Annotated in this window: 122 protein-coding genes, 4 tRNA genes and 2 pseudogenes; 78 read left to right on the top strand and 50 right to left on the bottom strand. The window is 43.8% G+C overall.

Going from position 1 to position 111,077, the window contains the following annotated elements; genetic code table 11:
- Positions 1-30: 30 nt before the first annotated feature.
- From sodC to ACWQ4X_RS08815, 3 genes are all read right to left on the bottom strand, one after another.
- Positions 31-579, bottom strand: coding sequence for a superoxide dismutase [Cu-Zn] SodC (sodC, locus tag ACWQ4X_RS08825; protein WP_457903362.1), 549 nt, complete (start codon positions 577-579; stop codon positions 31-33).
- A 144-nt stretch (positions 580-723) separates the two neighbouring features.
- Entirely contained in the window at positions 724-1,854 is a 1,131-nt protein-coding gene (locus ACWQ4X_RS08820) for an AI-2E family transporter (protein WP_457903361.1), read from the bottom strand.
- 117 nt (positions 1,855-1,971) lie between these two features.
- Positions 1,972-2,616, bottom strand: a complete 645-nt coding sequence (locus tag ACWQ4X_RS08815) for a ParA family protein (RefSeq protein WP_100241882.1) — start codon at positions 2,614-2,616, stop codon at positions 1,972-1,974.
- 111 nt (positions 2,617-2,727) lie between these two features.
- On the opposite strand from ACWQ4X_RS08815, the gene ACWQ4X_RS08810 reads away from it, so the two are divergent.
- On the top strand, positions 2,728-3,198 hold the full coding sequence (locus ACWQ4X_RS08810; RefSeq protein ID WP_457903360.1) for a Holliday junction resolvase-like protein: 471 nt from the start codon (positions 2,728-2,730) through the stop codon (positions 3,196-3,198).
- Positions 3,199-3,242: 44 nt separating this feature from the next.
- On the opposite strand, the gene ACWQ4X_RS08805 is transcribed toward ACWQ4X_RS08810, so the two are convergent.
- Positions 3,243-3,866, bottom strand: coding sequence for a class I SAM-dependent methyltransferase (locus tag ACWQ4X_RS08805; RefSeq protein ID WP_457903375.1), 624 nt, complete (start codon positions 3,864-3,866; stop codon positions 3,243-3,245).
- A gap of 190 nt (positions 3,867-4,056) precedes the next feature.
- Between ACWQ4X_RS08805 and ACWQ4X_RS08800 the strand changes: the two genes are divergently transcribed.
- Entirely contained in the window at positions 4,057-4,578 is a 522-nt protein-coding gene (locus tag ACWQ4X_RS08800) for a hypothetical protein (RefSeq protein ID WP_228151419.1), read from the top strand.
- 80 nt (positions 4,579-4,658) lie between these two features.
- On the opposite strand, the gene ACWQ4X_RS08795 is transcribed toward ACWQ4X_RS08800, so the two are convergent.
- Positions 4,659-4,991, bottom strand: coding sequence for a HopJ type III effector protein (locus ACWQ4X_RS08795; RefSeq protein ID WP_457903359.1), 333 nt, complete (start codon positions 4,989-4,991; stop codon positions 4,659-4,661).
- A gap of 162 nt (positions 4,992-5,153) precedes the next feature.
- Between ACWQ4X_RS08795 and crcB the strand changes: the two genes are divergently transcribed.
- Positions 5,154-5,537 (top strand): fluoride efflux transporter CrcB, encoded by a 384-nt coding sequence (gene crcB / locus ACWQ4X_RS08790; protein ID WP_457903358.1) that lies wholly within the window; start codon positions 5,154-5,156, stop codon positions 5,535-5,537.
- Positions 5,538-5,627: 90 nt separating this feature from the next.
- On the opposite strand, the gene ACWQ4X_RS08785 is transcribed toward crcB, so the two are convergent.
- From ACWQ4X_RS08785 to ACWQ4X_RS08770, 4 genes are all read right to left on the bottom strand, one after another.
- Complete coding sequence (locus ACWQ4X_RS08785; RefSeq protein WP_100241878.1) at positions 5,628-5,882, bottom strand: type B 50S ribosomal protein L31; 255 nt, start codon at positions 5,880-5,882, stop codon at positions 5,628-5,630.
- Between the two features lie 99 nt (positions 5,883-5,981).
- Positions 5,982-7,283: an ABC1 kinase family protein gene (locus ACWQ4X_RS08780; RefSeq protein ID WP_457903357.1), complete on the bottom strand. Its 1,302-nt coding sequence runs from the start codon at positions 7,281-7,283 to the stop codon at positions 5,982-5,984.
- Between the two features lie 295 nt (positions 7,284-7,578).
- Entirely contained in the window at positions 7,579-8,877 is a 1,299-nt protein-coding gene (locus ACWQ4X_RS08775) for an MATE family efflux transporter (RefSeq protein WP_457903374.1), read from the bottom strand.
- Between the two features lie 92 nt (positions 8,878-8,969).
- Positions 8,970-9,431 carry a DMT family transporter gene (locus tag ACWQ4X_RS08770; protein WP_457903356.1) on the bottom strand — a complete coding sequence of 154 codons (462 nt, stop codon included), beginning with the start codon at positions 9,429-9,431 and terminating at the stop codon, positions 8,970-8,972.
- Between the two features lie 124 nt (positions 9,432-9,555).
- Between ACWQ4X_RS08770 and hemW the strand changes: the two genes are divergently transcribed.
- Positions 9,556-10,710 carry a radical SAM family heme chaperone HemW gene (hemW, locus tag ACWQ4X_RS08765; RefSeq protein WP_457903355.1) on the top strand — a complete coding sequence of 385 codons (1,155 nt, stop codon included), beginning with the start codon at positions 9,556-9,558 and terminating at the stop codon, positions 10,708-10,710.
- A gap of 342 nt (positions 10,711-11,052) precedes the next feature.
- Here the strand turns inward: hemW and ACWQ4X_RS08760 are convergent, their stop codons facing one another.
- Entirely contained in the window at positions 11,053-11,985 is a 933-nt protein-coding gene (locus tag ACWQ4X_RS08760) for an IS5 family transposase (protein ID WP_457903354.1), read from the bottom strand.
- A 330-nt stretch (positions 11,986-12,315) separates the two neighbouring features.
- On the opposite strand from ACWQ4X_RS08760, the gene ACWQ4X_RS08755 reads away from it, so the two are divergent.
- From ACWQ4X_RS08755 to ACWQ4X_RS08740, 4 genes are all read left to right on the top strand, one after another.
- Positions 12,316-12,696, top strand: coding sequence for a hypothetical protein (locus ACWQ4X_RS08755; protein ID WP_457903353.1), 381 nt, complete (start codon positions 12,316-12,318; stop codon positions 12,694-12,696).
- Positions 12,690-13,913 carry a CsgG/HfaB family protein gene (locus tag ACWQ4X_RS08750; protein ID WP_457903352.1) on the top strand — a complete coding sequence of 408 codons (1,224 nt, stop codon included), beginning with the start codon at positions 12,690-12,692 and terminating at the stop codon, positions 13,911-13,913. The genes ACWQ4X_RS08755 and ACWQ4X_RS08750 overlap by 7 nt, the downstream gene beginning before the upstream one ends.
- Positions 13,914-13,996: 83 nt before the next feature.
- Positions 13,997-14,827, top strand: coding sequence for a hypothetical protein (locus ACWQ4X_RS08745; RefSeq protein WP_457903351.1), 831 nt, complete (start codon positions 13,997-13,999; stop codon positions 14,825-14,827).
- 193 nt (positions 14,828-15,020) lie between these two features.
- Entirely contained in the window at positions 15,021-15,305 is a 285-nt protein-coding gene (locus tag ACWQ4X_RS08740) for a hypothetical protein (RefSeq protein WP_457903350.1), read from the top strand.
- Positions 15,306-15,523: 218 nt separating this feature from the next.
- Here ACWQ4X_RS08740 and ACWQ4X_RS08735 read toward each other — a convergent pair whose 3' ends face one another.
- Positions 15,524-17,347 (bottom strand): acyl-CoA dehydrogenase C-terminal domain-containing protein, encoded by a 1,824-nt coding sequence (locus tag ACWQ4X_RS08735; protein WP_457903349.1) that lies wholly within the window; start codon positions 17,345-17,347, stop codon positions 15,524-15,526.
- 282 nt (positions 17,348-17,629) lie between these two features.
- Between ACWQ4X_RS08735 and ACWQ4X_RS08730 the strand changes: the two genes are divergently transcribed.
- Positions 17,630-20,008 carry a hypothetical protein gene (locus ACWQ4X_RS08730; RefSeq protein ID WP_457903348.1) on the top strand — a complete coding sequence of 793 codons (2,379 nt, stop codon included), beginning with the start codon at positions 17,630-17,632 and terminating at the stop codon, positions 20,006-20,008.
- A 78-nt stretch (positions 20,009-20,086) separates the two neighbouring features.
- Here the strand turns inward: ACWQ4X_RS08730 and aroE are convergent, their stop codons facing one another.
- From aroE to hemF, 3 genes are all read right to left on the bottom strand, one after another.
- Complete coding sequence (aroE, locus tag ACWQ4X_RS08725) at positions 20,087-20,875, bottom strand: shikimate dehydrogenase (protein ID WP_457903347.1); 789 nt, start codon at positions 20,873-20,875, stop codon at positions 20,087-20,089.
- A gap of 96 nt (positions 20,876-20,971) precedes the next feature.
- Positions 20,972-21,178 (bottom strand): hypothetical protein, encoded by a 207-nt coding sequence (locus ACWQ4X_RS08720; protein ID WP_142767701.1) that lies wholly within the window; start codon positions 21,176-21,178, stop codon positions 20,972-20,974.
- Between the two features lie 286 nt (positions 21,179-21,464).
- Positions 21,465-22,406, bottom strand: coding sequence for an oxygen-dependent coproporphyrinogen oxidase (gene hemF / locus ACWQ4X_RS08715; RefSeq protein WP_457903346.1), 942 nt, complete (start codon positions 22,404-22,406; stop codon positions 21,465-21,467).
- A gap of 232 nt (positions 22,407-22,638) precedes the next feature.
- Here hemF and hemN point away from each other — a divergent pair, with 232 nt between their 5' ends.
- Positions 22,639-24,009, top strand: a complete 1,371-nt coding sequence (hemN, locus tag ACWQ4X_RS08710; RefSeq protein WP_457903345.1) for an oxygen-independent coproporphyrinogen III oxidase — start codon at positions 22,639-22,641, stop codon at positions 24,007-24,009.
- A gap of 29 nt (positions 24,010-24,038) precedes the next feature.
- Here hemN and ribA read toward each other — a convergent pair whose 3' ends face one another.
- Entirely contained in the window at positions 24,039-24,641 is a 603-nt protein-coding gene (ribA, locus tag ACWQ4X_RS08705; RefSeq protein WP_100241867.1) for a GTP cyclohydrolase II, read from the bottom strand.
- A gap of 300 nt (positions 24,642-24,941) precedes the next feature.
- On the opposite strand from ribA, the gene dxs reads away from it, so the two are divergent.
- The 8 genes from dxs (at position 24,942) to ACWQ4X_RS08665 (ending at position 33,693) form a co-directional block, all read left to right on the top strand.
- A complete protein-coding gene (gene dxs, locus ACWQ4X_RS08700) occupies positions 24,942-26,849 on the top strand; it encodes a 1-deoxy-D-xylulose-5-phosphate synthase (RefSeq protein WP_457903344.1) in 1,908 nt (635 codons plus the stop codon).
- A gap of 116 nt (positions 26,850-26,965) precedes the next feature.
- Positions 26,966-27,796 carry an inositol monophosphatase family protein gene (locus tag ACWQ4X_RS08695; RefSeq protein WP_100241865.1) on the top strand — a complete coding sequence of 277 codons (831 nt, stop codon included), beginning with the start codon at positions 26,966-26,968 and terminating at the stop codon, positions 27,794-27,796.
- Between the two features lie 436 nt (positions 27,797-28,232).
- Positions 28,233-30,077 (top strand): DEAD/DEAH box helicase, encoded by a 1,845-nt coding sequence (locus ACWQ4X_RS08690; RefSeq protein WP_457903343.1) that lies wholly within the window; start codon positions 28,233-28,235, stop codon positions 30,075-30,077.
- Positions 30,078-30,479: 402 nt separating this feature from the next.
- Positions 30,480-31,298: an ABC transporter ATP-binding protein gene (locus ACWQ4X_RS08685; protein WP_457903342.1), complete on the top strand. Its 819-nt coding sequence runs from the start codon at positions 30,480-30,482 to the stop codon at positions 31,296-31,298.
- Complete coding sequence (mlaE, locus tag ACWQ4X_RS08680) at positions 31,295-32,074, top strand: lipid asymmetry maintenance ABC transporter permease subunit MlaE (RefSeq protein ID WP_100241862.1); 780 nt, start codon at positions 31,295-31,297, stop codon at positions 32,072-32,074. Before ACWQ4X_RS08685 ends, mlaE begins: the two co-directional genes overlap by 4 nt.
- A complete protein-coding gene (gene mlaD / locus ACWQ4X_RS08675; protein ID WP_457903341.1) occupies positions 32,074-32,742 on the top strand; it encodes an outer membrane lipid asymmetry maintenance protein MlaD in 669 nt (222 codons plus the stop codon). The genes mlaE and mlaD overlap by 1 nt, the downstream gene beginning before the upstream one ends.
- Positions 32,743-32,760: 18 nt before the next feature.
- The gene (locus ACWQ4X_RS08670) at positions 32,761-33,396 is read left to right on the top strand and encodes an MlaC/ttg2D family ABC transporter substrate-binding protein (RefSeq protein WP_100241860.1); all 636 of its coding nucleotides are present in this window, start codon (positions 32,761-32,763) and stop codon (positions 33,394-33,396) included.
- 9 nt (positions 33,397-33,405) lie between these two features.
- The gene (locus ACWQ4X_RS08665; RefSeq protein ID WP_416224433.1) at positions 33,406-33,693 is read left to right on the top strand and encodes an STAS domain-containing protein; all 288 of its coding nucleotides are present in this window, start codon (positions 33,406-33,408) and stop codon (positions 33,691-33,693) included.
- Between the two features lie 105 nt (positions 33,694-33,798).
- On the opposite strand, the gene ACWQ4X_RS08660 is transcribed toward ACWQ4X_RS08665, so the two are convergent.
- Positions 33,799-34,812, bottom strand: a complete 1,014-nt coding sequence (locus tag ACWQ4X_RS08660) for a magnesium and cobalt transport protein CorA (RefSeq protein ID WP_100241859.1) — start codon at positions 34,810-34,812, stop codon at positions 33,799-33,801.
- Positions 34,813-34,966: 154 nt separating this feature from the next.
- Here ACWQ4X_RS08660 and ACWQ4X_RS08655 point away from each other — a divergent pair, with 154 nt between their 5' ends.
- Positions 34,967-35,566: an LOG family protein gene (locus ACWQ4X_RS08655; protein WP_457903340.1), complete on the top strand. Its 600-nt coding sequence runs from the start codon at positions 34,967-34,969 to the stop codon at positions 35,564-35,566.
- Positions 35,566-35,961, top strand: a complete 396-nt coding sequence (locus tag ACWQ4X_RS08650; protein ID WP_457903339.1) for an NUDIX hydrolase — start codon at positions 35,566-35,568, stop codon at positions 35,959-35,961. The genes ACWQ4X_RS08655 and ACWQ4X_RS08650 overlap by 1 nt, the downstream gene beginning before the upstream one ends.
- Before the next feature lie 40 nt (positions 35,962-36,001).
- On the opposite strand, the gene ACWQ4X_RS08645 is transcribed toward ACWQ4X_RS08650, so the two are convergent.
- Both ACWQ4X_RS08645 and recG read right to left on the bottom strand, forming a co-directional pair.
- Positions 36,002-36,634: a ComF family protein gene (locus ACWQ4X_RS08645; RefSeq protein WP_457903373.1), complete on the bottom strand. Its 633-nt coding sequence runs from the start codon at positions 36,632-36,634 to the stop codon at positions 36,002-36,004.
- Positions 36,627-38,672, bottom strand: a complete 2,046-nt coding sequence (gene recG / locus ACWQ4X_RS08640; protein ID WP_457903338.1) for an ATP-dependent DNA helicase RecG — start codon at positions 38,670-38,672, stop codon at positions 36,627-36,629. Before recG ends, ACWQ4X_RS08645 begins: the two co-directional genes overlap by 8 nt.
- Positions 38,673-38,705: 33 nt before the next feature.
- Between recG and ACWQ4X_RS08635 the strand changes: the two genes are divergently transcribed.
- From ACWQ4X_RS08635 to ACWQ4X_RS08625, 3 genes are all read left to right on the top strand, one after another.
- Complete coding sequence (locus tag ACWQ4X_RS08635) at positions 38,706-39,515, top strand: NAD(P)H-binding protein (RefSeq protein ID WP_457903337.1); 810 nt, start codon at positions 38,706-38,708, stop codon at positions 39,513-39,515.
- 251 nt (positions 39,516-39,766) lie between these two features.
- Positions 39,767-40,156 (top strand): hypothetical protein, encoded by a 390-nt coding sequence (locus tag ACWQ4X_RS08630; protein WP_457903336.1) that lies wholly within the window; start codon positions 39,767-39,769, stop codon positions 40,154-40,156.
- A 10-nt stretch (positions 40,157-40,166) separates the two neighbouring features.
- Positions 40,167-40,574: a hypothetical protein gene (locus tag ACWQ4X_RS08625; protein WP_457903335.1), complete on the top strand. Its 408-nt coding sequence runs from the start codon at positions 40,167-40,169 to the stop codon at positions 40,572-40,574.
- Between the two features lie 104 nt (positions 40,575-40,678).
- Here the strand turns inward: ACWQ4X_RS08625 and plsB are convergent, their stop codons facing one another.
- Positions 40,679-43,261 (bottom strand): glycerol-3-phosphate 1-O-acyltransferase PlsB, encoded by a 2,583-nt coding sequence (gene plsB / locus ACWQ4X_RS08620; RefSeq protein ID WP_457903334.1) that lies wholly within the window; start codon positions 43,259-43,261, stop codon positions 40,679-40,681.
- 293 nt (positions 43,262-43,554) lie between these two features.
- On the opposite strand from plsB, the gene ACWQ4X_RS08615 reads away from it, so the two are divergent.
- Entirely contained in the window at positions 43,555-44,427 is an 873-nt protein-coding gene (locus ACWQ4X_RS08615) for an acyl-CoA thioesterase (RefSeq protein WP_100241852.1), read from the top strand.
- A 221-nt stretch (positions 44,428-44,648) separates the two neighbouring features.
- Positions 44,649-45,893 carry a dicarboxylate/amino acid:cation symporter gene (locus ACWQ4X_RS08610; RefSeq protein ID WP_100241851.1) on the top strand — a complete coding sequence of 415 codons (1,245 nt, stop codon included), beginning with the start codon at positions 44,649-44,651 and terminating at the stop codon, positions 45,891-45,893.
- Here the strand turns inward: ACWQ4X_RS08610 and ACWQ4X_RS08605 are convergent.
- The 7 genes and pseudogenes from ACWQ4X_RS08605 to ACWQ4X_RS08575 form a co-directional block, all read right to left on the bottom strand.
- A pseudogene (locus tag ACWQ4X_RS08605) lies at positions 45,890-46,308 on the bottom strand (VOC family protein). The gene ACWQ4X_RS08610 and the pseudogene ACWQ4X_RS08605 sit on opposite strands and share 4 nt — an antisense overlap.
- 93 nt (positions 46,309-46,401) lie before the next feature.
- Positions 46,402-47,346: a metal-dependent hydrolase gene (locus ACWQ4X_RS08600; protein ID WP_457903333.1), complete on the bottom strand. Its 945-nt coding sequence runs from the start codon at positions 47,344-47,346 to the stop codon at positions 46,402-46,404.
- Positions 47,347-47,468: 122 nt separating this feature from the next.
- Positions 47,469-48,332: a ribosome biogenesis GTP-binding protein YihA/YsxC gene (gene yihA / locus ACWQ4X_RS08595; RefSeq protein ID WP_457903332.1), complete on the bottom strand. Its 864-nt coding sequence runs from the start codon at positions 48,330-48,332 to the stop codon at positions 47,469-47,471.
- Between the two features lie 87 nt (positions 48,333-48,419).
- Positions 48,420-48,866 (bottom strand): RrF2 family transcriptional regulator, encoded by a 447-nt coding sequence (locus ACWQ4X_RS08590; RefSeq protein WP_161933028.1) that lies wholly within the window; start codon positions 48,864-48,866, stop codon positions 48,420-48,422.
- An 85-nt stretch (positions 48,867-48,951) separates the two neighbouring features.
- On the bottom strand, positions 48,952-50,160 hold the full coding sequence (hmpA, locus tag ACWQ4X_RS08585) for an NO-inducible flavohemoprotein (protein ID WP_100241846.1): 1,209 nt from the start codon (positions 50,158-50,160) through the stop codon (positions 48,952-48,954).
- 272 nt (positions 50,161-50,432) lie between these two features.
- A complete protein-coding gene (locus ACWQ4X_RS08580) occupies positions 50,433-51,983 on the bottom strand; it encodes a helicase HerA-like domain-containing protein (RefSeq protein ID WP_457903331.1) in 1,551 nt (516 codons plus the stop codon).
- An 18-nt stretch (positions 51,984-52,001) separates the two neighbouring features.
- The gene (locus ACWQ4X_RS08575; RefSeq protein WP_457903330.1) at positions 52,002-53,189 is read right to left on the bottom strand and encodes a PLP-dependent transferase; all 1,188 of its coding nucleotides are present in this window, start codon (positions 53,187-53,189) and stop codon (positions 52,002-52,004) included.
- A 160-nt stretch (positions 53,190-53,349) separates the two neighbouring features.
- Here ACWQ4X_RS08575 and ACWQ4X_RS08570 point away from each other — a divergent pair, with 160 nt between their 5' ends.
- From ACWQ4X_RS08570 to ACWQ4X_RS08425, 30 genes and pseudogenes are all read left to right on the top strand, one after another.
- Positions 53,350-54,084, top strand: coding sequence for a type 1 glutamine amidotransferase (locus ACWQ4X_RS08570; RefSeq protein WP_100241843.1), 735 nt, complete (start codon positions 53,350-53,352; stop codon positions 54,082-54,084).
- 270 nt (positions 54,085-54,354) lie between these two features.
- On the top strand, positions 54,355-54,666 hold the full coding sequence (gene rpsJ / locus ACWQ4X_RS08565) for a 30S ribosomal protein S10 (RefSeq protein ID WP_000070912.1): 312 nt from the start codon (positions 54,355-54,357) through the stop codon (positions 54,664-54,666).
- Positions 54,667-54,726: 60 nt separating this feature from the next.
- On the top strand, positions 54,727-55,365 hold the full coding sequence (gene rplC / locus ACWQ4X_RS08560) for a 50S ribosomal protein L3 (RefSeq protein WP_100241842.1): 639 nt from the start codon (positions 54,727-54,729) through the stop codon (positions 55,363-55,365).
- A gap of 11 nt (positions 55,366-55,376) precedes the next feature.
- Entirely contained in the window at positions 55,377-55,979 is a 603-nt protein-coding gene (gene rplD, locus ACWQ4X_RS08555) for a 50S ribosomal protein L4 (protein WP_457903329.1), read from the top strand.
- Positions 55,976-56,296, top strand: a complete 321-nt coding sequence (rplW, locus tag ACWQ4X_RS08550; protein WP_100241840.1) for a 50S ribosomal protein L23 — start codon at positions 55,976-55,978, stop codon at positions 56,294-56,296. Before rplD ends, rplW begins: the two co-directional genes overlap by 4 nt.
- 11 nt (positions 56,297-56,307) lie before the next feature.
- A complete protein-coding gene (gene rplB, locus ACWQ4X_RS08545) occupies positions 56,308-57,132 on the top strand; it encodes a 50S ribosomal protein L2 (protein WP_100241839.1) in 825 nt (274 codons plus the stop codon).
- Positions 57,133-57,145: 13 nt separating this feature from the next.
- A complete protein-coding gene (gene rpsS, locus ACWQ4X_RS08540; protein WP_004641066.1) occupies positions 57,146-57,421 on the top strand; it encodes a 30S ribosomal protein S19 in 276 nt (91 codons plus the stop codon).
- Positions 57,422-57,432: 11 nt separating this feature from the next.
- Complete coding sequence (gene rplV / locus ACWQ4X_RS08535) at positions 57,433-57,762, top strand: 50S ribosomal protein L22 (RefSeq protein ID WP_001982638.1); 330 nt, start codon at positions 57,433-57,435, stop codon at positions 57,760-57,762.
- Between the two features lies 1 nt (position 57,763).
- Positions 57,764-58,529, top strand: a pseudogene (gene rpsC, locus ACWQ4X_RS08530) (30S ribosomal protein S3).
- Positions 58,523-58,936 carry a 50S ribosomal protein L16 gene (gene rplP, locus ACWQ4X_RS08525; protein ID WP_100241837.1) on the top strand — a complete coding sequence of 138 codons (414 nt, stop codon included), beginning with the start codon at positions 58,523-58,525 and terminating at the stop codon, positions 58,934-58,936. The pseudogene rpsC and the gene rplP overlap by 7 nt, the downstream one beginning before the upstream one ends.
- Positions 58,936-59,133, top strand: coding sequence for a 50S ribosomal protein L29 (gene rpmC / locus ACWQ4X_RS08520; RefSeq protein WP_004650482.1), 198 nt, complete (start codon positions 58,936-58,938; stop codon positions 59,131-59,133). The genes rplP and rpmC overlap by 1 nt, the downstream gene beginning before the upstream one ends.
- Positions 59,130-59,387, top strand: a complete 258-nt coding sequence (gene rpsQ, locus ACWQ4X_RS08515) for a 30S ribosomal protein S17 (protein WP_016168596.1) — start codon at positions 59,130-59,132, stop codon at positions 59,385-59,387. Before rpmC ends, rpsQ begins: the two co-directional genes overlap by 4 nt.
- A gap of 89 nt (positions 59,388-59,476) precedes the next feature.
- A complete protein-coding gene (rplN, locus tag ACWQ4X_RS08510) occupies positions 59,477-59,845 on the top strand; it encodes a 50S ribosomal protein L14 (protein WP_004657680.1) in 369 nt (122 codons plus the stop codon).
- A gap of 9 nt (positions 59,846-59,854) precedes the next feature.
- Positions 59,855-60,172, top strand: a complete 318-nt coding sequence (gene rplX / locus ACWQ4X_RS08505; RefSeq protein WP_044739623.1) for a 50S ribosomal protein L24 — start codon at positions 59,855-59,857, stop codon at positions 60,170-60,172.
- Between the two features lie 15 nt (positions 60,173-60,187).
- Complete coding sequence (rplE, locus tag ACWQ4X_RS08500; RefSeq protein WP_016168594.1) at positions 60,188-60,724, top strand: 50S ribosomal protein L5; 537 nt, start codon at positions 60,188-60,190, stop codon at positions 60,722-60,724.
- Positions 60,725-60,733: 9 nt separating this feature from the next.
- Entirely contained in the window at positions 60,734-61,039 is a 306-nt protein-coding gene (gene rpsN / locus ACWQ4X_RS08495) for a 30S ribosomal protein S14 (RefSeq protein ID WP_004754234.1), read from the top strand.
- Positions 61,040-61,052: 13 nt separating this feature from the next.
- Positions 61,053-61,448 (top strand): 30S ribosomal protein S8, encoded by a 396-nt coding sequence (gene rpsH / locus ACWQ4X_RS08490; protein WP_100241836.1) that lies wholly within the window; start codon positions 61,053-61,055, stop codon positions 61,446-61,448.
- Between the two features lie 13 nt (positions 61,449-61,461).
- A complete protein-coding gene (rplF, locus tag ACWQ4X_RS08485) occupies positions 61,462-61,995 on the top strand; it encodes a 50S ribosomal protein L6 (RefSeq protein WP_100241835.1) in 534 nt (177 codons plus the stop codon).
- A 14-nt stretch (positions 61,996-62,009) separates the two neighbouring features.
- Positions 62,010-62,360 (top strand): 50S ribosomal protein L18, encoded by a 351-nt coding sequence (gene rplR / locus ACWQ4X_RS08480; protein WP_100241834.1) that lies wholly within the window; start codon positions 62,010-62,012, stop codon positions 62,358-62,360.
- 2 nt (positions 62,361-62,362) lie between these two features.
- A complete protein-coding gene (rpsE, locus tag ACWQ4X_RS08475; RefSeq protein WP_004657688.1) occupies positions 62,363-62,860 on the top strand; it encodes a 30S ribosomal protein S5 in 498 nt (165 codons plus the stop codon).
- A 6-nt stretch (positions 62,861-62,866) separates the two neighbouring features.
- Positions 62,867-63,043, top strand: coding sequence for a 50S ribosomal protein L30 (rpmD, locus tag ACWQ4X_RS08470; protein WP_000849088.1), 177 nt, complete (start codon positions 62,867-62,869; stop codon positions 63,041-63,043).
- A 3-nt stretch (positions 63,044-63,046) separates the two neighbouring features.
- On the top strand, positions 63,047-63,487 hold the full coding sequence (gene rplO / locus ACWQ4X_RS08465) for a 50S ribosomal protein L15 (RefSeq protein WP_016168590.1): 441 nt from the start codon (positions 63,047-63,049) through the stop codon (positions 63,485-63,487).
- A 45-nt stretch (positions 63,488-63,532) separates the two neighbouring features.
- Positions 63,533-64,852, top strand: a complete 1,320-nt coding sequence (gene secY / locus ACWQ4X_RS08460; RefSeq protein WP_457903372.1) for a preprotein translocase subunit SecY — start codon at positions 63,533-63,535, stop codon at positions 64,850-64,852.
- 20 nt (positions 64,853-64,872) lie between these two features.
- On the top strand, positions 64,873-64,989 hold the full coding sequence (gene rpmJ, locus ACWQ4X_RS08455) for a 50S ribosomal protein L36 (RefSeq protein ID WP_000867907.1): 117 nt from the start codon (positions 64,873-64,875) through the stop codon (positions 64,987-64,989).
- A 109-nt stretch (positions 64,990-65,098) separates the two neighbouring features.
- Positions 65,099-65,455 (top strand): 30S ribosomal protein S13, encoded by a 357-nt coding sequence (gene rpsM, locus ACWQ4X_RS08450; protein WP_016168588.1) that lies wholly within the window; start codon positions 65,099-65,101, stop codon positions 65,453-65,455.
- A 19-nt stretch (positions 65,456-65,474) separates the two neighbouring features.
- Positions 65,475-65,861, top strand: coding sequence for a 30S ribosomal protein S11 (rpsK, locus tag ACWQ4X_RS08445; RefSeq protein ID WP_004281491.1), 387 nt, complete (start codon positions 65,475-65,477; stop codon positions 65,859-65,861).
- Between the two features lie 12 nt (positions 65,862-65,873).
- The gene (gene rpsD, locus ACWQ4X_RS08440; RefSeq protein WP_100241831.1) at positions 65,874-66,497 is read left to right on the top strand and encodes a 30S ribosomal protein S4; all 624 of its coding nucleotides are present in this window, start codon (positions 65,874-65,876) and stop codon (positions 66,495-66,497) included.
- A gap of 16 nt (positions 66,498-66,513) precedes the next feature.
- On the top strand, positions 66,514-67,521 hold the full coding sequence (locus tag ACWQ4X_RS08435; protein ID WP_016168586.1) for a DNA-directed RNA polymerase subunit alpha: 1,008 nt from the start codon (positions 66,514-66,516) through the stop codon (positions 67,519-67,521).
- Between the two features lie 18 nt (positions 67,522-67,539).
- On the top strand, positions 67,540-67,905 hold the full coding sequence (rplQ, locus tag ACWQ4X_RS08430) for a 50S ribosomal protein L17 (protein WP_004974746.1): 366 nt from the start codon (positions 67,540-67,542) through the stop codon (positions 67,903-67,905).
- A 195-nt stretch (positions 67,906-68,100) separates the two neighbouring features.
- On the top strand, positions 68,101-69,591 hold the full coding sequence (locus ACWQ4X_RS08425; protein WP_457903328.1) for a flavin-containing monooxygenase: 1,491 nt from the start codon (positions 68,101-68,103) through the stop codon (positions 69,589-69,591).
- Positions 69,592-69,653: 62 nt separating this feature from the next.
- Here ACWQ4X_RS08425 and ACWQ4X_RS08420 read toward each other — a convergent pair whose 3' ends face one another.
- Positions 69,654-70,826, bottom strand: a complete 1,173-nt coding sequence (locus ACWQ4X_RS08420; protein WP_457903327.1) for an acyl-CoA dehydrogenase family protein — start codon at positions 70,824-70,826, stop codon at positions 69,654-69,656.
- 187 nt (positions 70,827-71,013) lie between these two features.
- On the opposite strand from ACWQ4X_RS08420, the gene ACWQ4X_RS08415 reads away from it, so the two are divergent.
- The 5 genes from ACWQ4X_RS08415 to ACWQ4X_RS08395 all read left to right on the top strand — a co-directional run bounded on the left by ACWQ4X_RS08415 (position 71,014) and on the right by ACWQ4X_RS08395 (position 76,320).
- Positions 71,014-71,271 carry an FAD assembly factor SdhE gene (locus tag ACWQ4X_RS08415; RefSeq protein WP_100241829.1) on the top strand — a complete coding sequence of 86 codons (258 nt, stop codon included), beginning with the start codon at positions 71,014-71,016 and terminating at the stop codon, positions 71,269-71,271.
- Positions 71,264-71,647: a hypothetical protein gene (locus ACWQ4X_RS08410; protein ID WP_457903326.1), complete on the top strand. Its 384-nt coding sequence runs from the start codon at positions 71,264-71,266 to the stop codon at positions 71,645-71,647. Before ACWQ4X_RS08415 ends, ACWQ4X_RS08410 begins: the two co-directional genes overlap by 8 nt.
- A gap of 518 nt (positions 71,648-72,165) precedes the next feature.
- The gene (locus tag ACWQ4X_RS08405) at positions 72,166-73,230 is read left to right on the top strand and encodes a hypothetical protein (protein WP_457903325.1); all 1,065 of its coding nucleotides are present in this window, start codon (positions 72,166-72,168) and stop codon (positions 73,228-73,230) included.
- A gap of 60 nt (positions 73,231-73,290) precedes the next feature.
- Positions 73,291-73,872, top strand: a complete 582-nt coding sequence (gene rrtA, locus ACWQ4X_RS08400) for a rhombosortase (protein ID WP_100241826.1) — start codon at positions 73,291-73,293, stop codon at positions 73,870-73,872.
- Positions 73,873-74,034: 162 nt separating this feature from the next.
- The gene (locus tag ACWQ4X_RS08395) at positions 74,035-76,320 is read left to right on the top strand and encodes a TRAP transporter large permease subunit (RefSeq protein WP_457903371.1); all 2,286 of its coding nucleotides are present in this window, start codon (positions 74,035-74,037) and stop codon (positions 76,318-76,320) included.
- Between the two features lie 36 nt (positions 76,321-76,356).
- Here ACWQ4X_RS08395 and ACWQ4X_RS08390 read toward each other — a convergent pair whose 3' ends face one another.
- Genes ACWQ4X_RS08390 through rnr form a run of 6 tightly spaced genes read right to left on the bottom strand, consistent with a single transcriptional unit; the run spans position 76,357 to position 83,471 of the window.
- Positions 76,357-77,232 (bottom strand): DMT family transporter, encoded by an 876-nt coding sequence (locus ACWQ4X_RS08390; RefSeq protein WP_457903370.1) that lies wholly within the window; start codon positions 77,230-77,232, stop codon positions 76,357-76,359.
- A 57-nt stretch (positions 77,233-77,289) separates the two neighbouring features.
- Positions 77,290-77,730, bottom strand: coding sequence for a hypothetical protein (locus ACWQ4X_RS08385; RefSeq protein ID WP_457903324.1), 441 nt, complete (start codon positions 77,728-77,730; stop codon positions 77,290-77,292).
- A gap of 16 nt (positions 77,731-77,746) precedes the next feature.
- The gene (locus ACWQ4X_RS08380; RefSeq protein ID WP_100241823.1) at positions 77,747-77,953 is read right to left on the bottom strand and encodes a YheV family putative metal-binding protein; all 207 of its coding nucleotides are present in this window, start codon (positions 77,951-77,953) and stop codon (positions 77,747-77,749) included.
- A gap of 38 nt (positions 77,954-77,991) precedes the next feature.
- Positions 77,992-80,031, bottom strand: coding sequence for a M3 family metallopeptidase (locus ACWQ4X_RS08375; protein ID WP_457903323.1), 2,040 nt, complete (start codon positions 80,029-80,031; stop codon positions 77,992-77,994).
- Positions 80,032-80,089: 58 nt separating this feature from the next.
- On the bottom strand, positions 80,090-80,977 hold the full coding sequence (locus tag ACWQ4X_RS08370) for a VanW family protein (protein WP_457903322.1): 888 nt from the start codon (positions 80,975-80,977) through the stop codon (positions 80,090-80,092).
- Positions 80,978-81,029: 52 nt separating this feature from the next.
- A complete protein-coding gene (gene rnr / locus ACWQ4X_RS08365) occupies positions 81,030-83,471 on the bottom strand; it encodes a ribonuclease R (RefSeq protein ID WP_457903321.1) in 2,442 nt (813 codons plus the stop codon).
- A gap of 265 nt (positions 83,472-83,736) precedes the next feature.
- Between rnr and ACWQ4X_RS08360 the strand changes: the two genes are divergently transcribed.
- The 6 genes from ACWQ4X_RS08360 to ACWQ4X_RS08335 all read left to right on the top strand — a co-directional run bounded on the left by ACWQ4X_RS08360 (position 83,737) and on the right by ACWQ4X_RS08335 (position 86,033).
- Positions 83,737-83,826: transfer RNA gene (locus tag ACWQ4X_RS08360), tRNA-Ser, on the top strand.
- 14 nt (positions 83,827-83,840) lie between these two features.
- A tRNA-Arg gene (locus tag ACWQ4X_RS08355) sits at positions 83,841-83,917 on the top strand.
- 46 nt (positions 83,918-83,963) lie between these two features.
- Positions 83,964-84,040: transfer RNA gene (locus ACWQ4X_RS08350), tRNA-Arg, on the top strand.
- Between the two features lie 523 nt (positions 84,041-84,563).
- Positions 84,564-84,640 (top strand) — tRNA-Arg (locus ACWQ4X_RS08345).
- Between the two features lie 209 nt (positions 84,641-84,849).
- Positions 84,850-85,353, top strand: coding sequence for a YcxB family protein (locus ACWQ4X_RS08340; RefSeq protein WP_457903369.1), 504 nt, complete (start codon positions 84,850-84,852; stop codon positions 85,351-85,353).
- Positions 85,354-85,385: 32 nt separating this feature from the next.
- On the top strand, positions 85,386-86,033 hold the full coding sequence (locus tag ACWQ4X_RS08335) for a fumarylacetoacetate hydrolase family protein (RefSeq protein ID WP_457903368.1): 648 nt from the start codon (positions 85,386-85,388) through the stop codon (positions 86,031-86,033).
- Positions 86,034-86,076: 43 nt separating this feature from the next.
- Here the strand turns inward: ACWQ4X_RS08335 and ACWQ4X_RS08330 are convergent, their stop codons facing one another.
- A complete protein-coding gene (locus ACWQ4X_RS08330) occupies positions 86,077-86,883 on the bottom strand; it encodes a helix-turn-helix domain-containing protein (RefSeq protein WP_457903320.1) in 807 nt (268 codons plus the stop codon).
- A 116-nt stretch (positions 86,884-86,999) separates the two neighbouring features.
- On the opposite strand from ACWQ4X_RS08330, the gene ACWQ4X_RS08325 reads away from it, so the two are divergent.
- Complete coding sequence (locus ACWQ4X_RS08325; RefSeq protein ID WP_457903319.1) at positions 87,000-87,935, top strand: DMT family transporter; 936 nt, start codon at positions 87,000-87,002, stop codon at positions 87,933-87,935.
- 58 nt (positions 87,936-87,993) lie between these two features.
- Here the strand turns inward: ACWQ4X_RS08325 and ACWQ4X_RS08320 are convergent, their stop codons facing one another.
- From ACWQ4X_RS08320 to ACWQ4X_RS08305, 4 genes are all read right to left on the bottom strand, one after another.
- A complete protein-coding gene (locus ACWQ4X_RS08320) occupies positions 87,994-88,479 on the bottom strand; it encodes a hypothetical protein (protein ID WP_457903318.1) in 486 nt (161 codons plus the stop codon).
- Between the two features lie 74 nt (positions 88,480-88,553).
- Positions 88,554-89,603: a linear amide C-N hydrolase gene (locus ACWQ4X_RS08315; protein WP_457903317.1), complete on the bottom strand. Its 1,050-nt coding sequence runs from the start codon at positions 89,601-89,603 to the stop codon at positions 88,554-88,556.
- Positions 89,600-90,760, bottom strand: coding sequence for a DUF389 domain-containing protein (locus tag ACWQ4X_RS08310; RefSeq protein ID WP_457903316.1), 1,161 nt, complete (start codon positions 90,758-90,760; stop codon positions 89,600-89,602). The genes ACWQ4X_RS08315 and ACWQ4X_RS08310 overlap by 4 nt, the downstream gene beginning before the upstream one ends.
- Before the next feature lie 267 nt (positions 90,761-91,027).
- Positions 91,028-92,278, bottom strand: coding sequence for a YihY family inner membrane protein (locus tag ACWQ4X_RS08305; RefSeq protein WP_100243252.1), 1,251 nt, complete (start codon positions 92,276-92,278; stop codon positions 91,028-91,030).
- Between the two features lie 112 nt (positions 92,279-92,390).
- On the opposite strand from ACWQ4X_RS08305, the gene wrbA reads away from it, so the two are divergent.
- Positions 92,391-92,987 carry an NAD(P)H:quinone oxidoreductase gene (gene wrbA / locus ACWQ4X_RS08300; protein WP_457903315.1) on the top strand — a complete coding sequence of 199 codons (597 nt, stop codon included), beginning with the start codon at positions 92,391-92,393 and terminating at the stop codon, positions 92,985-92,987.
- Positions 92,988-93,057: 70 nt separating this feature from the next.
- On the opposite strand, the gene ACWQ4X_RS08295 is transcribed toward wrbA, so the two are convergent.
- From ACWQ4X_RS08295 to ACWQ4X_RS08275, 5 genes are all read right to left on the bottom strand, one after another.
- Positions 93,058-93,426 (bottom strand): hypothetical protein, encoded by a 369-nt coding sequence (locus tag ACWQ4X_RS08295; protein WP_142767740.1) that lies wholly within the window; start codon positions 93,424-93,426, stop codon positions 93,058-93,060.
- Between the two features lie 250 nt (positions 93,427-93,676).
- Positions 93,677-94,306 (bottom strand): GGDEF domain-containing protein, encoded by a 630-nt coding sequence (locus ACWQ4X_RS08290; RefSeq protein WP_457903314.1) that lies wholly within the window; start codon positions 94,304-94,306, stop codon positions 93,677-93,679.
- Positions 94,222-94,725 carry a GAF domain-containing protein gene (locus ACWQ4X_RS08285; protein ID WP_457903367.1) on the bottom strand — a complete coding sequence of 168 codons (504 nt, stop codon included), beginning with the start codon at positions 94,723-94,725 and terminating at the stop codon, positions 94,222-94,224. The genes ACWQ4X_RS08290 and ACWQ4X_RS08285 overlap by 85 nt, the downstream gene beginning before the upstream one ends.
- A gap of 261 nt (positions 94,726-94,986) precedes the next feature.
- Complete coding sequence (locus ACWQ4X_RS08280) at positions 94,987-95,562, bottom strand: xanthine phosphoribosyltransferase (RefSeq protein WP_131323948.1); 576 nt, start codon at positions 95,560-95,562, stop codon at positions 94,987-94,989.
- A gap of 90 nt (positions 95,563-95,652) precedes the next feature.
- Positions 95,653-96,366 carry a DUF3108 domain-containing protein gene (locus ACWQ4X_RS08275; RefSeq protein ID WP_457903313.1) on the bottom strand — a complete coding sequence of 238 codons (714 nt, stop codon included), beginning with the start codon at positions 96,364-96,366 and terminating at the stop codon, positions 95,653-95,655.
- Here ACWQ4X_RS08275 and ACWQ4X_RS08270 point away from each other — a divergent pair.
- Positions 96,275-96,487, top strand: a complete 213-nt coding sequence (locus tag ACWQ4X_RS08270) for a hypothetical protein (RefSeq protein WP_457903376.1) — start codon at positions 96,275-96,277, stop codon at positions 96,485-96,487. The genes ACWQ4X_RS08275 and ACWQ4X_RS08270 overlap by 92 nt on opposite strands.
- Positions 96,488-96,531: 44 nt before the next feature.
- On the opposite strand, the gene ACWQ4X_RS08265 is transcribed toward ACWQ4X_RS08270, so the two are convergent.
- On the bottom strand, positions 96,532-97,215 hold the full coding sequence (locus ACWQ4X_RS08265) for a hypothetical protein (protein WP_457903312.1): 684 nt from the start codon (positions 97,213-97,215) through the stop codon (positions 96,532-96,534).
- A 230-nt stretch (positions 97,216-97,445) separates the two neighbouring features.
- Between ACWQ4X_RS08265 and ACWQ4X_RS08260 the strand changes: the two genes are divergently transcribed.
- Complete coding sequence (locus ACWQ4X_RS08260; protein ID WP_457903311.1) at positions 97,446-98,327, top strand: energy transducer TonB; 882 nt, start codon at positions 97,446-97,448, stop codon at positions 98,325-98,327.
- A gap of 98 nt (positions 98,328-98,425) precedes the next feature.
- Here ACWQ4X_RS08260 and ACWQ4X_RS08255 read toward each other — a convergent pair whose 3' ends face one another.
- From ACWQ4X_RS08255 to miaB, 4 genes are all read right to left on the bottom strand, one after another.
- Positions 98,426-98,731 carry an antibiotic biosynthesis monooxygenase family protein gene (locus ACWQ4X_RS08255; RefSeq protein ID WP_457903310.1) on the bottom strand — a complete coding sequence of 102 codons (306 nt, stop codon included), beginning with the start codon at positions 98,729-98,731 and terminating at the stop codon, positions 98,426-98,428.
- Positions 98,732-98,804: 73 nt separating this feature from the next.
- On the bottom strand, positions 98,805-99,287 hold the full coding sequence (gene ybeY, locus ACWQ4X_RS08250; protein WP_457903309.1) for an rRNA maturation RNase YbeY: 483 nt from the start codon (positions 99,285-99,287) through the stop codon (positions 98,805-98,807).
- 18 nt (positions 99,288-99,305) lie between these two features.
- Complete coding sequence (locus ACWQ4X_RS08245; RefSeq protein ID WP_100243262.1) at positions 99,306-100,382, bottom strand: PhoH family protein; 1,077 nt, start codon at positions 100,380-100,382, stop codon at positions 99,306-99,308.
- Positions 100,383-100,421: 39 nt separating this feature from the next.
- Positions 100,422-101,876: a tRNA (N6-isopentenyl adenosine(37)-C2)-methylthiotransferase MiaB gene (gene miaB, locus ACWQ4X_RS08240; RefSeq protein ID WP_100243263.1), complete on the bottom strand. Its 1,455-nt coding sequence runs from the start codon at positions 101,874-101,876 to the stop codon at positions 100,422-100,424.
- A gap of 343 nt (positions 101,877-102,219) precedes the next feature.
- On the opposite strand from miaB, the gene ACWQ4X_RS08235 reads away from it, so the two are divergent.
- The 5 genes from ACWQ4X_RS08235 to ACWQ4X_RS08215 all read left to right on the top strand — a co-directional run bounded on the left by ACWQ4X_RS08235 (position 102,220) and on the right by ACWQ4X_RS08215 (position 106,844).
- Complete coding sequence (locus ACWQ4X_RS08235) at positions 102,220-104,178, top strand: transglycosylase SLT domain-containing protein (RefSeq protein WP_457903308.1); 1,959 nt, start codon at positions 102,220-102,222, stop codon at positions 104,176-104,178.
- A gap of 34 nt (positions 104,179-104,212) precedes the next feature.
- Positions 104,213-104,878 (top strand): ribonuclease T2 family protein, encoded by a 666-nt coding sequence (locus ACWQ4X_RS08230; protein WP_457903366.1) that lies wholly within the window; start codon positions 104,213-104,215, stop codon positions 104,876-104,878.
- Between the two features lie 171 nt (positions 104,879-105,049).
- On the top strand, positions 105,050-106,036 hold the full coding sequence (locus tag ACWQ4X_RS08225; protein WP_016168548.1) for a malate dehydrogenase: 987 nt from the start codon (positions 105,050-105,052) through the stop codon (positions 106,034-106,036).
- Between the two features lie 162 nt (positions 106,037-106,198).
- Positions 106,199-106,456 carry a DUF2789 family protein gene (locus tag ACWQ4X_RS08220; RefSeq protein WP_457903307.1) on the top strand — a complete coding sequence of 86 codons (258 nt, stop codon included), beginning with the start codon at positions 106,199-106,201 and terminating at the stop codon, positions 106,454-106,456.
- A 136-nt stretch (positions 106,457-106,592) separates the two neighbouring features.
- Positions 106,593-106,844, top strand: a complete 252-nt coding sequence (locus ACWQ4X_RS08215; RefSeq protein ID WP_100243267.1) for a DUF2789 family protein — start codon at positions 106,593-106,595, stop codon at positions 106,842-106,844.
- Positions 106,845-106,927: 83 nt separating this feature from the next.
- On the opposite strand, the gene ACWQ4X_RS08210 is transcribed toward ACWQ4X_RS08215, so the two are convergent.
- Both ACWQ4X_RS08210 and ACWQ4X_RS08205 read right to left on the bottom strand, forming a co-directional pair.
- A complete protein-coding gene (locus tag ACWQ4X_RS08210; RefSeq protein ID WP_374531589.1) occupies positions 106,928-107,455 on the bottom strand; it encodes a hypothetical protein in 528 nt (175 codons plus the stop codon).
- 59 nt (positions 107,456-107,514) lie between these two features.
- Positions 107,515-108,117, bottom strand: a complete 603-nt coding sequence (locus tag ACWQ4X_RS08205) for a 2OG-Fe(II) oxygenase (protein WP_100243269.1) — start codon at positions 108,115-108,117, stop codon at positions 107,515-107,517.
- 115 nt (positions 108,118-108,232) lie between these two features.
- Between ACWQ4X_RS08205 and ACWQ4X_RS08200 the strand changes: the two genes are divergently transcribed.
- From ACWQ4X_RS08200 to ACWQ4X_RS08190, 3 genes are read left to right on the top strand one after another with little or no spacing between them, the layout of a single operon-like run.
- A complete protein-coding gene (locus ACWQ4X_RS08200; protein ID WP_457903306.1) occupies positions 108,233-109,090 on the top strand; it encodes a 23S rRNA (adenine(2030)-N(6))-methyltransferase RlmJ in 858 nt (285 codons plus the stop codon).
- Positions 109,091-109,138: 48 nt separating this feature from the next.
- On the top strand, positions 109,139-109,963 hold the full coding sequence (gene pssA, locus ACWQ4X_RS08195) for a CDP-diacylglycerol--serine O-phosphatidyltransferase (protein ID WP_457903305.1): 825 nt from the start codon (positions 109,139-109,141) through the stop codon (positions 109,961-109,963).
- Between the two features lie 31 nt (positions 109,964-109,994).
- On the top strand, positions 109,995-111,068 hold the full coding sequence (locus tag ACWQ4X_RS08190; RefSeq protein WP_457903304.1) for a DUF6670 family protein: 1,074 nt from the start codon (positions 109,995-109,997) through the stop codon (positions 111,066-111,068).
- Positions 111,069-111,077 lie beyond the last annotated feature (9 nt).

The raw sequence follows: 111,077 nt of genomic DNA, 5'->3' as shown, positions 1-111,077 counted from the left end.
GTATAACCGCTAACTTATCCACAGTTGATCTTAAATGACACCACAGGCGATACGGTCTCCACCACCCCCCAAGGGTTTGGGTTGATCGGAATAATTGTCTCCACCCGCATGAATCATCATGGCATGACCTTGTATGTCAGCCAGTTTTAAGCGTGGCGCAATCAGTTTGAGTTGCGATTGCCCCGCAGAGTTGACATGTAATACAGGCAAATCTCCTAGATGTCCTGTCATTGGGGTACCGTGATGAGCAACTTGGGTCGGATTGTAGTGTCCGCCCGCAGCCAACGCAGCCACCATTTTTCCATCTTTTTCAGCAGGTTCACACGAGCCTTTTTCATGAATATGGAAACCATGTGGTCCGATCGGCAAATGACTTAAATTGGTTTGAATGATTAAGCCCACAGGACTGTCTTGTAAGGTGACGGTACCGACTGAAGCACCAATGCCATCTGCCGAAACTGCATTGAGTTCGACGGTTTTCATATTGCTTGTGGATTGGGTTGGGGTGGTGCTACATCCAACCATCAGTAGGGATGCGCAGGCAGCCAATACTCCAGTTTTAAACAAAGAAGTTTGCATTTACTGTCCTTATGAAGTTTTATTTGTAAATGATTCCTATTTAATCAGAGATTGGCGGACTCTAGGGTATGGATTGCGTAGAGGATTGTATGAATTTCATCAATAAAAAAGCCAGTTGGCATACAACTGGCTTAAAGAGAATCTTTACTTAGGTGGATCTTTGGGAGGATCAAAGTCATCATCCAGATCATAGGCCAGTGTGGCTTTCGGCATGATTAAGGCTTCATCATCATGAGTTTCATGTAGCCATTCACGCCAGATGGCCAATAACACCGCCAGAATCACGGGACCAATAAACAGTCCGACCAGACCAAAGCTGGCAAGACCACCTAAAACCCCGAACATAATCAGCAGGAATGGAATTTGGGTTGCCCCTGAAATAACCAAAGGTCGAATCACGTTGTCGGCAGTACTGACAATACACACCCCCCAAGCCATGACACCAATGGCTTCAATGGTTTGACCTTGGGCAAACAGCCAGAGTGCGACAGAGGTATACGCCAAAGGCGGTCCAAAAGGAATGAGTGCCAGCAAGAAGGTGACGATGGTGAGCACCATTGGGTTGGGTACACCTGCAACCATATAGCTCAAACCCGCCAATACCGATTGTGCAACCGCAGTTAAGCCGACACCATACACCACCGCACGCGTCGTTTCTGAAATGGTATCGATATAATGATGTACACGAGGACCAATCACCATTTCTAACGCTTTACTGACCTGGGTTAAAATGGTGTGTCCATCTCGATAAAAGAAGAACAAGGACATCACGGCAAAACACAGCTTAATAATATTTTTACTGACTTCATTCAGGAGTGCTTTGCCGTAATTCAGATGCCCTTGAATCCAGTCGGAAATATTCTGAATAATGCTGTTCGGATCTTGATTTAAATCTTTTAGGGTACGGGTCACTTCTTTGCCGATGACAGGCAGGTCACGGATAAATTGCGGCACATTGACATGCCCAGAAAAGACCTGTTTTTGCAGTTCGTAATACAGATTACGCCCTTCATGTTGCAAGATGAATATAGCAAACGTCAGTGGTACGCCAACCACTAAAATGATGATTAAAATCATCAGGGTCGCACTGAGTGTAGAGCGTTGACCACAGGCACGAAAAATAGCTTGATACAACGGCCAAGTCATATAGGCAATAATACTGGCCCACAGCACAGGAACAATAAAATATTTGAGTACATGAAAGCCCAAAAACATCAGGATAAAAAACAACCCGAATAATAAGACTTTCTGTATGGTCGGCGCGTATTGTTGCACTATTTTCACTGATTCATTTTAAAGGTCAAACTCATCTTAACCGAAAACAGCACACGCGAACATGAGTGCTCGGTAAGTTTCACATAATCTCGAAGCGGGCGAACACATCTTGAAAAATTAGAACCACTCGCTCGGATCATCAATAATGGCATTCAATACGGGTTGCCATTGATTTTGCAGGGTAATATAGTTTTTCTGCGGCTTATCAAACACCGATAAACCTTGCATCGCCAGCTGACCATAGGCCGTGCGTTCAGAAATCCATGCCACAGGTTGTTGCTCAATTTTAGTGAAAAACTCCTGAATTTCTTTCGAGCCTGAGGTATTGGCTTTGACACGGTTTGCCAGCAGTAAAATCTGTACCTTGCCTTTACGAATACGCTTAATGTCTTGTAAATGTTTCAGGAAACGTCGAGTACTGTCGATATCGAAAAAAGACGGCTGCAAGGGGGTGATAATGGCATGTGCTTCACTGATCAGTTGCTCAGCCTGACTATCCGATAATGCCCCAGGTGCATCAATCACCAAATATTCAATATGCTTGGGGCTTTCACCGACCGACTTGTCCTGACGCCAATCCAAACTTTGAATATTGGCCGCAGTTTCAGGACGTTGTTTCAGCCACTGACGGGCAGATTTTTGGTTATCGGCATCGGCAAGCGCCACTTTATAGCCTTTTTGAGCTAAGGCCGCGGCAAGACTAATCGCGGTGATGGTTTTCCCACAACCCCCTTTCTGATTGGCAATTAAAATTGTTTTCATGACCCTAAAGATTTAATTCTGTTCAGTCCTAGCATATCATTCTTTTGTGCCAAGACGAGGGCACAGGACAAAAGTTGTAAAGCAAAATTTACTCGAAATTAGGATGAGTGCATGTCGATTTGGATGGCAATGCTGATTGGGGCATGTATAGGTGTGGTACTGACGACTTTAATTTTAAGTCAAACCCGAAATGGGAAAATTAAAGCCGAATATGAGCGCTATATTGCAGAGCTACAACTGAAACATCAGCAAGCTTTGAGTCAGGCGCAAAAACGCAGTGTGAATACCAGTCGTGCAGTATTAAAGGGCAAGATGGCGGAACAGTTTGCGCCGATTTTGCCTGAATTTCAGTATTTACCCAGTGATGCCAAATTCTTAGGCGATCCTGTCGATTATGTGGTGTTTGATGGCTATACCGATTTACGCGATGGGCAAGGCAGTGCGGATGATGTCGAGATTGTATTGATTGATATTAAAAGTGGCGGCGCACGGCTGACCAAAGGGCAACAGGCGATTGCCCAAGCCATCCAGCAAGGGCGGATTCGTTTTGAAACCATCCGCATTGATTTTGAAGAGACTTGAGCCAGCCAGATTAAGGTGATTGCTTAAAAGATTGGAATGCGATATTAGGGTTTCTGTGCACGTGCCAACAACATTTGTTGTCCAATTTTCGGAATACCCTCAGCATAAAAATAATCATATTGGCTTAGTTGAAAACCTGCTTTGCTCAAGGCTAGCTCAATATTGCGATTCAAACGGCAACCATCAGCCAAGCGTTTTTGAATGGGCGTAATTAGATGTTGTAGCTGGCGAATTTTTTTATTTTCGGTATTTAAAACGTGCTCAACCAGATGCAAAGTGCCATTTGGTTTCAGGACACGCTTGATTTCTTTCAAGACTTGATCCAGCCGTTGCACACTACACAGAGTCCAAGTGCTGACCACATGATCGATGGACTGATCGGCAAGCGGAATATGCTCGGCACTGGCTTGTAAATGCTGTAGCTCAAGATTGCTTTCAAAAATGCGGCTGGACGCCAGTTTAAAAATATCTTGATTCGGTTCCAATGCATACAGCTTTTCAACGTTTTGATAAAACGGCAAATTGATGCCTGTGCCAAAGCCAATTTCCAGCACATCCCCTGCGACGGGCAGCAGCAGTTCTCTGCGTTTATCCATCAAACTCGCGGTTTGCATGACCTGATTGAGTAAATGCGGAAAAATCTGTTGTTGATAAAACTGATAAAGCATTGCGCTATACATCCATTTTAAACAGTAGCCAAGCGGGTTTGCCGTGACCAAACTCTTCAATATTGTTACCAATTCTGCAAATTTTAAGCTTGGATTCAGGCGTATGATTGGCACTAGAACAGGTTTAAAAGCATTGCAAGAGGTAGCCATGAACATTCGACTCATTGCACTTTCATTATTGGGTTTGAGTATGTTGAGCACAGGCTCAATGGCATCTTCAATTGAATATAATATTGCCAAAGGTTTGGCACCGATTGCCAAAGATCAATCCATTTCGGTGTTACAGCCATTTCGGGGTGATTTCCGAATTTTGGGGTCTAAAACCTATACCGATGATGAACAAGCCAAGTTTTCCCCCATCGACTATGCGGTGAGTTGGGGCCTGTTTGCAGAACCTGAAATTGCACGGCATATCTCGGTCAATCAGTATGATCGCTTTCTGAACTGGAAAATGGATAAAGTACCCGTACCGACTGAGCAAGCCATGCAGATGGTTTCGAATATGCATATTATTCCTGCCAATCCGCAGATTGCACAGCAAATTCAAAAAGTAAAACGCGGGGATTTGGTGCGTTTACAGGGCGAACTGGTGGAAATTAAAGACAAAGACTTGGTCTGGCGTTCCTCTTTAACACCGACCGACACAGGCGATGGCGCTTGTGAGTTATTCCGCGTGAATTCGATCATCTGGATTGAAAAAGTTAAAGGCTAATAAGGAAGCCATGCACTGCTCAGTCTGCGCTTTGAATCAAGAAAACAAACTGAACAGTGCGGGGACAAATCAACCAACAATTATTTTGCGGTTAATGCTTGCTCTTCAAATTCAATGCCTGCCCAGCCGTGTTGCATAAACTGGCGGATATTTTGGTGATCTGTCGCTTCTGGGGTTGCCAATACCGCAGCGTAATGTTCTGCAAATAAAGACAAAGTTTGCTCAGGATTTAAATCATTCAATTTTGCAAAAGAAAACACTTTAGCACTGCCTTGGTTTTCAGTTGCCGCATTGCTGTGTTGTCCATTTTTGAATGCAGTTGGGGTATGGGTATAACGTGCTTCGATATACGCCAATACATCTGCAAATTTCGCTTCACCTGATTGTAATTGCGCAAGTAAGTCCTGAGCCATAATGTCCTCAAACACAGTAGAAAATGGGTTCTGACTATAACAAGTTTTATCCAAATTCGGCGCGTTTTTCTCAGTATTGATTCGGTATTTTAGGGCGTAAACGTTGACAATAGGGGATGGGAAGAGGATAACAGGGTTTATTTGCATGAAGATGATCAAGGCATGAATTGGCTGTTAGTGGCTTTGGGTGGTGCAATCGGTGCTGTTTCTCGTTATGGATTGGGCAGTTACTTAATTAAATCCAGCTCGACCTTTCCGTGGGCAACTTGGTGCATCAATATTTTGGGTTGCTTTTTGGCAGGCGTGTTCTTTGCCGTGAGTTTGCAATATCCCACTTTACAAAATCAAGCCCGTTTATTGTTGATGGTCGGCATCTTGGGGGGATTTACCACATTTTCCAGTTTCGGGCTCGAGACCTTCAATTTATTGCGCGAAGGACAAGTCATGTGGGCGGTTGGCTATGCGGTTTCCAGTGTGATTCTTGGGGTAATTTTTCTGGCGATTGGTTATTTAATTTTTTCTCAGTTATTCCAGTTCAAAGCTTAAACATAAAAAAAGAAGTCTAAGTGGAGGATAGGGGCTTAGACTTCTGAATGGTTGTAGTTTAGAACGTCAAACTTAAAGCAAGATTAATTTTTAACGATTACGCTGAAAACGTCCAAAACGTTTATTAAAGCTGGCAACACGACCTTCATTGCTGGCTTGACGTACTTCACCAGTATAAAAAGGATGTGAGGCACTGGAAATATCTAAAGTGACATAAGGATAGCTTTGACCTTGATATTCGCGTTGCTGCTTGGTTTGTAAGGTGCTGCCAATAATAAAATAGGCATCGGCATTGGTGTCATGGAACAGTACTTCACGATATTCAGGATGGATATTTGGACGCATAGGTGGACTCCCTGATGGGGTTTAATTGATATGTTATAATATAACATAAATAAGCCAAATAAAAAGGTCGATGTTGCCAGCGACCTTTTAAGCATCAATTTAACCGTGTGGAGACGGGACCAACTCTTCAAACACATCATTTAAATTGTCATTCACTTTTAAATGAATCAGATTCCAATAATGTCCTGACACAGTACGATTCACCATTAAAGTATCAGGAGAAGGCTTAAACACATCCCAATATTTCAGTGAGGATTTCACCAGCTCCATGCCGTCATGATGCGCTGAATTTTCTGCAAAATCATAATGCGTGGTCAGTGGACGCATCAGCACTTCCAGCCATGCTTGATAAAGGTTTTCAGGGAACTTGCCTTGTTCAGCAATCGCGTGTAGAGCATCAAGCTGCTGTTCAATTTCGGCAACATTCTGTCGACGCGCTGCCTGAATGAGTTGTTTGAAATGATGCACAATGTCATTGGACAGCACTTTCACACCGCCGTAATCGTAAATAATGACACTGCCATCTTCACGGAAGGCAAAGTTGCCTGGGTGAGGGTCGCAGTGAAAGCGCTTCAGATAAAAAATTTCTTGCCCAATGGCACGCAGTAAACGTCGCCCTAATTCATTGCGGGTTTGTTGTGACCATGTGCTTGCGGTTTCAATACTCTCACCTGTTTCTAGGCTTAGGGTCAGAATATGTCGTGAAGAATAGTCTGGATAGACTTTCGGAATAATGATCTTGCTGTCGAGTTTTTCATGGAACGTGCGCGCGACTTCCAGATTCTGCGCTTCAATCTGATAATTCAGTTCATTGTCCAAACTGTGTTGGATTTCTTTAAATAAACGATCTTGTAATTTCCGATCAACCTTTAAAACACCCATCAAACGCAAGGCGAGTCGAACTTGTTTGAGATCGCTTTCGCAGGCTTCATCCACCCCTGGATATTGCACCTTGACCACCACCTGTTCCCCATGCGGCAAGATGGCTTTATGCACTTGACCAATCGAAGCGGCTGCAAAAGGCTGTTCATCAAACTGTTTAAAGATCTGATCGAGTGGTTTCCCCAGCTCTTTCTCGACTTGCTTTTTAATTTCCGCAAAGGGCATGGCAGGGGCTTGGCGTTGCAGTTTGGCAATGGCACGTGCCACTTCAGGCGGGAAAATATCTTTATATTGCGAGGCAATCTGACCGACTTTCATCACTGCGCCTTTCATTTCCCCCAGCGTGTCGGCAATTTGCACCCCAATGTCCTGAAACAATTTGCTGCGCGCAGCATTTTTTTGTTCTTCATCGGCATTGAAGTTTTTAATGGAATTGGACACGGTTTTGGTGGCAATACTTGCCGTCATACTGGCAAGTTTCATAAAGCGACGACCAGATGTATGAGTCGTTTTGGCCATGCAGTGTTCCTCGGAATGATCTCGGTCAGGGGTATTTTGATCATAGGGGGTAAATCTGGATTTGCCTATTTTAAATTGTTAAAAATGCGTAGCTGGAGTTAAGCCTTTGGTCGAATTCAGCCTTGGATGTGTTTATCGCAGTATTTTTGTATGGTGTCTTGGAGCATTTTCAAATGGAAAAAAACAAATGAAAGATGAACTACGTTGTAATCTGAATGGTTTAAAGATAAAGATGAGAATTGAAGGAGGCTGAAATGACCCTGAACAAGACGCTCAAGGTCATCATAACAATGGCTTAAACAGTCTGCTTCAGACGATGATTATTCAAATACAAGCGGCTGAGCAACAGTACACAGGCAACGCTGAGTCCGACGATCAAACCGACCCAAACCCCTGCGGCTTGCATGGAGGTAAAGCGCGCCAAATAAATGCCGACAGGAAAAGCCACCACCCAATACGCCAGCATGGTAATCCACATTGGACCTTTGGTGTCTTGCATCCCACGTAAGCAACCCGCAGCACTGACCTGCCAAGCATCCATAAGTTGGTAGGCAATCGCAAACAGCACCAGATACATGGCAATCTGCGTAACAGCATCATCTGAGGTGTAAATTGCAATAATTTCAGCACGTAGTAACCACAGCAATAGCATGGTAATCAGGGCGAAACAGGTGCCCGCAGCCAGTCCGACATATTGTACTTTACGCATCGCTGCCCAGTTTTTCTCACCATAATAGGTGCCGACCCGAATGGTCAGAGCAATCGCCAAGGACATGGGAATCATAAACAACTGTGAGGTAATCGAAATCGCAATTTGATGCGCTGCAACGATGGTATCGCCCAAAGGACTGAGAATAATTGCAGCAGTACTAAAAATACTGACTTCAAAGAAAATGGCTAAACCAATCGGCAAGCCGAGTTTTAAAATGCGCTTCACCCAATACTGATCAAGCTTTTCCCACAGCGCAAACACCTGTGTAGAACGGTAAGCACTGCTTTTATAAATGTAGCTGGCAAGGGTAAAGAACATCAGCCATTGTAGAATCGCTGTCGCGAAACCACAGCCCGCACTGCCCAGTTCAGGGATTGGACCCAGACCATACATAAACACAAAGTTCAGGGGAATCAGTGCGACTAACGCCAACAGACTAATGGCTGTCACAGGGTGTGGATAACCCAAAGCTTCGGAATAACCGCGCAAAGCAGCGTACATGGTTACGGCAGGCATACCAAAACCAATGGCATGTAAAAACAGGCTGGCTTTGGGTTGCAGGCTTTCAGGCACGCCAAATAAGGGCAGTAAAAATGGCATGAGCTGTAAAATCAGCCCTGCAATCGTCCCTAGAATAAAGGCGACCCATAAGGACTGACGGGCAATCGTGGCAATTTTTTCAGGGGTACGCGCCCCTTTGGCTTCAGCCACCAAAGGCGTGGTGGCAATCATGATGCCGCTAAACAACAGCATCACAGGAATCCATAAACCAACACCCACGGCAATTGCAGCTAAATCAGTCGCAGAAAGATGCCCTGCCATAATGGTATCAATCAGGCCCAAACCGGCTTGGGCGAATTGCGTCACCAAAATTGGCAACATTAAATGGAAAAGTTGTTTTAATTCATAGCGGGTAGATATGACATTCGACACAAAAATTACTCATCTTCATTATGTGCTTGGTCAGAATAAATTCAGCGTTGTAAAGTGAGAAGCACACCAATAAAAATTACGACGCCACCAAGTAAACGCTGCCAATTCACAGGCGTTTTGTCGGTACCAAGTAGACCAAAGTGGTCAAAAATCATCGAAGTCAGAATTTGACCAAAAATCACCAAACCTGAAAACGTGAGAAAACCTAATTTGGGGGCAGTATAGATGCTTATACTGATGGCATAAACCCCCAAGCAGCCACCCAGCCATAAGTACCAAGGAATACTGGAAAATTCCTCTAAAGTCGGTTTGTTGACAGGCTGTAACAGGGTTAACAGTGCCAATACAATGGTACCAATACAAAATGACAATAAGGCAGCTTGAAGCGGAGAGTGTAAATGTTCTCTGAGTTGCGAGTTAATTGCGGTTTGAAAGGTCATGGCAATGCCTATACCGAAGGCGAGCGGTAAGAAAAACAGCAATTGGCTCGATATTTTTATCATTTCAACCTATTCATTCTTCTTGTCTTTTTATCAGTCTAATGCAAATACACACAGATTTCATAAGTGTCTTGATGCAGTCATGTTAAAATGTGCAGGATTTTCGCTGTGCTTTAGAGTCTCCTCCTTGACTGATTTACATCCTGCCAATATTCCTTTGTCTTTATACATCCATATGCCATGGTGTGTGCGTAAGTGTCCGTACTGCGACTTTAACTCGCATGCGGTGCCTGATGGCAAACTGTCTTTAGATTTGGAACAACAATATTTACAGGCCTTAGTGGAAGACTTTAAAACTCAGGTTGAATTTGCTCAAGGTCGTAGCATTCATAGTGTCTTTATTGGTGGCGGTACGCCATCGCTGATTTCTGCACAAGGTTATGCTTGGTTATTTAGCCAATTAAAAGCATTACTGCCTTTTGAAGATGACTGTGAAATTACGCTGGAAGCCAACCCAGGTACGGTAGAACATGATCCCTTTGCTGATTATTTGGCAACAGGCATTAATCGTCTGTCCATTGGCGTGCAAAGTTTTGATAGCGAGCATTTAAAAAAACTTGGGCGAATTCATAGCAATAACGATGCGATTTCGGCGATCGGTTTAGCGCGAGATGCTGGTTTTCAACGGATTAATGTTGACTTAATGCATGGCTTGCCTGAGCAGACTTTGGAACAAGCTTTATTGGATTTAAAACTGGCGGTAGAAAGTGGTGCAACACATATTTCGTGGTATCAACTGACCATTGAACCCAATACCGTGTTTTTTAGAACTCAACCCATTTTACCTGTGGATACCGTGCTAGAAGAAATTCAGGCACAGGGTGAAGCCTATTTAAAAGCACAGGGTTTTATCAACTATGAAGTCTCAGCTTGGCGTAAAGAATTACCTTCGGCACACAATTTAAATTATTGGCAATTTGGTGATTATTTGGCGATTGGGGCTGGGGCTCATGCCAAAGTCACGATGCCAGATGGTGTTTACCGTTTTCAGAAGACCCGTTTGCCAAAAGATTATTTAGCCAAAGTGCCTGCAGAGCATGTGCAGTTTAAACGGATTGAAGCAGATGAATTACCGTTTGAATTTATGATGAATGCCTTGCGTTTAAATGACGGTGTAGCGGCAGAGAATTATGTACAGCGTACAGGTTTAAGTTTAGAGGGTTTGTCTGAAACCTTAGCTTCATTGCGCAGTCGAAAATTAATGCTGGAAGATGAAACTCGTTTGGCTTGTACTGAGCAGGGGCATGTGTTTTTAAATTCAGTACTGGAAGAGTTTCTTTAATTGTGTAGTTTTTCTTAGTAATTTTCTGGCTGAATTTATCTCAATTTTTGTAATAATTTTTTATACATATAATAATTTAAATCATGTAGTTAATATTTTATGTGATTATTTTTTGTATTTAATTTGGTTTTATTAAATGCAGTTTTTGATTTTTATTTCTATAATATTAAAATGAAATAATGGTTAATTTTTATAGTAATTTTTTTAAAAGTTTATTTTGAATCATTTGATTTAATTTTTAATTTATTATGTTTTTCGACGCTATTTGTATATGTTTTTGATTTTTAATTGGCTTTGTTGCATAAAGCCTTTGACGGCAGAGTTTTCCTAAGTTGCTAAAATTTAGGTTACAACTTGGGTATGAGGTCTGCCTAATTCTGTAAATTTATTTAATACGGCTACGCGTGCATGGATCTCATTCACTTGGCTGTCAAAATTCCTAGCACTGAGTTTATCGCCTAATAATTTGATGCAGTGCATCTTGGTTTCAACCAAACTTCGCTGATGATAGCTTGACCATTTTTTCCATAGTGTCCTGCCTAAACGTTTAACTGTTCGAAGTAATTCATTTCGCTCTAGCGAGCTGATCTTTGTATCTTTCCATGGTTTCGCATTTTTTCTAGGTGGAATCACCGCATGCGCTTGCCTATCTGCAATGACCTGACGGCATTTCTTGGTGTCATAAGCTCCATCGGTATAAACAGAGTCAATCTGCTCATCTTGTGGAATCTGATTAAGTAAATCACCAAGTACCTGTGAATCACTGACATTATTGGTTGTGAGCTGAATAGCGCGTATTTGCAGGGTTTTAGCATCTATACCAATATGTAATTTACGCCATTGGCGACGATATTCAGGCTGATGTTTCTTACGTTTCCATTCACCTTCACCTAAAAACTTCAAGCCCGTGGAATCGACGAGTAGATGCAGTCCATTGCAACTCTTCTCATAGCTAATTTGAATATCAATATGCTTTTGTCTTCTACAAAGCGTACTGTAATCTGGTGCTGTCCAATTTAATCCGCAAAGGTTAATCAGACTTTGAACAAAACCTGTGACCATGCGTAAAGAGAGTCTGAATAAAGATTTGATCATTAAACAGCATTGAATAGCGGTGTCAGAGTAAGTTTGATTTCGACCATGCTTGCCTTGTGATTGTGCATACCACTGGGTCTTTGGATCGAACCAAATGGCAATATTCCCACGATTAATGAGAGCTCGGTTATATGCGGGCCAATTGGTTGTGCGGTAGATTTTTTGTGTAGGCTTCTTCATTTGAAAATTATATTGCTGAAGAAGCCCTTAAGAACAGCTTTGTGCAACAAAGCCTTTTTAATTTGATTTTTAATTTGATTTTTTTAGTTGTGGTTTTGTGAGCTTTTATTTTAATAATTTTTTACAATTTAAACGCTGTCACTAATTTTGGTTAATAAATATTAAAACAATGAGATATTCTCAGTATTATTTAAATATATAATACTGATTTGTATGTTGAACGGTTTTTAGTTTTATAACTGTGATTTAATTTACTTCAGATTATCAGAATGGCGAGATTGGATGCGCTAAATAAAAATCGCAAGTAGGTCAAAATGGATGGTCACAGTCATGAAAATAGCAGTGATAAGAATAGGATTGTGTTGTTTATTTTTTTTACATAATTCCTATGCGGCAGATGAATGGAGTCAGCGCTGGGAACCTTCAAGAACACGTTCAGCAGAACATTTAGCTCAAGCGAATTTAATTGAATTGAAAGAAGCCGATTATTACGATGGCGTTGGGAAAACTACAATTTATAGTAACTCCACATCGACAAGTTCAATCGGCACAGTTAACTCCTCGACCAGCAATGTCAACCTTACGGGTTCAGACAATAATGTCGGTATTTCTGCTGATGCACAGAATGAGTCAGAAGTTAATTCAACAACCAATAAAGCCAATCAAGCATGTCCTAATTTAGGCACCCTGACGGGAGCCACACTATGTTGAATTTTCAAATTAAAAAAACCATCTCTTCCATGAGTGTTGTGCTTGTCATGAGTCAAGTTTTGACAGCTTGTACGGGACTTGCACTCTCTAACAAAAAACCAGTCACTTTGGTGCAAGGCCCGCCCATTACCGATATTTTTACCCCTTTTGATATGGCATTGTCCTGTTTAAAAGGGCGGTTACGGAATGATGTGAATTTCTCTGTCGGCGCGATTTTAGATCAGACTGGTAAAGATCTGGTTACCGATGGTGGTACAGGAAAAATGGTCACCCAAGGTGCAGGGGATATGGTGCAGTCGGCCTTGTTCCAAGCAGGTGTGAGCCTACTTAATCGACGAGATCCCCGTATTATTGAAAGTGAAGCAAAGTGGGGGATTCGTGATCCCAAAAATATTCAGGCTTCAGATTATTATGTCACGGGCAGTATCAATAGCTTGGATTTTATCCCAGGTGGTGGTTTGGATATGCAAATTGCGGGTGTCGGACCTACATATAGTCAAACCCGCATCATGGTTGGTCTGGATTTATCTTTAACTGATACCAGAACGAGCCGAGTTGTTGCGAACGTATCTTTGCAAAAGCAAATTGTTGCTCAAGATTATGGGCTTAATGCAGGTCGATTTGTCGGGCACACCTTACTGAATATTCAGATCGGGAAGGGTGAGCGCGAGGCGACCAACTTTGCTTTACGCCAAATGTTGAATTTAGCGACCTTTGAATTATTAAGTCAGGTCATCCCACCCAATGCATTTGAAAGTTGCCGTGCGGTTATTCCACCCGAATATGGACAGCTCAACTTAACGAGAAGTGCGGTTGCATTACATCGATATCAGACCAGCCAGCAACAAAATACTTCAGCTTTGAACTCGGTTTCACAGGTCGCTGCAGTCCAAAAATCTACTGTCATCACTGATCCGAATAAGTCAACCAATACCAGCAATAAAAGTACAACCGTGATTGATAAAAATAAATCAACGGATACTCCCAGTAAAGAGACTCAGCCACCCAAGCAGAAAGAATCTGAATTGATTCAGGATCCTGATGCTGAGCCTGAAATGAGTAAACAAGATTTGATCAAATATATTAGCCAAAATCCGCCTGTACCCGCCAAGCAAGTGAAGGCAGAAAATCAACCAGAAGATGAGAAGCCCCAACAGCTTTGGAGTGCAAACCCTGCAGCTGTTGAAAACTATTGGTCTTCTACTCAACGAGATTAAAAAATATTAAATGGGCTCGCTCCCATTGCAATAAAAAAGAAGTACTTAGCGAGGAGTATTTCAGGATAAACAAGGAAATAATCATGAAAACGCCAATTAAAACAATCGTCTTATCCGTATCAATGGCTTGTCTATCTGGTATGGCTATGGCTGACACTGAAATAGTCGTTGATACTGATTTAACCAACACGCTAGCCACAATCGCTAAACAAGGTTTAGATGGCTCCGCATTGAATCTTGCAATCAATACGGGTGATGTAAATGCAAGTGTGAATACAGCAGGTGAGGGTTTTGATCTCAGTAAAAGTCATTATGGATTCCAAGTAGATGCTCAGTCTATGAATCAATTGCAAGGTGATATTAAAACTATGGCACTCGGTGCATCCAACAATGGGACCATTAATCTTCAACAAGGCAGTTCAACTGCCAGTAATGCCGTCACTTTAGATGGTAGCTTTAAAGCTGGTGTGGCTGGTTATGTAAACCATGCGGATTCAGAGACTACGGCAAGTTCTGACCAAACTGCAACTGGAGGTCAAGCTTCAGGCGGTCAATCATCTTCATCAGCTGAAGAATATGATCACGGATGGTTCGGCAGTGGGGCTTCTAATGAGTCTACTAGTAGCGGTGGTAGTATCAGTGGTTGGTACTATAACGCGAATAATTATTACAATACCGCGAGTGAAGCATTTACAGCAGCACTCGCAGCTGGTGTTGAGGCAGAAATTAGTACAAGTAGTGCTTCATCAGTGGCAAGTACGGCAAGCAATTATGCAGCGGCTAACGTTGCCTTCAATTCAGGGGATATTAATGCCTCTGTAAATACCACAGGATTTACCAACACATTGGGTAATATAGAAACTACAGCGGTTGGTGCAGTGAATACAGGTGCAATTACAGTCACTGTAAAATAATCCCATTTAATAACTTAGTGCAGAATCTAACTATCGATAAGATGGTTAGATTCTTTTTATTAATGAATAATAAGACGTATATAACAGATGACAATACATGAGTTGCAATGGGTAAACATAAGATATTTATAAGCAAATTTTATGATGATAATTTTTTTAAAAATTCAATAAATTTTTAAACTAAGAACTAGAAATGATCAAAGATGATTTAAATAAATTTCCTAAAGCTATGTGGATACATTTTTATAAAGACTGTATGAAATTGATGGAAAAGGATGACACCGTCAAAGCAATAGAAACACCCCAAATGCCTTATCATTATCCCAGAATGGTGTTGGCCGATTTTGAGCGGGCTTCATCAACGTTAAAAGCCCTGATGAAGCATCATTCTCAAGGTTTCTCTTTTTTTAAAGATCACAACTCCTATTGCCATTGCTCAAATTATGGAGCCCATACCACATGGTCTGGCAAGCATTGAAATACGTGCATTTACAGAATTATTCTTGGATGCAGGGGTACGTGAGGTCAAACTCTATGACCAACACGGGAATGAGATTGAACAGTAGTTGCTGATACTCAGCCTGCTTTAAACCATATTTAAAAGCGGAATTGAAAATAAAACTGAATTTCTAAAGTACATATTGATAAATGAATAAAAAAGACCGCCTCAGCGGTCTTTTAAATTTTAACAATAAATTAGTAATCAAAACTAAAATGTTCAGCCGCCAAAGAAGTCATGGTGCGTGAAGGATTCACCATCGCTTCGGCATGACCTTGGGTACGTGGTAACAAACGCTCAAAGTAGAAGTCAGCCACTTTAATTTTGGCTTTATAGAATTCAGCAGTTTCTTGACCTTCACCCGCCGCAAGTTTGGCAGATGCCACCGCAGCCTGTTGCGCCCAGAAGTATGCCATCATCACATAACCCGAGAACATCAAGAAGTCTACTGAAGCGCTGGAGACTATGTCGCGATCCTTACGTGCAGCCAACATAATGCGGACGGTTAATGCATTCCATTGTGCGCAAAGTTTAGTTAAATCCCATGCAAAACGACGCATGTATTTATTACGCGCATGCACACCACAGAATTTCAAAATTTCAGTAGTGTAATCACGAATCACTTTGCCTTTCGAAGTCAGTAAAACTTTACGACCAATTAAATCCAGCGCTTGTACACCAGTCGTGCCTTCGTATAGGGTCGAAATACGAGAGTCACGAACAATCTGTTCCATGCCCCATTCCTTGATGTAGCCATGACCACCGTAGACTTGCATGCCGTGGTTGGCCGCTTCATAGCCCAGTTCGGTCAGGAAGCCTTTTAAAATAGGGGTGTAGAAACCTAAGTGATCATCATGTTCTTCAAAGGCTGCGGTATCACCACGGGTTAAGGCATCTGCCATTTTATCGGCAATTTGTGCCGCATGATAAATCATGGCACGACCACCTTCTGCTATGGCTTTTTGCGTGAGCAACATGCGACGTACATCCGCATGGTGAATAATCGCATCTGCAACTTTTTCAGGGTCTTTTTTCCCTGAAAGGGCACGCATTGACATACGCTCTTTTGCATACGGCAATGCACCTTGGAAGGACAATTCCGCATGCGCAATCCCTTGAATCGCGGTTCCAATACGTGCGGTATTCATAAAGGTAAACATGGCATGCAAGCCTTTGTTGGGTTCCCCAATCAAATAGCCTACAGCGTTGTCAAAATTCAACACAGAGGTCGCAGAGGCACGAATCCCCATTTTGTGTTCAATCGAGCCACAGCTCACAGGGTTGCGTTCACCCAAGCTGCCATCTGCATTGACCAAGAATTTTGGCACAATAAACAGGGAAATACCTTTGGTGCCTGCAGGTGCATCGGGTAAGCGTGCCAATACAATATGCACAATGTTGTCAGTCAGGTCATGTTCACCTGCTGAAATAAAGATTTTGGTGCCTGAAATATGGTAAGTGCCATCAGCAGTGGGTTCAGCTTTGGTTTTGACTTGACCCAAGTCGGTACCACATTGTGGTTCGGTCAAACACATTGTCCCAGACCACGTTCCTGCGACCAAGTTTGGCATATACAGATTTTTTTGCTCATCACTACCAAACTGTAAAATGGTATTCATACAGCCAATACTTAAGCCAGGGTACATCTGGAATGACCAGTTTGCTGTCCCCATCATTTCTGATTTAATCAGGTTTAGCGATTGCGGTAAGTTTTGTCCGCCAAATTCTTCAGGGAAAGAAAGACCTTGCCACCCTCCTTGAACAAACTGGTCATACGCTTCTTTAAAGCCTTTTGGTGTTTTCACTTCACCATTGTCAAAATGGCAACCTTCTTCATCGCCAGATTGGTTTAATGGTGAAAGTACGTTTTCACAGAAATCCGCTGCACCTTCTAGAATCATGTCTACAGTGTCAGCATCGGCGAGTTCGCCATTGGATAAAGTTTTATAATGTGCAGGGTAATCAAACACTTCATTCATTAAAAAACGAATGTCGTGTAGTGGGGCTTTATATGCTGGCATGATATTAATCCTAATTTAAAAATAGTTTTGGATTATCCGAATCGATAATTTGATTATTCACATTAGTTATAAAAATACATTGATAGTGTAGCCCAATAAAAATGTCAGAAAGGCTAATTGACGTAAAAAATGTTATCAAAATATTGTATTTTTTTGCTACAGTAACCGCGGTCTTTTGATCGTTTAATCAATTTTCTTGATGTCTTAAAGTATAAATAAATAAGGGGTTTAAAAAAACCTATGCGTTTAAAATATTTAAGTTGCTGTCTTTTAAGTTTGAGCATGATAGGTTGCTCCCAGCATGTCATAAAATCCAATCCGAATGCACCTTCTGAGCAGCTGACATTGGAACAGCAAGTGGTCAAAGGTGTGAATGCCATGTATGAATACCCAAGCTATGATTATCGCGGCAGCATGGGCTTTCAGTTTGATACCAGTACAGGCAAAGTTTCAGGTGCCAAAGCAACAGCCAATGTAGCACAGGCTTTAGACCCTGCAATTCAAAAGCAGTTAGACCAATATTTGAAACAGCAACACCTGTCTCTCAGCAAGCAAGAAAAACAAGCCTTGTATGCGGCCATGCTTGAGCAGCAAAATCCGTATGCGCGTTATGGTAAAGGTTCGGATTCTTCGGCAGCACGTGTCGCTGCGGGAATCACGAATTTCATGAATGATTTGCAAATCAATTACGATGGTTCGGTGCATTATCGAGACAAATTGGCATCCCTAAATTTAGTTGCGAAGTATCAAAAACCGACCTTATTGGTTGAAGCCAAAGTGCCAATGGTGATGGATTTTCAAAACTATAAATTCTATGCCAACTATTTTGCCTTAATGCCGTACTTGGTGAATAAGGACAGTCAGGCGTCGTATGCGTATTTAGATTTCTCTAAATACAAGCAGGAATTCCAGCGTGTCAGTCTGCCAAAGCTGATCGATTATTTAAAGCAAGTTAATGCTTTACCTTATATGCTCGCGGATGCGCAGCAGTTACAGCGTGTGAATGTGAGCGCGCAAGAAAAGCAGCAGGGCATCAGTAACAAAATTCGCTATCAAGGGGATTTGGGCAGTTTAATCCTGCAAATGAGTGCTTTTGAACAGATCAACAAGCCATATTTCAATCAACAGGTTTTGGGCTTGGTTGAGTCTGCTTCGGAAAGCGAGGATGCTGCAGCAACTTCAACGGCTGAGGCAGAAAAAGCAGTAGCCGCAGCTGAAGGGGCGGGTGGCTCGATTAGTGCACAAGCCTATGCATCTTCCGATCGCGTGAGCACTTTAATTAATGAACGTTTGGATGAGCTGCTCTATGCAGGTCAAGATGCAGCAGATGAGGTGGTTGAGGCAGAAGAGGCAAGTTGTGGAGGTGATCAGACCACCTGCGATATGGCTGAATCCGCGTATACCGATGCTGAGGATGCTGTCGAAACCGATGTAGATGCCCGTGCAGTCGATGCGGATGCAGAAGAAACAAGTATGTTGTCTGAACAGGCTTGTGAGGCACTCTTGACGAGCAAAAAACATTTGGCAATAGGTGATGTGACGTATTGTCAGGATATGTATGGCATTAAGTTACTACAAGCTGAACAAGGCAGTACCCCAGCCTCGACTTCAGCGTCCAGCTTAGAGAAAAAGCTGGTTGCTATGCAAACGGTGCAACATATTTTTGAACCTTATGTCAGTGAGCAATTGACCGATGTGCAAGCCTTTAAAGCGCTGTGGCTGAAGCATCAAGCAGAAATTCAGGCGGCTGTTGCAGACAGTGGACAAACGATGCCAATCCGCATTGAAGTGGCATTAGATGCACAAGGTCGCGCAGTGGATTTGGATTATCAATTAGAATTTAAGGATGACACCATCGGCAAGATGGGGGTGCATGTTGATATGCAAGTCTCAAATTATGGGCGTGCCACACCAATTGATAAAAAAGCTTTACGCGAAGCCAAATCGATTGAAGAAGTCACCAAAGGCTCCATGTTGGAAAATGTGATTAGTGGCTTTGCCAAGTCTTTGGGCGTGTCTGAAGAGGTTGCAGCGGGAGCACAGGCAGAACCTTTGAGTTTTGATGAACAATTGTCTGATTTAGCCGTAAAGACCTATGCCAAGACGGGTTCTTATGTCAAAACCTATCAGGCGGTCTTTGTATTGATGCTCTCAGCCAATCGACCTGAAGTGGTCAAACACTACAGCAATACTGAATTGAATGAAATTGCAGAAGTCTATGCCTATCGCTTTAATGATCGTTTAGATGAACCTAAAGGCAAAGCTTTAACACGTTTGAATGCTCTGAAAGAAAAGCACAAATTGCTGGAACCTGATCAGTTTGATGAGCTGGGTTATAGTGCTGCACGCATTGTACAGGCGGCTTCAGAAGGTGCCAAAGAACGTCAGGCGTGGGATAAACGGATTCAGCAATACAAAACTCCACAAGCCATCTTTGCCAATTATTATGCTGAATTGTTCAAAGATGACTATGAGCTAAATGCTGAGCAGGCGAAAGCCTTAACAGGGGCAGCAGCCGTGTTGGGTCAGGCTTTTGCAGATGATCGCAAGCATAAGCTTTCAGAACAGTCGATAGCCAAGCTCAATAAAGAACACAATGGTTTGTTTGATTTTGATTTGTATGAACAAGCTTATGTGGATGTAGCGACCCATTTGAAATAAGACATTTAACAGAAAAAGCCAGCCGATTGAGGCTGGCTTTTTTATGGCTAAAAGGTACTTACATCTGTGATGCGGAAATTAAAGGAAATCCTTTAATTCAGGTTTTACCCCATTCCAAATTGAAAAAGCTTCAATCGCCTGACCAACCAGCATACCGAAGCCTTCCGAGGTCGGCACACCCCGTGCTTTGGCCTGATCGAGGAAAGTCGATGGTTTGCCATAGGCCATTTCATAGGCATATTGGAACGTCAGTTGTTCTGGAAGAATCAAGGCTTCACCACTGAGGCTGGCAGACGTGGCATTAATCACCAGATCATAGTCACCCGTCAAATCGTTCAGGGCAGTGGCGCTCAGTACTGCTGCTTGGACATGCGGTTGTAAATCTGCAACCAATTGTTCTGCACGCGATAAAGTACGATTGGCAATCACGATTTTTTTTGCGCCCGCCTGTACCAGTGGATAGATCACGCCACGTGTTGCACCGCCTGCACCTAAAATCAGAATACGGCTTTGCGCGAGTGACCAGCCTAAAGCATGGATAGCATCGACCAGACCTTGACCATCGGTATTGTCGCCATACAGTTTGCCATCCTGCATCCATAGAGTATTGACCGCTTTAGCCATTTTGGCGCGTTCGGTCAGCACCTGACATTGTGCGAAGGCTTGTTCTTTAAATGGAACCGTAACATTCATCCCGCAACCACCATGCGCAAAAAACTCCTGCACACTGGCTTCAAAGCCATCCAAGGGTGCCAAGCGTTTGCTGTAGTGTAAATCAATGCCTGTTTTTGCCGCGAAGGCATGATGTAGTTCTGGGGAACGAGACTGTTCAATCGGGTTGCCGATGACAGCGAATTGTTTGCGCATCGCACAAAATCCTTGTGAGAAATGTTGTTCAATATACGGTAAATTGCACCAAGGCTAAAGCATTCACCTATTTTTTCTGCGGGAGAAATTCAGTGCTTATGGGTTGCAAATATCGTGAATGGTCTCCAAGATGAGTTTTGCCGTGGTCAGGGTTAAGCCAATACCTGCAAGGACAGCAATGCTGATGGAGGCATTATCATTGAATGCACTTTCGGAAAAAATCGTCGTACTGATCGAGCTTAGAAAGACAATGGCAAAGCAGAAAAGAACCATGATGGTTGAACTTACTCTTTTTGCGAACATGTTAGATACCTCAGATAACAGTACAGAACGATACTGGATTTTAATGTCACTCAAATGAATATACTAAAAATAAACGCATTGAGCTTAGGTATTTTGAAACCGGAATGAACACGAATGCTATTTGAAAGCTGTGACCGTATTTTTGATTTATGCAAAGAATAGACATTTTTTGTAGAGGGTATTTTACGGGGAGTTTGTAGGGAAATATACAGAATCTGAGCAAAAAGTCGCCCTAATTTGTTCAAAAAGGGCGTAACTAAGGTTTTAAAATTGTAAGGCTGAGCGTCTATTTGAGTAGCTTGAGCCAATCCTGTGGTTTTAAGTAATAATCAGTCAGGCGTTTTTCAGGACTATTTTGTTCCCATTCAGGGTGATAAGACCATGCGGCAAGCGGTGGCATACTCACTAAAATGGATTCAATCCGTCCGCCTGTTTGTAAGCCAAACAATGTGCCACGGTCATAGACCAAATTGTATTCGACATAACGACCACGACGATAAAGCTGGAATTCGCGTTGTGCTTCAGTATAAGGTTTGTCTTGATTCTTTTGGAAAATCGGCAATATCGCGTCTAGATAACCATTACCGACTGCTTGAATGTAGTTAAAGCAGGTTTCGAAGTCCCATTGATTCAGGTCATCAAAAAATAAGCCACCGACACCACGTTGCTCATCGCGATGTTTTAAATAGAAATAATCATCGCACCATTGCTTATGTTGCGCATAGACGTCATCACCAAATGGGGCACACAGTTCAAAGGCTGTTTGGTGCCAAGCCAATACATCTTCATCATTCGGATAAAACGGGCTTAAATCAAAACCGCCACCAAACCACCAAATCGGATCTTGCCCTTCAGGCTCGGCCACAAAGAGACGCACATTGGCATGTGAGGTCGGCACATTCGGGTTTTTCGGATGAATCACCAAAGACACACCCATGGCTTGTGCCTTAGCGCCTGCAATCGTAGGATGGCGCTCAGTTGCAGAAGCTGGCAGTTTGGAAATGTTGATGTGCGAGAACATCACCCCACCTTTTTCAATTACTGTACCATTTTGCAAGACCCGTGAACGTCCACCCCCCCCTTCAGGACGATGCCAGTCATCAATCTCAAATTCAGCCGTTCCACCACCAGCACGTTCTTGTTGTTCTAGGCTGGCACAAATACGGGCTTGCAGGTCGAGGAGAAAATCACGAACACGTTGAATATCAGTGGACGTTGGATGTTGCATCTCAAGCCTCTAAAGTAAAATAAAAGTTGCCTTAACATGTACCATAAAATCATAAAAAACTTAAGGATTTTTTCTTTAACAGCGCGGTGGTTTGATTTGATTCAGGTGAACTATCTCGCTGATCTGGCAACCGTTATTCCGACTAAAAGGCTAGGTTGAATTCTTGATTTAAGCTCCGCACAATAGGGGCTGAAAGCCTGTATTTACAGGCAAAGATTTAAATGGGGCACCCATGACTCAAGCCAATTCACTGATTCAAAAGTACAATGTTGCTGGTCCACGCTATACCAGTTATCCGACTGTACCCTATTGGGAAGAGCAAGATTTTAGTCTGGCGCTTTGGAAACAGAGCTTAAAACGGGCTTTTGATGAATCCAATGCCAGCGAAGGCATTAGTCTGTATATCCATCTGCCTTTTTGTGAAAGCCTGTGTACCTTCTGTGGGTGTCATAAAAAAGTTACCAAAAAGCATGAGATGGAACAGCCCTATATTCAGGCGGTGTTAAAAGAATGGGACCTGTACTGTCAGCTTCTAGTCGATCAGCCGATTATTAAAGAAATTCATTTAGGCGGCGGTACGCCGACCTTCTTTTCAGTTGAGCATTTAATCCAGCTGATTCAGGGAATTTTGGCAAAGGCTAAAATTGCAGATGAATATGAGTTTAGTTTTGAAGGGCATCCGAACAATACCACGCGTGAACATCTACAAGCCCTGTATGATTTGGGTTTCCGCCGTGTCAGTTATGGGGTGCAGGATTATAACGAAAAAGTACAAAAAGCCATTCATCGCATTCAACCCTTTGCGCATGTGCAACAAGTGACGGATTGGGCAAGAGAGATTGGCTATACCTCCATTTCGCATGATTTGGTCTTTGGTTTACCGTTTCAGGATTTAGCTGATGTGTTGCATACCATTGATCAAACTAACAGTTTAAAACCTGATCGTCTGGCGTTTTACAGTTATGCGCATGTACCGTGGATTAAGGGCAATGGGCAGCGTGGCTTTAAAGATCAGGATGTGCCGAAAGACGCATTGAAACGTCAGCTCTATGAAGAAGGCAAGAAAAAACTGTTGGCGCAGGGTTATCACGAAATTGGCATGGATCATTTTGCTTTGACTCATGACAAGATGTATCAAGCCTTTCAGCAGGAAAATTTGCACCGTAACTTTATGGGTTATACCTCATCCAAAACCCAAGTCATGATTGGTTTGGGACTGTCCTCAATTAGTGATAGTTGGTACAGCTTTGCGCAAAATGAAAAGACCTTAGAAGATTATTATGCACGTTTAGAGCAGAATGAAATTCCTGTGTATCGCGGGCATGTACTCACCGCAGAAGACTTGGTGATCCGACAGCACATACTGAATTTGATGTGTACTTTCACTACGTCATGGCAAGAGCAAAGATTGGCATTTCCTGAACTGCGGCAAGTGCTACAGCAACTGCAAGAAATGCAAAAAGATGGCTTGTTAAGCATAGAATCAGATCGAATTCAGATTACTGAACAGGGCAAACCTTTCGTGCGCAATATCTGTATGGCATTTGATTTACGCCTTAGCCGCAAGATGCCGAACAATCGGATTTTCTCGATGACGATTTAACATCGTCAGAAAACAGGCAAAAGGATGACTTAAAAGTCATCCTTTTTGTACATGTGCGCCATGCGTTCATGTTTGGTTTTTAAATAATCTTCATTGAAAGGATTTAAGCCTACGGTAAGCGGTACACGGTCAATCACATTAATGCCGAGATCAGTTAAGGCTTTAATTTTTAAGGGGTTGTTTGTCACCAAGCGGACTTCTTTAACATTTAAATGATCCAGCATAATGCTGCACATGTCATAACGACGCGCATCGGCAGGCAAATTCAGCATTAAATTGGCATCAACCGTGTCATGTCCCTGATCTTGCAGGGCATAGGCACGAATTTTATTGGTCAGTCCAATACCACGACCTTCCTGACGCAAGTACAAAATCACGCCTTGCCCGACTTCATTAATGAGTTTTTGCGTGGCTTGCAATTGCGGACCGCAATCGCATTTCAATGATGCGAACGCATCACCAGTCAAGCATTCCGAGTGAATGCGAACCAATACTGGACCCGTTGGCGGTGTATCGAGTCCTTTAGAGAGCGCCACATGTTCTTCACCTGTTTTAGGATCTTGGAAGACCGTAATTTTAAATTCACCAAAAGCAGTGGGAAGGCGAGAAGTTGCGACAAATTCTATAGGCACTGTTTAACCCGTATATAGTGTATAAATTGACTAAAGTATAGCGTAATGCTTGGACATTAGTAGAAGAGTGATGCTGAAAATGTGCTCAAGATTTTCTTTTTTGTAGAAAGCGAACGATAATAGTTGATAAATCGTTATATTATTCAGGATAATCTACGCACCAAAAAACGCCAATTGAGTTTTGTGCTCAAGAATGCATCGCCAGAAATGTGGCTGATTGAAAGTGATATCATTCGAGATGATCGAATAACCCATTTACCTAGCTTAGGATTTGCCAGGCTTTAGAAGGCTTTGCCACATATGTTGTATACAGAAATTCCAACTCAACGCCCTGTAACACCGTTGCTGGATACGATCGATCATCCACAACAACTGCGTTTGCTCGCGCGTGATCAACTACCACAAGTGGCGGATGAGTTACGTCAATTTATTTTGTATGCAGCTGGGCAAAGCGGCGGACATTTTGGTGCCAACCTTGGCGTCATTGAGCTTACAGTGGCGCTGCATTACTGTTTTAATACCCCAGATGACCGCTTGATTTGGGATGTGGGACATCAGGCTTATCCACATAAAGCCTTAACGGGTCGTCGTGAACAGTTGACCACCATTCGTTCTAAGGATGGTTTGGCGGCATTCCCTGCGCGGGAAGAGTCAATTTTTGATACCTTTGGGGTGGGGCATTCTTCAACTGCAATTTCAGCAGGCTTGGGGATGGCTTTGGCACGTCGTTACCAACAGAACCCTTGCGAAGTGGTTGCGATCGTAGGTGATGGTGCCATGACTGCGGGGATGGCATTTGAAGCCATGAATGACGCAGTGGCACACAATGCCGATCTCATGGTGGTACTGAATGACAATGATATGTCGATTTCATGCAGTACTGGCGGTTTCGCCAAGCATTTGGCTGCGATTTGGGAAAGCGGTCAATCGGTGCATATCTCTGAACAAGGCGAAGCTTACGTCCAGCCACATCCAAAATGGTCGTACAATTCCCGTTTGCATCAATCGGCAACTGAAGCAGCAGATAATTTATTTAAAGCCATTGGTTTTGACTATTTCGGGCCTTTTGATGGCCACAATGTCAAAGAATTGGCGCAGGTGTTTGAGGCGCTGAAAAAACGTAGCGGCCCACGCCTGATTCATGTCTATACCAAAAAGGGCAAAGGTTTTGAACCAGCCGAAGCCAATCAAATTAAATACCACGCCATTAGCAAAATAAATGCTAAAGCTACACCCCAAACAGCACCGAAATATTCGGATGTCTTTGGTCAGTGGTTATGTGATGAAGCGGCACAAGATGCGCGCTTATTGGCGATTACCCCTGCCATGTGCGAAGGCTCAGGCATGGTGAAATTTGCCCAGCAATATCCAGAGCGTTTCTTTGATGTCGCAATTGCTGAACAACATGCGGTGACTTTGGCTGCGGGGATGGCGTGTGAAGGCCTAAAACCTGTGGTTGCAATTTATTCCACCTTCTTGCAGCGTGGTTATGATCAACTGATTCATGACGTCGCATTACAAAATCTGGATGTCACTTTTGGCATTGACCGTGCAGGTTTGGTCGGTGAAGATGGACCAACGCATGCGGGTGCCTATGACTACGCCTTTATGCGTACTGTACCGAACATGGTGATCATGGCGCCAAAAGATGAAAATGAATGTCGTCAAATGTTGCATACCGCCTATTTATACCCAGGACCCGCAGCGGTACGTTACCCACGTGGCAATGGTTTAGGTGTGGACATTCAGCAGCAGATGACCGAGCTGGAAATTGGTCGTGCTGAAATCGTCTTGCAGTTGAACGAAACAGCAGATGAGCAGATCAGTATTTTGGCCTTTGGCAGTCGTGTGGCGGCATCGGTAGAGGCGGCACATACACTGGCACAGCAACTTGAGGTTGGCGTGCGTGTGGTAAATATGCGCTTTGTGAAACCTTTGGATGAGCAAATGTTGTCACGCTTAGCCGATCAAACCCAGTTGTTTGCTACGGTGGAAGAACACGCGGTAATGGCAGGTGCGGGCAGTGCAGTGAATGAATATTTAGCGCAAGCGCAAATTGTCAAACCGATGCTGAATTTAGGCTTGGCGGATACCTTTATGCATCAGGCGACACACGGTCAAATGTTGCAGCAGGCAGGTCTCGATGCACAAGGTATTGTTAAATCAGTAGAATCTGTGTGGTCAAAGCTTGTACAAAGCATAGGCTGATCAACAGCTAAATTTTCGAAACATTTTTTCCCTAAAAGCGCTTATATTTGATAAGATATAAGGGCTTTTATGCATTATTCTTTAATCAATCTCTTCAAATTTGTAGTGGGTGTTCAATGGAACCTATGGTGGTGATGGCTGCGCGTGCGGCTCAAACAGTCGGTCTAGAGCTTTTAAAAGCGCATCAAAATCGTCATAAACTTGATCTACAAGTCGAAGAAAAAGGAATTGATGGTCCAGTAACGCGTGTTGACCGTTATTTGGAACAATTGACCATCGATACCTTACGTAAAAGCTATAAAAACCACAGTTTCCTTGGCGAAGAATTTGGTCTACAAGAAGGTAAAGGTCACGATGCAGATTGGTGCTGGGTGATTGATCCTTTGGATGGCACACTGAACTTCGTTAACGGCTTACCGCATTTCTGTATTTCTATTGCTGTTCAGCATAAAGGTGTAACTCAACACGGGGTAATTTATGATCCTGTGCGTGATGAGTTGTTCTCTGCTAGTCGTGGTCGTGGTGCCATGATGAACCAACGTCGTATCCGTGTAAATGTGAAAGACAGTCTTGAAAATACTTTCTTGGCTGTAGGTCATGCGTACCGTGCAAAACGTAATGGTGAAATCGTTTCTTATGCGAAAAACCACTTCGAATCTTTATTGAATGTGACTGAAGCAGGTGCGCAATATCGCCGTGCTGGTTCTGCTGCATTGGATCTTGCTTATGTGGCTGCTGGTCGTTATGACGGTTATTTCGAATTAGGTCTTAAGCCTTGGGATATCGCAGCAGGCGAGCTGATTGTGAAAGAAGCGGGCGGTACTGTGGTTGATGCACGTGGTGGTAGCGACTCTATGGAAAATGGTCAAGTGCTTGCGTGTTCAATGAAAATGTTGAAGCCATTAATGCAGGCGGTTGTGCCAGCATGGGGCGATGCAGCGAAGTAATTGCATACTTACACGATCAAGTCATGACAAAAAAGCTCTCAAAAATTGAGGGCTTTTTTTTATACAATTCTGAGGCTTAATTGCATCTTTGAATCATATTTTGCAAAAAAATGGTAAAAGTCGATTAAAAAAGGTGACTTTTAAAAAAATGCTGCTATAATCTTGCCACGCACTAAATTTCGTTCATTACCTGAACATTCTCTTCTATCATTGTGTATGCGCGTCCGGTCCAAAGAGAGGACATTATTTCGCGCCCCACCCAATCGCTTAAGCGATTCCTTCAGGTTGCGGCTGTAATCAAATGTGCGTTATACGCATCGTCGTTCTCGGATCGCCGCTGATTCTATATTTTCAGCGATTATTGCTGTGCCGCTTTTTGCCGATGTCCATCTGACTTTATTTTAATGGAGCACCCATTTTTCGGGTGAAAAACTCTATGAGCAAAACTTTTGCTGAATTTTCTTTACATGAATCGTTACAACAAGCTTTACAAAGCCTAGGTTTTACTTCTCCTACGCCTGTACAGGAACAATCGATTCCTGCGGCATTAGAAGGTAAAGACCTTCTTGTATCAAGCCAAACAGGTTCTGGTAAAACTGCGGCGTTCTTACTTCCAACGTTAAACGCGCTTGCAGGTCAAGAAACTTTCGTTCCGTTCAAAGAACGCATGAAAGCCATTACTCAACCGAATATTTTAGTACTTTGCCCAACACGTGAGTTGGCGCAACAAGTAAGCCAAGATGCCATTGCATTTGTACGTCACATGAAAGGTGCACGTATTGCTGCGATCATGGGCGGTATGCCATTTGGTAAGCAAATCCAACAGTTAAAAGGTGCACAAGTTGTTGTTGCAACACCTGGTCGTTTACTTGACCTTGTGAACCGTCGTCAAATCAAACTCGACAAAGTTGACGCGTTAATTGTTGATGAAGCAGACCGCATGCTTGACTTGGGTTTCTCTGAAGACCTAGAAGCAATTAGCGATCTTGCGGCAAACCGTAAACAAACGTTAATGTTCTCTGCAACATTTGCACCACGTATCATTACCCTTGCTGAACGCATGATGAATGATCCTGAGCGTATTGCAATTGAAACAGGTCATTCGACCAATACAGACATCACTCAGACTTTACACTGGACTGATGGCTTTGAGCACAAGAAAAAACTTTTAACTCACTGGTTGAGCGAAGAAGATCTTGATCAAGCAGTTGTATTTGCATCTACGCAAGAAGATACAGACATGTTGGCTGAAGAACTTGCTGAAGCAGGTCACTCAGTTGTTGCACTTCACGGTGCAATGCCACAAACCGTTCGTAACCGCCGTTTACGTAGCATTCGTGAAGGTCGTGCGAAGATCTTGGTTGCAACTGACGTTGCAGCACGTGGTCTTGACGTACCAACCATCTCTCACGTAATCAACTTTGGCCTTCCGATGAAGAACGAAGACTATGTACACCGTATTGGTCGTACAGGTCGTGCGGGTCGTACAGGTAAAGCAATTACTTTGGCGACTTACCGTGAGCGTGGCAAAATCCGTGCTTTAGAAGATTACTTAGATGCTCGTTTAGAAGTATCTGAAATTGAAGGTCTTGAGCCATCTCCACCTCCAGCACGTTCTGGTCGTGACGGTGGTCGTGGTCGCAATGGCGGTGGTCGTCGTGAAGGCGGTCGCGGTGGTTTCGGTGGCGGTCGTCGTTTTGAAGGCGAATCAAACTTCAAACGTCGTGAAGGTGGCCGTGATGGCGAACGCCGTTCATTCGGTGGTGAAGATCGTCCACGTCGCGAGTTCAACAATGATCGTCCACGTCGTGAAGGTGGTTTCGAAGACCGTCCACGTCGCGAATTCAACAATGATCGTCCACGTCGTGAAGGTGGTTTCGAAGACCGTCCACGTCGTGAGTTCAACAATGATCGTCCACGTCGTGAAGGTGGTTTCGAAGACCGTCCACGTCGCGAGTTCAACAATGATCGTCCGCGCCGTGAAGGTGGTTTCAATGATAAGCCACGCTTTAACTCGAATGATGACAACCGTGGTAACCGTGTAGATTACAAACCACGTAGCGAAGGTTCTTTCGGTGACCGTCCTAAACGTGATTTTGGTGATCGTCCACAACGTCGTGAAGGTGGTTTTGGTGACCGTCCTAAGCGTGATTTTGGTGATCGTCCACAACGTTCATTCGGTGGCGAAGATCGTCCACGTCGTGAGCGTTCATTTGGTGGTGAAGATCGTCCACGTCGCGAAGGTGGTTTTGATCGTCCACGTCGTAAATTCAACGACTAAGTCTTACGTTCATAAAAAAACCAGCGCATTGCGCTGGTTTTTTTATGTTTAGTGATTCTGTTTATGGTTTAAAAAATGTATACTATGTCAAATTTCTGTTGAAATCTGACAAATATGAACAACAATATAGAACAACAGCCTGTGTTAGCTTATACGTTAAAAGAGGTCATTATGCCTTATCTTTGTTTTATTCTTTTGATGAGTAATCTCATTTACTTCTTCTATGCTCAATTCATATAACACAGCGTTCTAAATTTCAGACTGTGCGCGCCTGCTCTAATAATTATAATGATCGATTCAAAACACAAATTGCACACAGTTTATCCGACCTAACTAGGTAACATTTTATAGTTCAATCCTTTATAGTATGCGTGCTGAAAAAATGCAGGAACTTTCTCCGCTATGAATAATCAAGCACCCCTCGAAACGTCCTCTTTGGTCGAAGTCAAAGAGCTGAGTTTTAAGCGAGGGGAACGAATCATTTATGATCAAGTCAGTTTAAAGATTCGACGAGGGCAGATTACTGCCATTATGGGGCCATCGGGAACAGGTAAAACCACACTGTTGCGCTTGATTGGGGGGCAATTGACACCTGATCACGGACAAGTGCTACTGGATGGTAAGGATATCGGGCATATGTCGCGACATGAGTTGTTTGCGGCACGCGCACGTATGGGCATGCTGTTTCAAAGCGGTGCCTTATTTACCGATATGAGTGTCTATGAAAATGTGGCATTCCCGTTGCGCGCACATACCCAGTTACCAGAGCATTTAATTGCAGAACTGGTGGCGCTTAAGCTGGAATCGGTCGGACTGCGCGGCACGGAAAAATTAATGCCATCGGAGCTTTCAGGCGGGATGAACCGTCGTGTGGCATTGGCACGTGCTATAGCCTTAGACCCTGAATTGATTATGTATGATGAGCCTTTTGCTGGACAGGACCCGATTGTAAAAGGGGTGCTGACCCGTTTAATCCGCTCTTTGCGTGAAGCTTTAGAACTCACCACCATTATTGTGTCGCATGATGTGGCAGAAACATTATCCATTGCTGACTATATCTATGTGGTTGCAGAAGGTAAGGTGCAAGGAGAAGGCACACCTGAGCAATTACAGGCCAATGCATCGCCATTTGTGCATCAGTTCCTGACGGGTGCGGCTGAAGGACCTGTAGAATATCAGTTTAGTCATCAAGCGTATTTGGCAGACGAGGTTCGTGCATGAATGCTATTGCCTCATTAGGTAGACGCGTTATTCAAAGTGTTCAGGGGGTAGGTGTTGCAACCATCATGTTGCTGCAAATTCTATTCTCTATGCCGACATGGTTAGGGGTCAAACTGTTTGTTTACCAAATGTACCGTGTTGGGGTGATGTCCTTACTGATTATTTCGGTGTCGGGATTGTTCATTGGCTTGGTGTTGGGTTTACAAGGCTATTCCATTTTGGTCAACATTGGTTCTGAAGCCATGTTGGGTACCATGGTGTCGCTGACCTTGTTGCGTGAATTGGCACCCGTGGTTGCAGCATTACTGTTCGCTGGACGTGCAGGTTCAGCCTTGACCGCGGAAATTGGTTTAATGAAAGCCACCGAACAATTGTCCAGTATGGAAATGATCGGGGTTGATCCATTAAAACGGATTGTATCGCCACGTTTATGGGCGGGCATTTTCAGTTTACCGATGCTCAGCGTGATTTTTGCAGCCATTGGTATCATTGGCGGAAAATTGGTCGGTGTCGATTTCTTGGGTGTAGATGAAGGTTCGTTCTGGAGTGGCATGCAAAGTAACGTGCAATTCTATAAAGATATCTTTAATGGCACGATTATTAAGAGTATTGTCTTCGCCATCATTTGTACGTGGATTGCGGTATATCAAGGTTATGCCTGTGTGCCGACCTCGGAAGGTATTGCGACATCAACCACGCGTACCGTGGTGTACTCATCGCTTTGTGTATTAGGTTTTGATTTTGTGTTGACTGCGGTCATGTTCGGAGGGGTTTAATGAAATCACGTGCAAGTGAGCTGGCCGTAGGATTTTTTGTCATTGTCTTCGGTGTTGCATTGTTTTTCTTGGCAATGAAAGTGAGTGGTCTGGTAGGCACCAATTTACGTGATGCTTATAACATGACGGCTCAGTTTGACAATGTGAATGGTTTAAAAGCGCGTGCCAAAGTGACCATGAGTGGTGTCACTATTGGTCGCGTGACGGATATTACCTTAGATCCAGTGACTCGTTTGGCTACTGTAAAATTTGAGCTAGATGGTAAATTGACTTCATTCAATGCAGAACAGTTAAAGACTGTAGAAAGCAATGCCTTGGAAGAGTTGCGCTATAGCACAGAATATACTGAAGCAACGCCAGCGCAACAAAAAGAAATGGAACAGCAACTTATTGCGAACATGAAATCCATCACCAGTATTGATGAGGATGCTTACATAATGGTAGCAACCAATGGTCTGTTGGGTGAGAAGTATCTGAAAGTGGTTCCAGGTGGTGGTTTAAATTACGTCAAACGCGGTGCAGCGATTGCCAATACTCAAGGCACGATGGATCTTGAAGATTTAATTAGTAAATTTATTACAGCAGGTGCGAGTAAGTCATCGACGCCATCGGCAGAAGCTGAGGCACCAACTGAAACAACAGATGCTGAACCCGCATTTGTTCAGTAATTGAGAGAGGAATTTAGAGTGAATATGTTGTTCAAACAAACACTAACGGCTAGCATTTTATCCACCATGATTGCAGGAACTGCATTCGCTGCGCCAGCTGAAGCTCCTCCAGCATTTATTAAGCGTGTGGCTGATGGTTTAATTGGTCGTTTAAAAGCAGACCATGCGAAATTGCAAAACAACCCAGCGGCAGTAAAAGCAATTGTACGTCAGAACTTAGATCCGTATGTGGATTCACAAGCTTTTACCCGTATTGTGATGGGGACTTATGCGACCAATCAGTACAGCACCGCGGCACAACGTGCGCAGTTTGAAAAGAACTTCCGTGAAACCTTGATTGAAAACTACGGTACCGCGTTTGCGAAGTTCAGTAACCAGACTTATAGCATGCGTCCTTACAAGGCGACGGGCAGTGCCAATCCTGTTGTGACCATTGATTTCTTAAACAATGGCGAGAAAATTCCAGTATCGTTCCAGTTGACGGATAAAGGTAGCCAGTGGAAAATCCGTAACATTAATGTTTCAGGTATCGACTTGGGTCTTCAGTTCCGTAACCAGTTTGCAGCAACGGTAAAACGTAATGGTGGTGATCTGGATAAAGCGATTGCGAATTTTGAACCAGATGCTGATGCAGCGGTTAACAAGAAAAAATAAGACAGGTGAATGGTGATTAGTCTCGTCAATCAGGAAATGCAGGTTGCTGGTAAAATTGATTATGCCAATGCAGAACAATATTACCAGCAGGGTTTGGCTGTGATTCAGCAACAGTCCTTGCCTTTGGTGGTAAATCTGGCGCAGTTAGAGCATGGTAGTACTTTGGCTTTGGCGGTATTGGTGCGTTGGTTAAGACAAACCCCTCAGGCGCAAGGTTTACAATTTAAAGCTGTGCCTGAAAAAATGATGAAGATTATTCAAGCCTGCCACTTGCAAGATGATTTACAGATCATCTAAATAAAAAAGCACCGCAATTGCGGTGCTTTTTTTATGGGAAATCAGTATTGATTCAAGTAGACGTATGGTTGTATTTCGCAGTAAGGGATATACAACAACGCTTGTTTAAATCCATTTTTTCCAGCGGAAGTAAATCAGTGGACCAATAAAGAAGCCGACAATAATCAAACTCACCGCAACGAAACTGGTGGTGCCGTGGGCAAAGGGTAAAACGTCGGTATTCATGCCGTAGATACTGGCAACCAGCATGGGTGGCGCAAGCATACTGGGTAAAATCGAGAATCGACGAATCGTGTCATTTTGCTCGGTGTTAATGAATCCTGACGTGGTGTCCAGTAAGAAGCGCACTTTCTGGAACAAGAAGGCATCATGTTCGACCAGTGAGCGCACGTCTTCACTTAACTCTCGAATATCTGCATCATAAATATGGCTGCCTAAGGCACGTGGACGTGCTAAAAAGGTCAGCACGCGACGTAAGTCAATCAAACACAATTGGGCTTTACCCAACATATCTTCGAGCTGTGCCAGTCGGGTAATCATGTCGTCCAGATCCAGAATCTGTTCACGATGACGGTTATTCAGGACTTCTGTGGAATACTTTTCCAAGTCCTTGTGGATATCTTCCAAGATATCCGCAAGTTCATCCAGTTTGGCTTCGAGCAAACCTAGCAGCACCCAAGTTGGGTCTTTATAGTCAATTTCATAGTCATTGCGACGCGCACGTGCACGGAAGGCACGGAAAGCCACCAGTTTTTCACCACGTAAAGTAAACAAGCGTTCTTTATGTAAAATAAAGGCAACCGTTTGTACTGTGGCGAGAATGCTGGAATTGTCATCCGCTTCACCATCGACCTGATAATTTTTATTTTTCGTTAAAAAATACGTACTGATATGCAAAATGCCATCATCATCACGGTAGAATCGGGCAGATGAGGAAATGTCTTCCAAAGACTTTAAGGTCGGCAGGTTTTGATCATAGGCATCCAACACCCATTGCTGTTCTTCTTGTGAAGGGGCAATCAGGTCAACCCAGACCAGTTCTGGGTGTAAATCAAAACCGCCATTAATGGTGGCGTCTTCTAAACTACCGCGCTCTGTGGCGTAAAAGGCTTCAAGCATGGATGTCTTTTCTCCCTTGCGCAGTATGGGTTAAATCGATGGGTGTATTTTAGACAAGGATTTCATGAAAAACACTGATCGGATTGCTAATTTATGAAAAAATCTCCTTCTAGTTTACTTTCGCGGCATGACAAGATCATAACACGGTGAAACAATGACACATTCTATTGCAGTTTTTTGTGGTTCAGCAGTTGGTACAGATACAATTTTTTTAGATACCGCCCGTCACGTTGGAAAAACGCTGGCTCAGCAAGATAAAACCTTGGTTTATGGCGGTGGTCGTTCTGGCTTAATGGGCGTGATTGCAGACAGCGCCTTACAGGCGGGTGGTCGTGTGATTGGGGTGATTCCACATGCCTTGGTGGATCGTGAATTGGCACATCCACACTTGACCGAACTGCATGTGGTGAAAAACATGCATGAACGTAAAACCAAAATGTCGGAATTGTCTGATGCATTTATTGCCTTACCCGGTGGTGCAGGCACTTTAGAAGAAATCTTTGAGCAGTGGACATGGGCGCAATTGGGCATTCATCTTAAACCTTGTGCATTTTTAAATGTTGAAGGTTTTTATGATGAACTTCTGAAGTTTATTCAGTTGACCACGCAGAAGGGTTTTACGCATGCGCGCTTTACGGAAACGCTGATTGCAGAGGCTACTGTCGAAGAGATTTTGCGACAGTTTGAGTTGTTTACTGCACCAACACCGAAATGGGGCATGAGTGAGCAGCACGATTTGGTGAAACACGGCTAATGAAACAAATTACCGTCGCTGCAGGCATTGTATTAAATGCGAAGCAGCAGTTGTTGTTGGTGCGTAAGCACAATACCCGCTTTTTTATGCAGGTGGGTGGCAAGTTGGAACCTGATGAAGCACCTGAGCAGTGTATCCTGCGTGAAATTGCAGAAGAAATTGGTTGTCAGGCGAAAATTGTGCAGGCTATTGGGCGTTTCGAAACCGCGGCGGCCAATGAGCCTGATCACTTGCTGGTGAGTCATGTCTTCCAAGTCGAGCTAGACAGTGCACCGCAAATTGCGGCTGAAATTGCGGAGCTGAAATGGATTGATTTGGATGATCAGACCACGCCTTTAGCGCCGTTAACCCGTGAAATTGTGTTGCCGTGGGTACATCAGTATTTAAAAACGTAGGCCTAGTCTGTTCAAATTGCTTTGAATCGTAGCGCCATGATTAAGATTGAGCCGCTGCAATACAGGCGGCTGCAATTTTTCGGCAGCCCAATTCAGTGAGTGCCTGCTCTAAGGCTTTAAGTGAACTGCCTGTCGTTACCACATCATCCAGCATTAACACGCGACGATAACGCAGGGCATTTCTGGGTGCGATTTTAAATTGCTGCTCGATGTGATCCAGTCGTTCTAAACGGCTTAAGCCTTTTTGCGAATGTTGATGTTGCCGTTGAATTGGTTGCCAGACAGGAATATTAAGATGCTGACCTAAACACTGTGCCAGCACCACGCTTTGGTTATAGCCGCGTTCGGCTAAGCGTTGGGTGGAAATCGGCATCGGCACAATCGCTTGAATCTGTCGATAGTCCAGTTGCTTGAGTAGTCCAGTCAGCAAGATCTGAAAATGTAATTGTTGCTCATATTTAAATTGCTGAATCACTCGATCAATCGGGTAGGCATAGTGGCAGGCAACTTGAATTTCGATTTCTTGTCGCTGCACGCTGTGCTTTAACCACGGCAACTGATTCCAGCAATCCTGACACAAGCTGGAATGACGCCCACGTTCCAGCCCGCAAAACTGACAGGGCAGTTGCGTATGCAGCCAGTTTTGGGCACTAGACAACAAGGATTTAAACATAGGCATAACGAGGGGCTTCAGGCAGCCAGCGTTTCAGTAAGGCATCGGCCTGTGCTGGATAGTCTTTTAAGATCTGCTGGGCGACATAATGTGCCTGATTAAGCAAATGATCATCACGTTCCAATTTGGCAACGCGAAAGCCCATATCTCCCGTTTGTTTGGTGCCGAGTAACTCCCCCGGTCCGCGAATTTCCAAATCCTTTTCTGCAATGATAAAGCCATCATTGGTTTCACGCATGATGCGTAGCCGTTCTTGTCCATTTTGCGACAGTGGATTTTTATACAGTAGGGCACAGAAGCTGGCTTTGGCACCCCGTCCGACACGACCACGTAACTGATGTAGTTGCGACAGCCCCAGTCGTTCGGCATTTTCAATCACCATGATGGAGGCATTGGGTACATCCACTCCGACCTCAATTACGGTGGTGGCAATTAGCAATTTTAGTTCGTTGTCCTTAAATTGTTGCATGACGGCTTGCTTTTCATCGGCTTTCATTTTGCCGTGTACCAGTCCGATATTCAGCTCAGGAAAGCGTTGTTTCATTTCGGCATAGGTGGCTTCCGCGGCTTGCGCATCTAAGGTTTCCGACTGTTCCACCAGTGTACAGACCCAATACGCCTGTTTGCCTTCGGCACAATTGCTGGCAATGCGTTGCAGGACTTCTTCACGACGGTCTAAAGGAACCGTCACGGTCTGAATTGGAGTTCGACCGGGCGGCAGTTCATCAATCACAGAGGTGTCCAAGTCGCCATAAGCCGACATGGCAAGGGTACGTGGAATAGGCGTAGCGGTCATCACCAATTGATGTGGCATGGTTTGCTGTGCGCCTTTATTGCGCAGCGCCAAGCGTTGATCGACCCCAAAGCGGTGCTGTTCATCAATAATCACCAAGCCCAACTTATGAAAGGCAACACTGTCTTGGAATAAGGCATGCGTCCCAATCACCAGTTGAGCTGAACCTTGTTGAATCTGCTGTTCTGCCAAGGCACGTGCTTTACCTTTTTGTTTGCCTGAGAGCCATGCCACAGTTAAGCCCAAAGGTTCAAACCAGCGTTTAAAATTCAGATAATGCTGTTCCGCCAAAATTTCAGTCGGTGCCATTAAGGCAACTTGCCAACCTTCTTCAAGCGCATGACAAGCAGCGACACCCGCGACAAGGGTTTTGCCTGCACCAACATCCCCCTGTACCAGACGTAGCATGGGTTTATGTTGTTTTAAATCATCCGAAATTTCTTTGGATACACGCTTCTGCGCTGCGGTCATTTTAAAGGGCAACCCTGCCAGTAGTTGTTTGGCAAGGGTTTTGCTGTTGGCAAAGGCTGGGGCTTCAATCTGTTGGATATATGCGCGGCGAGTCAGTAGGCTGACTTGATGCGCCACCAATTCCTCAAAAATCAGGCGTTGCTGTGCAGGGTGAGAACCTTGGCTCAACTGCAACATATTGGCATCCAGTGGCGGTTCATGAATGTAATACAGCGCTTGCTTTAAGGCGTAGCCATTGGTGAATTTCTGCGGAAGGAGTTCTGGCAGATCATCACTGTGCTGTTTTAAGGCATGTTTAACGTAGTCACGCAGTTTGGCTTGCGTGAGTCCATCGGTGGCAGGATAAATCGCTGTGAGCTGGGTTTGTGGCAGTGGCGTGTGCTCGGTAATGAGTTGAATTTCAGGATGATACATTTCCAAGCCACGTGCTCCAACACGGACTTCACCAAAAACGCGTAAACGATTGCCGACTTTGCCGCGATCGGTCAGGGCTTTATACAGGTGATAAAAGCGTAGCGTGACTTTACCGAGTTCATCATCCAGTAAAATGGCCATGGATTTGCGCTTTCCTGGGGGAAAGTCGACCGATTTTACTGTACCCTCAAGCAGATGGCTGCGTCCAACCTCTAATTGGTTCATGGGGATGATCGTGCTACGATCTTCATAATCCCGCGGGAGATGAAACAGTAAATCATCCGTGGTGAAAATATTTAGTTTTTCAAGTAATGCAGCAGAGGCGCTTCCAACCCCTTGCAATTGCTGGACTGCGGCCATGTCCCCTCAACTAAAGTGCTCATTAGGTGCTAAATGCATATTTTATTTATAGGTTATGGTAAAACATCTCAACGGGTAGCTAAACAATTATTTCAGCAAGACCACCAAATTACCACAATTAGCCGTACTGCCAAACCGCAGGATTTTGCTACGCATTTGATTCAAGATATTCATCAGCTGGATTTGAGTCAGATTGCTCCTGTCGATGTGGTTTATGTATTGTTATCGCCCGCAGCGAGTACACCTGAAGGCTATCAAACGACTTTTGTCGATGCCATTCCTGCCATGCTGAAAGCCCTTAAAGAGCATCCTGTCAAAAAAGTGATTGTGGTGTCTTCAACGCGAGTTTATGGTGAACAGGCAGGGGAGCGAATTGATGATACGACTACGCCTCAGCCGATTGATGCACAAAGCGAGGCGCTACGTCAGATGGAGTTGCTGTGGCAGGCGGCGTATCCTGAGCAAAGTATTATTATTCGACCGACAGGCATTTACGGGACGTCTGTGGCACGAATGGTGAAGTTGGCGCAGCAGACTTCGACCTATCCGAATATTCATTATAGCAATCGTATTCATATTGAAGATTTAGCCCGCTTTCTGGCGCATTTGATTCACGTGGAACATCCTGAAAGTTCATATATTGTCACGAATAATCAGCCGATTCCTTTGCATGAAATTATTCAATGGTTTCAGCAGCAGTTGGCGCTGCCAGTTTTGGTTTTGGAAAGTGATATCGCATCAGGTAAGCAAATTTATGCCTCTAACATGCAGCAGATGGATTTTGAATTACAGCATCCAAATTGTTTTGATGATTATTCAGCGTTGTTGGTAAAGAATGGGTGAGGAATATTTGTACTTTGTTGAGTAAAAGATGTGAAACGCAGACTGCGAAGTAGCATTGGAATATGAGTGATTATGGAAAAGCTATTCCAGTACGCTGAATATTGGAATGGCTTGGTATCAGGGTTTGATTAATATAGGAAATAGAAACAGTTGTATATAAGGTATATTGCGTTAATTTTAGGAAATCTTAAATTTTATAAAAAATTGAAATTTGATAGAGTTGTAATTAATTCTTAATTACAACTCTTAAAATGCAAACTTCAAAATATTATATTCATGAATTCTATATAAAAAACTCTCTGCTATCATTTCTAGCTCTCTGTATTTTGTCTGGAATTTTCAATGTCATTTTAGATAAGAATTTATATGTACATGAATATATTCCACTTGGAATAGCTATCTTTATTGGGATATTAGGATTGATAGTTATTGGATATTACAATGCCTTAAGCGCTACTAAAGAAGAAAAATCAAAAGCGTTATTTGTACATATCTTTTTAATATTATGCTTTTTTATAACAGATAGCATTTGGAGTGAATCTAGCTTTTTGACACTTACCTTAAGAAATTTAACTTATTTCATACTTCTAGAATTTGGTGTTTTCATTTATATGAGAAGAAAAAAAATTGGTACTAAATAGAAAGATGAAAATGAATGAAAAATTAAAGTGGATTTTTTTATATGGTGGACTTGGTTGGGGTATATCTTTTACGTTGATTGTTAGCCTTATCAGAGACATTCAAGATAAGCCTGTGGCCTTCGGCTCATTTCCGTTATTCCTTACAATTTCGATCTTCGGGGGACTATTTGTCGGAACGATGATGTTCAAATATGTAAAGAATAAACCGTCTGATAAACAGATCATAAACCTAGAAAAATTATCTAAAGGTTTATTAGTTTGGGGAATTCTTCTTATCTTCTATGGCTTTGTTATCAAATTTATATTCGTTCCTTTAGATTATCAAAATACGATAGGTGCATATATTTTTAAGTGGTTTCTTCTAGGTATTGGTTTTTATCAGACTAATAAAATTCGTGAAGATATAAAAGAAATCTAGCCTTTATTTAATATAATGATGATTATTCAAAATCGACAAAAACTTTCTTGTTATACATACAGCATAGGCATCTACCAATTGCAGATACCTATGCTTTTTAAATATTACTTCTTCTTACGCTTCAAACGACGTTTCGCTTGCTGAGCAGCAACTGCATCTAACACTTGTTTCAGCTCCTCATCGCTAAAGGTGGTAATGTGTTGCAACATCTGTAAAGTCACATCATCCAAGACCAAATTAGCATTTGCAGCAATATTGCTAAAGTTGCTGTCAAACACAATCGAACCTTCGGCATTGGTACTGATATAACCTTGCTGCGTCAGTACACGAATAAAACCTTGGAACAGGGCTTTATCAAAGAACTCTGGCGAATTGAACTCATATAGTACAGACAAGCGCTGACCGACCAAGTGGCTCAACTCTTCCACTTGACGCGTCGAGATATTGCCAGAACCACGCTGGGTAATCAGTGCCAATGTCATGTAATAGCGCTCTAGGCTCTGCATTACAGGACCTGCAAGTACTAACAATTGATTATGCTCTTCACTGTTCGGTGCAGGGGAAATTAAATGTCCTTCCGCATCTTCAGTAATGAGTTTTGCATTAATTAAAGCATCTGCATAAGCTGCAATTTGCGCTTTTAAGCCTTCATCATCCCATTTCAGGAACAGCTCAGCTTTCAAGAATGGATAGAGCGTACGAATGACATTACATAAATCGTGACGCTTGATGCTGCCGTTATGTTCAACCAAAGCCGCAATCAAAGATGGCAAGACAAAGGCATGCACAATGTTGTTACGGAAGTAGGTGAGTAACACGGCTTGATTGTCTTCAATTGCAATAATGTCACCAAGAACGTGCTTCACGCGCTTAATCAGTTTCAGTTTTAAACCGTAGGCAATAATTTCTTTGCCTGAAAGCGGCGTCACTTGGGTGCGTTCATCATAAGGCAATGCAGTTAGTAGATTGCGGTAAGCATCTAACTGTTTAATGCACAGCTCTTCATCCAATGTATGCTTTGGCGTTGCCAATAGAATTAACGACAACAACGATACAGGGTTAATCACCACCGCACGGTTGATGTTTTCCAAAATGGTATGTGCTGCACTGTTTACCGCATCAGACACTTCATTTGGAATTGGATCGTCATTTTTCTCAATGCGAATCTGATCCGCACCAAAGGCTTTGAGCTTGTCATCCAAGAACACAGGTTCGCCGAAGTTTACATGCACTTTCCCGAAGATGCGTTCAATCTTGCGCAGGGTTTTCACAATCCCAAGCACCGATTCCGCTTCTTTCGGTTTGCCTTGCATTTCGCCAACATAGGTCGAGCCTTCCATCAGGCGTTCATAGCCAATATAGGTTGGTACGAATACGATAGGCTTGGCACGTCCACGCAAGTGACCATGTACCGTCATGGCAAGCATGCCTGTTTTGGCGGGCAATAAACGACCTGTACGTGAGCGGCCACCTTCAATGAAGTATTCCAAAGGTGTGTTGCGTGACAGAATGCTGAATAAATATTCTTTAAATACGGTGGTATATAAGCCATTGCCACGGAAAGTACGGCGAATAAAGAATGCACCGCCACCACGCAGCAACTGACCAACAAATGGCATATTCAGGTTGTCGCCCGCGGCAATGTACGGCACCATCAAGCCACGTTTATAAATCACGTAAGACAGTAATAGGTAGTCGATGTGACTGCGGTGACATGGGGTATAAATTATTTCGTATTCTTTGGCCAGTTCACGCACAGTGCTGAAGTTATGTACTTCCACGCCGTCATAGAGCTGAGTCCATAGACGGGTCAGTGCCATATCTGCAAAACGAACAGCAGAGGAAGAGTAGTCCGATACGATTTCATTTAAATAACCAATCGCACGACGTTCAGCTTCTAGCATGCTGATTTTACTGCGGATACTTTCACGACGAATCGCATCCTGTACATCTTGGGCCTTAATCAGACCGTGCACGACATTGCGACGGTCTGACAGGTCAGGACCGAGTACCACTTCACGCTGCGCATCCATATAGTTATTTAAGCTGCTAATAATATAGGTCGCAGGCGATAAATTTGGATGGGTAGTTTTCGCGTACTGGATCAGGTCACGTAAGGACTGGGCTTCGTGGAATTCCAAATAAGATTCACGACCATGCAAGCCAATGTTCACCATCTGCTTAACACGGCTTGGGGTTGCCCACGTATCGGTAAACAACAGTTTAAACCAAGAGTCTTCCTTGTCTGGTGAACGACCCCACAGCACAGTGACAGGCACCAGTTCAATGTCTAATTCAGGGTGTTTTTCCAGTAAGTCGATGAGGCGCAACAAACGTGGTGGAAAGGTATTCGGTGGCGGATTAAGCAAGTTCTGCTCGTCATGATGTTGTAAAAACAGGATCGAAGCTTTTTCTTTATGCTCGCCAATCAAGAGCGAATCCAAGGCTGCAGGCAGTTTTAAACGACGGGTTTCACCATCGACCACCAAGGCATTACTACGCGAATAGTTTTGTAAGACATAGCACACCACTTTTTGTGTGGTGGTCTGAGTTGCATCTGGGTCTGCACTGTCGCTTGGAGCTGTCGGGTTGCTGGGTACTTCACCCAAAATATGAGGGGTTACCACAAGGTCAAGCAGCTTGCTGGAAAGCTGGCGATACATTTGACCAAAGCCACGCTTGGACATAAACACTCCTAATACGGTACGAAGCCCCAAAATGCACAGGGGAAATGATGCTGCGTAATTGTAATCAAAAACTAGATGTCATTTTCTGACAAATTTACTACTTATGCCAAGATTCTAGCGTTAAACCACATATTTTTAGCAATTAAATTTGAAAATTACAGTGACAGCACGGTCAATTAATCTCTAGGGGATTGGTCAACATTTATGTAATATAGGTTTAGAGTGAATACTCTGTCGTCTTTCTAATCAACACCGATTTTACAGGTGTGCATAAAATTTAAAACGGGTCTCCTATGAATGCCTTAACTCAAGAGTTGGTTGAACTCCTTAGCCTTGAAAAAATCGAAGAGAATATTTTTCGCGGTCAAAGCCGTAATTTAGTGGGCAAGCGTGTTTTTGGTGGACAAGTTTTAGGACAGGCTTTACGTGCTGCATCATATACGGCAGATCGTCCCGCACATTCCTTGCATGCTTATTTCCTGTTTGGGGGGGATGTCAACGCACCCATCATTTATGAAGTGGATCGTTTAAGAGATGGCAAAAGTTTTGTCAGCCGTCAGGTGCGTGCCATTCAACATGGACGTACCATTTTTACGGCCATGGTGTCGTTTGCAGAGCCTGAAGACGGATTGAATTATCAGATTCAGGAACCCGATTATCCTGCACCGATGCAAGTGAAATCGGAAGCTGAACTGAAAAAAATGATGGTGGAATTTGTGCCTGAGAATGTGCGCGCCAGCTTTATGCGTGACCGTCATGTCGAAATTCGCCCAATTGACCCTGCCAATCCGTATCAGCCACAACCTGCTGCACCGTCGTATGCACACTATATTCGTACGCATGACCGTATTGCGGCAGAGATTGATGAAGTTTCATTACATCAGGCGATTGCTGCGTTTTATTCAGACTTTACCTTAATGACCACGGCATTGCGTCCGCATGGCTTAAGCTGGTTATCGCCGAGTTTACAATGTGCCAGTATTGACCATGCCATGTATTTCCATAAACCTTTCCGTGTGGATGACTGGATGTTGTATGACATGGATGCAACCGTGAGTGCCAATTCGCGTGGACTGAATTTTGGACGGATGTGGCAAAATGGCGAGTTGGTGTGTAGTACCACCCAAGAAGGTTTGATTCGGCTCAGGGAAATTGAAACGCAATAAAATTTAAATATTTTAAAAAGCCTCATTGTCATGAGGCTTTTTTGTTGAGGGGTTGAGGCAAAATTTTTCAAAGGGTGTACGGTCTCGCAGAGTCATCAACGGGATATAGGCAAATAGTAGACTTGCTGTGCCTGAGACATGCTTGCGACAATAAAAATTCGATTTTCACCAACAAGGTATGCCATAGTGGGGTGACTTTAAAAGATAAAATTACATCCGCTATGAGCCTAAATACTCAAATCTTGATTGCCGCCATTCTGGGAATCGCGTTTGGATTTCTACTCAGTCTCTTTCCACAGAGTAGTTTTTTTTCGACCAGTTTATATGGCTTGGGCATCATCAGTAGCATTTTTATTGGTTTGTTAAAAATGCTGTTGATCCCCCTTATTTTTAGCTCGATTGTGGTTGGAGTCTCTAACTTGCAGGCGGGTGGACAACTCGGACGCGTCTGGAAAATCACTTTGGCTTGCTGTGTCACCACCACCACTTTGGCTTTAATTTTAGGCATTGGCTGCGCGCATTTATTTGATGTCGGCAAGGGTGTAGATATTGCCTTATTTCAGAATGACATGAATCAATATCAAACCCCAGATACCTTAACGCCATCTTCATTCTTTACCAATTTTATTCAAAACACCCTGATCAATCCCTTTAAAGCCTTTGCCGAAGGTAATGTATTGGCGGTGGTGGTGTTTGCGCTGTTAATTGGGGTGGCTTTGGTGCATGGCGGAGAGCGTTTTAAAGCAGTACGTCAGCTCGCGGGACAGTTCTTTGAAATCATGATGCTGATGATTCGTTGGGTCATGAAACTGGCTCCACTGGGAATTTTTGCACTCCTAGCCAAGCTGATTGCCACCGAAGATCTTTCTGTACTCAGTCGTTTGGCTGAATTTGCGGTAGTGGTCACGGGCACCACCATTTTCCATGGGGCAGTGGTGTTACCGTTGCTGTTATGGATCTTTGGGAAGATGGATCCTGTAACCTTTTTTAAAGGCACACGCGCCGCGCTGATCACTGCTTTTGCTACCAGTTCTAGTTCAGCGACCATGCCACTTTCCATGAAATGTGCACAAGAGAATCTGAAAGTCAGTCCTGCAACAGCGGGTTTTGTAATTCCCTTGGGGACGCAGTTAAACATGGATGGTACGGCCCTGTATGAGGCGGCTGCCGCTTTGTTTATTGCCAATTTAATTGGTTTGGATTTAAGTCTTGGGCAGCAAGTGATTGTGTGTTTAACCGCCATGATTGCTTCTTTGGGTGCACCTGGAATTCCAAGTGCAGGTATGGTTACCATGATTATGGTTTTGCAATCGGTGGGCTTGCCCGCAGAAGCCATTGCAATTTTACTGCCAATCGACCGCTTGTTGGATACGGTACGCACCGTGGTGAATGTACAAGGCGATATGATGATTAGTGTGGTGGTCGATCGTCATACTCGTAATATTACAAATGAGTCGAATGCTTAGCTTGGTTCCCAGCAGGGATTCCAGACAATTTCCCAGAGATGTCCATCAGGGTCTTGAAAATAGCCTGCATAGCCACCGTAAAAGGTGGCTTGTGCAGCTTTGCTGATGGTTCACCTGCTTTTTCAGCGCGTGCCATAATGGCGTCGACTGCCGCTGCTGAGCTAACATTGTGCCCCAGAGAAAATCCTGTCGGGCATAAGGGTGATAAAGCCACGCCTGAGTATAGGCTCAAACTCTGTTGCGGCCATAGCGCCAGTTTTAAACCAGATTGCAGTTCAATAAATGCAACCGCACCATTTTCATATTCCTGTCCAATAATCCCTTCACTTTGAAAGCCCAGTCCTTGGCAGTAAAAATCCAGCGAGGCTTGAAGGTCACGAACCGCAAGGGTCAATACACTAAGATGAGGATGCATTGTGGTGAATTCAATCGGAAAGTGACTTTCAGCATGAGCAAAAAAGCAGGCGAATTCAGCCTGCTTTTTGTTGTGTTCCGATAGGTGGGCGGTTTAAGCGACTTTGAGCATCGCCCGCAGTGCCGCAGGGGACTGATTTAAATAGTCCACGGCATCCTCCGTTTTGGCTTCATGTACTGGATCGTACCACGGCATTAAATAACCCAGCTGTTGCGAGATTAGCCAAAGCGGGTTGGGCAACAAACCATTATTGCGTTGTGAAATCGCATACCATTCACGCCAAATCCACGGTTTGTAGAGTGCTGGGCGTATAGATTTAAAACGTGGGTCTTGTTGCATGATATGCGCGGTCCCATCTACCCACAGTCCGAGCACCGCCGCGATTACCACCACACTGAGGTAATAGCGTGCCAGATAGCCTCCCCCTAAATGGCGGTACAAATCGAATGCCACGGTGCGGTGTTCAATTTCTTCGGCACCATGCCATTTCACTAAATCAAGCATGGCAGGGTCTGCACCACGCTGTTGCCACTCGGTATTGTAGAGCGCATATTTACCCAAGACACAGGTCATGTGTTCCACCGTCGCGACAATTCCAAGGCGGAACAAATCCCACTGATGCTCGAAAGGTTTGGGAATATTCAAGCCCAGAGGTTGATCTGCCAGTAATTTACCAAATAGGAAATCCATCACATCCAGATTGCGCTGGATATCGATCTGGCGTTCGCGCAAATATTCTTTGTTGGCAGAGTTGTGAGCCTGTGCATGCATGGCTTCTTGGCGAATAAAAGCCTGCACATCTTGTTTGAGTTTTTCATCCTGAATTTGTGGCAACACTTTATTGTACAGACGGCAAAACCAGAACTCGCCTGCAGGTAAAATCATGTTAATTTCATTAATAAAATAGCTAACAAAAGGCTGGTCAGGCACCCAGTCTACAGGGGTGTTTTGCCATTCAAACTTCACTTTACGGGGTTGTATCCGATATTGAATGGAAGAGCCAATTTTTGTTTTTTTCAGTCGTTGTAAGAGTTTCATTCTACGATCTCAAGCATTTTTAACGCATTGAGGGCAGTATGAAAAAAATGTCCCGCAATGTGTTTAGCAATGCAGGACATTTCAATGTCAATTCATGATGAATTGATTGGATTGAGCGGAACTTAATCCTGTTTCGGGGCTTGTTCAGCTACTTTAGCTGGACTTTCTTCAGCCTCAAAATCAGCACTTTCATCATCTTCAATGCTGTCTTCCAGCGACGCATCTTCTTCTGCATCAGGAATGAGTGCCAAATCAAACTGGGTAGATTGCTCAAGGGTAAAGTTCAGACGTCCACCCATCACACTTGCCAGCTCTTCCAAGCCTTGTTTGTTGAGTGAGGAGAACAATTGAATGGAGAAATCTAGCTTCATTTTTTTCAATTGCTGTTTGACATCTAAGAGGACTTTGTTGGCTGGACCACGGTTCATCTTGTCCGACTTGGTTAATAACACATGCACAAACAAATTACGTGAATACGCCCATTCCAGCATCATCACATCGAAATGTTGCAGTGGATGGCGAATGTCCATCAACAGCACCAAGCCTTGTAGGCTTTTACGATGAATCAGGTAGTTTTCGAGTTCTTTCTGCCACACAATTTTCATAGCTTCGGGAACAGCCGCGTAGCCATAACCGGGTAAGTCGACCAGACGTTGATCTGGATTGCCCAAACTAAAGAAGTTGATCATTTGGGTGCGACCAGGTTTCTTTGAGGCGCGCGCCAGTTGTTTTTGATTGGTCAGGGCATTAATCGCGCTGGATTTCCCCGCATTGGAGCGTCCAGCAAAGGCAATTTCGTAGCCGGTATCTTCTACACAAATGCTGAGCTTGGGTGCGCTCATTAAAAATGCGGCTCTGCGTAGCCAGTTGAGCGCGCGTACAGCATATTCAGTAATTGCAGGATCCATCTTTTTTTCATAGCTGATCTTCTGCTTAGGCGCTTGTGCGGCTTTACTGTTTTTTGATTTTCCTCTGCTGTGGTGCATAACTCAACTTCATTCACTGGTTTTCAAGTGCCTAGTATAAAGGAAGTCGCTCACGCACGCGAATTTTCCTCTACCGCCTCAAGCATCTTAGAGATTGAGCAGTTCAATCCCATTTTGAATGGTCTTGCTGTTCTTCGCACTGGAGCGCGCCAGCACTTCACCTAGGGTGTATTGATTCAAATGTTGATAAAACTGTTCGAGTGCCTGATCTAAAATACTTTTTAAGCCGCAATTGCTTCTGAGTACACAAGGGGGATTGTTGCATTCCACAATCGGATTTTCACCTTGCAAAATGCGGACAGCTTCGCCCACTTGGAGATGCACGGCTTCTGGGTTTAAACGGATGCCGCCACCTTTACCGCGGGTAGTAATCAACCAGTTCTGTTTCCCCATAAAATGCACAATTTTGACCAAATGGTTTTGTGACACTTTCAGGTCTGCTGCAATTTCCGCAATGGTATAGGCACTGTCCCTCGGTCGTGAAATGTACATCAGAATGCGCAGGGCATAATCGGTAAATTTATTTAGCTGCATGATTGTGCTCATCTTTTTTTGAGATGAATAGATAGGGCTAGTCTATCACAGACTAGCCCTATTAGGTATGCATGCGATCGGAAGCTTAGATGCGCACGCCACCTGTACCAAATGCTTCACTGTGAATTTGTTCAGGTTTAATGCCGCGAGCAACCAAGGCTTGGTGTTGTTCAGCCATAAATGGCATTGGGCCGCAGAGGTAGTAATCGGCATTGGCGGGTAAAACAGCCGCATCCATGGCACCTAAATCTAAACGTCCAGCCACATCATAATCTTCACCCAAGACATCCCCTTCATGCGGGAATTCATAGGCAGTAAATGTGCTTAAACGTGGATACTTGTCTTTCAATTCATGAATATGCTTTTTCATGGCATGTACTTGGCTGCTACGGCAGGCATGAATAAAGCTGACTGGTTGCGGCATGTCCATAGTCACCAACTGATTCAGCATGGCAATCATTGGTGTCAAGCCAACGCCTCCACTAATAAACACATTACGTTTACTTGGATCGATCAGGTAGAAGTTTCCTGTCGGTGCAGAAACTTCAACTTCAGCACCTTCTTCCAAACCGTGTAGGGTAGAAGATACCCAGCCTGCAATTTGCTCACCTTTTTCATCTTCACGTTTGACTGAAATACGTAGATAGTCCGCTTGCGGGCTATTGGAAAGCGTATATTGACGAGGCTGCTTGTGTCCTAGCTGTTCGACAAAAACGCGAATCGAAATATATTGACCTGCTTCATATTTTGGTAATTCGCCACCATCAACAGGTGCTAGATAGAAAGAGGTGATTTCATCGCTTTCAACCACTTTCTTGGCAATTTTGAAATTGCGCCAGCCTAACCAGCTACCTTTGGTTTGCTGATGCTGATCATAAATCGCTTTTTCAGTGCTAATAAACAGATCAGCCAATTGACCATAAGCCGCAGCCCAAGCCCCAATTAATGGATCTTCCATCGAAATGTTCAGCACTTCACTGATTGAATGCAGCAGGTTCTCACCCACAATATTGTAGTCAGGCGCTTGAATATTCAGGCTGACATGCTTATGCGCAATCAGTTCAACCACGGGTAATAAAACCGAAGGATCTTCGATGTTTTCAGCATACGCCAGTACTGCACCTGCCAAAGCCTGTGCCTGAGCACCACTGCGTTGATGCCCCATGTTAAAGGTTTCTTTTAAGTTCGGATTGTTACCTAACATGCGGTTATAAAAATAGCCTGTTAATGCAACACCATTTTCACGAAGAACGGGAACAGTGGCTTTTACGAGTTCAATTTGCTGCGGAGTCATTTTGCGATCTCACTGGCTGTTATTTATAAGATGTATTTAAAATACATATTTAATATTTTATTTGCAATCTCTTTTTAACACAAAACCCTATTTTTTTTATGGAATAAAATAAATAGGGAGCTTGTGCGGAAAATTGAGAGTTAAACTAAACGTAGATACTGCTGCAATTTTTAGTTCAACAATGGTTTGGGTTGAAAAAATTATGGTTATTGTGCTGATCTTCAGATGCTTTATTTCAGACCTTAGCGAAATCCTTAGCTGGAGTGGGAGTGTTATTTCCCACCAAATAAGGAGCCTAATAAACCGCGCACAATTTTTTGTCCAGTCGAGCCACCTAAACTACGGGCAGCACTTTTGGCAAAGGTTCCCACAATATCCTGAGTGAGCTTTTCCCGCTGCTTGGCAGCACGATCCGCTTCTTTTTGTTGCTCACGTGCCAAACGTTCCTGCTCTTTGGCTTGCTGCTTGGCAAGCGCTTCTTGTTGTTTGGCTTGTTCTTTCGCGTTTGCTTCCGATTCCGCTTGCTGTTGGCGTTCAACCACTTTTTGTTGTAGCCGTTCATAGGCGCTGTCACGGTCAACACTTTGTTCATAGACGCCCGCCACAATGCTCTGCGCCATTAAGTTTTTGCGAGTTTCGGATGAAATTGGGCTAAATGCCGAGTAGGGCGGCATCACCCAGCCGCGTTCAACCATTTGGGGTGTGCCTTGTTCGTCTAGGCAGCTAATCAGCGCTTCGCCTACACCTAACTCTGTAATGGCTTGTTCGACATCAAAACTAGGATTCGCACGGAATGTTGCCGCTGCTGTCTTAACGGCTTTTTGGTCTTTCGGGGTAAAGGCTCTTAAGGCATGTTGAACCCGATTACCCAGTTGTCCGAGGACACTTTCAGGTAAATCTAAGGGGTTTTGGGTGACAAAATAAATCCCAACGCCTTTGGAGCGAATCAAGCGAACCACTTGTTCAATTTTCTCTTGTAGGGCTGCACTGGCATTATCAAACAGTAAATGCGCTTCATCGAAGAAAAACACCAGTTTTGGTTTATCCATATCGCCGACTTCAGGCAATTGTTCAAATAATTCCGAAAGCATCCACAGCAGGAAAGTGGCGTAGAGTTTGGGTGTGTTCATCAGTTTGTCTGCTGCCAGCAGATTAATATAGCCGCGACCTTCACTATCCGTTTGAATAAAATCCAGAATATTTAAACTCGGTTCACCAAAGAATTGATCCCCGCCCTGATCGGCAAGCGCTAGTAAATTGCGTTGGATGGCACCTAAACTGGCAGGGGAGAGATTACCATATTCGGCTTTAAATTCTGCGGCATGCTCGCTGACATAGCTGAGCATGGCTTTTAAATCTTTGAAGTCGATGAGTAGTAAGCCTTGATCATCGGCAATACGAAAAACAGCCGATAATACGCCTTCTTGGGTGTCATTGAGATTCAGCATCCGCGCCAATAAGAGTGGGCCAATTTCGGAAACTGTACTGCGAATGGGATGTCCTTGTTCGCCAAATAAGTCCCAAAACACGACAGGCGAGGCCGCAAAAGGAATGGCATCAATCCCTAGTGTTTTAAGACGTTCATCAAATTTAGGGCTACTGCTGCCTGCTTGTGCCAGACTGGAGACATCACCTTTGGCATCGGCTAAAAAAACGGGAACACCAATCCGTGAAAAACTTTCTGCCAGTACCTTTAAGGTTACGGTTTTTCCCGTGCCTGTTGCACCTGCAATCAGACCATGCCGATTGGCAAATTGAGAATGTAAAACGATCTCTTGTGAGGTATCTGTCGTTTTTTTGGCAATGACGATTGGTGTACTCATTTTTCACCTGTTTTAGAATTATTCGAGCTGTTTTAATGCATTTTGAATATCTTGGACTAAATCGTCAGCATCTTCTAGTCCTATACAAAAGCGCACCAATAAACCTTGTTGTAAATGTGTATGTTGAAGTGAGCGCATATGATTCAGTTCATACAACATCACGAGGCTGACTGGACCACCCCAGCTAAAGCCGAGCTTGAATAAATTCAGATGATCGCAGAATTTACGGATGGCTTTTAAGTCATATTCGGGTTTGAAAATCACACTGACCAAGCCTGCGCTTTTGCCTGTTTGGCAAACCTGTTTCCAGTATTCATGTCCCGCCGCATCTGCAGAACTTGGATGTAAGATCTGACTAAATTGTGGCTGCTGTTTTAACCATGTGAGTAGCTTTAAGGCAGATTGCGCTTGTTGCTCATAACGAATCGACATATGTGCTAGACTACGTTGAATCTGGGCGGTATCATCACCCGACACAGCAATGCCTTGTATGGCATGCATACGGAACAATTGGTGATGCAATTGCTGATCACGCGTGACCACAGAACCCATCAAGATGTCACCGCCACCGCTTGGATATTTGGTCAGTGCATGTACACTGATATCGACCGCCAAATGTTCTGCCGAAAAGTCAAAAGGATTAAAGGCTAAGCCCGCGCCCCAAGTATTGTCTAAGACGGTAATAATTTGCTGTGCTTGTGCTTGCTTCACCAAACCCACAAGGTCTGGGAATTCCAGCGTCACTGATCCTGCGGCTTCAAGCCAAAGGAGTTTGGCATGTTCAGATGGAGTGAAACTATTTAGGTCTATAGGGTTATAAATCCGAACCTGAATTCCGTAGCGCCTTTCCAGATTACGCAGATGTTCCATATTTGGACCATAGACATTATCTGGTACCCAGACCTCATCGCCGTGTTTCAGCAATGCTGAATTGACTAAATTAATCGCCGACAATCCACTCGGGGCGAGCAGACAATATTCGCCACCTTCAATCTGTGCAATCTGATCGGCTAAGGTAAATGTGGTAGGCGTGCCATGTGTCCCGTAACTATAATCATAAGGATCGGTCCAGTGGCGATTAAATAGTGCATCGGTGTTTTCAAAGATGATGGTGGATGCACGAAACAGGGGAGGTTGAACGCTGGAAATATACTGAGGTGCTTTTCTTGGTGCATGAATCAGCGCAGTTTGAGATTTCTTGTTCAAGATGTGACTCATTTAGAGAGTAAGATGCGCTCTAGATTAAGAGAATCGATGCAATTTCGCTACCGAATTGGCAAGAACTGTAAAAACACGCAACCTAACTAAAAGTTGGCTTCAATTTTGCTAAATCCTTAAGGAAAGCTACAACAATAGGTTACAGCGCATGAAGTCGCATTTAAAAGTACATTATTTTCAGCATATTGCTGGTGAAGGGTTCGGTAGTTGTTATGAATTTTTAAAAGCCCATAAAGCTCAGATTACAGCCACAGAGTTTTTCGCCTTGCCTGTGGATTTACCTTTGGAAATTGAGGCCTTGCCGCAGGTCGAAGATGTTGATCTGTTGATTATCATGGGTGGAACCATGAGTGTAAATGACGAAGCCAATTTTCCTTGGCTAAAAATTGAAAAACGCTGGCTAAGACGTTATTTGGCACTGGGTAAACCTGCGATTGGCTTGTGTTTAGGTGGGCAATTGATTGCCAATGCTTTAGGTGCAGCCGTTAGTAAAACCAGTATTCAAGAATTAGGATGGACCACGGTACGTAAAGTCCCGCATGTACCGCAAGACTGTTTCGAGCTGCCTGAATATTTGAATGTCATGCAATGGCATAGTGAGAGCTTTGAAATTCCAAAAGGCGCGATCCATCTGGCAGAAAATGATGTCTGTCGTAATCAAATGTATCAAATTGGCAAGAACGTATTGGGCTTTCAGTTTCATCCAGAGATTACGCCTGAAACCTTGAGTCTCTTTTTAGAAAATGATGATGAGTTTGCCAATTATTCAGGTACTTATGTGCAGACAGAAAAGGAGTTGAAACACACTCCAAAAGCACAGTTTTTGCAGGGCAATCAATTACTCAATCAGGCCATCGAATACGTTTTGCAGAAAACCGCATAGCGATTAAATAATAAACAATTGAAAATCATAAAAATATGAAAAAAAGACTAAAAAAAGTAAATTGGATTTGCTTAAGCGTTAAACAATGGCTATAATGAGCGACCCTTTAATGAAAGGGGGTTGACTGCGAAGAAAGTAGTTAACATCGTGACAGTCGTGGCATCGATCATGACCTTAGTGATATTTCACTGCTCTTGACACTTACCTTATTTAGTGGGGTGAGATGCGTCAAGGGTGATTCTTTATATATTTGGCTTGGAGTTAACTGGTATGTCTAACCAGAGAATTCGTATCCGTTTGAAGTCTTTTGATCACCGTTTAATTGATCAATCTGCTCAAGAGATCGTAGAAACAGCAAAACGTACTGGCGCACAAGTTTGTGGTCCAATCCCGATGCCAACTCGCATCGAACGTTTCAACGTTTTAACATCACCACACGTTAACAAAGATGCGCGTGACCAATATGAGATCCGCACTTATAAACGTTTGATCGACATCGTTCAACCTACAGATAAAACTGTTGATGCATTGATGAAGTTAGATCTTGCTGCTGGTGTTGATGTTCAGATCGCTTTGGGTTAAGGCTTTCGGTTAATTAACGCTTTTAAAGTTAATTAGGCCGCTTTTTTAGAGGTTATGCACATGGCTATTGGTTTAGTCGGTCGCAAGTGCGGTATGACCCGTATCTTTACAGATGCTGGTGTTTCTGTACCTGTAACAGTGATTGAGGTTGATCCTAACCGCATCACTCAAATCAAAACGCTTGAGACTGATGGTTATCAAGCGATTCAAATCACTACTGGTGAACGTCGCGAATCTCGCGTAACTAACGCTCAGAAAGGTCACTTTGCGAAAGCGGGTGTTGCTGCTGGTCGTCTAGTTCAAGAATTCCGCGCTACAGAAGCTGATCTTGAAGGTCGTGAAGTTGGTGGTGTTCTAACTGTTGATATGTTCACAGTTGGTCAAATCGTTGACGTTACTGGTACGTCTAAAGGTAAAGGTTTCCAAGGCGGTGTTAAGCGTTGGAACTTCCGTACTCAAGATGCTACTCATGGTAACTCGGTTTCTCACCGTGTTTTAGGTTCTACTGGTCAAAACCAGACACCTGGTCGCGTATTCAAAGGCAAAAAAATGGCTGGCCATTTAGGTGCTGAACGCGTAACTACTCAGGGTCTTGAGATCGTTGCTATTGACGCTGAACGTTCAGTTCTAGTAGTTAAAGGTGCGGTTCCTGGTGCTACTGGTGGTGACGTTACCGTTCGTCCTACGATTAAGGCCTGAGGGGAAATAACGTGAATTTAAAAACTGTTTCCGGCTCTGCTGTTGAATTGTCTGAAGTTGCTTTCGGTCGTGAATTTAACGAAGCTCTTGTACACCAAGTTGTTACAGCTTACTTAGCTGGTGGTCGTCAAGGTTCGAAAGCTCAGAAATCACGTGCTGACGTATCTGGCGGTGGTAAAAAGCCATTCCGTCAAAAAGGTACTGGTCGCGCTCGTGCTGGTTCTATTCGTAGCCCAATCTGGGTTGGTGGTGGTAAAACTTTTGCTGCTCGTCCACAAGATTGGTCTCAAAAAGTTAACCGCAAAATGTACCGCGGTGCAATGCAATGTATCTTAGCTGAACTTGTTCGCCAAGATCGTCTTGTATTAGTTGAAGAGATTGCTGTTGCAGCTCCAAAAACTAAAGAATTGCTTGTAAAACTTAACGACTTGAATGCTACTCGTGCATTGATCGTTACTGATGCTGTAGATGAGAATCTATATCTAGCAGCGCGCAACATTCCACACGTTGATGTGGTTGATGCTGCTGCAATCGATCCTGTTAGCTTGATCGCGTTCGATAAAGTTGTTATGTCTGTTGCTGCTGCTAAGAAAATTGAGGTAGAACTCGGATGAACAACGAACGTATCTATCAAGTCCTACAAGGACCTGTATTCTCAGAAAAAGCACAAGTTTTAGGTGAGACTGCTGGTGTTCAAGTATTTAAAGTTGCACTTGATGCAAACAAGCTTGAAATCAAAAAAGCAGTTGAACAACTCTTTGGTGTAGAAGTGGTTAAAGTAAACACGACTATCACTAAAGGTAAGTCTAAGCGCTTTGGTAAAACATTAGGACGTCGTTCTGATGTTAAAAAAGCATACGTCACCCTGAAAGCTGGCCAAGATGTTGAAATGGCTGACTTGGGCGATACCGCTGAAAGCGCAGCGGAATAAGGACGAAAATTATGCCGATTCAAAAATGTAAGCCAACGTCTCCAGGACGTCGCTTTGTAGAGAAAGTGGTTCATGACCACCTTCACAAAGGCGCGCCATATGCTCCGTTGGTTGAAGCTAAAAAACGTACTGGTGGTCGTAACAATAACGGTCACATCACGACTCGTCACGTTGGTGGCGGTCACAAGCAGCACTACCGTCTTGTTGACTTTAAACGTAACAAAGATGGCGTTCCTGCTGTAGTTGAGCGTATCGAATACGATCCTAACCGTACTGCACACATCGCATTGTTGAAGTATGCTGACGGTGAACGTCGTTATATCATCGCACCTAAAGGTTTACGTGCTGGCGATAAAGTACAATCTGGTAACGATGCTCCAATTCGTCCAGGTAACTGCTTACCGCTTCGCAATATGCCTATCGGTTCTACACTTCACAACATCGAACTTAAAATCGGTAAAGGCGCGCAATTAGCTCGTTCTGCTGGTGCTTCTGTTCAGTTGTTGGGTCGTGACGGTTCTTATGCAATCATCCGTCTTCGTTCAGGTGAAATGCGTAAAGTTCACGTAGAATGTCGCGCTGTACTAGGTGAAGTTTCTAACCAAGAAAACAACCTTCGCTCACTAGGTAAAGCTGGTGCTGCACGCTGGCGTGGTGTTCGTCCTACCGTACGTGGTATGGCGATGAACCCAGTTGACCACCCGCACGGTGGTGGTGAAGGGCGTAACAAGGGTATTCAACCTGTAAGCCCATGGGGTCAAAAAGCTAAAGGGTACAAGACACGTACCAACAAGCGTACGACTAAGATGATTATTCGCGATCGTCGCGTCAAGTAAAGGAATCTGATTAATGCCTCGTTCATTGAAAAAAGGTCCATTCGTCGATGCGCACTTGTTCGCTAAAGTTGAAGCTGCTATTGCTGCTAACAACCGTAAGCCGATCAAGACTTGGTCACGTCGTTCGATGATCCTCCCGGATTTTGTTGGTTTAACAATCTCTGTACATAATGGCCGTAACCACGTTCCAGTAATTGTTACTGAACACATGGTTGGTCACAAACTAGGTGAATTCGCGCCAACTCGTACCTATCGTGGTCACGGTGTTGACAAGAAGTCTAAACGTTAATAGGTGCTATGATGGAAGTAACTGCTAAATTACGCGGTGCCGCTATCTCGGCACAGAAAGCTCGTTTGGTTGCAGATCTTATCCGTGGCAAATCAGTTGCTCACGCGCTTAATATCTTAAACTTCAGCAACAAGAAAGCTGCAGTTTTAGTTAAAAAAGCATTGGAATCTGCAATTGCGAATGCTGAACACAATAACAGTTTAGATGTAGACGACCTTAAAGTTTCTACGATTTACGTTGATGAAGGCATGAGCCTTAAACGTATTATGCCACGTGCTAAAGGCCGTGCAGATCGTATTACTAAGCGTACTTGTCACATCACCGTTAAGGTAGGGGTTTGATATGGGTCAGAAGGTTCATCCAATCGGTATCCGCCTAGGTGTTGTGAAACGTCATAACGCTAACTGGTATGCGAATCCGAAACAATACGCTGAATACTTGCTTAAAGATTTGCAAGTTCGTGAGTTTTTGACTAAAAAACTTAAGAACGCAATGATGAGCAATATTCTTATCGAACGTCCAACAGGCGCTGCTAAAATTACGATTAGCACTGCTCGTCCTGGTATCGTTATCGGTAAAAAAGGCGAAGATATTGAGAAATTACAGCGCGAACTTACCAACATTATGGGTGTTCCAGCGCAAGTAAGCATCAATGAAATCGATCGCCCAGACTTAGATGCTCGTTTAGTTGCTGAAGCAATCGCTTCTCAATTAGAAAAGCGTGTTATGTTCCGTCGTGCTATGAAGCGTGCGGTACAAAACTCTATGCGTGCTGGTGCTAAAGGTATCAAAGTTGAAGTTTCTGGCCGTTTAGGTGGTGCAGAGATCGCTCGTACTGAGTGGTATCGTGAAGGTCGTGTACCTTTGCATACACTTCGTGCAGACATCGACTACTCAACTATGCGCGCTGAAACTACTTACGGTACGATTGGTGTTAAAGTTTGGATCTTCCGTGGTGAGATCTTGGGTGGCATGAAACAAGTCATGAACCCAGCTCCAGCTGAAGAGCGTCCAGCTAAACGCGGTCGTGGTCGTGGTGAAGGTCAAGAACAACGTCGTGGACGTCGTAACGACCGTGCTGCTGACAAGGGAGAATAATCCATGTTGATGCCTAAACGTACCAAATTCCGTAAAGTGCAAAAAGGCCGTAACACTGGTCTTGCGCACCGTGGTAGTACAGTATCATTTGGTACAATCGCACTTAAAGCAACTGAACGTGGTCGTATGACTTCACGTCAAATTGAAGCTGCGCGTCGTACCATTAGCCGTCGTGTTAAGCGTGGTGGTAAGATCTTTATCCGTGTATTCCCAGACAAACCAATTACTGAAAAGCCATTAGAAGTTCGTATGGGTAACGGTAAAGGTAACGTGGAATACTGGGTTTGTGAAATCAAACCAGGTAAGATCCTGTACGAAATGGCAGGTGTGAACGATGAATTAGCAACTGAAGCTTTCAAGCTTGCTGCTGCTAAACTTCCGTTTAAAACCACTATCGTGACTCGGACGGTAATGTAATGAAAACTAAAGATCTACGTGAAAAGTCGGTAGAAGAGTTGACAGCTTTGCTTGATGAGCAACAGCTTAACCAATTTCGTCTTCGTATGGCTAAAGCAACTGGTCAATTGGGTAAATCGCACGAAGTTGCGCTTACTCGCAAGACAATTGCTCGTATTAAGACCCTCCTTACCGAAAAACAGGGGAACGGACAATGAGTGAAAAAACAGTCCGCACGTTAACCGGCAAAGTAGTAAGCGACAAAATGGACAAGTCTATTGTTGTGCTTATCGAACGTCGTGTTCAACACCCGTTGTATGGCAAATCAATCCGCCGTTCAACTAAATTACATGCTCATGATGAGAACAACACTGCTAAATTAGGCGATGTTGTAACAATCAAAGAAAGCCGCCCAATTTCTAAAACTAAGTCTTGGACTTTAGTTGAAGTTGTTGAAGCTGCTGCTGAGTAATTAAACGTTCTTGCATCATCGGTCAATTTCGAGTACTCTTTGAGCCTTTCGAAATTGCGACCGGTGATGCACGGTTTTGGAGTAGGGCAATGATTCAAACCGAAAGCATGCTCGACGTAGCAGACAACAGTGGTGCTCGCCGCGTACAATGTATTAAAGTACTTGGTGGTTCACATCGTCGTTATGCTTCAGTTGGCGATATTATTAAAGTTACTGTAAAAGAAGCTATTCCACGCGCACGTGTTAAAAAAGGTGACGTGATGAATGCTGTGGTTGTACGTACAAAATTCGGCATCCGTCGTCCAGACGGTTCTGTGATTCGTTTCGACGATAACGCAGCTGTTATTTTGAACAACAACAAAGCGCCGATTGCAACTCGTATTTTCGGACCAGTGACTCGTGAACTTCGTACTGAACAGTTCATGAAAATCATTTCATTGGCTCCTGAAGTTCTATAAGAGGCACTCATGGCTAAGATTAAAAAAGGCGATCAAGTAATTGTGATCGCAGGTAAAGAAAAAGGCAAACAGGGTACTGTTCTGTCTGTTTCTAATGACCGTGTTATGGTTGAAGGCCTTAACTTGGTTAAGAAGCATCAAAAGCCGAACCGTGCAACAGGTGCTGAAGGCGCTATCGTTACACAAGAAGCTTCGCTTCATATCTCTAATGTGGCAATTTTTAATGCTACAACCCAAAAGGCTGACCGTGTTGGTTACCAAGTGATTGAAGGCGTGAAAACTCGCGTTTACAAATCAAATGGTGAATCAGTGGCGGTAGCGAAGTAATAGGTTGAGAAGGCAATGGCCAGACTTAAAACGCGTTACAATGACGAACTTAAAGCTCAGTTACAAGAGACTTTAGGCGTTAAAAATGTGATGGATATTCCTCGCATTACTAAAATCACGATCAACATGGGTGTTGGTGCAGCTGCTGCTGACAAAAAACTCCTTGATGGTGCTCTTGCTGATATGCAAGCAATTGCTGGTCAAAAACCAGTGCTTACATTAGCTCGCAAATCAATCGCTGGTTTCAAAATCCGTGATGGTTGGCCGATCGGTTGTAAAGTTACTTTACGCGGCGAACGTATGTACGAATTCTTAGACCGTTTGATCTCTATCGCGATCCCTCGTATCCGTGACTTCCGTGGTTTCTCTTCGAAATCATTTGATGGTCGTGGTAACTACTCTATGGGTCTTAAAGAGCAAATCGTTTTCCCTGAAATCGATTTCGATAAGATTGATCGTATTCGTGGTATGGACATTACCGTTACTACGACTGCTCGCACCGATGACGAAGGCCGTGCGCTTATGCGTGCATTCGGCTTCCCGTTCAAATAAGAGGTCGATATGGCTAAGAAAGGTATGATTAATCGCGAATTGAAACGCGAAAAGACTGTTGCTAAATTTGCTGCAAAACGTGCTGAATTAAAAGCTACGATTGCAAATGTAAATGCAAGCGACGAAGAGCGTTTCGAAGCGATGATGAAGTTACAAGCATTACCACGTAATGCGTCTCCAGTACGTCTTCGTAACCGTTGTGGTTTAACTGGTCGTCCTCATGGTTACTTCCGTAAGTTCGGCTTAAGCCGTAACAAATTACGTGACACAGTAATGCAAGGTGATGTACCGGGCGTTGTTAAGGCAAGCTGGTAAGGAGCGACTATAAATGAGTATGCAAGATACCGTTGCCGACATGTTAACACGTGTTCGTAACGCACAAATGGCTAAGAAACAAACTGTTTCTATGCCTAATTCTAAGTTGAAAGTTGCAATTGCAAACGTACTTCAACAAGAAGGTTATGTTTCAAACGTAGAAGTTGCTGAAGTTGAAGGCAAAGCTACTTTGACCATCACTTTAAAATATTTCGAAGGCAAACCAGTTATCGAAACTGTGAAGCGCGTAAGCCGTCCAGGTCTTCGCCAATATCGCGGTAAAGATGCACTTCCGAGCGTTAAGCAAGGTTTAGGTATTGCAATTGTTTCTACAAGCAAAGGCATCATGACTGATCGCGCTGCACGTGCTGCAGGCGTTGGTGGTGAAGTTATTGCTTTTGTTTCTTAATAGGTGATTCCTCATGTCTCGTGTGGCTAAAGCCCCAGTAACTGTACCTAACGGTGTTACAGTTACTCAGAACGGCCGGCAGGTCGAAGTGAAAGGCAGTAAAGGTACTTTGTCTTTCAACCTGCATGCGCTGGTCGAGCTTAAACAGGAAGACGGTATTTTAGCTGTTGCTCCAAAAACTGAGTCGAAAGACGCTTGGATGCAAGCTGGTACTGCTCGCGCTGTGCTTAACAACCTTGTAAAAGGTGTGAGCGAAGGCTTCGAACGCAAGTTACAACTTATCGGTGTTGGTTATAAAGCTGCGGTTAAAGGTAACATTGTTAACCTTAACCTTGGTTTCTCTCACCCGATCGATTATACGCTTCCTGAAGGTGTAACTGCTGAAACTCCTACAGCAACTGAAATTATCCTTAAATCTGCTGATAAAGCACGTTTAGGTCAAGTTGCTGCAGATATCCGTGGTTACCGTCCGCCAGAGCCTTATAAAGGTAAAGGTGTTCGTTATTCTAACGAAGTTGTACTTCGTAAAGAAGCTAAGAAGAAATAAGGCGCGAGGTTCTTATGAACGAAAAGAAACAATCCCGTTTGCGTCGTGCGAAAAGCACACGCTTGCACATTCGTGCATTGGGTGCGACTCGTTTGTGTGTAAACCGCACTCCGCGTCACATCTATGCTCAAGTTATCTCAGCAGATGGTGGCAAAGTTTTAGCGCAAGCTTCAACTTTAGATGCTACTTTACGTGCGGGTTCAACTGGTAATATTGAAGCAGCGACTAAAGTAGGTGCTTTAATCGCAGAGCGTGCTAAAGCAGCTGGTGTTACTAAAGTTGCATTTGACCGTTCTGGTTTTAAATATCATGGTCGTATCAAAGCCTTGGCTGATGCTGCTCGTGAAAACGGCTTGGAGTTCTAATCATGGCTAAAGTTGAACAAAACGAAGGTCTTGTTGAAAAGCTGGTTGCCGTTGATCGTGTAGCCAAAGTTGTTAAGGGTGGTCGTATCTTCTCTTTCACAGCATTAACTGTTGTGGGTGATGGTAATGGTCGCGTAGGTTTCGGTCGTGGTAAAGCTCGTGAAGTTCCAGCTGCTATTTCTAAAGCACTTGAAGCTGCACGTCGCAACATGATTACTGTAGACCTTGCTGGTACTACTTTACAACATCCTGTGAATGCGCGTCATGGTGCAAGCCGTGTGTACATGCAACCTGCTTCTGAAGGTACTGGCGTAATCGCTGGTGGCGCAATGCGTGCCGTTCTTGAAGCTGCAGGCGTACATAACGTACTTGCTAAATGTTACGGTTCTACAAACGCTGCGAACGTTGTAAACGCAACTTTCAAAGGTTTGCGTGATATGACTTCTCCAGAGAAAGTAGCTGCTAAACGTGGTCTTTCTGTAGAACAAATTCAAGGGTAATCAATCATGAAAACGATTAAAGTTACCCAGACTAAATCTTCTTCGCACCGCTTGAAAAATCACAAGCTTTGCTTACAAGGTTTAGGTCTGCGTCGTATTGGTCATACTGTAGAAGTGCAAGATACGCCTTCTAACCGCGGTATGATCAACAAAGTCTACTATATGGTTAGTGTAGAGGAATAAGCCATGACTCTGCGTTTAAATGAACTTGCACCTGCAGAAGGTGCTAAGCGTGATAATCTTCGTCTAGGCCGTGGTATCGGTTCTGGCGTTGGTAAGACTGGTGGTCGTGGTATCAAAGGTCAAAACTCACGTAAAAGTGGTGGTACTCGTCCGGGCTTTGAAGGCGGTCAAACTGCGCTATATCGTCGTTTGCCTAAATTCGGTTTCACTAGCCAAATCGCTTTAAAAACTGCTGAAGTACGTTTATCAGAGCTTGCTAAAGTTGAAGGTGATATCGTTTCGCTTGAAACTTTAAAAGCGGCGAATGTTGTACGTAAAGATATGCTTCGTGCTCGTATCGTACTTTCTGGTGAAATTACTCGTGCATTCACTGTTCAAGGTGTTGCATTGACTAAAGGCGCTAAAGCTGCTGTTGAAGCTGCTGGCGGCAAAGTCGAGGAGTAATCGCGAGTGTCTATGTCTCCTAGTTCTTCAGGTCATGTTCACATGATGAAAGGGCAACCATTTTACGTGAAATACCGTGAAATTATTCGCCGAATGATGTTTCTCTTCGGTGCATTGTTGGTTTTTCGACTAGGAGCGCATATTCCAGTACCGGGCATTAATAATGCTGCACTTGAAAACCTTTTTAATGCAAACCAAGGTACGATCCTTGGTTTGTTTAACATGTTTTCAGGTGGTGCTTTAGAAAGAATGTCAATTCTTGCCTTGGGGATTATGCCGTATATTTCTGCCTCAATTATTGTGCAGTTAATGTCGACAGTAATTCCATCACTCGAAGCTTTGAAAAAAGAGGGTGAGCAAGGAAAACGTAAGATTAACCAATATACACGTCAAGGTACGTTGTTTCTTGCTTTAGTGCAGGCAACAGGGATGTGTGCTGGTTTGATCAGTCAGGGCATTACGCTATCTGTTGGTTTAGCCTTCTACGTTCCAGCTGTAACTTCATTGGTTGCAGGTACCATGTTCTTAATGTGGTTGGGCGAACAAATTACCGAACGCGGAGTGGGTAATGGTATTTCCATGATCATTTTCGCAGGTATTGTTGCGGGATTGCCGAATTTAATCATGCAATCTATTTCATCGGTAGATAATGGTCAAACAAGCCTGATTGGCTTGGCTATTTTTGGTCTGTTATCTCTAGCGGTGTTGGCAGCAATTGTGTTTATTGAGAAAGCGCAACGTCGTATTCCAGTAAACTATGCTCAAAAACAGCAAGGTCGTCGTGTATTTACTGCGCAACAAACGCATTTGCCATTAAAAATTAATATGGCAGGTGTGATTCCAGCGATCTTTGCAAGTTCTTTACTGTTGTTTCCAGCCAGTCTGGGTCAATGGGTAGGTAGCTCAGATCCAAGTGCAGGGATTATCAAGCGTAGTCTGCAAGATTTGGCTCTTTTATTGTCGCCTGGACAGCCGTTGTATTTGGTGCTCTTTGGTGCGTTAATTATCTTTTTCTGTTATTTCTATACAGCGCTAGTATTTAGTCCTAAAGAAGTATCAGAGAACTTAAAACGCAGCGGAGCTTATGTGCCTGGTATTCGCCCAGGTGAGCAAACTGCTCGTTATTTAGATCATATTCTCAATCGTTTGACATTTATTGGTGCGATTTATATTACGATCGTGTGTTTAATGCCGATGATTCTGCAAAGCTCGTTTGGTATCCCATTCTATTTAGGTGGTACTTCTTTGCTGATCGTTGTTGTTGTTGTTATGGATTTCATGGCGCAATTGCAAGCACACCTGACTTCTCATCAATATGATAATCAAACCTTAATGAGAAAAACGACTGCTCATCCGAAGGGATAAGCGCACTTAGAGGTTTCATCATGAAAGTACAAGCTTCTGTAAAGAAAATTTGTGGTAGCTGTAAAGTTATCCGTCGTAATGGGGTTATTCGCGTAATTTGCAGCGCAGAACCTCGTCATAAGCAGCGTCAAGGTTAAAATCTGATCAAGACCTGTTGATTTCAGTAGGCTAATTAGGTTATTATCCGCCCCTCAAGATTTTTGTGGGGCGGTTGATTATCTCTACTGCCTTTTTGGAGAAAATTGAATGGCTCGTATTGCCGGTGTAAACATTCCGGATAACAAGCATGCTGTTATCTCTCTCACTTATATCTTTGGTATTGGTCGCCACACTGCTAAGAACATCTTGGCTGCTGTTGGTATCGCACCGACTACAAAGATTCGTGAATTAGATGATGCTCAGCTTGATGCGATTCGTGCAGAAGTTACCAAGGTTCCTACCGAAGGTGATTTACGTCGCGAAATTTCCATGAACATTAAACGTTTAATGGATTTAGGCTGCTACCGCGGTCTTCGTCATCGTCGCAGCTTGCCTGTCCGCGGACAACGCACCAAAACTAACGCACGTACCCGTAAAGGTCCGCGCAAACCTATTAAGAAATAAGATTTCTGGAAGCTAAAAGATGGCTAAAGATACTCGCGCACGCAAGAAGGTCACTCGTACCGTCTCTGAAGGTGTCGCACACATTCACGCTTCTTTTAATAACACCATTGTAACGATCACTGATCGTCAAGGTAATGCATTGGCTTGGGCTACTTCAGGTGGACAAGGCTTCCGTGGATCACGTAAATCAACTCCGTTTGCTGCTCAGGTAGCTGCTGAAGTTGCTGGTAAAGCTGCTTTAGATTACGGTTTGAAAAACTTGGACGTCCTTGTAAAAGGTCCTGGTCCTGGTCGTGAGTCTGCGGTTCGTGCATTAGGTGCAGTGGGTTATAAAATTAACAGCATTACCGATGTGACTCCAATTCCGCACAACGGTTGCCGTCCACCTAAAAAACGTCGCGTGTAAGGAGAAACATTCATGGCTCGTTATATTGGTCCAAAATGCAAACTCTCTCGCCGCGAAGGGACAGACCTGCAATTAAAATCTGGCGTTAAACCATTTGACGTTAAGACTAAAAAACATGCTAAAGCTCCTGGCCAACATGGTCAAAGCCGTGCAAAACAATCTGAGTATTCACTACAATTACGTGAAAAACAAAAAGTACGTCGTATGTACGGTGTTTTAGAGCGTCAATTTAGTAACTACTATAAAGAAGCTGCTCGTGTTAAAGGCGCAACAGGTGAAAACTTGTTGAAATTGCTTGAAAGCCGTCTTGATAACGTTGTTTATCGCATGGGTTTTGGTTCTACACGTGCAGAAGCTCGTCAGCTCGTATCTCACCGTAGTGTTACTTTGAATGGTCGTCGTGTTAACATTGCGTCTATCCAAGTAAAAGCTGGTGATGTTATTGCAGTTCACGAAGGTGCTAAACAACAATTGCGTATCAAAAATGCAATTGAATTAGCTGCTCAACGTGGTATTCCTTCTTGGATGGAAGTTGATCATTCTAAGCTGGAAGGTACGTTCAAAGCTGCACCTGATCGTTCTGATTTACCTGCTGAAATCAACGAAAGCTTGATTGTAGAATTGTATTCTAAATAATCCTTGAGGTAGCAATATGACGCGTACTGCAAATGAGTTTCTAACTCCGCAAGCGATCAAGGTCGAAGCGGTAAGCGGGACCTCGGCAAAAGTTATTCTAGAACCATTAGAGCGTGGCTTTGGTCATACTCTTGGTAATGCTTTACGTCGCATCCTTCTTTCTTCTTTACCTGGCGCAGCTGTGGTTGAAGTTGAAATTGAAGGTGTCGAGCACGAGTACAGTACCTTGGAAGGCTTGCAGCAGGACATCGTCGAGCTCTTGCTGAACCTGAAAGGATTGTCTATTAAGCTGTTCGATCAAAATGAAGCTTATTTGACATTAGAGAAACAAGGTCCTGGCGACGTAACTGCTGCTGACCTTCGTTTACCTCATAATGTTGAAGTGGTTAACCCTGAACACTTGATCGGTACATTAAGTGCAACTGGCTCATTAAAAATGCGCCTTAAAGTTGCTCAAGGCCGTGGTTATGAAACTTCTGATTCACGTTTCCCAGAAGGCGAAACTCGCCCAGTGGGTCGTTTACAGTTAGATGCTTCTTATAGCCCAATCAAACGTGTGTCTTACATCGTAGAAAATGCGCGTGTAGAACAACGTACTGACCTTGATAAGCTGATCATTGATCTTGAAACCAATGGTACAGTTGATCCTGAAGAAGCTATCCGCAAAGCGGCAACAATCTTGCAACAACAAATTGCAATTTTTGTTGATCTTCAGAAAGATCAAGCTCCTGTTGCTCAAGAACCTCGTGAAGAAGTTGATCCAATTTTGCTTCGTCCAGTAGATGATCTAGAGCTTACTGTTCGTTCTGCGAATTGTTTAAAAGCAGAAAATATTTACTACATTGGTGATCTTGTACAGCGCACTGAGGTTGAGTTGCTTAAAACTCCTAACCTTGGTAAGAAATCGCTTACTGAGATCAAAGATGTTCTGGCTTCTAAAGGCTTACAACTCGGCATGCGTTTAGAGAACTGGCCACCAGCTAGTCTCCGTATGGACGATCGTTTCGCCTATCGTAGCCGTTAATTTAGTAGGACTATCACCATGCGTCATCGTAATAGTGGTGTGAAATTAGGCCGTACAAGCAGTCATCGTAAAGCGATGTTCCAAAACTTGGCTAATTCTTTGTTCGAACACGAGTTAATTAAAACTACTGTTCCTAAAGCTAAAGAATTACGCCGCGTTGCTGAGCCTTTAATCACTTTAGCTAAAAACGATACTGTTGCAAACCGTCGTTTAGCGTTTGCTCGTACTCGTTCAGCAGCAACTGTTGGTAAATTATTTACCGTTCTTGGCCCTCGTTACAAAGAGCGTAACGGCGGTTATCTACGTGTTCTTAAAGCGGGCTTCCGTGCGGGTGATGCTGCACCGATGGCTTACGTTGAACTAGTAGATCGCGAAGTTAAATAATTTCGTAGAGCTATTCAGTTGTTCTTAAAAAAGGTCGGTTTTTAACCGACCTTTTTTAATGCCTGTTGTTAGACAAAATTTAACGATGTCCCGAAATGACACGTTTTAATAGCGGTTTTAATTAAACTTGACATTGATCATTGTCAGATATGTGCTTTAATAAAAATGTATTATCAGTCAGGTTATAAAAACAACATGGAAAAGCAAATTGATATATTGATTGTGGGTGCTGGCATTTCTGGTATTGGCCTAGCGGCACATTTATCCAAAAATAATCCTCATCGTTCTTACGAGATTATTGAACGTCGCGAGAGTATTGGTGGGACATGGGATTTATTTAAATATCCAGGGATCCGATCTGATTCGGATATGTCGACCTTTGGCTATAATTTTAAGCCTTGGCAGCAATCCAGTGTGTTAGCTGATGGTGCTGCAATAAAAGGTTATTTGTCCGAGGTGGTGGATGAGTTTAATCTTTCTTCTAAAATACATTTTCAACATAATGTTATTTCAGCCAATTACGATTCTGAGATTCAGAAATGGGTGGTTGAAATTGAAGATAATAAGAAAAAGAAACAGACTTGGGTGGCGAATTTTATTTTAGGCTGCACAGGATATTATAACTATGAGCATGGCTATCAGCCTAAATTTTCGAACCAGCTCGAATTTAAGGGTGAGTTTATTCATCCACAGCATTGGCCTGAAAAATTAGACTATCGTGGTAAAAAAGTCCTCATTATTGGCAGTGGTGCAACGGCAATTACTTTGGTACCTGCGATGGCGAAGGGTGGGGCTGCACATGTAACGATGTTGCAACGTTCGCCAACCTATATTGCATCTGTACCTTCAGTTGATTTTGTTTACGATAAAATGCGGAAATACCTACCCGAAGATGTCGCTTATAAATTGACCCGTGCCCGCAATATCGGTATGCAACGTGGTATTTATGCGCTTGCACAAAAGCAGCCCAAATTACTGCGTAAATTTTTATTGAAGTCGATCGAAATGCAGCTCAAAGGTAAGGTGGATATGAAACACTTTACCCCAAGTTATAATCCGTGGGATCAACGTTTGTGTGTGGTTCCTGATGGGGATCTGTTCAAGATTTTGCGTTCAGGGCAAGCCAGTGTAGAAACGGATTTAATCGAAAAGTTTACCGAAACTGGGGTGTTACTGAAGTCTGGTAAACATCTGGATGCAGATATTATTGTGTCTGCAACGGGCTTAGACATTCAAATTCTGGGTGGAATAAAAGCCACTTTGGATGGTCAGCCAATTGATACCTCGAAACATATGCTTTACCAAGGTGTCATGGTCAGTGATGTTCCGAATATGGCCATGATCATTGGTTATATCAATGCTTCTTGGACTTTAAAAGTCGACATTGCGGCAGATTATATCTGTCGTTTGATTAACTATATGGATCAAAAAGGCTATGTACAGGTGATTCCTCAGGGGGATCAGACCGAATTACTGGAAGACACGGTGATGGGCAGTCTGACTTCGGGATATATTGCTCGTGCAGCCAACGTGATGCCTAAACAAGGCAAGCATGCACCTTGGAAAGTCACCAATAATTATCTGGCAGATCGCAAAACCTTAAAACATGCGAATTTTGAAGATGCTGTCTTAAAATTCGAGAAAGCACATCCGTATGATCAACGTAAACCTAAATTGGTGTCATAGTCTGAGTCATAAATCTAAGTCATAAAAAAGGAGCACATCGCTCCTTTTTCATTGGCTTGGTTTTATAGGGTTCGTGAAATCAGTTCTTTCATAATTTCATTGGTTCCCGCATAGATTCGATTGGCACGATGATCGATATAGGCACGGGCAATTGGATATTCCAGCATGTAACCGTATCCACCATGCAGTTGTAAGCATTCATCCACCACTTTGGAGTACATCTCTGAAATTTTGTATTTGGCAGCTGCCGCAGCATCAACTCCGAGTTGTCCTTGAAGTTGATGTTGCATACAACAGTCAAGGTAAGTGCGACAAAAATCAATTTCGGTACGCAGCTCCGCTAATTGAAAGCGAGTATTCTGAAAAGAAGCGATCGGTTTGCCAAAGGCGTTACGCTGCTTGGTGTATCGCACAGTATGCGCAAAAGCCGCCTCTGCACCGGCCTGACAAATAATTGCCACTAACATACGTTCCCATGCCAATTCCTTCATCAGCATCATAAAGCCCATGCCTTCAGCACCCAGCAAATTTTGCTTGGGTACACGGACATCATCAAAGAACAACTCGCAGGTATCCTGACCTTTCATGCCAATTTTATGCAGGGGTTTACCTTTGCTGAACCCTGCACGATCTGCTTCAACCATGATGAGAGACAGATTGGCTGAGCCTTTGTCGCTATGGCCTGTTTTACACACCACGATAGCCATATCGCACAGGTAGCCATTGGTAATAAAAATTTTGGAGCCATTAATGACATATTCATCACCATCAAGGACTGCTGTAGTTTTTACTGCTTGCAAATCTGAGCCTGTACCCGGTTCTGTCATGGCAATCGCTGTCACGATGTCACCCGTCGCCATTTTCGGAAGCCAGTACTGCTTTTGTTCTTCATTGCCAAAATTCAAAATGTAGTTGGCGACAATGTCGGAATGCAGGGAAAAGCCAGTTGCGGAGTCCATGGCATAGGCCTGCTCTTCAATCAGAATCATGCTGTAGAGACGATTGACTCCTGAACCGCCATAGATTTCGGGCATGGTGGCGCAGAGTAAACCGAGCGCACCCGCCTTGTTCCACAAATCACGATCAACGTGTTGTTGTTGTTCATATTTTTCAGTATTTGGAATCACTTCCTGTGTATAAAATTTACGTACAGTTTCACGAAATGCTTCGTGTTCTTCAGTGAACAGTTGGCGTGGTAGCATTGGGTCGAGCGGGCAAATAGCACCAGATTGCATGAGGTTGAAGTCCTTGAATTATAATTGTGCGTACGAAGTTAAAAGATCTGCTGGGCGTTGGGCAATGTGAGCAATGCTCAATTCCATAATAAAAATGGTAGATTTGGTCATTCAGTGGAAATGTGCTCGAAATTGGCTAAATGATTCGGTTAAACTAGGGTAATTCTGTTCGGCCTAGGGGAATATAATGAGCGAAGAAATGACGCTTGAAGAACGCAAAGTGATTTACCGTGCACGTCGTGGATTAAAAGAAATTGATGTGTATTTTGACCCATATGTTCGCAATTATTATTTAAATGCTTCTCCTGAAGAAAAGGCATTATTTGCTGAATTGGTCGATCAAGAAGATCCTGATTTACTGGATTGGTTTATGGAAGTGGGTGAACCGCCTCGCGCTGAAATCAAGACGTTTATTCTTAAATTAAAGCATTATGTTCATGGCTAATACAGCCTATTATTTGAAACGCAGTCGCGTGGCGGTTGTGTTTCAAATCTGTATTTTAATCCTCATTCTAAGTGTAGCCTTTATTTTATTACCACTTTGGTTAGCTTGTATCGCTCTAGTGGTTGTATTGCTCTCATTCTGGCGACAGTTGCAACGCGCCACTGTATCTTATTTTGAACCTTTCTCCTTAGATGAATGGTCGGTTGCTAACACTGATCAGCAGGTGGAGCGCATGCAACTCCTGCGTGTGGTGGATCATCACTGGTATATCGTGCTGTATTTCCAGCAGCCACAACGCTGTAGCTATGTGATTTGGTACGACCAACTGACCTTGGCTGATTGGAAAAGACTTAAGTTATTGGCAAAAATGCTCTAATTGTCAGACACCTGATGGTATGTCTTGTTTTATTAAAATGATAAAAATCAAATTATTATATATATTTTAACTTGTTCCTGTCAGACAGAAACTCAATAAATTGGCATAAAGTATAAATTGTTAGACAATTTTAGCGCTTCCAACTGCATTTTCTTTGTACATTAAAACCACCAAACAGCAGACGAGGAGATCAATATGATTTTTCCCACGTGGATGTTTCTGATGATGGCGATTGTTTTGGCAATTGTTATAGGACGATTAGGAACGGTGCTGAAGGATCGATTTGCACAAACATAAAGCCCTTCGGGCGTTCATTTAATAGGTAGCATGTGCTGAACCGTCGCAATGCTACTTTTTTTTGCCCAAAATTTAATAATCCTGCTTTTCCAGTCAATTTTTCTCTTTATTTTTCATGGCAAAGTAATGCTTTGAATTAGAGTAAATACTCTTTTCTTCAAAATTCGCTTCTGCTATGTTTACTGCGAAGGACACAAACAAAAAATATAGAGGACAGGAAGATGTCGCAAGTCCAGAAAATTTGCCAAGGTATGGCGATTTTAATGATTACAACAACCGTATTTACAGGGTGTTCGCATGTGGTGAAATCAGGTGCGAATGTCGCTTTGGGATTTAGTGAAAAACATATTGTACCGCCCATTTTAGCCATGGATGATGCAGATATGGTCTGTAACTCAGGTACTGCCTTAACCCCAGCCATCATGTCGACCCAAGATATGGGTGCAGATCCGACCCGTATTGCCATTTTACTGTATTCCGCTGCGGGAACATGCGCTGAAAATCATGCTTTGGATGCCGAGCTACGCTATTTACGTGCATCTAAATCGGGGCAAGTTACTGAAGCGCAGGATGCACGAATTGAACAAAAGCGTTGGTCAGCAGTAGCAGCACAGCGTCAGTATGTGGGCTATCAACTGTTAGAAAAGCGCTGGCAAGCCAAATACCAGCAAGCTTTGGGTGAAAGTTGCCCGAAGATGAAAAGTGACATTGATCAGACCGTATATTTACTGGGGATGCTCAGTGGTTTGCAAGCCATGACCAATGACATTAACTCAGGAGGTGCAGTCAATGTACCGAAAGACATCGCTGCGATCGTTGAGCGCGGGATGGTCTGCTTGAACAATGAAAAGTTCTGGGGCGCACCAGAGGCGACTCGTGCAGCCATCTGGACATTACTGCCAGGCGCGGGGGATGGTAAACCAGATCCATACCAAACCCTTAAACAATCAATGCAAATTGGCGAACAAAAAGGGGTACGCTTACCACATGCCTTATATGCGGTTGCGGCACAAGCCAGTGGCGATGATGCCAAAATTCGTGATGCCTTAAAGCAGTTTGCTGCTGCACGTTCGGATGAAAAGCCTGTCAATCCTCAGTTCAAGCTGATTGATAGTATGGCTGCCAGTATGGTGCAAGGGATCTCTGATCGTTACTGGACAGAACATACGGGCAAACGTACAGGTGATGGGGGGATGCGCCAATTCTGGGATGAGCAGGATGACAGTGCAGGTTTGGATGATCTGTTTGATGCATCTGAAGATACCACCAGTAGCACCAAACAATAGCCAAGGTCGAGCCTGCGAATAGCCGTAATGGAAGTGCTGCTGAGGTAGAGGGAGATGCTAATGAATGATCCATATGTTGCTCGAAAAGTGCTGTTTATCGCAGGGGTTGCTTCAATCTCTGCCAGCCTACAGATTTTTGCAGACTATTTTATTTATTGGCGACCAGATCTGTTGGCACAATTCTGGCGCCTTTGGACGGCACATTGGGTGCATGTCGGATGGATTCATTATCTGCTCAATATGCTGGCCTTTGCCTGTTTACCTTTTATTTTTCCGCATGTACGCGTGTGGAAATTTGCAGCATTGCTGCTCTTGCTTCCAGTCTGTATCAGTCTGAGTTTTTATTATGGCTTTCCTGATATTGAAGCCTATGCAGGACTTTCAGGTGTCTTGCATGGGGCTTATGTTGCTGTGGCATTGGTTCATCTTAGTTATGCCCATGAACGTAAATTTGCGGCAGGCGTGTTGGGGCTGATTGTGTTGAAGTTGATTTGGGAAAATACCTTGGGGAATACTAGCACTGCCGAATTGATTGGCAGTCCTGTTTTGGTCGAAGCGCATTTGTTGGGTGCGATTTGGGGCATGCTGTTGGCCGCAGTGTATTTTCCTTTTCATTTAAGGCTGTTGAAGCCAAACAGTTGACATTTTAAGCAGAAAGAAAACAAAAGCAGTCATTTTTTTCAGTCTGAAAGTCATGCAGAGTGAAGTTGAAAAATAAAGATAGCAACAGAATATGGAGATGTTCTGTGCAGAGAGATGTCTACATCATCATTGATGATGAGTAAAATAAAAATAGGAACGCATATGTACGATGCAGGACAGAAACGGTCTGGATTAGACCTGTTTAAATATATTTGGACTGAATGGATCTCCGCCTTTGTAATTTTGGTGTTGCTGGTTTTAACACTGATTATTGGCACAGGTGAAATGATTCATGGACAATTATTGCGCATGGGGGAAAGCCTGTATGGCGACCCTGCCAAAGGTATGCAATATTCTTTCTTAAGAGCAGAACCGAGCAAACCTGATTGTAACCGTCATCCGAATGTGGATGCATTGGTTCAAGCACAAATGAAAACCAATGCAGCAGATGAGTTTGCCGATATTTTTGGTACGGCTTCAGAATCGGATGTCAGGGCTTCAATTCTTGCGGCACAAAATTTATGTGAAGAAAAATATCAGTTCTACGATAAAGCCATGCAACACATGCAGGCACATCCAACCTTAAGAACCTACCGTACCGTGGAAACCACCTTCTTTGGGGTGTTTAAGTTTGGGAGTGAAAATCGCGCTATTTTACTGGTGTTGATGGTGGTATTTGCAGCCATCAGCGCAACCCTAAAAACCCATCATATTGGTTTACGTAGTCCTGCGACTAAAATTGATTTTAGGGTATATAGCCTATTTATGCTGGTGGCAAATGGCTTTTTAGTGGCATCCAGTTTAAGCCAGTATCATTCTGTCCAGAACTCAGGTGTACCGATGACGGGTGAAATGTTCAGTATTTACTGGATGTGGATTACGTTATTTGGTTTGCTGACCTTGATTAGCCTGTTTCAATTATTTAAACAGCCTGCGCTGACCAAAGAGGGCGGGCGCTTGGGCATGGCATTTTTAAGTGTGCCTTTATATGCCTATATGGCGGTGATTACAGGTGTTGCCTTTACCTTCTTTATGGACTACCCAATGGGACAAGGGATTTACTTGGGGCAACTGGTCGAGTTCTCCAGTATCTTCCTGAATCTTGCGCTCTTTATCTGGGCGGGGATGTTGTTAAAGCAAACCCGAATTGTGGATTTATTCCTGAATATTTTGCGTCCATGGAATCTGGCGCCTGAAACCTTAACTTGGCTCATTCTAATTGCGGCGGCATTACCAACCGCTTATACCGGTGCCTCAGGGATTTTCGTGATTGCGGCTGGAGCAATCATTTATAAAGAAGTCTGGAATGCGGGAGGGCGCCGTCAATTTGCTTTGGCAGCAACAGCGATGTCGGGTTCTTTGGGTGTGGTATTAAGACCGTGTTTATTGATTGTGGTAGTGGCATCACTGAATAAGGAAGTCACGACAGACTGGCTGTATCAATACGGCAGTTATACCTTCCTGCTAACATCAACCTTGTTTTTAGTGGTGTCACTGTTCCTCGCGGAACAGAAGTTCCGTATTGCACCTTTGCATCTTGCAGCGCCTAAATCTGTCCGCGCAATTGCACCTGTTTTGCCTTATATTTTAATTTTTGTGCTGATCTGGTTGTTTTATAAATATGCCTTATCGACAGATCTGAATGAATTTACTGCACCTGTGATGATGCCGATCATTCTGCTGGTTATGGTGTTGTTTGATAAATTAAGTCATGAACCTGCTCCGATTCAAGCGGTCGGACATTGGGATGAAACGCTGGATTTAAATTATGCATCATCGACTCAACCTGCGATGGCGGGTGCTGATTTATCTAATACCGCGGAATATCGAGAGGGGATTTATACAGAGCAAGTGGCAGATGAGCTTGCTGTCAATCATGCGGTGCAACATTCAGAAAAGTTAGATCCGATGCGCCAAGTGGGTTTCTGGAAATCGTTGCATATTTCGACCAGTGAGACGGTTGGGCATATTGGGGCATTGGTCATTCTCATGGCATTATCGGTCAGTGTCGGGGGCTTCTTGGAGCGGATTGAAGTCATGAGTATATTCCCAACGGATATTGGGAATATTTATTTAGTAATTACGATGATTGTGGCGCTGATGATTGTGGTCGGCATGATTATGGATCCGTTTGGTGCTGTGATTTTAATTTCAGCGACGGTTGCCCCAGTCGCCTATCAGTATGGCATTCATCCTGTTCATTTCTGGATGATTACCTTGATTGGATTTGAATTGGGTTATGTGACGCCGCCTGTGGCGCTGAATCATTTGCTGGCGCGTCAATCGATTGGTGATGCAGAAGTCGCGGAAGCGGATGCAGAAGTTCGACATGCATCTTTTTATTATCGCTACGAACGCTGGATCTTGCCACTCTTGGTGTTATTCCCTGCCATGCTGATTATTGCTTATGTGCCTTATTTGTTTAAATTGTTTGGTTGGTATCACTGAGCGACTTGAATAATAGATAAAGCGCCTTCGGGTGCTTTATGTTTTTTGGCGTTGTTGAAATAGAGGACTACAAAAGAGGATACCGCCCAAGATCAAACTGAAACCAATGAGGCTGTAGTGGTCAGGCACTTCCTGCCAGAAAATGTAGCCCCAAGTTCCTGCAAAAATAATTGCAATATAATTCACGGGACCAATCTGACCAGCAGGTGCCAATTGGTAGGCTTTGGACATGAAAATCTGGCTGATGTTCGCCAATACGCCTGCGGTAATCAAAAAGCTGAGTTCATGCAGTGTATAAGGTCGCCATAACCAGAACATGGGAAGCATGGAAATGAGCGTACCAATCAAGCAGAAGTAAAATACAATCCGTTCAGGTGGCTCGGTACTGGTTAGCGCACGCACGGTGACAAACGCCATGGCGGCTAAAAAGCTCGCGATTAAGCCAATCAGGGAAATCTGGTTGAAGAGTCCTGAGTTTGGTTTTGCCACAAACAAGACACCCGCCAGACCAATGACAGCAGCTAAGAGCATGGAACGGGTAATTTTTTCTTTTAAAAATAAACATGCAATCAGTGGAATGAAGATGGGGGAGGAATAAGTAAACACCATGGCATTAGAGAGTTTTAAATGCGCAATGGCATAGAAAAAGCCGTACATGGCAATTAGACCGACCACGGCACGCCACATGTGCATCCAGATTTTACGGGTTTTAAAAAAGCCCAGACCTTTATTGAACATGATCGGCAAAAAGACGAATAAGCCAATAAAATTGCGAAAAAAGACAATGGTCGGATTATCGACGCTATAAGAGGCATAACGAATACAGACGCCCATCAGCGAAAATAAAAAGGCCGATAGGGTTAGAAAACCAAGCGCCTTGACCAGATTGCGATTGGTTGGGGAGATGTTCATGCGAAAATTCGGCATAGTCATAGACGCATCTATTCTAGCCGAATTTTAAGTAATCGGTTATTGAGCTTGTGCGAGTTGTGCTTCGAGTAACTTAATTTGTTCCTCTTTCAACTCAATCAGGTCATCTGCATCATGATGTTGTGCTTTCAGCATTTTTTCTTGATCATTCAGTTGCGTCTGAATGTCATCCAGTTTGGCAATTTCTTCTTTTGCCAATGCTGCATTTTTCGGCACATCTTGTTTCAATAGGCTTGCATCCACCAATTGGATTGGCGCATCTGCAGTATCGGCTGTTGCCGTAGATGCTGCCGTTTCAGCGGCAGGAGCAAGTGCTTGAGCTGCTGGTTTTGCTGCTGCACGCGCGACTGGCTGCTCTAACTCATGTTTTGGTTGCGAGGAGGTCATCCATTGGTAGGCAAGAAAAATAGCCACCACGGCAAGCAGTCCTGCAATGATCCCCATTAAAAGTTTTGAATTTTGTCTTTGATCTAACGTCATGACTTGAACCTTGTGGTTATTCAGGCTGACGAGGTTTAAATTGAATGACCCCAATTTCGTCTGGATATTCAGGCTCAGCAGGCTCGACATGGGTCGGACGCTTTTCTGTATATTCACACTCTATACATTCAATCCACTCGTCATCCACAGTGATGATCTTAACCACACGATCTAAAGCTCCGCATTTAGGACATTTTGCGCCTGCGATAAACTGTCTTTTCATGTCAGTTAATAACACCCTGTGAACAATAATGACGTAGTTTAAGCGCTTTTATTGGTGTTCGTCCAACCCTGATGGCGTAATAATGCGTCTATTTTTGGCTCGCGTCCGCGGAAATTGATAAATGCATCAAGCGCTGTATCTTTTCCGCCAACTGCTAGAATAAACTGTCGAAACTCTTTGCCAGTCTGGGTATTGAAAATCCCTTCTTGTTCGAAGCGATCAAAGGCATCGCTGGCTAAAACTTCTGCCCATTTATACGAATAATAACCTGCTGCATAGCCGCCTGCGAAAATGTGGCTGAAGCTATGCTGGAATCGATTGTAGGCAGCTGTCGGGGCAACAGCATAGTTTTGACGAATCTGATCTAAAGTCGTTTGAATACCCGCTGCATTTAATACAGGCGTGGTGCGGTGAATATTGAGATCAAATAAGGCAAATTCGATTTGACGAAGAGTTTGCATGCCTGACTGGAAGAAACGCGCATCGAGTAATGCTTTGAGCAAAGATTCAGGGAGTACGTCTTTGCTTTCAATATGCTCGCTCAGTAAATCGAGGCTTTCTTTGTCCCACGTCCAGAATTCCATAAACTGACTTGGCAGCTCTACTGCATCCCAAGCCACGCCATGCGTGCCTGCCACAGAAATATGATCGACTTCGGTCAACATATGGTGCAAGCCATGTCCAAATTCATGGAACAGGGTGGTCACTTCATCATGGGTCAGTAACGCCGCTTGTCCTGCAACAGGTGGGGTAAAGTTACAGACCATGTAGCAAATCGGTTTTTGTAGACCTTGTGCGGTTTGCATGCGTGAACGGAAACCACTCATCCATGCGCCACCGCGTTTGCCATTACGGGCATACAGATCAAAATAGAAACCACCGACGACTTTGCCTTGATCTTCCAGTTCAAAATATTGTGCATCGGCATGCCAGACAGGTGCTGCGCGCTGTACAACTTGAATGCCATACAGACGTTCAACAATGCTAAATAAGCCTTGTACAATTTTCGGTGCAGGGAAATACGGTTTTAAATCTTCCTGAGACAGATTGAATTGCTGAACTTTGAGTTTTTCAGAGTAAAACCCTGTATCCCACGGTTCGAGGGTGTCAATCCCGTCTTGCACTGCAATGGCTTTTAGCTCCGCAATTTCCTGCTCGGCAGGTTGGCGGGCATGTTCTGCTAGCTCAACCAAAAAGTTGGCCACGGTGTCGACATCGGGTGCCATTTTGCTGGCGAGGGACAGTTCTGCATAGTTGTTAAAACCCAGTAATTGTGCCATTTCCTGACGTAAGCTCAAGATTTCTTCCATCACCGCGGTATTGTCAAATTCAGCTTGTTCTGCCTGATCTGAAGCACGGGTGGTGTAAGCCCGATACAATTCTTCACGTACTGCACGATCTTCAGCATAGGTCATAATCGCCAAATAGGCAGGAATATCTAGCGTCGCAACCGCTTGTTCAAGCTCACGTTGCTGACCATACTGCTTTAACAGTTCAACGCTACTGGCGGGTAAGCCTTTCAGTTGATCTTCGTTCAAAGGTTTGAAATAGGCTTGAGACGCATCCAAGACATGGTTGGAGAAATCGGAAGACAGTTGTGACAGTCGCGCTGAAATTTCAGCATAGCGTTTTTTCGCCTCGCCTTCTAAGGCAACCCCAGAGAGTTTGAAATCTCGTAATGCTAGCTTGATGGCGCTTTGCTGTGCCGCAGGTAGTTTATTAAATTCTGTCGAATCTTGTACTTGCTGATAGGTTTGGTACAGTACGGTGTGTTGCCCGAGCGCAGTGTAATATTCACTCAGTGCAGGGAGCAAAGACTGATAGACCTCACGGGTTTCAACATTGTTCATGACCGCATTTAAATGAGACAGCACACCCCAAGATTCGCTCATGCTATTTTCAAGTTCATCGACTTGGCGTAACACTTGAAGTTGAGCGGCATGCTGTTCAGGGACGGCTATGAGTTCGGCTAAAAATTGCTGACCGTGTTGAATGGCTTGTTCGATTTGTTGTTTTAATTCGCTAAGTTGAATTTGATCAAACTGAGGAACAGGTAAAGTTGCTTGATCTAAGAGCATGTGCATTCGCCATTTCATTTTAAACTTAATCTAGATGTAGGGATTGTTGGCAGGGAAATCAAGTTTTTATTGTGGGAGTTTGCTGTTCAGCGGTAAATTCTGCCCAAGAAGCAAAGGATTGATCAATTCGCTGAGGGATATACAGGACTTTGGCAAAGTTACGGGTCATGCATTCGGTGTCTAGAATTTCCCCACTTTTATATTTTTCTTTACGATGCCGCCAGATTTCATTTTGACGATAATAGTCAGAACCGATTTTTAAAAAGGCATGCTGTTGTTCAAACACATGATAGACATAACCCAAATCTACCGAGCAGCGCAGTTCCCCCTCCAGACATTTGTCGCTAAACCATAAGCGGATTTGAAAGGTATGCGGGGTCGGATTATAAAATTGATAATCGATGTAATTGTAAAAGATGGCCGCGCCACTGCCGAAAGGTAAAACCCGTCCTTGATCGGGGAAGGGATCAAAGGAATGCTGCGCACGTTGTTTCACCTGAAGTGGGCTGTGCAGCACCAGCCAATGGATCAGATTGGCAATCTGACAAATACCACCGCCAATGCCACCACGCGCCTGACCAAAACTCAGTTCCATGCCTTCGACATAGCCTTTGGCGGCTGTGGGTTGCCCCACAAGTTGACAGAAAGAAAAGGTCTGTTGGGGATGAATGAGAATGCCTGAAATACAAGGGCTGGCAATTTTCAGGTTGATGACTTTGTTGTGTTGCCAGTGTTGTTCGCTGTCTCCTAATTTTCGAATCAAGATCGATTGATGTTTTTTCACCCGATAGGGCAAGGGTGTAGAACATTTCTCTTGGGCATAATCTTGACCATCGGTTTTCCATTGCCAATAGCGCAGCGCCCGTCGGGTACGGGTCGATAAAAAGTAAAACAGGGGATGATATTGGCTAATCGGTTTAGGGATCAAACGTCGAATAATGGTCATGATTTTTTATAAAAAAAGGTGTTAAGCCACGGGGCTTAACACCGATCTCAGGTTATTCGCTACGCACTTTGGCGTTGGCTTTTTTCTTTTTGGCTTTGCTCTTTTTCTTGGCCTTGTCTTTGGCTTTTACCTCGGCTTTGGTGGAGGTTTTCTTATCGGCTTTTTTGCCATAAGAGCTTGGCTTAGGCTTGGCTTTCTTTTTCGTAACAGGTTGATCGCCAGACTCACGTGCTTCAGTAGGTGCTTTTGCCGCGCGAGGATTAAAGGTTTCTTCCTTCACCTGTGCAGTGCCAGCTTTGGCTACGCGCGGTGCACGGCTACGGATGGCACGTCCTGCATGCGTCAGTTGCTGAATCAGTTCAAAATCAATCTTGCGCTCTTCCAAGTTCACGCCAGCCACTTTAATTTTGACTTCATCGCCTAAACCAAACGTTTGCCCACGGTTTTGTCCCACCAGACTTTGACTAACTTGGTCAAAGACAAAGAAGTCATCGCCCAATTGACTGACATGTACCATACCATCCACATACAGGTCTTTCAGCGTCACGAATAAACCAAATTCTGCTACTGCTGAAATCACACCGACAAACTCATCGCCCAAATGCTGTTGCATGTAGTGGCATTTTAACCACATGGTAACAGAGCGAGAGGCTTCATCGGCACGACGTTCGGTTTGCGAGAAATGTTCGCCTGCATCATCCAGTGCTGCGCCTGACAGCGGGAATGGTTTATCAGCGAGTTTGGCTTTAATCGCACGATGTAACAGTAAATCTGGATAGCGGCGAATTGGTGATGTGAAATGGGTATAGGCTTCATAAGCCAGACCATAATGTCCCGCATTTTTCGCGCCGTAATAGGCTTGCATCATGGAGCGTAACAACACCGCATGAATACTTGGTGCATCAATACGGTCTTTGGTCGCTTCAATCACCGCCTGATAGTCAGCTTGGGTCGGTTGGTCTGGGAATTTCAAACCAAGCAATTTGACAAAATCACGGACTTTTTGAATGCGCGAGAACTCAGGTGGCTCATGCACGCGATACAGCATCGGCACATCGTGCTCGAGTGCAAACTCAGCTGCAGCCACGTTAGCCAATAACATACATTCTTCAATCAGCTTGTGTGCATCGTTACGTGTACGTGGCAGAATTTCGTTGATACCGCCCAAGTCATCAAAGGTCATGTAGGTTTCAACGGTTTCAAATTCCATGGCATGGCGTTTGGCACGTAGGTCTTTCAGCACTTGATACAGTTGGAACAGAGTGTTGAGGGATTTACGGACCTCACGGTCTTCGGGTACCGCGGCACTATCCCCATCAAAATATTGCGCCACTTGTGTATAAGTGAGACGGGCTTTGGAATGCATTACTGAAGGATAGAATTCAAAGCCTGTCACGCGACCTGCACGCGAAAGTTTTAAATCACAGACCATACATAGACGGTCGACATGTGGATTTAAAGAACACAGTCCATTGGAAAGGGCTTCAGGCAACATCGGCAATACAAAGTGCGGGAAATACACGGAGGTCCCGCGTTCTTGAGCTTCTTCATCCAAGGGTTTGCCAATACGCACATAATGGCTGACATCGGCAATTGCCACCACGACACGATAACCGCCACCCGAGCGTTTTTCGGCATAGACGGCATCATCAAAGTCGCGGGCATCTTCACCATCAATGGTGACCAAAGGCAGGTCACGTAAGTCGATGCGACCTTCACGGTCTTTGGCATTTGGCTCTTTAAAGCTCTCGGCTTCTTTCAGGACTTCTTCTGGGAATTCGTAAGGCAAACCAAATTCTAAAATGGTTTGCGGAATAATGATTTCGGTATCTGCTTTGTCTGCCATCGACTGAATCACATGTCCCGTTGCGAATTCTTCACGGGTAGGGTAGTCATCAATCGCGATACGAACCGAATCCCCCAGTTTAAGTTGGGCATGTTCAATCAGCTCTTTTTCTAAAGTAATCGGCTGATGTGCATTCGGATTTGCGGGTTGAATAAAGTATTCGCCGTCATGTTGTGAGACTTTACCGATAATCTGCTTGACGCGGCGCTGCAAGACTTCGGAAATAAAGCCCCATGCTTTACCTTTACGATCCACAGAAGTCTGCTGCACTTTCACGCGATCGCCGTTAAACACTTGGCGAAGTTCACGTTCAGGTAAAAGCAGGTCATCATGTCCAGCAATACTGGCAGTACCAAAACCTTTGGAGTTGATATAAACCGTGGCTTCATGGCTAGGCTGATCTGCCATGCGTTGGAATTTAAAACCATCTTTCATGAGTTGACCGTCACGCACCATGGCAATCAGGCGATGGCTGAGGGCATCAATGCTCTTTTGATCGGCAATTTGGAAGTGTTCCACTAAATCGGCATGCGATTGTGGCGAGTTTAATTGTTCTATAGTTTCTAAAATGAGCGTACGGCTCGGAATAGGATTTTCGTAGCGTTCAGCTTCCGCTTTGGCTTCAGGATCGACCCAATTTTTCATCATGGATTTGGTTTTGTGTCAGAAGATAGGATTAGCATAAGACATGCTGCGCCAGACTGCACGTAAATGATTGCAATAATGTGTTTTTCCTCGAGCAATTGTAGTTGAACAGCTACATTCGGAAAGTAATACCTGCCGATATCGGATGAATTCTGCTCAAATTTAAGTAAATTGTTTAAAAAATATTTAATTGAGCAAAATAATGCAAAAAAAACAGCGGCTGTGCTTGCAGTACTAGGGTTAAGTTTGTATTATGGCGGCACGTTACGGTGAGATGGGTGAGTGGCTGAAACCACATCCCTGCTAAGGATGCATACGGGCAACTGTATCGAGGGTTCGAATCCCTCTCTCACCGCCAACTTTACTTATGTCGCGCTCATAGCTCAGCTGGATAGAGCACTTGGCTACGAACTAAGGGGTCGGGAGTTCGAATCTCTCTGAGCGCACCAATAAGTAAACTGTATGTAACGTATCGCCGAATGGCACACAAGTAATGCGCTCATAGCTCAGCTGGATAGAGCACTTGGCTACGAACTAAGGGGTCGGGAGTTCGAATCTCTCTGAGCGCACCAACTTGAACAATTAACCGCATATATTGCGGTTTTTTTGTGCCTGAAATTTAGCATTCTCTCCTTTAATTCCACGACTAAACTTGCCGTGCTGCATGGTGTTGACTCTTTTTCTGTGTCTCGCTACTTCTTTGTATAGTCCGTCGAAGAATAAGAATAGGCGGGTGGCATGATCTTGAGTGATGGTTATGATCAAGATCTGTAGCTAGAGAATGCCTATTGGTTGGGGCAATGTGCCTTTGATCCCAATTTAGATAAGTTAATTGGCGAAGTAGGTCTATTCCACATTAAGCGGAGTCAGGATATGTTTGGCTGTGTTTGGATGGCTAGCAGCGCTTGCATGCCATTTCTGTCCATTAGAGATTGAAAAAAAGAGTAGCTAAATTGACTGGCTGTTTGATGGTTTTGGTCTAAAAATGCACTTTTATGCATGAATTGCCCATTATCTAGGCATTTGGTTGCACTTTTGTGAAAAAATACTTATCAAAATGAAAAAACCATATATAATGCGCTCCATCAAGACGTCGCGCTCATAGCTCAGCTGGATAGAGCACTTGGCTACGAACTAAGGGGTCGGGAGTTCGAATCTCTCTGAGCGCACCAACTTGATTACCTAGATCATTTATCTGTTCTAGCTATAAAAAAGAAGCCGCATTTTTTGCGGTTTTTTTGTGCTTAAAATAACTCAAAAGCATGTCTATTTCGTGACAATTCCAAACTTTGTTGTTGCCGAGCAGCAGTGAAAAGCATAAAGAAAAGCTGAAATTTGGTGTACTATGGTCCAGTCTCGTTTTCAGATTGATGATGGATTTATGTCAGACAGCAAGCCTGCCTTATCTTTACGTTATTACTTAAACCTTGAAGAATCTCAAGATGGCTTTGCTCTAGCCACCTTCGGTAAAAAGTTATTCACCCGTTTTATTACCCCACTGATTAGTATTGCCATTATTGGCTGGGGTATTTATTTGGGCTTTTCTGGGGTCGGTCGTTATTACGTTGCGCTGGGCGTATTTTTCTTGGTTTTACAGCTGGTGTTGCGTTATTGGTTCTTGCCGATGATGTTTAAGCGTCAGTTTGTGAAGTATCAATTTGGGAAAAGCGAGCAAGGCGTAGATCTGTATCAAGACTATGCCGATATTTATGCCAATGGTCGTAAAAAAGTGGTGCATTACCACGAAGTCCAGAATTTTGCAGCGGGTAAACTGACCTATATGCTGGAATTAAAAAATCGTACTGTGGTGATTGTACCGAAACGTGCGTTTGCAAGCGCTGAAGATCAAGGCATATTTGAAAATACCTTTAAGCATTCTAAATAAAAGATTTATTGTCACAACAAGTCGAAGGGAAGATCATGAGTACACGTCCATCTAAAATTGTCTGTGTCGGTCGTAGCTATGCAGACCATGCCAGAGAACTGGGAAATGCCATTCCCGATCGTCCAGTGTTGTTTATCAAGCCGCCAAGCAGTTTAAAAGCATTGCAAGATGGAATTTCGTGGAACTCGGCTTGGGGCAGTTGTCACTATGAATGTGAACTAACCCTACGTATTGATCGTGAACTGAAAGCGGAAACCGATCCTGTGAAAGCCCTGCAAGCGGTGGGTGCTGTGACTTTAGGACTGGATTTAACCTTGCGTGATTTACAGGATGATCTAAAGACCAAGGGTCAGCCGTGGGAGCGCGCCAAGGCGTTTGATGGTTCATGCATGTTGGCAGATTGGGTTGATGTCGCCGAGGTGGTGCAGGACTGGAACGAGGTGCATTACACCTTGCATGTCAACGATGAGCTTCGTCAAAAAGGGGATACTTCGCATCTGATTTTTGATATCGGCACCTTATTGGCAGATATGAGTCAGGTCTTTACCCTAGAAGTGGGGGATGTGATCATGACAGGAACACCTGCGGGTGTTGCGGCATTGCAAGCTGGTGATCAACTCAAAATGACGTTAAAGGGTCAGCAGCAAGACTACGTTTGGAACACTTTTGTGCAAGCCTAAACTGAGCTAAAGATAGAAAAGGACTGTAAATACAGTCCTTTTTTTATTTGGATGGGTTATCTGCTGCGTAGTCTTTACGAAATTGATCGGGGGTACAGCGCATCCAGCGTTTGAATAAATTAATAAAGGCAGAGGCGTTGGCATAGCCCAAATCCAGCGCAATACTTTCCACGGTTCTGTTTTCATTCAGCATCGACATGGCTTTAATGACTTTCAGCCGCTGTCGCCATTCATTGAGCGACATGCCCAGTTCCTGCTGGCTATAACGCGCTAGGGTACGTTCGGTCATATTAATCCGCTGTGCCAATTGTGCCAAAGTGCTCTGATCGGCGGGATGTTGTTGTAAATAATCCAGTAAACCTTGTAATGCAGGATGTTGGGTCGAAGGTAAATAACTGCCGACCCATTCTGCATGTCGCAGTTGATCCAACAGCACATGCAGCAGACGTAAATGTTCAGGCTCATGATCAGGCATGGGATGCTGACGCAAATGATGCAGCAGCGCAGGAACCAAGGCCGAGGTCAGCAAGATGCCCGCCTGTTTCGGCAGCGCTTCACACAGGCTTTCATGCACGTATAAGGTGGAATGGGTCACTTCGGTACGGTTAATGCCTGCATGTTTTAAGTGTGGCGGCAGCCAAATCCCATACGGAGGCGGGGTCAGAAAATGTATCTGATCAACCTTAACTTCCAATACTCCATTCAAGGCATAGACAAACTCTCCCCACGCATGTTCGTGCATGGGATAGCAAGATTCGGCAGGGGCATCTGAAATCCGCAGCCACAGTGGCGCGGGAATCTCATCATTGGTGGGCATCGGATGGTAGTCATGTTGTTGACGTGTATGCATCTGTTTCTCCTCTGCTGATTTTGCCTGGATAATAGGATGGGTTGTCTATTTTGAATTATATCTTTTAAAAGAGACAGGTCTATAGTGATGGCTCATGAATGAAAGTGGAGTAGACCGTGAGTGAGCGTCGGGCACTAGACAGCAAAGCATCGGGCATTATGTTTGTGCTGTGTATTATTTGGGGCTTGCAGCAAGTGATTCTAAAAATGGCTGCACCTGATATTTCTGCCGTAATGCAAATTGCATTGCGCTCAGGTCTTTCCGCGCTGATGGTTTACCCCATGATTAAACTCGCAGAGGGAGTCTCTTTGTGGAGTCGTGAATATTTGGCCCCAGGGATTCTGGTCGGCATTCTATTTGCTTCTGAATTCTTTTTGGTGGCAGAAGCCTTACGTTTTACTTCAGCCTCACATACGGTCGTATTGCTGTATACCGCTCCTATTTTTGTGGCTTTGGGGTTGCACTGGAAGCTGCCCTCTGAGCGACTTAGCCCCTTACAGTGGAGTGGTATTGCGCTTGCCTTCTTGGGCATTATTATCGCGTTTCTGTTTCATCCTGCGGGTTCGGCAGCAGCATCTCCAACGGCTTTGTGGGGGGATGCATTGGCATTGCTGGCGGGGATTTTGTGGGCGGCAACCACAATTGCAGTGCGCTTAACGAAACTGGCGGAAGCACCTGCAACCCAAACCTTGTTCTATCAACTGTTAATCGCCTTTGTACTGTTATTTCCTTTGGCATTTGTCATGGGGCAAGCCAGTATTCACTGGACGCCATTTACCATCGGCAGTTTATTGTTCCATACCATTATTGTGTCTTTTGCCAGTTATCTCATTTGGTTCTGGCTGTTAAAAGAGTATTTGGCTTCGCGTTTGGGCGTATTCTCCTTTTTAACCCCCTTGTTTGGCGTACTCTTTGGCGTGCTATTGCTGAATGAAAAAATTGAACTGAACTTTGTGGTGGGTACGGTACTGGTGATGTTGGGGATTATGGTGGTCAGCTTGCAGGGTTGGGTGCAATCTCGCAGTTTCGCCAAAGCTTTAAAATCGGATTAATCTCGCTATAGTGAACTAAAAAAGCCTGTCGATATGACAGGCTTTTTCATGCGGAGCATTAAGGTTGATATAAATTAATAAAGGCACGATAGGCAGAAGATTGCTGTCCATTACGATAGACAGGACGGGTAATGTTGCCTTTGTCGGTTACCAATTTTAATTCAATATCTTTGGCATTTTTAAATGTGCTCAAGAAGGAACTTGGTACCACAATATAATTGGAGGAACGGTGCGGAACCATAAGGTTGATATATTCATGTGTGGTCGCAGCCGCAGGGGTATAGCTATAAGGTTTTTGATCAATCAAGAACACAAACTGCTGAATATCATAATCCTCTTTCGCACTCGGTAAATACGCAGTAATTTTTAAGTGACTACGCTCTTGTTCATTCCATGTCACTTTGACGGCTGGGCACAGTTCATTCTGCGCACAAATCAGCAGTCCTGTAGAGGCAATATTCGGTGGTTGTGTCGAGGACGTTGCGCAGCCTGCTAACCCCATGACAGTCGCCGTACCTAAAAATGCAGTTTTTAATATATTCATATTAGACCTTTATATATTCGTTCAGAGGTTTGGCAGATGCGTTTGGGCAGTGGAAAATATCTGCCGCATCTTGCCTATTCTGTTCCTAAAAATTGAAATGCTTTCGTTGTCTTAAAGTGTGTTGTGGCATCCCCAGCATAGACATTGGCTTGATCTGCACCTAAGTCGAGTTTCTGGAAAGGCGTAGTTTTAAAATCGATTTTCTTTAAATCTACCCAGAACGTATTGGGTGAAACTGCCGATTCAAAAAAGTATAACAAATTCTTGTGGTCAACAACCGTGCGCCAGCGTGTTGATGAAATATTTGGTTCTTCTTCTGTATTTAGGCCGAAAGGAACGGAGGCATTGCGAATCACGCTAAAGACACTGGCAAGGCTTTGTTTGCTGCTGGCATTTTTAGGAATGGCGTTGATATAAAACGAGGCACGGGCAAAACGATCCGAGGCACGATTGGTGCCCGGTAAGAAGGTGGTTCCCCCAATCTGCTTCCAGTATTGATTCAATGCCAACTGCTGATCAAAAATGGGTGAGTTGGTCATGACTTGGTACTTGGCATTGTGATGAATCACTTGTTTGCCATTAATGTATTCAATAATCGCGCTATCGCCCGAAGCATCGGATAGCGATAGGTGCAGGGTTGCAAGGCGTTTTTCCCCAGGCACATTATCCGTGATCACAATAAAGGGCTCTTTCTCCAATGCTCGAATGGCTTCATTCACGGTCGCATAATTATCTAAAACATACTGCGCCCAGAGGGAAATGCTCATCGTTGGTTTTTTATTGTTTTTAACTTCAGGATATTGTGATTCAACCAGCCAGAGCAGATTGGCGGTCAGTCCTTTTTCATTGACACCATCGGTGGTGGAAAGATCATAGCCTGTTGCGACTACGCTGCCATATTTTGCCGTCCAGTGGATGGATTGCGGTCCTGCCAGACCACTGCGTGCAATATTTTTTGGCATAATCCACAGGTTGGTACCAACATCGACTTTCCAGTCCATGGAGCGAGCGGTCATGACGTTTTGTCCATCTCCATGAAACACCACCCGAGTGCAGGCTTGAAGTGCTGAATTGATTAAAAGGCCACTGCTTAAAGTTGCAATTAGAAGTAAATTTTTTGTCATGATTCATCCTGTTTTTTCAGTATTTTAATGCTTGGTTTTTCAGTATCGGCTGTATTTAAGGGCACGATTTTGGTGGGTTGGGTTTGAATAATTTGAATCGGGATAAAACGAATCTGCACATAGGTCGGATGCCCTTTTCGGTCAGGACCGAGGGTGCGATTGAGCTCATCAATTTGACTGGTTGATGGGGGTTCAACCCCACGGATAAACACCCGTGCTAGGGTAAATTCTGGATGTGTGTCGAACTGAACGGTATCAATAATATTGGTTTCAGTATTGAGCTTTTGCCCCAGTTGATCACTGACCCGAGATTTGTATAGCTCATTTTGAACGGTATAAATTAAGTTGAAGGTCAGATAGACCGCCAAGATAACCAGGATAATTAAACTGAGCCAATTGCGTTTTGCAAATTCGAGGTATTTGCTTTGTACCTCTTCATTCGAACCACGTCTAAAGCCTGCGATCCAGAGCACCATTGATGAGCTGACTTGAATCGCAATAATATTGGTAAAGGTCAGCAAGAACGCGTTGGCAGACAAAGAAAATTCAGCGCGGGATAATAAAAGACCGCTGGCAACCAAAGGTGGAACCAAGGCGGTTGCAACAGCCACACCCACCACAGCAACTGATAAACGCGGAGAAACAGAAGCGAAAGCCCCCGCAGCACCGCCCGCCAATGCAATCATTAAATCGAGAGAGTTGGGATGGGTACGTGCCATAATTTCATTGGTAATGGCGATATTGGGATGAATGAGTCCGATCAGGAAGCCAATCCCATAAATCATGATGATGCCCAGCGTAAGCGTTTTTAGGGCAGTTTTCAGCAGCATCCAACGGCTATCAATCAAGGCGAGAGAAATCCCCGCAATCGGTCCAAGCATCATGGCAACCAGCATGGCACCAATCACCACAGCCGTAGAGTCACTGAGTAAACCATAGGCGGCAATGACGGCAGCCAGCGCATTCATAATGAAAAAAGTTTTGCTCGGCAGTGCATCGGCCTGAATATTCAAGCGGACTTGTTTGTGATCAATGGTCTTTGAATTTTCCCGTAGTGCCTGTTGATAGCGCAGCTTTTCTTTCAAGTTTTCAAAGCGTTCTTGTTCGGGTTGCTCATCATCAATAATGATGGTGGGGGTTTCTTTTTTGTCTGTCATGGCGAATTCTCGATTGAATCACGCAAACAAAAATTCTTGCTTGTGGATGTTATTGTTCTAAATCATGTTTTTAGATGATTTTATCATTCGGTCTAACTATAATTTTAGTTGTTTTTTTGATCGATTTGTAGCGTAGAATTTAGAGAGTTACGTAATCAAAAAATACGTTTATGTGATCTGAATTCGAAGGCTGAACATTGTGTGCAGGTATGACACAGAGGCAGAGCAAGAGCTGAAAGGACTTTTCAACTCTTGTAGTGCAGTGATTTAGCGTTGTTCAAAAATACAGGCCAATGGCAGGGCAAGTTTGGCAGAAAGGTAGTCATCCGCTTCTTCAAACATTGGTCCAATACGCTGCATCCACTCATGATCATCAGGATGAATATTCTTGACATCTGCCCGACGTGGAAGTGGGTAGGGTAGTTGTTTGTAGAAACTCCAGAAATCGACTTGCGATAAATTACGCACCAAAACGTATTCATTGTTATCGGTACGCTTGACCAGATTTTGTTGTTCCAGCAATAGCACATAGCTGGGCCAATGCCCAATTTCTTCACGCCCTAACACATCTAGCGCTTCTTTATCGGACATGCTTTCGCCACTTTGTTGCTTGATGTGGAAAAGTTGCAGGATATCCAGCAGCATAATTACAGGGTGGCGCCGTTGTTCCTTGCCTGTATAAAACGCAGTGAGTGCATAACTGATTTCGACTCCGAGCAATACAATATTCCACGACAGAAAAATCCATAACAGGAAAATTGGCAGTGCGGCAAAGGCACCATAAATAATTTCATAACTGGTGAAATTAGACATGATGTAACCAAACAAGTTTTTGAGTAACTCAAATACACTCGCACTGAATATACCGGCAAAAATGGCGGCTTTAATAGGCACGCTGCGGTTGGGAATGGTCCAATATAAAATAAAAAAACCCAGAATCGACAGTGAAAAAGAGATGATCCAGAGCAGGAAGGCACCATTGACTTCATAACCTGCCAAATGGCTGCTCAGCAGATTCATGGACGCTACGGTGGATGACAAGGCAAAAGCACTGCCCAAGATAATCGGGCCTAAAGAAATAATGGTCCAGTAGCGCATAAAGCCAATCATTCCGCCGCGCTTTTCACGGACACGCCAAATGCGGTTAAAGACATTTTCAATGCTTGTCAGCATCATGACGGTGGTAATGAATAGAAATAAAACCCCAATGACGGTTAAGTTGCTGGATTTATCAGTAAAGGCAGTCAGAACTTTGTCGAAGGCAATCGTGGTTTTAGGGAGGAAATTACTATAAATCAACTGCTGCAATTGTTGCCGTGCAGGTTCGAGGGCTTTAATGGAAGAAATAATGACTAAAAAAACAGTCAACATGGGAACGACCGCAAACAGCGTGGTATAGGTGAGGGAGCCTGCCTGTTCGCGGCATCGGTCTGCTTCAAAACGTCGAAGGACAAATAAAACAAACTGAAACCAAGTCTTGCTGTAAAAAGGCAGTCGTACTAAATACTTTTCTATCATGCGTTTCTAGTCTCAATTCTTAATCATTTTATATACTTTTCAAGCACAAGCTTAACCAAAAAGTCGGAAAAATACCGTATAGTTTTCATTTTTAGCTTAGATCATAAACGTCATGCAACCTTATGTCCTTGTTTTATATTACAGCAAATATGGCTCAATCAAAGAAATGGCACACTTAATTGCCAATGGGGTCGAGTCAACAGGGATGGCAGTAAAAATCCGTACAGTGCCCAATTTGGCAACGGTGGTGACCGAAGCGGCAGCCAGTATTCCTGCTGAAGGTGATATTTACTGTACTTTGGAAGATTTGCAGTATTGCTCTGGACTGGCTTTGGGTTCACCAACCCGCTTTGGCAACATGGCATCGGAAATGAAATATTTCTGGGATCAGACCACCAGTTTGTGGCTCAGTGGTGCCTTACATGATAAGCCTGCTTGTGTGTTTACCGCATCGGGTTCGATGCATGGCGGGCAGGAAAGTACCTTGCTGACCATGCTGCCACCGCTGTTTCATCACGGCATGATGATTATGGGTTTAACCAATGCGCATGCGGCTTTATCCAATACCAAAACAGGCGGCACACCTTATGGGGTTAGTCATGTCAGTGGTCCAAGACATGATCAGCAACTCAGTCAGGATGAGAAGACTTTATGTGAGGCACAGGGTCGTCGTTTAGCAAGCGTAGTGCAACAATTACAAGCGCATTGATACTTGGCTGAGCTTTCTAAACCAAGTGAGGGTAAGAACCCTCACTGGATGAGTCATAGCAAGATGACTGTTATGACTTTTCGACTTGAGCTTTGAAGCGATGCTTGCACTTTAAACATCTGAAATCGAGGAAAATATTCTTATCAATGACCACGCCTGCTTTTTTGCCGAAATAATTGCCTAAAAAGCCGCCCGTAATACCGACGCTGATGCCACCAATAAATGTGCCTACTGTCCCGCCGACAATCACACCGAGGGGTCCTGCGACTGCACCAATTGCGGCACCTGTAGATGCGCCAGTTGCTGCACCACCAACGGTTCCTGCTGCAACGCCTGCCGAGCCTAACAAAATCCCACTGGCTTTTTTCAGGTGCTGATCATGATTGCGTTTTTCAATTTCGCTTGAGCCACATTTGGGACAGAGAATCGTATTTTCCATAGATGATTTGCCTTTGCGTGCTGTTATTGCGGAGAGAGCAAAACAGCATAATGGGGTAAGGATTATACGCTTCAGCAGAACAACCTTGTGCTGCTTTGACTTGGACATATTCGCTAAGTACGTAAATCTAGAGTAAATTCTAGCGAAAATGAGTCAGCTTGTGTTTATCTGAGTTGTAAAAAATCCGCCCGAGAACACAGCTTCATGAATAAAATATGAAGTGCAGGTCAAGCAGGGTAAACATCAAGAATTAATTCTTGAGTGGAGTGTGGTCTAGGTGAACACGGTTGCGTCCCGCTTGTTTGGCTTGATATAAGGCTTTATCGGCACGTTTAAATACGGCTTCGGCACTGGCGTCAGTCGGCTGTGCTTCTGCAACCCCAATACTGACAGTAAAGCAAATGACTTCCTCCTGATAGGGCAGTTTCATGGCTTCAATGGCTGCACGAATTTGTTTGAGCAGTTTGACTGCCTCTTTCGAGCGAGCAGGCAGAATAATCGCAAACTCTTCACCGCCGATGCGAGCCAGAAAATCTTGCTCACCTAAATAGGCCTGAATATTTTCAGTCATGCATTTCAGCACATAATCACCCGCTTGATGCCCATAAAAATCATTGAGGGTTTTGAAATGGTCAATATCCAGCACACCAATACTAAATGGGGTTTGGGCATTAAAAAATAACAGCATGCTTTGGTTGCTTTCCTGAATAAAGCTACGCCGGTTAAAAGTACCAGTCAGTTCATCCGTCGCCGTGAGTTTCTGCATGTCCTGAATTTGTAAATGCAATTTAATGTTCAAGGCAATCCAGTTGGCGAGACATTGCAGCAAGATGGCTTGTTGTTCGGTGTAATGGAAGGTGGCTCCAAGGTGCCCAAACATTTTTCATTATGGATGAGCGGGGCATCCATGCATGAGCCCATGCCGTGTTGTGCCAGCATTTGACAGTCTAATTCTTCAAATTTTGCAACATCATCACAAATGCGTAAGGTGGTGCTACTAAACACTCGCCCGACAAAGGTATTTTGAATTGGCATTTGAAAATTGAGAGGAATCGCCTGATTTCCCGAGATGGAATACAGTCTTAGAAAATTATGCTGATCATACAAGGTGATGCTGGTCCGTTCCGCCTGAAACACCCGAGAAATCCAGAACGCAATTTTATCGAGCAGGCTCTGCAAACTGTCGGCTTGCGCTAAATCATGGATAAACTTGATTGGAAGTTGAATACAGTCACTCTCATTCAACTGGGAGAGTTGGTGGGGAGTGTAAATTCGTTCGGCGATGTTCTTGTTCTTCATTGACACAAGGTTCTCTAGATTCAATGCTCTGTAGCGTGGTCTTTTTATTCAGAGGAATAGGGGGATTCATTTTTCAATGAGCGATATTAAGCTGTTTTGAAGCTTAAATATGCTCAATAGGGATACTCATCCATAGTATGCTTTTTTTATGAATTTTTCAGGAAAATAATAAAACTGCTGGGAACATATTTCGCCCAATTTTCCGAATGATGCACAATAAAAAAGAGCGCAAGAGCGCTCTTTTATGTGACCGATTGTGGCTTAGTCACGTTCAAATTCGACGGTACCGTTGGCTAAAGATTTCACGCGTGCCAGTGATTCTACACGGTAGCCTTTTTCCAAAAGTAATGCACGACCAGGTTGGAATGATTTTTCAATCACAATACCAATCCCGACCACTTCAGCTTGAGCCTGATGAATTAGATCTGCTAAACCGAGCGCCGCTTGACCATTCGCCAAGAAGTCATCAATCACCAAAACCTTGTCTGTTGAGCTGATGTGCTTATTCGAAATCGCAATCGTGCTTTCAATCTGTTTGGTGAAGGAGAATACTTTTGAACGGTATAAATCATCTTTTAACGTTAAAGATTGATATTTACGTGCAAAAATCACAGGCACGCCGAGTTCTAAACCAGCCATAACTGCAGGTGCAATGCCTGATGCTTCGATCGTAATGATTTTGGTGATTCCAGCATCTTTAAACAGACGCGCGAATTCTTGACCAATTTGTTGCATCATTACTGGGTCAATTTGGTGGTTTAAGAAAGAATCGACTTTCAGAACTTGATCAGAGAGAACGATACCTTCTGCTAAGATTTTCTGTTCTAGTGCGTGCACGGGAGAATCCTCGGGGGCAGGTGCTTTTTCAAGCAAAAGCGTATTTTAAAAAGCACCTGAAAAAAATCAAGTAAAAATCATCAAAATGGATTAATTCATGGGTCCTTTATACCCAGTCAGTAATAAACCATATGAAGATTTACCATCCTGATGAGTCACTTTTACAGGCAGGTAGTCTAATTTTGGTGCCAACCAGAAGGTGGTATCACGACCTGGTTTGTCATGCTTCATCACCACTTTAATGGTGTCGAAGGTGCCATATGAAGTTTTAACCTTCTCAGAACCTTGTTTCACAAACTGACGTGCTTCAACTGCTTTGGCATCTGCAATCAAGTAACTTGATTTCATACCGACGCCTTTTAAATCTTCACGAATTTGTAATTCAGCATTAAGTTCATCCAAAGCACCAGCTTTCCATGCAAAAGAACGTGCTGTGTCGTCTTTTTTGGTGTTGATGGTTTTTGTACTTGGATTGAAGTTAATGCTCATGGTGTTGTTATGCACCAAAATTTTGCTGGTACGGCTAAAGCTGTTCGAGCTAATTTTGCCTGCATTAAAACCAAAGCGGCTGGTTTCAGAAGCAGAAGCAATAGCCCCAGCTTTGGCTGCAAAAACATAGGTCCAGTTATTGCCAGACTTGCTTAAGGTACGAGTTGCCGAGCCCATGTTTTTGCTATTGTAGTTAAATTGATAACTTGCTTGGAATGGACTCATGGCGAATGCTTGGCTGGAAAAGCCAGTAAATAACAATGTAGAGGCAATACCTGTAGTCACTGCTATTGTTTTTAAAACATTTTTAGCCATTGGTGAACGTGTTCCTGTGAAGTTTAAAAGTGAGTGTATCTTAAAATTACACAAAATTATTATGCCTAAGCATTATGAAGATAAAATCTGCATTTTTGTGCAAAATGTATCTTTCCTGTAGCCTTTTTCTTTAACTTTCATGTCTGTTTTAGGGGAGTATTTTGCCTATTTCCCTTTTTGTCTAATCGGGGTGACTTGGTTGTCAGGAATGCCTTCATGCGCCCAGTCATCAATCTCGTCTTCGGTCATTTTGCCAAACAATGCGGCTAAATTGACATTCCCCAGCACCACCAATTCTGCTTCACGTAAAACCGCATGATTGACATGCACTTTGTTGAGCGTGTCAATGATGGAGCGTTGTTTGCCCAGCCAGCGATTCAGATCCAAATGTAGTAAATCATCTTTGACTTTAATCACATTGAGTTTTTCTAAGATCATGCCCAAAGGATCTTTATTTAAGATCTTTTGATAAAAGAAGATGGCAGCGTTAAAGCCGATTTTATGCAAGACATTTTGAAATTTGGCTTCAATCACTTGGGTGTCGCTGATTTGCTCAAACACGATCAGCTGGATGTCTTTGTTCATTTCCATCTGAACCAGTTTTAGGTCAACCGAGAGCGTGGTGTAAATACCTTGATATTCCAAAGTCGCGTATAGGCGTAACCAGTCATCATGCAGATCGGCATGCAAATCTTTCAGCATCTTCACATTGTCAGTAACAAAGCGTTGGAAGGTGGCATTCAGAAAAACTTGCGATAATGGAAATTCCCGCTCATCTTCAATAAAGCCTTCCGCTTTTTGGTACACTTGATGTAGCCGTTTAGAAATATTGGAAAGTAGCGTTTGCATAGAAGCGTCCTGGCAAGTGAATCTACTGGCTGATGATGAGTTTTGCCGAATTGTATTTAAAATTACAGAAAATCAATCTTGCAGTTTAGCAAAATTAATTGCACCATTTTCAGTATTTTAATGCAGTGATTCTGTTGTATTGATGAACTTCAGGTTTTATCAAAAGAATAGCAACCAAGTCAAAATTTTACTGTATATGCAGTGTGGGGAAGGCAGTTTGTCGCTTAGTTATGATCCTGAATAAAATAAATTATACGCCATTATTGCGTGCGTGGTGGAAAGATCCGATTTTTACAACGGCGGTGGTTGTCGCCCTGATTGTACATCTTCTGGTGTTAGCCATTGAATTTGCTGCACCGACCCAACAAGATGCTGCCGTAAAAGAAATTGCGGTGACCTTACGTCCGAGTGAACAAAAAGTTGAGCATGCCGACTTTTTGGCACAGGCAGATCAACAAGGTTCTGGCACTTTCCGCGAAGCGCACCGTATGTCCAGTGATATGCCTGTGCCGATGCTGGAGCAAAGTGCGGGTGAAAAACAGATGGAAACGCTGCAAAAAACACAACAAAAGCGTGAACTGAATTTTGAAGAAAAAGTCTTGATGACTACATTAAGTTGGCAGAAACAGGCAGAACAAAATCGTCGTAAAAAGGCGATGGAAGAATTGAATAGTCAATTCCAAGCCAAAGCAGCCATGGTGGCAAGCCTAGAAGCACAATATTTACAACGTCAGCAAAATTTTAGCCGCCAACAAAAAATTAAAACTGTGGATGGTATTCAAGCCAAGCAGGACATTTCGGCTACCTATTTGGAAAAATTCAGAGAAAAAGTCGAGTTCTATGGCAATCGTTATTACCCAGAACAAGCCAAGCAACTACGCATGGCGGGTGAAGTACGCTTAATGGTGATTCTGAACCGTAATGGTGGGATTCGTGCCATTCGTTTAATTGAAAGTTCAGGACATGATTTACTGGATGAAGCTGCCAAGGCTTCGGTTCGTAAAGCGGCGCCATTCACTGCATTTGATAGCAAGATGAAGGATATTTCAGAATTAAGGATTGTGCGTACATGGCGTTTCGACCCCGCGGAAGCCGAGTTTGAAGTGCATTAATTCAAGAGAATAAGTTTCGCTCAATTTGACTTTAGCTGCTGAGATTAGAGGGTTGATGTATAGGTAGTTGCATCAATTTTCGTCTGGGCTGCTATGCGTTATTGCATCTGGGCAGTGCTGGCATAATGATGTTCAATTTTGCAGATTTCCACACTAAACGATTGATACCATTGCTGTTTCCCGAGTTGCTGAGCAACTTGATGTTCCGCATCCCGATGCCATGCCTGAATGCCGGTTAGGTGATTCCAGTAGGATAAGGCAATTTCAAAATCCTGTTCGGAAATGGCTTCAAATTTTTGACAATTAAACTGGGTTAAGGCCTTTTCTCGCAATGCTTGCGCAGTTTTGAAATAGGCTTCATCCAGTGCTTTGATTTTGGCTTTAAAAATCACCACGTAATTCATGCTTGTCCCTTTTGCTTAATGTTGTGAAGTTTCTGGGCATAAAAAAGCGAGCCGAAGCTCGCATTTTTAAGATTTAATCTTGTTCCAGATAGGGGTTGTCATAACCCAGTTTGGCTAAAATTTCAATTTCCAGTGCTTCCATTTCTTCTGCATCTTCATCCGAAGTTTCATGGTCATAGCCCATGAGGTGCAGGGTGCCATGTACCAACATATGGGTGAAGTGTGTCAGTGCTGCCTTGTTTTGCTCTAGCGCTTCTTGCAGCACCACAGGAATACAAATCACCAAGTCACCAATCGGAAATGAGGCCAGCACCTGCGCCATTTCATCAGGCAGGTCACTCGGGAAAGACAACACGTTGGTCGGTTTATCTTTGCCGCGATATTCTAAATTGAGTTTATGGCTTTCATCATTGTCGACACAGGCAATCCCGATTTCGCAATCACTTTGGGTGTCGATATGACGTAAGCTGGTTTCAACCACTTTTTTGATATAGGCGCGTTTCAGCACCAAGTCTGGTGACTGAAACGCCTGTTGTAAGGAAAGGCTAAGTTTCAAAATGAATCCTTAAGGCGGTTAATCTTGTGCATCCGCAGCGGCATCATTTTCGGCAATTAACGCTTCTTGACGTGCTTTGCGTTCTGCACGTGCTTCGGCACTCAAGCGTTGTTGTTCGCTGTCCCAACCTTCGTAAGCTTCTACGATTTTTTGTACCAGTTGGTGACGAACCACATCACGTGAATGGAAGCGGGTAATGTGAATTTCTTTAATGTTTTCAATCACACGAAGAGTGTGTGCAAGACCAGACTGCTGACCTCGTGGTAAATCGACCTGCGTGATGTCACCGGTAATTACGGCACGTGAACCAAAGCCTAAACGGGTTAGGAACATCTTCATTTGTTCAGGCGTGGTGTTTTGCGCTTCATCCAGAATCACGAAAGAGTGATTTAAAGTACGACCACGCATATAAGCCAGCGGTGCAACTTCAATCACTTGACGTTCAATCAATTTCGCCACTTTTTCAAAACCGAGCATTTCATACAAGGCATCGTACAAAGGGCGTAAGTAAGGATCGATTTTCTGGCTTAAATCACCAGGCAGGAAGCCTAGTTTTTCACCCGCTTCGACTGCAGGACGGACCAATAAAATCCGTTGGATTTCATTACGTTCTAACATGTCGACTGCGGCAGCTACGGCAAGATAGGTTTTACCTGTCCCCGCAGGACCAATACCAAAGGAAATATCGCTTTGTAGAATCCGCTGAACATAGCGGCGTTGGTTTGCACCACGTGGATTAATACGACCTTTACGGGTTTGCAGATAGACATCTTCCAAACCCGTGTGCTCATTATCAGAAAAATCTGCTTGAATTTCACGGTCAGTCTGACTGCCTTGAATCATCATGTGGATGACGTCGGCAGTAATTTGTTGCGAGGTTTCAGCTTCTTCATGCAGACGTTGCAAGAGTGTCTCGGCTCTCTCGACTGCATCAATCTCCCCATCGATGTAGAAATAATCACCTCGATGGGAAATTTGGACATCTAGACGTTGTTCGATTTGTTTCAAGTGACCGTTATAAGCACCGAGCATGCTTTTTAAACGCTCCATTGAAATACCAGGAAAAGTTACTGTACGTCGAATCGCTGCAGTCAAGTGAGTTCCTTTATGGTAGCTTGAGTCTATACGCTTACATTACGCCACGTCAGGCTCAAGATTCAAGAGTTCACCATAAACTAAATTTAAAGTTTTAATTTCAGTGATCTCAATCTCCGCGAAACGTCCGACCCATGCTGCATCCCCAATAAATGTCACAAAACGTGTATTGTCTGCAGTACCCATCAAAACATTTGGATCTTTGTCGGAAACTTTTTCAATCAAGACACGTTGAATGGTGCCGAGCATGGCATCGGTCTTACGGATACTTGATTGCTTAATCCAGTGTTGAACTTTGGCTAGGCGATCTTTTTTTACATCTTCAGGCGTGTTGTCTGGTAATTCAGCCGCAGGTGTTCCTGGGCGTTTTGAATAGACAAAGCTGTAAGAATGATCGAAATCCATGTCTTGAATAAACTGATAAGTTTCTTCAAAGTTTTCATCGGTTTCGCCAGGGAAGCCGATAATAAAATCTGAAGATAAATGCATGTCTGGACGCACTTTGCGTAACTTGGCAATTTTGTCGATATACACGTCAATAGTGTGGTTACGCTTCATGCCTTGTAACACATCATTCGAACCGCTTTGCACAGGTAAATGCAGATGTGAAACCATTTGTGGTAAATCACGGTAGCATTGAATTAAATCATCATTAAATTCAAGCGGGTGAGAGGTCGTGTAACGTAAGCGACCAATACCCGGGATTTCAGCCACAAGGCGTAATAAGTCTGCAAAAGTACAGATATTGCCTTCAAAGGTCTCGCCACGGTAACCATTTACGTTCTGACCTAACAGACTGATTTCACGTACGCCTTTTTCTGCCAGCGTGGCAATTTCGGCCAACACGTCATCGAGGGGACGAGAAACTTCTTCACCGCGCGTGTAAGGCACGACACAGAATGAACAGTACTTAGAACAGCCTTCCATAATCGAAACGAAAGCTTTGTAGCCTTCTACACGTGGTTCAGGCAAGAAATCAAACTTCTCAATGTCTGGGAACGAAATATCCACCAGTTTGATTTTTTCTTTCTTTGGTTTTTCAATCTGTTCGAAATGTTGATCCAGCATTTGTGGCAAACGGTGCAAGGTTTGCGGACCAAAAATCATATCCACATAATTGGCACGCTTCTGAATGTTGTCACCTTCTTGAGAGGCGACACATCCACCCACACCAATAATCAGGTCTGGGTTTTTGTCTTTCAGTTTGCGCCAGCGACCCAATTCAGAGAACACTTTTTCTTGTGCTTTTTCACGAATCGAGCAGGTATTCATCAGTAGAATGTCGGCTTCTTTCGGATCTTGGGTGAGCACGTAACCATGTGAATCGCCAAGTAAATCTGCCATACGGTGACTGTCATACTCATTCATCTGACACCCTTGCGTTTCGATATACAGTTTTTTAACTGAACCGTCGGCTGGGGTGTGCTGTGGCTGGGTAACAGTGTTTTCTGAAGCAGCGTTGGCACCATTCGGGATGAAGGTTTGAACCGTCATGTAGGCTCCTAACAGGGTAAAACGGAGAAACGTGTCCTCTGCATGGTTTGGGCTGGCAAGTGTTCGATGAACATCCGCGAGCGGAGAAACAGAGAGAAAACACGAGAGAATTTAATGAAGGCGCATATTTTAGCAGGATTTACAGAAAAACGGTCAGCTTTAAATTTCGAAGCAAAAATATTGATTTATGAAGTAAAAATGTTTGAAAATTAATATTGCCTTATCAGAAGGTTACACAACACAACAACAGCGTGGCTAGAGAATATTCTACACTAGCGGCTTGAATAGCGTGTTTGCATTGAGATTGGGTCGGCTAGGTAAAATAAAGGATGAAGGCGCACATATGTTAAATCAGTGGTTACATAAGAAAAATTATTATCACGTACTTGCATGGAGTGTGGCTTCAGTCGGCATCTTTGGTCATGCCTATGCGGCAGATGAACAGTTTAACGATGCATTGCAAGCAGCCAATTCAGGCAATACGGAATTATTACAACAATATCAAATGTCTATGCAGAGTGATGTTTTGGGCTACTACCCAGAATATTGGAGTCTGAATGCCAATTTAGGCTTCCAGCCTGCCAATAATATTATCAATTTTGCGAGACGCTATCCGCAATCGGCGATGGCCGAAAAATTAGCGGCGGACTATGTGGAAGAAAAAGTTAAACAGGCTGACTTTAGCAGTGCGCAACCAGTCTTGCCTTATGTGACCAATCCTGATCAGGCGGAAAGTTGTGCGGTTGCTCAAGTGCGTGCCAAAACAGGTGATCCATTGGTTTTTGCCGAATATAAAGATGTCTGGTTGACCACCAACTCACAACCTGAATCCTGTACAGGTTTAGCGCGTCAAATGCTGTCTAGTCCGTTAATGACGGAGCAGGACAAGCAACAACGTTTATGGGTGTTGTTGCGTGCAGGACAATCGGGGCAAGCAGTCGCTACGGCACAGACGCTCGGTTTAAATTTGAGTCTGTCTCAATTGAACCAGATTCAGGCAGATCCGCTGAATTATGTCTGGTCTGCACCAAAAGCCAGCGTGGAAGATCAAGCCTATCTGATTTTTGCCATGGGGCGTATGGCGGATAGCGATTTGGACGCTGCGATTTCGTCGGTGCAGCGGACGGCACAAGGGACTCCTGAAGCGGTACAGAAAGCCTTATATCGTGCTGTCGGTTATATCGGCGGTACCACGGTGATGAAGAATAATTTTAAACGTGAAGTCCTGAACAATTTTGATGCCAGTTATGGCCTGCCATTTAGTCCTGAAGAAGCGGAAATTTATGCCCGTCAAGCCATTCGCTTTAGTGCGTGGGAAAGTCTAATTCGTGCGATTGATGCCATGAGTGTCAATCAAAAGCAAGAAGACCGTTGGCAGTACTGGCTGGCTCGTGCTTATGAGCAGCGTAATGATGCCAGTGCCAAACGTGCTGCGCAGGATATTTTCCGTAAACTGGCGCAAGGGGATCAGTATCATAATTTATTGGCGAAAGATCATGTGGGGCAGCGCTATAGCTCTATTCCTTCTAATGTGCAGCCAAGTAACAGTGACAACCAGCGTTTAAGTCAAGATATTCATTTTAATCGTGCATTTACCTTACGCAATGTCAATGCACCTGATAGTTATGTGAATCGCGAATGGAACTGGGCCGTGCGTCAAGCTTATCTCAAACATGATGATGGCTTGTTGCTCGCCGCAGCCAAGCGTGCCACCGATATGGGTTGGTATGATCGTGCTATTTATGCCGCAGACCGTACTGAAAATAAGCATAACTATGCTTACCGTTATGCCATGCCACATCAGAGTTATGTGGTCAGCCATAGTCAGAATGCAGGCATAGATCCTGCGTGGGCCTATGGGTTAATGCGTCAGGAAAGTCGCTTTGTCTCCAGCGCACGTTCGCATGTCGGGGCGGGCGGTTTAATGCAAATCATGCCAGATACCGCGAGACTGGTTGCCAAGCAAATGGGTGAAACCTATAATCCAGCCGCTTTGTCGGACATGAATACCAATATTCGCTATGGGACGTTTTATCTGTCGATGATCAATGGGCAGTTAAGCAGTAATCCAGTATTGGCAACCGCGGGTTATAACGCAGGGCCCAACCGTGCGCGCCGTTGGCAGCCTGATGACCGTCCATTAGCGGCAGACCAATATACGGAAACCATCCCGTTGAGTGAAACGCGTGACTATGTGAAACAGGTCATGACCAATGCCACGCATTATGGTGTTTTATTGGGGCAGGGGGCGCAGTCGATTGGAAATCGCATGCAAGTGATTCCTTATCGTGCTACGCCTTAAAACTATTGTATAAGCACTTAAAGGTTTAATCTTGATGTGGCTTGATGCTGTTGAACAGACATACTTGAAAGGTACCCTGCTCACACTGAGTGGGTTGGGCTTGTCTGTCTGTTCACTCACAACCTCGGCAGGCTCTTCTGCTGCCACGCAGGGCTATGTCATGGAAATTCAAATGACCCCTGCGGCATGCATGATGGATAGTCAACGCAGCAAGAAACGCAAGTGTCTGGAAGGCTATTCACTGAATATTGTGGGATTGTTGCCTGTCACAACCGAGCGAGATTGTGATACCTCAACTTCAGCCGCACTTTCTCCGTTGCAAGCCAAAGTGGTGGCACGAGTGATGCCCGACGAGAATTCGCGGGTGCAGCTTTGGCAATCGATTGGGGGCTGTGTGCCGATGGGGGCGAGTCAATATTTCCGCACCATCATCAATTATGCAGAACGTTTAAAAATCCCAGCAGAATTGTCCAGCCCTGAAACGCGGACCTTGCCGCAAAATCATATTAAGCTTCAGTTTTTACGCCTGAATCCGAGTTTGCCAAGCACAGGCATTCAGTTGGGTTGTCAAAGCTATCGCGGTGAAAACTTCTTGACCAAAGTCAATATCTGCTACAAAACCAATGGGCAGTATAAACAATGCTCGACTGCAGTCGTCAGCAATTGCCCGAGTCAGATCACCATTAAAGGCTCATATTAATTTTTTTGTGACTGGCGATTTATATTTCCTATCAGACTTTTGTTGAAATTGACGCTCTTTTTTATGCATATCCTTGAGGATTGGAGTACAATCTTTGCCGTTTATGATAATTCGATGAAAACGGACAGACCCGTTTAATCATATTAACGATCCTCAATTGGAGATAATTACATGAAGCAACCTGTTCGCGTTGCCGTTACTGGCGCAGCTGGTCAAATCGGTTACAGCTTATTATTCCGTATCGCTAGCGGTGAAATGCTTGGTAAAGACCAACCCGTTATTTTGCAATTGTTAGAAGTTCCATTTGAGAAAGCTCAAGCTGCGCTTAAAGGCGTAATGATGGAATTAGATGACTGTGCTTTCCCATTATTGGCTGGCATGATCGGTACTGATGATCCTAAAGTTGCATTCAAAGATGCTGACTACGCGTTATTGGTTGGTTCACGTCCACGTGGTCCTGGTATGGAACGTGCTGACTTGTTAAAAGTGAACGGCGAAATCTTTATTGGTCAAGGTCAAGCACTGAACGAAGTTGCTAGCCGTGACGTTAAAGTGTTGGTTGTAGGTAACCCTGCAAACACTAACGCTTACATCGCAATGAAATCTGCTCCAGATCTTCCAGCGAAAAACTTCACTGCAATGTTACGTCTTGACCACAACCGTGCGTTAACTCAACTTGCTCAAAAAGCGGGTGTTGCAGTTTCTGACATCGAAAACATGACTGTTTGGGGTAACCACTCTCCAACAATGTATGCTGACTACCGTTTTGCAACTGTAAACGGCGAAAGCTTAAAAGACAAAATCAACGATGCTGCTTGGAACAAAGACGTATTCCTTCCAACAGTTGGTAAGCGTGGTGCTGCAATCATCGAAGCGCGTGGTCTTTCTTCTGCTGCTTCTGCTGCAAACGCTGCAATCGACCATATGCGTGACTGGGCGCTTGGCACAAACGGCAAATGGGTAACTATGGGTATCCCTTCTGACGGTTCTTATGGTATTCCTGAAGGCGTAATGTTCGGTTTCCCTGTAACAACTGAAAACGGTGAATACAAAATCGTTCAAGGTTTAGAAATTGACGAATTCAGCCGTGAGCGTATCAACTTCACTCTAAACGAGTTAGAAGAAGAACGTGCAGCAGTTGCTGACATGGTGAACTAATTTAATCTTCTTAGATTAAGTTAAAAAAGCACTCCATTTCGGGGTGCTTTTTTATGGCTGAAGAGAACCAACAAAAAATAACATGCTGAAAAAATATACAGAATGATTTTATTCTGTCATTCCGTTACCTTGAAAAGAGAACAAGGACGCGAGGGCAGAATGATGTTTGATGTACAACCCACCCTAGAATTGCTATTTGAACAGCTCGGTTTAAACGCCAGCGAAAGCGATATCGATCAATTTATCCGTGAGCATCAACTAGGTGCTGATGTCGAGCTGCATCAAGCCAGTTTTTGGAGCGATGCACAGCGTGAATTTTTGCACAGTCATTGGGACAAAGATGATGAATGGGCAATCGTGATTGATACCCTAAATGAGCAGCTACATGAAGATACGGGAACCATGAATATTAGTGGTTAATACAGGCTGTAGGGCTTTGGCGTAGTACACAAAAAACTACAACAAAGTCGCTACAGCCTCTTTTTTTGTCTGTGTATTTCTTATAAGTTAAGTAAATAATAAATTACAGATGAATTGATAAGGGGTAGGGAAAACTATGACAAACCATCCATCCTTAGAACTACTGTTTTCACAATTAGGTTTGGCAAACAGTATGGCAGCCATCGAGCTGTATGTCCGTACACATCAACTCCCTGCACATTTGTCTTTGCATGAAGCGCCGTTTTGGAATAAGTCACAACGTGATTTTTTGATTAGCCATTTGGTACAAGATGACGATTGGGCAATCTGGATTGATGAACTGAATCAACAACTACATATGGATGCTTATAAGTTACAAACCGCTTAATGTGCTATTCCGCCATTAAAGTAATTGCCCAATGTATATAGAAAAAAAGCGCCGATTGCGGCGCTTTTTACTTGTGTGGTGTCTTAATGCAAATTCTGCTGTGTGAGCTGTACAAACCATAAAGTTTCACGGTACGCCTCAAATGCTGGATGCTGATGTAATAAGAACGAATCAAATTCAGCGGTCTGGCTATATTTTTTTAACCAATGGCGGCTCATGGCATCTTCATTTTTGCAAGCACTAGCATAGGCAAGGAAGAAATACACATCACCATGCTCATGTACAGTCAGCGGTTTTAAAATCTGCTGGGTAATGAGGGCAAAACGCTGTTCTTTGGTGATTTCAAAGTACAACATATAAGCTTTGGCTAAATGCAAAGATAAATTTAAATAAGTAAGTAGCGGCATTTCCTCAAATTCAATCCGCCCTTGCTCGAGCAGCACAATCGCTTCTTGCAAGAAATGCAGTTGTTCCTGACGTACGCGGCTTATAGTCACCAATGCTAAACGCAGGTCCGCACGTTCTAACGCTAACTCTGGGGTATTACCTTCCAAATACATTTGGTCAGTCTCACCAATTCGCGCAATAATTTGCTTGGCATCTTTCAGCATCAGTACTGTCCTCTTCAGTTAAGTGGCTTATATGCGGTCATTCGGCAAAATTTAAAGGTTTACCAAATTGAGTTACCACTTCTTAACCAAGCGGTAATCGAAAGACGTTGCTGTTTGGCTTCAATCACTTCGTGCAGCAAATCACTTTGAAACAGGGCAATGCGATTGGGTTGAGGATTAATCAGATGCCATTCGCCATGCTTGTCTTGAAGTCGAAGCTGACCACCCCAGTCGTCCTGCCAAGCCTCATGTAAATAGTAAACCACGGAGATGACACGGTCATTTTTCTTCTGCGGATTGTCACGATGCAGCGCATAAAACTCACCTGCATGATAGCAAGCAAAATGTGCCTCAACTTCACGAATGCCGAAGTAGAATGCTTGGTTCAGTTGCTCTGACAACAAGGACAACGTATCCACATGTTGTTGTGCGACAGACAATTCTGGATGAATCCAGAGAATATGGTCGCTACGAATTTTACTGACGACCCCATTTTGAATTGCGGCTTCACGAAATTGATCTAAATGTGAGGTGCATTCTTTGACTAAATCGTTGACATATTCGGCTGGATAGGCCTGATCAATCAGTGCAAAACCCTGTTGATCAAGATCATTCAGGACTTGATCAATATTCCATGATGCGGGAAGCTTGGAAGCAAGCATAAAAGCACAACTCAAAACAAGAAAACAGTACCGCTTTATTCTAGAACAACATAAGCATCGGAATGAAACTATTTTTCATGCTAAAATACCCATTGATTTTAGGAATTAAACAGAAATGAATTACCGTCACCATTTCCATGCAGGCAACTTTGCCGACGTCATGAAGCATGTATTATTGCTACAGCTTTTGACTCGACTCAATGCAAAAGATAAACCATATCGCTATGTTGATACGCATGGTGGTGCGGGTAAATACGATTTATCTTCTTCAGAAGCACAAAAATCAGGTGAATTTTTAAATGGTATTCACCGTTTAGTAAAACTGGATGATTCGGTTAAACGTACTGCGCCTGAAGGGGTTCAGCAATATTTAAAAATTGTTGAAAAAATGCGTGGCAATTTCGGTAAGGGTGCTTACCCAGGTTCACCGTGGTTTGCGCTAGAAGGAATGCGTGAAACGGATAAAGCGACCATTTTTGAAATGCAACGTGATGTGTTTCAGCAATTACGTCATAACATTCATGACAAGCGTGCGGGACTGCATGAGCGCGATGCCTATGAAGGCTTACATGGTGTGATTCCACCGAAGGAAAAGCGTGGCTTGGTCATGATTGATCCGCCATATGAGCTTGAACGTAAAGACTTCCCGCAATTGGTGGAGTTGTTGGTTGCAGCTTATAAAAAATGGCCGACAGGTGTGTTTGCAGTTTGGTATCCAATCAAAGACCGCGCCATGATTGAACGTTTTGAAAAGAAAATGTTTAAGACAGGCATTCGCCGTCAGTTGGTCTGCGAAGTATGTGTATGGCCTGATGATACCCCAGTCGGTTTAAACGGTTGTGGTCTGTTGGTGATCAATCCACCTTGGAAGTTCTCTGAAGATGCTGATGAAGCTTTACAATGGTTGTTCCCGCATTTACGTATGCAAGAAAATGGTGGACATGCCGCAGTACGCTGGTTGGTTGGCGAATAATCGCGAATAGACAGTAAAAAATTAGGTTGCAGATTAGGATATAAAACAATGACAAATAGCTCTAAACCTGAACGCGAGTTAAATGCGCCAGAGCATGACTACGATGGGATTACCTTCGAAGTTGTGGAAGAGGAGCACACGCAAGAAGGGCAGAAAGTCAAACGTCGTGGTATCTATCTGTGGCCGAATTTAATTACCACAGCCGCATTGCTTTCGGGTTTTTACTCAATTATTGCCAGTATGAATGGTGAATTTACGCAAGCCATTTATGCAATTTTCCTCGCGGCCTTGTTTGATGGTTTGGATGGTCGCGTAGCACGTGCCATTGGTGCGCAAAGTGCTTTTGGCGAACAGTTTGATTCGCTGTCTGACATGCTGGCGTTTGGTGTTGCTCCAGCTATTCTTATGTATAGCTGGAGTTTGCATGACTTAGGGCGTATTGGTTTAGCCTGCTGTTTTGTCTATACCGCTTGTGCAGCCTTTCGTTTGGCACGCTTTAATGTACAAATTGGTGTGGTAGACAAGCGTTATTTCATTGGGGTAGCCAGTCCATTGGCTGCGGTCATGATTATTTCCATGGTTTGGGTCGGACGTGATTTTCCGAATATCTTCGATTTAAACGAGTTGGGTATCCAGATTGTCAATGCGATCATTATTGTGGCAGTCGGATTGTTGATGATTTCTAATATTAAATATTATTCATTTAAGAGTGTAGACCGTAAACGTGTGCCGTTTGCAGTATTACCAATTGCGGTATTTATCCTTGCTGCCATGACGTACAATATTCCAGTCGGCATTTTAGTGATTTCAATCATTTATGCACTTTCTGGTTTTGTTACGACTTTCCTTGCTCGCAAACAAAGTGTGAGCTAAGCATGGACTAAGCGTGATGAGGAGCTAGACGATGCAATTGTTCCAAGATTTTTTAGATCGATCCAAACAATTGAATCTGGCTCCCAAAAAGTCACGCTTAAACTTTCATGTTCCTACGCGTCAATATAAATTTGTCTACTTTGGCGTGATCTTGCCCAATCTTCCTGCACCATTACATTACTTTAATTTCATTGGCTTAATGGGTGCTGCACATGCACCGATGCTACGCAATGAAAGTGCGCTGCAAACTCATGCCATAGATACCGCAACCATTTTATGTAGTAGCAGTCCACATATGGTTGGACAGTTACATAGCTACGCCATGTCACAAGACTGTATTTTTTCTAAGGGGCTCTTACAGTTTTCCAGTCAAGAACAGGTGTTGGGAAATTTACCCAATTTAGAAATACAACGAGAAGATAGTGAATTAAGTTGCCAGCTTTCGCTGCATAGCACTTCACAGGTAAATTATTTTAATAAGATGCGGATGGGGCTAGCAGAACACTGGTCGACCCGATGCTTTTGTGAAGGTTCAATTGTTTACAAAGAGCAAAAATTTAAAATTTCCCAATACGGGGTATTTGAATTTGCCCGAGCCATTCAGTTTCCTTATCTGCCACTTGCATTTTTTACCTATCAAATTATTCAACTCAATAATGGTGATCAACTGCTATTGGCACAAACGAGGGACAGTTTCAATCGAATTGTGCAATCTCGGATTTATCTAAAATATGCCCAAGTCGAACAAATCGAACTTTTTGATGAGGGTGTGCAATTTAAAGTTCACCGTGTATATCCCAAAGTGATTACCCCCAATGGTCAAGCAATTTATTTGCCTCGGGAATTTGAATGGCACTATCAAAGCAAGCGAGGGGAGATCATTCAGGTACAGGCACAAAGTCGCGGGGATTTTAAATTTGGACTAGCTGCAGGTTATGTAGGCAGTTTCAAATATCAAATTAAGATCAATTCAAGAGAAGAATACGGTGAAGCAGGCTATTGTGAATATGTCGATTGCCGTACATTGAAGTGGCAAGAGAAAAATCAGGATGAAAAAATATTAGATGATTTCGCGAATTCTGTGCCTTTTATGCTCAAAAAATAACATTAAAAG

It is taken from the genome of Acinetobacter sp. NigerLNRRAM0016, assembly GCF_054112845.1.
The sequence above is the reverse complement of the archived record's forward strand: the minus strand, read 5'-3'. Positions and strand labels throughout refer to the sequence as shown.

What these genes read in the sequence shown, in the direction of transcription:
- sodC (WP_457903362.1), bottom strand. Translation starts at nt 579, where the DNA reads ATGCAAACTTCTTTGTTTAAAACTGGAGTATTGGCTGCCTGCGCATCC.
- ACWQ4X_RS08815 (WP_100241882.1), bottom strand. Translation starts at nt 2,616, where the DNA reads ATGAAAACAATTTTAATTGCCAATCAGAAAGGGGGTTGTGGGAAAACC.
- ACWQ4X_RS08810 (WP_457903360.1), top strand. Translation starts at nt 2,728, where the DNA reads ATGTCGATTTGGATGGCAATGCTGATTGGGGCATGTATAGGTGTGGTA.
- ACWQ4X_RS08805 (WP_457903375.1), bottom strand. Translation starts at nt 3,866, where the DNA reads ATGCTTTATCAGTTTTATCAACAACAGATTTTTCCGCATTTACTCAAT.
- ACWQ4X_RS08800 (WP_228151419.1), top strand. Translation starts at nt 4,057, where the DNA reads ATGTTGAGCACAGGCTCAATGGCATCTTCAATTGAATATAATATTGCC.
- ACWQ4X_RS08795 (WP_457903359.1), bottom strand. Translation starts at nt 4,991, where the DNA reads ATGGCTCAGGACTTACTTGCGCAATTACAATCAGGTGAAGCGAAATTT.
- crcB (WP_457903358.1), top strand. Translation starts at nt 5,154, where the DNA reads ATGAATTGGCTGTTAGTGGCTTTGGGTGGTGCAATCGGTGCTGTTTCT.
- ACWQ4X_RS08785 (WP_100241878.1), bottom strand. Translation starts at nt 5,882, where the DNA reads ATGCGTCCAAATATCCATCCTGAATATCGTGAAGTACTGTTCCATGAC.
- ACWQ4X_RS08780 (WP_457903357.1), bottom strand. Translation starts at nt 7,283, where the DNA reads ATGGCCAAAACGACTCATACATCTGGTCGTCGCTTTATGAAACTTGCC.
- ACWQ4X_RS08775 (WP_457903374.1), bottom strand. Translation starts at nt 8,877, where the DNA reads ATGTTGCCAATTTTGGTGACGCAATTCGCCCAAGCCGGTTTGGGCCTG.
- ACWQ4X_RS08770 (WP_457903356.1), bottom strand. Translation starts at nt 9,431, where the DNA reads ATGATAAAAATATCGAGCCAATTGCTGTTTTTCTTACCGCTCGCCTTC.
- ACWQ4X_RS08760 (WP_457903354.1), bottom strand. Translation starts at nt 11,985, where the DNA reads ATGAAGAAGCCTACACAAAAAATCTACCGCACAACCAATTGGCCCGCA.
- ACWQ4X_RS08755 (WP_457903353.1), top strand. Translation starts at nt 12,316, where the DNA reads ATGAAAATAGCAGTGATAAGAATAGGATTGTGTTGTTTATTTTTTTTA.
- ACWQ4X_RS08750 (WP_457903352.1), top strand. Translation starts at nt 12,690, where the DNA reads ATGTTGAATTTTCAAATTAAAAAAACCATCTCTTCCATGAGTGTTGTG.
- ACWQ4X_RS08745 (WP_457903351.1), top strand. Translation starts at nt 13,997, where the DNA reads ATGAAAACGCCAATTAAAACAATCGTCTTATCCGTATCAATGGCTTGT.
- ACWQ4X_RS08740 (WP_457903350.1), top strand. Translation starts at nt 15,021, where the DNA reads ATGATCAAAGATGATTTAAATAAATTTCCTAAAGCTATGTGGATACAT.
- ACWQ4X_RS08735 (WP_457903349.1), bottom strand. Translation starts at nt 17,347, where the DNA reads ATGCCAGCATATAAAGCCCCACTACACGACATTCGTTTTTTAATGAAT.
- ACWQ4X_RS08730 (WP_457903348.1), top strand. Translation starts at nt 17,630, where the DNA reads ATGATAGGTTGCTCCCAGCATGTCATAAAATCCAATCCGAATGCACCT.
- aroE (WP_457903347.1), bottom strand. Translation starts at nt 20,875, where the DNA reads ATGCGCAAACAATTCGCTGTCATCGGCAACCCGATTGAACAGTCTCGT.
- ACWQ4X_RS08720 (WP_142767701.1), bottom strand. Translation starts at nt 21,178, where the DNA reads ATGTTCGCAAAAAGAGTAAGTTCAACCATCATGGTTCTTTTCTGCTTT.
- hemF (WP_457903346.1), bottom strand. Translation starts at nt 22,406, where the DNA reads ATGCAACATCCAACGTCCACTGATATTCAACGTGTTCGTGATTTTCTC.
- hemN (WP_457903345.1), top strand. Translation starts at nt 22,639, where the DNA reads ATGACTCAAGCCAATTCACTGATTCAAAAGTACAATGTTGCTGGTCCA.
- dxs (WP_457903344.1), top strand. Translation starts at nt 24,942, where the DNA reads ATGTTGTATACAGAAATTCCAACTCAACGCCCTGTAACACCGTTGCTG.
- ACWQ4X_RS08695 (WP_100241865.1), top strand. Translation starts at nt 26,966, where the DNA reads ATGGAACCTATGGTGGTGATGGCTGCGCGTGCGGCTCAAACAGTCGGT.
- ACWQ4X_RS08690 (WP_457903343.1), top strand. Translation starts at nt 28,233, where the DNA reads ATGAGCAAAACTTTTGCTGAATTTTCTTTACATGAATCGTTACAACAA.
- ACWQ4X_RS08685 (WP_457903342.1), top strand. Translation starts at nt 30,480, where the DNA reads ATGAATAATCAAGCACCCCTCGAAACGTCCTCTTTGGTCGAAGTCAAA.
- mlaE (WP_100241862.1), top strand. Translation starts at nt 31,295, where the DNA reads ATGAATGCTATTGCCTCATTAGGTAGACGCGTTATTCAAAGTGTTCAG.
- mlaD (WP_457903341.1), top strand. Translation starts at nt 32,074, where the DNA reads ATGAAATCACGTGCAAGTGAGCTGGCCGTAGGATTTTTTGTCATTGTC.
- ACWQ4X_RS08665 (WP_416224433.1), top strand. Translation starts at nt 33,406, where the DNA reads ATGGTGATTAGTCTCGTCAATCAGGAAATGCAGGTTGCTGGTAAAATT.
- ACWQ4X_RS08660 (WP_100241859.1), bottom strand. Translation starts at nt 34,812, where the DNA reads ATGCTTGAAGCCTTTTACGCCACAGAGCGCGGTAGTTTAGAAGACGCC.
- ACWQ4X_RS08655 (WP_457903340.1), top strand. Translation starts at nt 34,967, where the DNA reads ATGACACATTCTATTGCAGTTTTTTGTGGTTCAGCAGTTGGTACAGAT.
- ACWQ4X_RS08650 (WP_457903339.1), top strand. Translation starts at nt 35,566, where the DNA reads ATGAAACAAATTACCGTCGCTGCAGGCATTGTATTAAATGCGAAGCAG.
- ACWQ4X_RS08645 (WP_457903373.1), bottom strand. Translation starts at nt 36,634, where the DNA reads ATGTTTAAATCCTTGTTGTCTAGTGCCCAAAACTGGCTGCATACGCAA.
- recG (WP_457903338.1), bottom strand. Translation starts at nt 38,672, where the DNA reads ATGGCCGCAGTCCAGCAATTGCAAGGGGTTGGAAGCGCCTCTGCTGCA.
- ACWQ4X_RS08635 (WP_457903337.1), top strand. Translation starts at nt 38,706, where the DNA reads ATGCATATTTTATTTATAGGTTATGGTAAAACATCTCAACGGGTAGCT.
- ACWQ4X_RS08630 (WP_457903336.1), top strand. Translation starts at nt 39,767, where the DNA reads ATGCAAACTTCAAAATATTATATTCATGAATTCTATATAAAAAACTCT.
- ACWQ4X_RS08625 (WP_457903335.1), top strand. Translation starts at nt 40,167, where the DNA reads ATGAATGAAAAATTAAAGTGGATTTTTTTATATGGTGGACTTGGTTGG.
- plsB (WP_457903334.1), bottom strand. Translation starts at nt 43,261, where the DNA reads ATGTCCAAGCGTGGCTTTGGTCAAATGTATCGCCAGCTTTCCAGCAAG.
- ACWQ4X_RS08615 (WP_100241852.1), top strand. Translation starts at nt 43,555, where the DNA reads ATGAATGCCTTAACTCAAGAGTTGGTTGAACTCCTTAGCCTTGAAAAA.
- ACWQ4X_RS08610 (WP_100241851.1), top strand. Translation starts at nt 44,649, where the DNA reads ATGAGCCTAAATACTCAAATCTTGATTGCCGCCATTCTGGGAATCGCG.
- ACWQ4X_RS08600 (WP_457903333.1), bottom strand. Translation starts at nt 47,346, where the DNA reads ATGAAACTCTTACAACGACTGAAAAAAACAAAAATTGGCTCTTCCATT.
- yihA (WP_457903332.1), bottom strand. Translation starts at nt 48,332, where the DNA reads ATGCACCACAGCAGAGGAAAATCAAAAAACAGTAAAGCCGCACAAGCG.
- ACWQ4X_RS08590 (WP_161933028.1), bottom strand. Translation starts at nt 48,866, where the DNA reads ATGCAGCTAAATAAATTTACCGATTATGCCCTGCGCATTCTGATGTAC.
- hmpA (WP_100241846.1), bottom strand. Translation starts at nt 50,160, where the DNA reads ATGACTCCGCAGCAAATTGAACTCGTAAAAGCCACTGTTCCCGTTCTT.
- ACWQ4X_RS08580 (WP_457903331.1), bottom strand. Translation starts at nt 51,983, where the DNA reads ATGAGTACACCAATCGTCATTGCCAAAAAAACGACAGATACCTCACAA.
- ACWQ4X_RS08570 (WP_100241843.1), top strand. Translation starts at nt 53,350, where the DNA reads ATGAAGTCGCATTTAAAAGTACATTATTTTCAGCATATTGCTGGTGAA.
- rpsJ (WP_000070912.1), top strand. Translation starts at nt 54,355, where the DNA reads ATGTCTAACCAGAGAATTCGTATCCGTTTGAAGTCTTTTGATCACCGT.
- rplC (WP_100241842.1), top strand. Translation starts at nt 54,727, where the DNA reads ATGGCTATTGGTTTAGTCGGTCGCAAGTGCGGTATGACCCGTATCTTT.
- rplW (WP_100241840.1), top strand. Translation starts at nt 55,976, where the DNA reads ATGAACAACGAACGTATCTATCAAGTCCTACAAGGACCTGTATTCTCA.
- rplB (WP_100241839.1), top strand. Translation starts at nt 56,308, where the DNA reads ATGCCGATTCAAAAATGTAAGCCAACGTCTCCAGGACGTCGCTTTGTA.
- rpsS (WP_004641066.1), top strand. Translation starts at nt 57,146, where the DNA reads ATGCCTCGTTCATTGAAAAAAGGTCCATTCGTCGATGCGCACTTGTTC.
- rplV (WP_001982638.1), top strand. Translation starts at nt 57,433, where the DNA reads ATGGAAGTAACTGCTAAATTACGCGGTGCCGCTATCTCGGCACAGAAA.
- rplP (WP_100241837.1), top strand. Translation starts at nt 58,523, where the DNA reads ATGTTGATGCCTAAACGTACCAAATTCCGTAAAGTGCAAAAAGGCCGT.
- rpmC (WP_004650482.1), top strand. Translation starts at nt 58,936, where the DNA reads ATGAAAACTAAAGATCTACGTGAAAAGTCGGTAGAAGAGTTGACAGCT.
- rpsQ (WP_016168596.1), top strand. Translation starts at nt 59,130, where the DNA reads ATGAGTGAAAAAACAGTCCGCACGTTAACCGGCAAAGTAGTAAGCGAC.
- rplN (WP_004657680.1), top strand. Translation starts at nt 59,477, where the DNA reads ATGATTCAAACCGAAAGCATGCTCGACGTAGCAGACAACAGTGGTGCT.
- rplX (WP_044739623.1), top strand. Translation starts at nt 59,855, where the DNA reads ATGGCTAAGATTAAAAAAGGCGATCAAGTAATTGTGATCGCAGGTAAA.
- rplE (WP_016168594.1), top strand. Translation starts at nt 60,188, where the DNA reads ATGGCCAGACTTAAAACGCGTTACAATGACGAACTTAAAGCTCAGTTA.
- rpsN (WP_004754234.1), top strand. Translation starts at nt 60,734, where the DNA reads ATGGCTAAGAAAGGTATGATTAATCGCGAATTGAAACGCGAAAAGACT.
- rpsH (WP_100241836.1), top strand. Translation starts at nt 61,053, where the DNA reads ATGAGTATGCAAGATACCGTTGCCGACATGTTAACACGTGTTCGTAAC.
- rplF (WP_100241835.1), top strand. Translation starts at nt 61,462, where the DNA reads ATGTCTCGTGTGGCTAAAGCCCCAGTAACTGTACCTAACGGTGTTACA.
- rplR (WP_100241834.1), top strand. Translation starts at nt 62,010, where the DNA reads ATGAACGAAAAGAAACAATCCCGTTTGCGTCGTGCGAAAAGCACACGC.
- rpsE (WP_004657688.1), top strand. Translation starts at nt 62,363, where the DNA reads ATGGCTAAAGTTGAACAAAACGAAGGTCTTGTTGAAAAGCTGGTTGCC.
- rpmD (WP_000849088.1), top strand. Translation starts at nt 62,867, where the DNA reads ATGAAAACGATTAAAGTTACCCAGACTAAATCTTCTTCGCACCGCTTG.
- rplO (WP_016168590.1), top strand. Translation starts at nt 63,047, where the DNA reads ATGACTCTGCGTTTAAATGAACTTGCACCTGCAGAAGGTGCTAAGCGT.
- secY (WP_457903372.1), top strand. Translation starts at nt 63,533, where the DNA reads ATGAAAGGGCAACCATTTTACGTGAAATACCGTGAAATTATTCGCCGA.
- rpmJ (WP_000867907.1), top strand. Translation starts at nt 64,873, where the DNA reads ATGAAAGTACAAGCTTCTGTAAAGAAAATTTGTGGTAGCTGTAAAGTT.
- rpsM (WP_016168588.1), top strand. Translation starts at nt 65,099, where the DNA reads ATGGCTCGTATTGCCGGTGTAAACATTCCGGATAACAAGCATGCTGTT.
- rpsK (WP_004281491.1), top strand. Translation starts at nt 65,475, where the DNA reads ATGGCTAAAGATACTCGCGCACGCAAGAAGGTCACTCGTACCGTCTCT.
- rpsD (WP_100241831.1), top strand. Translation starts at nt 65,874, where the DNA reads ATGGCTCGTTATATTGGTCCAAAATGCAAACTCTCTCGCCGCGAAGGG.
- ACWQ4X_RS08435 (WP_016168586.1), top strand. Translation starts at nt 66,514, where the DNA reads ATGACGCGTACTGCAAATGAGTTTCTAACTCCGCAAGCGATCAAGGTC.
- rplQ (WP_004974746.1), top strand. Translation starts at nt 67,540, where the DNA reads ATGCGTCATCGTAATAGTGGTGTGAAATTAGGCCGTACAAGCAGTCAT.
- ACWQ4X_RS08425 (WP_457903328.1), top strand. Translation starts at nt 68,101, where the DNA reads ATGGAAAAGCAAATTGATATATTGATTGTGGGTGCTGGCATTTCTGGT.
- ACWQ4X_RS08420 (WP_457903327.1), bottom strand. Translation starts at nt 70,826, where the DNA reads ATGCAATCTGGTGCTATTTGCCCGCTCGACCCAATGCTACCACGCCAA.
- ACWQ4X_RS08415 (WP_100241829.1), top strand. Translation starts at nt 71,014, where the DNA reads ATGAGCGAAGAAATGACGCTTGAAGAACGCAAAGTGATTTACCGTGCA.
- ACWQ4X_RS08410 (WP_457903326.1), top strand. Translation starts at nt 71,264, where the DNA reads ATGGCTAATACAGCCTATTATTTGAAACGCAGTCGCGTGGCGGTTGTG.
- ACWQ4X_RS08405 (WP_457903325.1), top strand. Translation starts at nt 72,166, where the DNA reads ATGTCGCAAGTCCAGAAAATTTGCCAAGGTATGGCGATTTTAATGATT.
- rrtA (WP_100241826.1), top strand. Translation starts at nt 73,291, where the DNA reads ATGAATGATCCATATGTTGCTCGAAAAGTGCTGTTTATCGCAGGGGTT.
- ACWQ4X_RS08395 (WP_457903371.1), top strand. Translation starts at nt 74,035, where the DNA reads ATGTACGATGCAGGACAGAAACGGTCTGGATTAGACCTGTTTAAATAT.
- ACWQ4X_RS08390 (WP_457903370.1), bottom strand. Translation starts at nt 77,232, where the DNA reads ATGAACATCTCCCCAACCAATCGCAATCTGGTCAAGGCGCTTGGTTTT.
- ACWQ4X_RS08385 (WP_457903324.1), bottom strand. Translation starts at nt 77,730, where the DNA reads ATGACGTTAGATCAAAGACAAAATTCAAAACTTTTAATGGGGATCATT.
- ACWQ4X_RS08380 (WP_100241823.1), bottom strand. Translation starts at nt 77,953, where the DNA reads ATGAAAAGACAGTTTATCGCAGGCGCAAAATGTCCTAAATGCGGAGCT.
- ACWQ4X_RS08375 (WP_457903323.1), bottom strand. Translation starts at nt 80,031, where the DNA reads ATGCTCTTAGATCAAGCAACTTTACCTGTTCCTCAGTTTGATCAAATT.
- ACWQ4X_RS08370 (WP_457903322.1), bottom strand. Translation starts at nt 80,977, where the DNA reads ATGACCATTATTCGACGTTTGATCCCTAAACCGATTAGCCAATATCAT.
- rnr (WP_457903321.1), bottom strand. Translation starts at nt 83,471, where the DNA reads ATGATGAAAAATTGGGTCGATCCTGAAGCCAAAGCGGAAGCTGAACGC.
- ACWQ4X_RS08340 (WP_457903369.1), top strand. Translation starts at nt 84,850, where the DNA reads ATGTCAGACAGCAAGCCTGCCTTATCTTTACGTTATTACTTAAACCTT.
- ACWQ4X_RS08330 (WP_457903320.1), bottom strand. Translation starts at nt 86,883, where the DNA reads ATGCATACACGTCAACAACATGACTACCATCCGATGCCCACCAATGAT.
- ACWQ4X_RS08320 (WP_457903318.1), bottom strand. Translation starts at nt 88,479, where the DNA reads ATGAATATATTAAAAACTGCATTTTTAGGTACGGCGACTGTCATGGGG.
- ACWQ4X_RS08315 (WP_457903317.1), bottom strand. Translation starts at nt 89,603, where the DNA reads ATGACAAAAAATTTACTTCTAATTGCAACTTTAAGCAGTGGCCTTTTA.
- ACWQ4X_RS08310 (WP_457903316.1), bottom strand. Translation starts at nt 90,760, where the DNA reads ATGACAGACAAAAAAGAAACCCCCACCATCATTATTGATGATGAGCAA.
- ACWQ4X_RS08305 (WP_100243252.1), bottom strand. Translation starts at nt 92,278, where the DNA reads ATGATAGAAAAGTATTTAGTACGACTGCCTTTTTACAGCAAGACTTGG.
- wrbA (WP_457903315.1), top strand. Translation starts at nt 92,391, where the DNA reads ATGCAACCTTATGTCCTTGTTTTATATTACAGCAAATATGGCTCAATC.
- ACWQ4X_RS08295 (WP_142767740.1), bottom strand. Translation starts at nt 93,426, where the DNA reads ATGGAAAATACGATTCTCTGTCCCAAATGTGGCTCAAGCGAAATTGAA.
- ACWQ4X_RS08290 (WP_457903314.1), bottom strand. Translation starts at nt 94,306, where the DNA reads ATGTTTGGGCACCTTGGAGCCACCTTCCATTACACCGAACAACAAGCC.
- ACWQ4X_RS08285 (WP_457903367.1), bottom strand. Translation starts at nt 94,725, where the DNA reads ATGAAGAACAAGAACATCGCCGAACGAATTTACACTCCCCACCAACTC.
- ACWQ4X_RS08270 (WP_457903376.1), top strand. Translation starts at nt 96,275, where the DNA reads ATGGCGAATGCTTGGCTGGAAAAGCCAGTAAATAACAATGTAGAGGCA.
- ACWQ4X_RS08275 (WP_457903313.1), bottom strand. Translation starts at nt 96,366, where the DNA reads ATGGCTAAAAATGTTTTAAAAACAATAGCAGTGACTACAGGTATTGCC.
- ACWQ4X_RS08265 (WP_457903312.1), bottom strand. Translation starts at nt 97,215, where the DNA reads ATGCAAACGCTACTTTCCAATATTTCTAAACGGCTACATCAAGTGTAC.
- ACWQ4X_RS08260 (WP_457903311.1), top strand. Translation starts at nt 97,446, where the DNA reads ATGATCCTGAATAAAATAAATTATACGCCATTATTGCGTGCGTGGTGG.
- ACWQ4X_RS08255 (WP_457903310.1), bottom strand. Translation starts at nt 98,731, where the DNA reads ATGAATTACGTGGTGATTTTTAAAGCCAAAATCAAAGCACTGGATGAA.
- miaB (WP_100243263.1), bottom strand. Translation starts at nt 101,876, where the DNA reads ATGACGGTTCAAACCTTCATCCCGAATGGTGCCAACGCTGCTTCAGAA.
- ACWQ4X_RS08235 (WP_457903308.1), top strand. Translation starts at nt 102,220, where the DNA reads ATGTTAAATCAGTGGTTACATAAGAAAAATTATTATCACGTACTTGCA.
- ACWQ4X_RS08230 (WP_457903366.1), top strand. Translation starts at nt 104,213, where the DNA reads ATGTGGCTTGATGCTGTTGAACAGACATACTTGAAAGGTACCCTGCTC.
- ACWQ4X_RS08225 (WP_016168548.1), top strand. Translation starts at nt 105,050, where the DNA reads ATGAAGCAACCTGTTCGCGTTGCCGTTACTGGCGCAGCTGGTCAAATC.
- ACWQ4X_RS08220 (WP_457903307.1), top strand. Translation starts at nt 106,199, where the DNA reads ATGTTTGATGTACAACCCACCCTAGAATTGCTATTTGAACAGCTCGGT.
- ACWQ4X_RS08215 (WP_100243267.1), top strand. Translation starts at nt 106,593, where the DNA reads ATGACAAACCATCCATCCTTAGAACTACTGTTTTCACAATTAGGTTTG.
- ACWQ4X_RS08210 (WP_374531589.1), bottom strand. Translation starts at nt 107,455, where the DNA reads ATGCTGAAAGATGCCAAGCAAATTATTGCGCGAATTGGTGAGACTGAC.
- ACWQ4X_RS08205 (WP_100243269.1), bottom strand. Translation starts at nt 108,117, where the DNA reads ATGCTTGCTTCCAAGCTTCCCGCATCATGGAATATTGATCAAGTCCTG.
- ACWQ4X_RS08200 (WP_457903306.1), top strand. Translation starts at nt 108,233, where the DNA reads ATGAATTACCGTCACCATTTCCATGCAGGCAACTTTGCCGACGTCATG.
- pssA (WP_457903305.1), top strand. Translation starts at nt 109,139, where the DNA reads ATGACAAATAGCTCTAAACCTGAACGCGAGTTAAATGCGCCAGAGCAT.
- ACWQ4X_RS08190 (WP_457903304.1), top strand. Translation starts at nt 109,995, where the DNA reads ATGCAATTGTTCCAAGATTTTTTAGATCGATCCAAACAATTGAATCTG.